At 72.5% G+C, this 115,343-nt stretch carries 89 protein-coding genes and 1 pseudogene (1 of these 90 only partly in view); 28 read left to right on the top strand and 62 right to left on the bottom strand.

The annotated features are described in order from the left end of the window. Positions 1-96 precede the first annotated feature (96 nt). The 4 genes from OG875_RS24725 to OG875_RS24710 all read right to left on the bottom strand — a co-directional run bounded on the left by OG875_RS24725 (position 97) and on the right by OG875_RS24710 (position 5,887). Positions 97-1,146 carry an aminotransferase class V-fold PLP-dependent enzyme gene (locus tag OG875_RS24725; RefSeq protein ID WP_330176423.1) on the bottom strand — a complete coding sequence of 350 codons (1,050 nt, stop codon included), beginning with the start codon at positions 1,144-1,146 and terminating at the stop codon, positions 97-99. An 87-nt stretch (positions 1,147-1,233) separates the two neighbouring features. Continuing rightward, the gene (locus OG875_RS24720) at positions 1,234-1,959 is read right to left on the bottom strand and encodes a DsbA family oxidoreductase (protein WP_330176422.1); all 726 of its coding nucleotides are present in this window, start codon (positions 1,957-1,959) and stop codon (positions 1,234-1,236) included. 130 nt (positions 1,960-2,089) lie between these two features. After that, positions 2,090-4,144 carry a translation factor GTPase family protein gene (locus OG875_RS24715; RefSeq protein WP_330176421.1) on the bottom strand — a complete coding sequence of 685 codons (2,055 nt, stop codon included), beginning with the start codon at positions 4,142-4,144 and terminating at the stop codon, positions 2,090-2,092. Positions 4,145-4,342: 198 nt separating this feature from the next. Beyond that, positions 4,343-5,887, bottom strand: coding sequence for an aldehyde dehydrogenase (NADP(+)) (locus OG875_RS24710; RefSeq protein WP_330176420.1), 1,545 nt, complete (start codon positions 5,885-5,887; stop codon positions 4,343-4,345). Between the two features lie 149 nt (positions 5,888-6,036). On the opposite strand from OG875_RS24710, the gene OG875_RS24705 reads away from it, so the two are divergent. Then, positions 6,037-6,807: an IclR family transcriptional regulator gene (locus tag OG875_RS24705; protein WP_330176419.1), complete on the top strand. Its 771-nt coding sequence runs from the start codon at positions 6,037-6,039 to the stop codon at positions 6,805-6,807. Positions 6,808-6,878: 71 nt separating this feature from the next. Beyond that, complete coding sequence (locus OG875_RS24700) at positions 6,879-8,102, top strand: MFS transporter (RefSeq protein ID WP_330176418.1); 1,224 nt, start codon at positions 6,879-6,881, stop codon at positions 8,100-8,102. 36 nt (positions 8,103-8,138) lie between these two features. Here OG875_RS24700 and OG875_RS24695 read toward each other — a convergent pair whose 3' ends face one another. Both OG875_RS24695 and OG875_RS24690 read right to left on the bottom strand, forming a co-directional pair. After that, a complete protein-coding gene (locus OG875_RS24695) occupies positions 8,139-9,323 on the bottom strand; it encodes a hypothetical protein (protein WP_330176417.1) in 1,185 nt (394 codons plus the stop codon). Further along, complete coding sequence (locus tag OG875_RS24690) at positions 9,320-10,318, bottom strand: 5-dehydro-4-deoxyglucarate dehydratase (protein ID WP_330176416.1); 999 nt, start codon at positions 10,316-10,318, stop codon at positions 9,320-9,322. The genes OG875_RS24695 and OG875_RS24690 overlap by 4 nt, the downstream gene beginning before the upstream one ends. Positions 10,319-10,621: 303 nt before the next feature. On the opposite strand from OG875_RS24690, the gene OG875_RS24685 reads away from it, so the two are divergent. Both OG875_RS24685 and OG875_RS24680 read left to right on the top strand, forming a co-directional pair. Next, the gene (locus OG875_RS24685; protein ID WP_330176415.1) at positions 10,622-11,446 is read left to right on the top strand and encodes an NAD-dependent epimerase/dehydratase family protein; all 825 of its coding nucleotides are present in this window, start codon (positions 10,622-10,624) and stop codon (positions 11,444-11,446) included. 161 nt (positions 11,447-11,607) lie between these two features. Continuing rightward, positions 11,608-12,882, top strand: coding sequence for a TerD family protein (locus tag OG875_RS24680; RefSeq protein ID WP_330176414.1), 1,275 nt, complete (start codon positions 11,608-11,610; stop codon positions 12,880-12,882). 104 nt (positions 12,883-12,986) lie between these two features. On the opposite strand, the gene OG875_RS24675 is transcribed toward OG875_RS24680, so the two are convergent. Both OG875_RS24675 and OG875_RS24670 read right to left on the bottom strand, forming a co-directional pair. Further along, positions 12,987-13,214: a hypothetical protein gene (locus OG875_RS24675; RefSeq protein ID WP_037784015.1), complete on the bottom strand. Its 228-nt coding sequence runs from the start codon at positions 13,212-13,214 to the stop codon at positions 12,987-12,989. A gap of 184 nt (positions 13,215-13,398) precedes the next feature. Beyond that, positions 13,399-14,979, bottom strand: a complete 1,581-nt coding sequence (locus tag OG875_RS24670; protein WP_330176413.1) for a TROVE domain-containing protein — start codon at positions 14,977-14,979, stop codon at positions 13,399-13,401. A gap of 317 nt (positions 14,980-15,296) precedes the next feature. Between OG875_RS24670 and OG875_RS24665 the strand changes: the two genes are divergently transcribed. The 3 genes from OG875_RS24665 (at position 15,297) to OG875_RS24655 (ending at position 20,904) form a co-directional block, all read left to right on the top strand. Further along, a complete protein-coding gene (locus OG875_RS24665) occupies positions 15,297-17,702 on the top strand; it encodes a protein kinase domain-containing protein (protein WP_330176412.1) in 2,406 nt (801 codons plus the stop codon). Continuing rightward, positions 17,699-20,068 carry a protein kinase domain-containing protein gene (locus OG875_RS24660; RefSeq protein ID WP_330176411.1) on the top strand — a complete coding sequence of 790 codons (2,370 nt, stop codon included), beginning with the start codon at positions 17,699-17,701 and terminating at the stop codon, positions 20,066-20,068. The genes OG875_RS24665 and OG875_RS24660 overlap by 4 nt, the downstream gene beginning before the upstream one ends. A 71-nt stretch (positions 20,069-20,139) precedes the next feature. Then, the gene (locus OG875_RS24655) at positions 20,140-20,904 is read left to right on the top strand and encodes an SDR family NAD(P)-dependent oxidoreductase (RefSeq protein ID WP_330176410.1); all 765 of its coding nucleotides are present in this window, start codon (positions 20,140-20,142) and stop codon (positions 20,902-20,904) included. Positions 20,905-21,091: 187 nt separating this feature from the next. Here OG875_RS24655 and OG875_RS24650 read toward each other — a convergent pair whose 3' ends face one another. Then, entirely contained in the window at positions 21,092-22,609 is a 1,518-nt protein-coding gene (locus OG875_RS24650; protein ID WP_330176409.1) for a hypothetical protein, read from the bottom strand. Between the two features lie 198 nt (positions 22,610-22,807). Between OG875_RS24650 and OG875_RS24645 the strand changes: the two genes are divergently transcribed. Beyond that, complete coding sequence (locus tag OG875_RS24645; RefSeq protein ID WP_330176408.1) at positions 22,808-24,634, top strand: endonuclease/exonuclease/phosphatase family protein; 1,827 nt, start codon at positions 22,808-22,810, stop codon at positions 24,632-24,634. A gap of 106 nt (positions 24,635-24,740) precedes the next feature. Here the strand turns inward: OG875_RS24645 and OG875_RS24640 are convergent, their stop codons facing one another. The 16 genes from OG875_RS24640 to OG875_RS24565 form a co-directional block, all read right to left on the bottom strand. After that, on the bottom strand, positions 24,741-25,355 hold the full coding sequence (locus OG875_RS24640; protein ID WP_330176407.1) for an SMI1/KNR4 family protein: 615 nt from the start codon (positions 25,353-25,355) through the stop codon (positions 24,741-24,743). 13 nt (positions 25,356-25,368) lie between these two features. After that, positions 25,369-26,052, bottom strand: a complete 684-nt coding sequence (locus OG875_RS24635; protein ID WP_330176406.1) for a DUF4232 domain-containing protein — start codon at positions 26,050-26,052, stop codon at positions 25,369-25,371. A gap of 41 nt (positions 26,053-26,093) precedes the next feature. Continuing rightward, positions 26,094-27,083 (bottom strand): 2,3,4,5-tetrahydropyridine-2,6-dicarboxylate N-succinyltransferase, encoded by a 990-nt coding sequence (dapD, locus tag OG875_RS24630; protein ID WP_330176405.1) that lies wholly within the window; start codon positions 27,081-27,083, stop codon positions 26,094-26,096. Between the two features lie 174 nt (positions 27,084-27,257). Then, positions 27,258-28,376 carry a CU044_5270 family protein gene (locus OG875_RS24625; RefSeq protein ID WP_330176404.1) on the bottom strand — a complete coding sequence of 373 codons (1,119 nt, stop codon included), beginning with the start codon at positions 28,374-28,376 and terminating at the stop codon, positions 27,258-27,260. Further along, positions 28,369-28,971, bottom strand: coding sequence for an RNA polymerase sigma factor (locus tag OG875_RS24620; RefSeq protein WP_330176403.1), 603 nt, complete (start codon positions 28,969-28,971; stop codon positions 28,369-28,371). The genes OG875_RS24625 and OG875_RS24620 overlap by 8 nt, the downstream gene beginning before the upstream one ends. A 115-nt stretch (positions 28,972-29,086) precedes the next feature. Further along, on the bottom strand, positions 29,087-29,491 hold the full coding sequence (locus tag OG875_RS24615; protein WP_330176402.1) for a hypothetical protein: 405 nt from the start codon (positions 29,489-29,491) through the stop codon (positions 29,087-29,089). A 23-nt stretch (positions 29,492-29,514) separates the two neighbouring features. After that, positions 29,515-30,084: a TetR/AcrR family transcriptional regulator gene (locus OG875_RS24610; protein ID WP_330176401.1), complete on the bottom strand. Its 570-nt coding sequence runs from the start codon at positions 30,082-30,084 to the stop codon at positions 29,515-29,517. Beyond that, positions 30,084-30,410: a DMT family transporter gene (locus OG875_RS24605; protein ID WP_330176400.1), complete on the bottom strand. Its 327-nt coding sequence runs from the start codon at positions 30,408-30,410 to the stop codon at positions 30,084-30,086. Before OG875_RS24605 ends, OG875_RS24610 begins: the two co-directional genes overlap by 1 nt. Positions 30,411-30,787: 377 nt before the next feature. Continuing rightward, positions 30,788-31,126 carry a metal-sulfur cluster assembly factor gene (locus OG875_RS24600; protein WP_330176399.1) on the bottom strand — a complete coding sequence of 113 codons (339 nt, stop codon included), beginning with the start codon at positions 31,124-31,126 and terminating at the stop codon, positions 30,788-30,790. Next, positions 31,123-31,587, bottom strand: a complete 465-nt coding sequence (sufU, locus tag OG875_RS24595) for a Fe-S cluster assembly sulfur transfer protein SufU (RefSeq protein ID WP_330176398.1) — start codon at positions 31,585-31,587, stop codon at positions 31,123-31,125. The genes OG875_RS24600 and sufU overlap by 4 nt, the downstream gene beginning before the upstream one ends. A gap of 11 nt (positions 31,588-31,598) precedes the next feature. Next, positions 31,599-32,873, bottom strand: a complete 1,275-nt coding sequence (locus OG875_RS24590; protein WP_330176397.1) for a cysteine desulfurase — start codon at positions 32,871-32,873, stop codon at positions 31,599-31,601. 88 nt (positions 32,874-32,961) lie between these two features. Continuing rightward, entirely contained in the window at positions 32,962-33,726 is a 765-nt protein-coding gene (gene sufC / locus OG875_RS24585; protein WP_330176396.1) for a Fe-S cluster assembly ATPase SufC, read from the bottom strand. A gap of 7 nt (positions 33,727-33,733) precedes the next feature. Continuing rightward, positions 33,734-34,051, bottom strand: a complete 318-nt coding sequence (locus tag OG875_RS24580; protein WP_330176395.1) for a non-heme iron oxygenase ferredoxin subunit — start codon at positions 34,049-34,051, stop codon at positions 33,734-33,736. Next, positions 34,051-35,229, bottom strand: coding sequence for a Fe-S cluster assembly protein SufD (gene sufD, locus OG875_RS24575; RefSeq protein WP_330176394.1), 1,179 nt, complete (start codon positions 35,227-35,229; stop codon positions 34,051-34,053). The genes OG875_RS24580 and sufD overlap by 1 nt, the downstream gene beginning before the upstream one ends. A 75-nt stretch (positions 35,230-35,304) precedes the next feature. Next, positions 35,305-36,726: a Fe-S cluster assembly protein SufB gene (sufB, locus tag OG875_RS24570; RefSeq protein ID WP_330176393.1), complete on the bottom strand. Its 1,422-nt coding sequence runs from the start codon at positions 36,724-36,726 to the stop codon at positions 35,305-35,307. Beyond that, positions 36,723-37,535 (bottom strand): helix-turn-helix transcriptional regulator, encoded by an 813-nt coding sequence (locus tag OG875_RS24565; RefSeq protein ID WP_330176392.1) that lies wholly within the window; start codon positions 37,533-37,535, stop codon positions 36,723-36,725. The genes sufB and OG875_RS24565 overlap by 4 nt, the downstream gene beginning before the upstream one ends. A gap of 168 nt (positions 37,536-37,703) precedes the next feature. Here OG875_RS24565 and OG875_RS24560 point away from each other — a divergent pair, with 168 nt between their 5' ends. The 3 genes from OG875_RS24560 to OG875_RS24550 all read left to right on the top strand — a co-directional run bounded on the left by OG875_RS24560 (position 37,704) and on the right by OG875_RS24550 (position 40,502). Beyond that, the gene (locus OG875_RS24560; protein ID WP_330176391.1) at positions 37,704-38,639 is read left to right on the top strand and encodes an ABC transporter ATP-binding protein; all 936 of its coding nucleotides are present in this window, start codon (positions 37,704-37,706) and stop codon (positions 38,637-38,639) included. Continuing rightward, the gene (locus tag OG875_RS24555; protein WP_330176390.1) at positions 38,636-39,445 is read left to right on the top strand and encodes an ABC transporter permease; all 810 of its coding nucleotides are present in this window, start codon (positions 38,636-38,638) and stop codon (positions 39,443-39,445) included. The genes OG875_RS24560 and OG875_RS24555 overlap by 4 nt, the downstream gene beginning before the upstream one ends. 79 nt (positions 39,446-39,524) lie before the next feature. Continuing rightward, entirely contained in the window at positions 39,525-40,502 is a 978-nt protein-coding gene (locus OG875_RS24550) for a COX15/CtaA family protein (RefSeq protein ID WP_330176389.1), read from the top strand. An 831-nt stretch (positions 40,503-41,333) separates the two neighbouring features. On the opposite strand, the gene OG875_RS24545 is transcribed toward OG875_RS24550, so the two are convergent. Next, positions 41,334-41,711, bottom strand: coding sequence for a hypothetical protein (locus OG875_RS24545; protein ID WP_330176388.1), 378 nt, complete (start codon positions 41,709-41,711; stop codon positions 41,334-41,336). An 85-nt stretch (positions 41,712-41,796) separates the two neighbouring features. Then, positions 41,797-42,744 carry a heme o synthase gene (locus OG875_RS24540; protein WP_330176387.1) on the bottom strand — a complete coding sequence of 316 codons (948 nt, stop codon included), beginning with the start codon at positions 42,742-42,744 and terminating at the stop codon, positions 41,797-41,799. Between the two features lie 405 nt (positions 42,745-43,149). Here OG875_RS24540 and tkt point away from each other — a divergent pair, with 405 nt between their 5' ends. Genes tkt through pgl form a run of 5 tightly spaced genes read left to right on the top strand, consistent with a single transcriptional unit; the run spans position 43,150 to position 49,689 of the window. After that, positions 43,150-45,228: a transketolase gene (gene tkt / locus OG875_RS24535; RefSeq protein WP_330176386.1), complete on the top strand. Its 2,079-nt coding sequence runs from the start codon at positions 43,150-43,152 to the stop codon at positions 45,226-45,228. A 34-nt stretch (positions 45,229-45,262) separates the two neighbouring features. Further along, positions 45,263-46,381: a transaldolase gene (gene tal, locus OG875_RS24530; RefSeq protein WP_330176385.1), complete on the top strand. Its 1,119-nt coding sequence runs from the start codon at positions 45,263-45,265 to the stop codon at positions 46,379-46,381. A 4-nt stretch (positions 46,382-46,385) separates the two neighbouring features. Then, complete coding sequence (gene zwf / locus OG875_RS24525; RefSeq protein ID WP_330176384.1) at positions 46,386-47,918, top strand: glucose-6-phosphate dehydrogenase; 1,533 nt, start codon at positions 46,386-46,388, stop codon at positions 47,916-47,918. Beyond that, positions 47,915-48,937 (top strand): glucose-6-phosphate dehydrogenase assembly protein OpcA, encoded by a 1,023-nt coding sequence (gene opcA, locus OG875_RS24520; protein ID WP_330176383.1) that lies wholly within the window; start codon positions 47,915-47,917, stop codon positions 48,935-48,937. Before zwf ends, opcA begins: the two co-directional genes overlap by 4 nt. Then, complete coding sequence (gene pgl, locus OG875_RS24515; protein WP_330176382.1) at positions 48,934-49,689, top strand: 6-phosphogluconolactonase; 756 nt, start codon at positions 48,934-48,936, stop codon at positions 49,687-49,689. The genes opcA and pgl overlap by 4 nt, the downstream gene beginning before the upstream one ends. Before the next feature lie 554 nt (positions 49,690-50,243). Here pgl and OG875_RS24510 read toward each other — a convergent pair. The 15 genes and pseudogenes from OG875_RS24510 to OG875_RS24440 all read right to left on the bottom strand — a co-directional run bounded on the left by OG875_RS24510 (position 50,244) and on the right by OG875_RS24440 (position 68,132). Next, positions 50,244-51,755, bottom strand: a complete 1,512-nt coding sequence (locus OG875_RS24510; protein ID WP_330176381.1) for a PH domain-containing protein — start codon at positions 51,753-51,755, stop codon at positions 50,244-50,246. Then, positions 51,752-52,261, bottom strand: a complete 510-nt coding sequence (locus tag OG875_RS24505) for a PH domain-containing protein (RefSeq protein ID WP_330176380.1) — start codon at positions 52,259-52,261, stop codon at positions 51,752-51,754. Before OG875_RS24505 ends, OG875_RS24510 begins: the two co-directional genes overlap by 4 nt. A gap of 4 nt (positions 52,262-52,265) precedes the next feature. Next, positions 52,266-53,945, bottom strand: a complete 1,680-nt coding sequence (pgi, locus tag OG875_RS24500; protein ID WP_330176379.1) for a glucose-6-phosphate isomerase — start codon at positions 53,943-53,945, stop codon at positions 52,266-52,268. A 69-nt stretch (positions 53,946-54,014) separates the two neighbouring features. Next, positions 54,015-55,247: an MFS transporter gene (locus OG875_RS24495; protein WP_330176378.1), complete on the bottom strand. Its 1,233-nt coding sequence runs from the start codon at positions 55,245-55,247 to the stop codon at positions 54,015-54,017. A 109-nt stretch (positions 55,248-55,356) separates the two neighbouring features. Next, entirely contained in the window at positions 55,357-55,692 is a 336-nt protein-coding gene (locus OG875_RS24490) for an RNA polymerase-binding protein RbpA (RefSeq protein ID WP_330176377.1), read from the bottom strand. A 179-nt stretch (positions 55,693-55,871) separates the two neighbouring features. After that, complete coding sequence (gene secG, locus OG875_RS24485) at positions 55,872-56,108, bottom strand: preprotein translocase subunit SecG (protein WP_063889525.1); 237 nt, start codon at positions 56,106-56,108, stop codon at positions 55,872-55,874. 162 nt (positions 56,109-56,270) lie between these two features. Continuing rightward, positions 56,271-57,071 carry a triose-phosphate isomerase gene (gene tpiA, locus OG875_RS24480; protein WP_330176376.1) on the bottom strand — a complete coding sequence of 267 codons (801 nt, stop codon included), beginning with the start codon at positions 57,069-57,071 and terminating at the stop codon, positions 56,271-56,273. Positions 57,072-57,078: 7 nt separating this feature from the next. After that, the gene (locus OG875_RS24475) at positions 57,079-58,290 is read right to left on the bottom strand and encodes a phosphoglycerate kinase (protein ID WP_330176375.1); all 1,212 of its coding nucleotides are present in this window, start codon (positions 58,288-58,290) and stop codon (positions 57,079-57,081) included. 164 nt (positions 58,291-58,454) lie between these two features. Next, complete coding sequence (gene gap / locus OG875_RS24470; protein ID WP_330176374.1) at positions 58,455-59,459, bottom strand: type I glyceraldehyde-3-phosphate dehydrogenase; 1,005 nt, start codon at positions 59,457-59,459, stop codon at positions 58,455-58,457. A 327-nt stretch (positions 59,460-59,786) separates the two neighbouring features. Then, positions 59,787-61,982, bottom strand: a pseudogene (locus tag OG875_RS24465) (M14 family metallopeptidase); the annotation flags it as partial. 328 nt (positions 61,983-62,310) lie between these two features. Continuing rightward, a complete protein-coding gene (whiA, locus tag OG875_RS24460) occupies positions 62,311-63,300 on the bottom strand; it encodes a DNA-binding protein WhiA (protein WP_330176373.1) in 990 nt (329 codons plus the stop codon). After that, positions 63,291-64,325 (bottom strand): gluconeogenesis factor YvcK family protein, encoded by a 1,035-nt coding sequence (locus OG875_RS24455; RefSeq protein ID WP_330176372.1) that lies wholly within the window; start codon positions 64,323-64,325, stop codon positions 63,291-63,293. Before OG875_RS24455 ends, whiA begins: the two co-directional genes overlap by 10 nt. Further along, on the bottom strand, positions 64,322-65,197 hold the full coding sequence (gene rapZ, locus OG875_RS24450; protein WP_330177892.1) for an RNase adapter RapZ: 876 nt from the start codon (positions 65,195-65,197) through the stop codon (positions 64,322-64,324). Before rapZ ends, OG875_RS24455 begins: the two co-directional genes overlap by 4 nt. 151 nt (positions 65,198-65,348) lie before the next feature. Beyond that, entirely contained in the window at positions 65,349-67,406 is a 2,058-nt protein-coding gene (uvrC, locus tag OG875_RS24445; protein WP_330176371.1) for an excinuclease ABC subunit UvrC, read from the bottom strand. A gap of 297 nt (positions 67,407-67,703) precedes the next feature. Beyond that, positions 67,704-68,132, bottom strand: a complete 429-nt coding sequence (locus OG875_RS24440) for a Rieske (2Fe-2S) protein (RefSeq protein WP_330176370.1) — start codon at positions 68,130-68,132, stop codon at positions 67,704-67,706. Between the two features lie 147 nt (positions 68,133-68,279). On the opposite strand from OG875_RS24440, the gene OG875_RS24435 reads away from it, so the two are divergent. Continuing rightward, positions 68,280-69,218 carry a PfkB family carbohydrate kinase gene (locus OG875_RS24435; protein WP_330176369.1) on the top strand — a complete coding sequence of 313 codons (939 nt, stop codon included), beginning with the start codon at positions 68,280-68,282 and terminating at the stop codon, positions 69,216-69,218. Here OG875_RS24435 and OG875_RS24430 read toward each other — a convergent pair. The 4 genes from OG875_RS24430 to uvrA form a co-directional block, all read right to left on the bottom strand. Next, positions 69,197-73,918 carry a non-ribosomal peptide synthetase family protein gene (locus OG875_RS24430; protein ID WP_330176368.1) on the bottom strand — a complete coding sequence of 1,574 codons (4,722 nt, stop codon included), beginning with the start codon at positions 73,916-73,918 and terminating at the stop codon, positions 69,197-69,199. The genes OG875_RS24435 and OG875_RS24430 overlap by 22 nt on opposite strands. A gap of 95 nt (positions 73,919-74,013) precedes the next feature. Then, positions 74,014-75,669 carry an AMP-binding protein gene (locus tag OG875_RS24425; RefSeq protein ID WP_330176367.1) on the bottom strand — a complete coding sequence of 552 codons (1,656 nt, stop codon included), beginning with the start codon at positions 75,667-75,669 and terminating at the stop codon, positions 74,014-74,016. 31 nt (positions 75,670-75,700) lie between these two features. Continuing rightward, positions 75,701-75,946: an acyl carrier protein gene (locus OG875_RS24420; protein ID WP_330176366.1), complete on the bottom strand. Its 246-nt coding sequence runs from the start codon at positions 75,944-75,946 to the stop codon at positions 75,701-75,703. Between the two features lie 104 nt (positions 75,947-76,050). Beyond that, the gene (uvrA, locus tag OG875_RS24415; RefSeq protein ID WP_330176365.1) at positions 76,051-79,092 is read right to left on the bottom strand and encodes an excinuclease ABC subunit UvrA; all 3,042 of its coding nucleotides are present in this window, start codon (positions 79,090-79,092) and stop codon (positions 76,051-76,053) included. 227 nt (positions 79,093-79,319) lie between these two features. Here uvrA and OG875_RS24410 point away from each other — a divergent pair, with 227 nt between their 5' ends. Together OG875_RS24410 and OG875_RS24405 are read left to right on the top strand one after the other, a co-directional pair. Further along, positions 79,320-80,006 (top strand): maleylpyruvate isomerase family mycothiol-dependent enzyme, encoded by a 687-nt coding sequence (locus OG875_RS24410; protein ID WP_330176364.1) that lies wholly within the window; start codon positions 79,320-79,322, stop codon positions 80,004-80,006. A gap of 10 nt (positions 80,007-80,016) precedes the next feature. Next, entirely contained in the window at positions 80,017-80,673 is a 657-nt protein-coding gene (locus OG875_RS24405) for an MBL fold metallo-hydrolase (protein WP_330176363.1), read from the top strand. A gap of 130 nt (positions 80,674-80,803) precedes the next feature. On the opposite strand, the gene OG875_RS24400 is transcribed toward OG875_RS24405, so the two are convergent. From OG875_RS24400 to OG875_RS24380, 5 genes are all read right to left on the bottom strand, one after another. Further along, entirely contained in the window at positions 80,804-81,862 is a 1,059-nt protein-coding gene (locus tag OG875_RS24400; RefSeq protein WP_330176362.1) for a TerC family protein, read from the bottom strand. A 364-nt stretch (positions 81,863-82,226) separates the two neighbouring features. Beyond that, positions 82,227-84,248 carry a TerD family protein gene (locus tag OG875_RS24395; protein ID WP_330176361.1) on the bottom strand — a complete coding sequence of 674 codons (2,022 nt, stop codon included), beginning with the start codon at positions 84,246-84,248 and terminating at the stop codon, positions 82,227-82,229. Positions 84,249-84,425: 177 nt separating this feature from the next. Beyond that, a complete protein-coding gene (locus OG875_RS24390; RefSeq protein ID WP_330177891.1) occupies positions 84,426-84,992 on the bottom strand; it encodes a TerD family protein in 567 nt (188 codons plus the stop codon). Positions 84,993-85,176: 184 nt separating this feature from the next. After that, on the bottom strand, positions 85,177-87,312 hold the full coding sequence (uvrB, locus tag OG875_RS24385; RefSeq protein ID WP_330176360.1) for an excinuclease ABC subunit UvrB: 2,136 nt from the start codon (positions 87,310-87,312) through the stop codon (positions 85,177-85,179). A gap of 40 nt (positions 87,313-87,352) precedes the next feature. Beyond that, positions 87,353-88,267 carry an MHYT domain-containing protein gene (locus OG875_RS24380; protein WP_330176359.1) on the bottom strand — a complete coding sequence of 305 codons (915 nt, stop codon included), beginning with the start codon at positions 88,265-88,267 and terminating at the stop codon, positions 87,353-87,355. Between the two features lie 235 nt (positions 88,268-88,502). On the opposite strand from OG875_RS24380, the gene OG875_RS24375 reads away from it, so the two are divergent. The 4 genes from OG875_RS24375 (at position 88,503) to OG875_RS24360 (ending at position 92,118) form a co-directional block, all read left to right on the top strand. Beyond that, a complete protein-coding gene (locus tag OG875_RS24375; RefSeq protein ID WP_330176358.1) occupies positions 88,503-89,411 on the top strand; it encodes a glycerophosphodiester phosphodiesterase in 909 nt (302 codons plus the stop codon). Positions 89,412-89,546: 135 nt separating this feature from the next. Next, complete coding sequence (locus tag OG875_RS24370; protein ID WP_330176357.1) at positions 89,547-90,089, top strand: methylated-DNA--[protein]-cysteine S-methyltransferase; 543 nt, start codon at positions 89,547-89,549, stop codon at positions 90,087-90,089. Positions 90,090-90,229: 140 nt separating this feature from the next. After that, complete coding sequence (locus tag OG875_RS24365; RefSeq protein ID WP_330176356.1) at positions 90,230-91,147, top strand: pseudouridine-5'-phosphate glycosidase; 918 nt, start codon at positions 90,230-90,232, stop codon at positions 91,145-91,147. Further along, positions 91,144-92,118: a carbohydrate kinase family protein gene (locus OG875_RS24360; RefSeq protein ID WP_443079185.1), complete on the top strand. Its 975-nt coding sequence runs from the start codon at positions 91,144-91,146 to the stop codon at positions 92,116-92,118. Before OG875_RS24365 ends, OG875_RS24360 begins: the two co-directional genes overlap by 4 nt. Before the next feature lie 605 nt (positions 92,119-92,723). Here the strand turns inward: OG875_RS24360 and OG875_RS24355 are convergent. Further along, positions 92,724-93,365, bottom strand: coding sequence for a uridine kinase (locus OG875_RS24355; protein ID WP_330176355.1), 642 nt, complete (start codon positions 93,363-93,365; stop codon positions 92,724-92,726). Between the two features lie 565 nt (positions 93,366-93,930). Between OG875_RS24355 and OG875_RS24350 the strand changes: the two genes are divergently transcribed. Next, on the top strand, positions 93,931-95,115 hold the full coding sequence (locus OG875_RS24350) for a S1 family peptidase (protein ID WP_330176354.1): 1,185 nt from the start codon (positions 93,931-93,933) through the stop codon (positions 95,113-95,115). 301 nt (positions 95,116-95,416) lie between these two features. On the opposite strand, the gene OG875_RS24345 is transcribed toward OG875_RS24350, so the two are convergent. From OG875_RS24345 to OG875_RS24330, 4 genes are all read right to left on the bottom strand, one after another. Continuing rightward, positions 95,417-95,848 (bottom strand): hypothetical protein, encoded by a 432-nt coding sequence (locus OG875_RS24345; RefSeq protein WP_330176353.1) that lies wholly within the window; start codon positions 95,846-95,848, stop codon positions 95,417-95,419. A 45-nt stretch (positions 95,849-95,893) separates the two neighbouring features. Beyond that, positions 95,894-97,147, bottom strand: a complete 1,254-nt coding sequence (locus tag OG875_RS24340) for an SWIM zinc finger family protein (protein WP_330176352.1) — start codon at positions 97,145-97,147, stop codon at positions 95,894-95,896. Next, positions 97,144-100,074 carry a DEAD/DEAH box helicase gene (locus tag OG875_RS24335; protein WP_330177889.1) on the bottom strand — a complete coding sequence of 977 codons (2,931 nt, stop codon included), beginning with the start codon at positions 100,072-100,074 and terminating at the stop codon, positions 97,144-97,146. The genes OG875_RS24340 and OG875_RS24335 overlap by 4 nt, the downstream gene beginning before the upstream one ends. Positions 100,075-100,360: 286 nt before the next feature. Beyond that, positions 100,361-100,882, bottom strand: coding sequence for a DoxX family protein (locus OG875_RS24330; protein WP_330176351.1), 522 nt, complete (start codon positions 100,880-100,882; stop codon positions 100,361-100,363). Positions 100,883-101,124: 242 nt separating this feature from the next. On the opposite strand from OG875_RS24330, the gene OG875_RS24325 reads away from it, so the two are divergent. Then, the gene (locus OG875_RS24325) at positions 101,125-101,499 is read left to right on the top strand and encodes a DUF6343 family protein (RefSeq protein ID WP_330176350.1); all 375 of its coding nucleotides are present in this window, start codon (positions 101,125-101,127) and stop codon (positions 101,497-101,499) included. Here the strand turns inward: OG875_RS24325 and OG875_RS24320 are convergent. The 4 genes from OG875_RS24320 to rpsA form a co-directional block, all read right to left on the bottom strand. Further along, the gene (locus OG875_RS24320) at positions 101,468-101,833 is read right to left on the bottom strand and encodes a tetratricopeptide repeat protein (protein WP_330176349.1); all 366 of its coding nucleotides are present in this window, start codon (positions 101,831-101,833) and stop codon (positions 101,468-101,470) included. The two genes, OG875_RS24325 and OG875_RS24320, sit on opposite strands and share 32 nt — an antisense overlap. A 78-nt stretch (positions 101,834-101,911) precedes the next feature. Beyond that, positions 101,912-102,517, bottom strand: a complete 606-nt coding sequence (gene coaE, locus OG875_RS24315; protein WP_330176348.1) for a dephospho-CoA kinase — start codon at positions 102,515-102,517, stop codon at positions 101,912-101,914. Positions 102,518-102,697: 180 nt separating this feature from the next. Then, positions 102,698-103,579 (bottom strand): PAC2 family protein, encoded by an 882-nt coding sequence (locus OG875_RS24310; RefSeq protein ID WP_443079287.1) that lies wholly within the window; start codon positions 103,577-103,579, stop codon positions 102,698-102,700. 356 nt (positions 103,580-103,935) lie between these two features. Further along, positions 103,936-105,450, bottom strand: a complete 1,515-nt coding sequence (gene rpsA, locus OG875_RS24305) for a 30S ribosomal protein S1 (protein ID WP_330176346.1) — start codon at positions 105,448-105,450, stop codon at positions 103,936-103,938. A 389-nt stretch (positions 105,451-105,839) separates the two neighbouring features. Between rpsA and OG875_RS24300 the strand changes: the two genes are divergently transcribed. Both OG875_RS24300 and hrpB read left to right on the top strand, forming a co-directional pair. Beyond that, positions 105,840-106,766, top strand: coding sequence for a class I SAM-dependent methyltransferase (locus OG875_RS24300; RefSeq protein WP_330176345.1), 927 nt, complete (start codon positions 105,840-105,842; stop codon positions 106,764-106,766). A gap of 99 nt (positions 106,767-106,865) precedes the next feature. Next, positions 106,866-109,445 (top strand): ATP-dependent helicase HrpB, encoded by a 2,580-nt coding sequence (gene hrpB / locus OG875_RS24295; protein ID WP_330176344.1) that lies wholly within the window; start codon positions 106,866-106,868, stop codon positions 109,443-109,445. Positions 109,446-109,912: 467 nt separating this feature from the next. Here the strand turns inward: hrpB and OG875_RS24290 are convergent, their stop codons facing one another. Continuing rightward, positions 109,913-111,574 (bottom strand): lytic transglycosylase domain-containing protein, encoded by a 1,662-nt coding sequence (locus OG875_RS24290; RefSeq protein WP_330176343.1) that lies wholly within the window; start codon positions 111,572-111,574, stop codon positions 109,913-109,915. Between the two features lie 275 nt (positions 111,575-111,849). Here OG875_RS24290 and OG875_RS24285 point away from each other — a divergent pair, with 275 nt between their 5' ends. After that, positions 111,850-112,713 (top strand): DUF4184 family protein, encoded by an 864-nt coding sequence (locus OG875_RS24285; RefSeq protein WP_330176342.1) that lies wholly within the window; start codon positions 111,850-111,852, stop codon positions 112,711-112,713. Positions 112,714-112,823: 110 nt separating this feature from the next. Here the strand turns inward: OG875_RS24285 and polA are convergent, their stop codons facing one another. Then, positions 112,824-115,343: the 3' portion of a DNA polymerase I gene (gene polA, locus OG875_RS24280; RefSeq protein ID WP_330176341.1), read on the bottom strand. The gene runs 192 nt beyond the window's last position; only the last 2,520 of its 2,712 coding nucleotides appear in the window; its start codon lies off the right edge, out of view; the stop codon is at positions 112,824-112,826.

Here is a 115,343-nt window from a genome sequence, read left to right as displayed (position 1 = left end):
GTGAGCCGGTGGTGAGTGACGCGGAGGCGGGGCCGGGTGTACGCACCCCGGCCCCGCCTCCGCGTTCCCCACCCGGTGTTCCTCACCCTCCGTTCCTCACCCCGCGAGGACGTCCAGCGCGCGGTCCACGTCCGCCGCCGAGTTGTAGAGGTGGAAGGCGGCGCGCAGATTGCCCGCCCGGACGGAGACCTCCACGCCCGCCTCCGCCAGCCGGGCCTCCCGGTCTCCCAGGCCCGCCACGGCGACGACGGTGGACCCGTCGGCGGCGACCGGCTCGTGCCCGAGGGAGACCAGGCCCGCCCGGAAACGGTCGGCGAGCGCGACGACATGGGTCCGGATCCGCTCGACGCCGATCTCCTCCAGCAGGGCCAGGGACTGTTCGGCCCCGTGGTAGGCGAGGAACGCCACCGGCTCGTCGAACCGCCGTGCCGAGTGGGCCAGGCGCTCGACCGGGCCGTACGTGCTCGCCCAGATGTCCTCGCCCGCGACCCAGCCGGCGTGCAGCGGCACCAGCCCTTCCTGCGCCTCCTCGGTCACGGTCAGGAACGACGTGCCGCGCGGGCTCACCAGGAACTTGTAGCCGCCGGCGACGGTGTAGTCGTACGCCCCCGCCTCGACGGGCAGCCACCCCGCCGCCTGGGTGGTGTCGAGCAGCGTACGGGCGCCGTGCGCCGAGGTCGCGGCCCGCAGCGCCGGCAGGTCGGCGATCCGGCCGTCGGCGGACTGCACGGCGGAGACGGCGACCAGCGCGGTCTCCGGGCGTACCTCGTCGGCCAGTTTCTCCAGCGGCACGTAGCGCGGCCTGAGATCGCCGCGCACCGCGAAGGGGGTGACGACGGAGCTGAACTCCCCCTCCGCCATGAGGACTTCACTGCCCGGTGCCAGCGATCCCGCGATCAGTCCGACATGGACCGCCACCGCGTGGCCGACGGCGACGCGCTCGGCGGGAACCCCGACGAGCCGGGCGTACGAGGCGCGGGCCGCGGTCACCGAGTCGAAGCTGCCCGCGCCGTCCCGCCGGCCCTTGGCGCTCTCGGCGGCCAGGGTCCGTACGGCCTCGACGGCCCGGCCCGGCAGCAGACCGCAGCTGGAGGTGTTCAGATACGTCGTCTCCGGCGCGAACTCGGCACCGCCCAAAGTGTCCATGTGCTCACCCTGGGACCCCTGCGCTCCCCCGTCAATCACGTCTTTTCCGGGGGTTGGCCCAAGGAACGCTTATGCATGGGTGTCCGGCTACGCGTGGGTGTGCGTACCGGGGACCGCGCAGGCGGCGTCGGAGTCACAGGTGGCGCCGGAGTCGTCGGTCGCGAGAGGTGTGAGGACGCGCCCCTGCCACGCCTGCTCCAGCGCCTGGGTGAAGACCTCGGCGGGCTGCCCGCCGGAGACACCGTAACGACGGTCCAGGACGAAGAACGGCACCCCGTTCGCGCCGAGTTCGGCGGCCTCGCGCTCGTCGGCGCGTACGTCGTCGGCGTACGCGCCGGGGTCCGCGAGGACTCCCCGCACCTCGTCCGCGTCCAGCCCGGCCTCCACGGCGAGGTCGACCAGCGTCCCCGGGTCGTACACCGAGCGCTCCTCGGCGAAGTTGGCCCGGTAGACGACCTCCAGCAGCTCGTCCTGGAGCCCCCGGGCCTTGGCCAGGTGCAGCACCCGGTGGATGTCGAAGGTGCTGCCGTGGTCCCGGTCACCGACGCGGTACCCCAGCCCCTCCGAGCGGGCGTGCGAGGCGACCTGCTCCTCCATCGCCAGGGCTTCCTCCCGGGACCGCCCGAACTTCGCGGCGAGCATGTCGACCACCGGGGCGACCTCGCCCTTGGCATGTCCGGGATCCAGCTCGAAGGACCGGTGCACCACCTCGACCCCGTCCCGATGGGCGAAGCCGGCGAGCCCCTTCTCGAACCGCGCCTTGCCGATGTAGCACCAGGGACAGGCGATGTCGCTCCAGATCTCCACACGCATGTGTCTGCTTCTCTCCAGGCCGGGCCGGTGCGGAGCCACCCTCCGCTCCTCACCACAACCCGTCGGCCCGGCACCCCATTCCCGCCCACACCACCCGGCGGCATGACGCCCCTCACGACCCTGACCCGCGTCAGCCGTGCCGGGGATCGGCCCCCGGCGGCCGGCGGGTGTCCGGCGCTCCCGTCGGGACCCGGCGGACCACGCCCAGCAGGTACTCCTTGCGGTTCAGCGGGTCGTGGTCGGTGCGGGCGCGGGTCGGGAAGTCGCCCACCACCGGCCGGTGGTGGGCGAAGGACGCCTCCAGGGCGCCCTCGCCGCCGGTCAGTGCCGGGAGCTGCTGTTCCAGCGCGTGGATCTCGGCCGCCGGGATCTCACCCTCCACCACGTACGACCGGCCGTGTGCCGACGGGGTGTGGGGCACCGCGCGGCGGCGGGCCAGGGCGGGCAGGACCGTGCCGAAGGTGTCCGCCGGGACGTCGAGGCGGAAGTGGTGCATCGGTTCGCAGACGACCGTGCCCGCGTCCTTGAGGGCGGCCATCAGCACCAGCGGGGTCAGCAGCCGGAAGTCGCCGCCCGTGCTGGACATGCTCTTGTCGAACGTGCCGTGGGCGTGGCTCTGGCGGGGCGCGTAGCCGCAGCGGGTCAGCACCACCGCGCAGTCGGGGACCGCCCAGCCGTACAGCCCTTCGTTCAGGGTGGCGCGCACGGTGTCCTCGATGGCTTTCATGAACGCGTACGGCATGGAGCCGAGTTCGACCTCCAGCGTGAAGCCGACGCCGCTGCCGGGCGCGGCGGGCCCGACCCGTAGTCCGACGGTCGCGAGGAACGGGTTGGGTTCCTTGCCCATGACCTCGACGGCGTTTCCCGTACCGGTGAGCCGTTCGACGCAGATGGTCGTCGTCTCGCGGAACGTGACGTCCACGCCGTACTCGTCGGCGAGCGTGGCCTGGATGACCTCCTTCTGCACCTCGCCGTAGAGCGAGACGGACAGTTCCCGCCGGATCTCGTCCTGGCGGAGATTGATCAGCGGGTCCTGTTCGGCGAGCTGGGTGAGCGCGGTGTGCAGCGCACCCGTGTCGGTGCCCTCGCCCGGGACGACGACCGTCTCCAGCGTGGGCGGCGAGAAGTGCCGGCGGGCGGCGGGGGCCGCGGCCGGGTCGCCGATGACGTCGCCGATCCGGATGCCGCCGAGCCCCCGGAGGGTGCCGATACGGCCCGCGCCCACCGACGCGCGGCGCACCGTGCCGCCGTCCTCGAAGACGCCGATGGCGGTGATCCTGCCCGTGTCGCCGTCACCGTCACCGGCCGGCAGCCGGTCCCGTACGCGCAGCGCCCCGGAGAACATCCGTACGTAGGCGATCTTCTCGCCCGCCGGGCCGCGTTCGACCTTGAAGACGGTGCCCGCGGCCGGGCCCCGTTCGTCGTCCGCCGTGGCGGGCAGGAATTCGCGGATGCCCCGGGTGAGGGTGTCCACGCCCGCGCCGGAGATGGCGGAGCCGGAGAAGACCGGGTGGATCAGCGCCTGCCGGGTCCGCGCGGCCAGTTCACGGCGGAGCCGGCCGTACGTGAGCCGGGCCGGGTTCTCGACGTACGCGGCCAGGAACGCGTCGTCCTGCTCGGCCAGCCGTTCGGCCACCGGGCCGGTCGGGGCGAAGGCCGGGTCGGTCGCGCCGTACGGCAGGAACGCCGCGTCGCGCGTGCCGGGGCGGCGGACCGTGCCCATCGGGACGACCGCGGGCGTCAGTTTCGCCGCGAGTTCGCGCAGCAGGTCGTCGTGGCGGGCCCCGGTCCGGTCGATCTTGTTGACGAAGATCAGCGTGGGGATGCCCAGCCGGCGGAGCGTGCGCATCAGGACGCGGGTCTGCGCCTGGACGCCTTCGACGGCCGACACGACGAGGACGGCGCCGTCGAGGACGCTGAGCACCCTCTCCACCTCGGCGATGAAATCGGGGTGGCCGGGGGTGTCGATCAGGTTGACGGTGATGTCGCCGAGGGTGAACGACACGACGGCGGACTTGATGGTGATGCCGCGCCGTCGTTCCAGGGCCAGCGAATCGGTCCGGGTGTCCCCGTCGTCGACGCGGCCGATCCGGTCGATGACTCCGGCTGCGTACAGCAGCCGTTCCGTCAGGCTGGTCTTACCTGCGTCGACGTGCGCCAGAATGCCGAGGTTGAGCGTACTCACCGAGCGTCATGTCCTTTGAATAGGCGGGAGTTCCCTTCTGCTGAACGGACATCGACGCTCGGTTCATGACGGCTCCTCGACTGCTGGGCGGGTACGGGCCGACGGGGTCGGCCGACGTCGGGGATTACAGCAAACCCCGGCGTGCCCGGCAAACGAATTGCCGGGCGCGCCGGGGTGAATGGCCCGGACGGGGCGGGGTTACGACGCGGTGCCCGGCTCCGCGTGGCCGTCGACGCGGCGGGGCAGGCCCGCCGGGTTGTCGTCGCGCAGCTCCGGCGGGAGCAGGGCAACGGGCGTGGACTGGTAGGTGACGGGGCGCAGCCAGCGTTCGACGGCGGTGGCGCCGACGGAGGTCGACGTGGAGGTGGAGGCGGGGTAGGGGCCGCCGTGCTGCTGGGCGGGGGCGACGGCGACGCCGGTGGGCCAGCCGTTGACGAGGACGCGGCCCGCGAGGGGCGTCAGGTCGGCGAGCAGGCGCCCGGCGCCGGAGTCCGGGTCCTCGGCCTCGCCGTCGGCGAGGTGCAGGGTGGCGGTGAGGTTGCCGGGGAGGCGGGACAGGACGGCGGCGATCTCGGTGTCGGAGCCGTAGCGCGCGACGACCGTGACGGGGCCGAAGCACTCCTCCAGCAGGAGGTCGTGGGGTCCGTCGGCGGCGAGCCGGGCGGCGGGGACGGTCAGATAGCCGGCGCTGACGGTGTGCTCGCCGCCGGCGCCGGGGGTGATCGGGGCCGTCACGTCGGGCAGCGCGGCCCGTTCGCGGACGCCCGCGACGAAGGCGTCCCGCATCCGGTGGTCGAGCATGACGTCGGGCTCGGTGTCGCTGACGGCCTTGGTGAGGGAGGTGAGCAGGCTGTCGCCCGCGTCGCCCGCCGGGACGAGGACGAAACCGGGCTTGGTGCAGAACTGTCCCGCGCCGAGCGTCATCGATCCGGCGAGGCCGGTGCCGAGCTGTTCGGCGCGTTCGGCCGCGGCTGCCCCGGTGATGACGACGGGGTTGAGCGAGCCGAGTTCGCCGTGGAAGGGGATGGGGGCGGGGCGGGCCGCCGCCGCGTCGAAGAGGGCGCGTCCGCCGCGTACGGAGCCGGTGAAGCCGGCGCCGGAGACCAGCGGGTGCCGGACCAGTTCCACCCCGGCGTCGAAGCCGTGCACGAGGACGACCACGTCCTCGTCGAGTCCGGCCCGCGCCGCCGCCCGGCGCAGTGTGGCGGCGCAGATCTCGGAGGTGGCGGGGTGGTCGGGGTGGGCCTTGACGACCACGGGGCAGCCGGCGGCGAGCGCGCTGGCGGTGTCGCCGCCGGGGACGGAGAAGGCGAAGGGGAAGTTGCTCGCCGCGTAGACCGCGACGACGCCGAGCGGCACCTTCCAGCGCCGCAGGTCGGGCCAGGGCGGGGTGCGGTCGCCGTCGGCGTGGTCGATCCGTACGTCGAGGAAGGAGCCCTCGTCCACGACCTCGGCGAATGCCCTCAACTGGGCGGTGGTGCGGGCGAGTTCGCCGGTGAGCCGGACGGGTCCGAGCGCCGTCTCGGCGTCGGCCGCCTCGATGAGGTAGGCGCGGGACTCGTCCAGGAGGTCGGCCGCCGTCCGCAGGAGCGCCGCACGCGCGGTACGGTCGACGAGCGCGGCACGGGTGGCGTGGGCCCGCCGTACGCCGCGGTCGACCTCGTCGGCCGTCGCCTCGACCGCGACCTGCTCACGCGGCTTCCCGGTTCGGGGGTCAACGCTCCAGACTGGTGCTGCTGCCACCGCGGCTTCCTTCCCTTGCTGTGCCGTCCGCTGTCACCACCGAGGCCCTGTTCGTTATTCTGAACAAAGTTCCTGATGATGAATCCATGGGAACTCTATTTCCGTGCGTTCTGTGTGGTCAAGAGTGGTCAAGATAGGGGCGAGGGACGATGTCGGCTGCGGAAACGGGCGGTGCACAGGTCAAGTCCGCTGTGCGGACGGTGGAATTGCTGGAGTACTTCGCCGGCCGGCCCGGTATGCACTCGCTGGCCGTGGTGCAGGAGGCCGTCGGCTATCCCAAGTCCAGTCTCTACATGCTGCTGCGCACCCTGGTCGACCTGGGCTGGGTGGAGACGGACGCGACGGGCACGCGGTACGGCATCGGGGTACGGGCGCTGCTCGTCGGCACGTCGTACATCGACGGTGACGAGGTGGTGGCCGCCGCCCGCCCCACCCTGGACCGGCTGTCCGACGACACGACGGAGACGATCCACCTGGCGCGGCTGGACGGGACGAACGTCGTCTATCTCGCCACCCGCCAGTCGCAGCACTATCTGCGCCCCTTCACCCGGGTCGGGCGCCGGCTGCCCGCGCACTCCACCTCGCTCGGCAAGGCGCTGCTGGCCACGTACAGCGACGAGCAGGTGCGCGCGATGCTGCCGGAGACGCTGTCGCCGCTGACCGAGCACACGCTCACCGACCGCGGGACGCTCCTCGCGGAGCTGGCCACGATCCGCGAGCAGGGGTACGCCGTGGACCGGGAGGAGAACACCCTCGGGCTGCGCTGTTTCGGGATCGCGATCCCGTACCGCACACCGGCGCGCGACGCGATCAGCTGCTCGGTGCCGGTCGCCCGGCTCACGCCCGCGCACGAGCAGATGATCAAGGACGCGCTGTTCGACGCCCGCGACCGGCTGACGCTGGCCACGCGCAGGCTCTGAGGCGCCGGGATCCGGAAGCGGGTTCAACAACCGCCCTGTGGCGGGTGGTTCGCCCGTGTCAGGATGGGCCGATGGGGATGGGGAAGAACTGGACCGCGGGCACCGTCCTGCGGGACCGCAACGCCGGACTGTATCTCTCCGGTGTGGTGGTGTCGGGTTTCGGTACGTCGGCGATGTGGCTGGCCGGCGGTATCTGGGTCAAGTCGCTCACCGGGTCGGACAGTCTGGCGGCCCTGACCGTCTTCGCGATGTGGGCGCCTACGCTGGTGGGACCGGTGCTGGGGGCGATCGCGGACCGGTGGCGGCGCAGACCGCTGCTGGTGTTCTGCAATCTCGCCATGGCCGCGCTGCTGCCGCTGCTGCTCCTGGTCGACTCGGCGGACCGGGTCTGGATCCTGTTCGCCGTGCTGTTCGTGTACGGCGTGAGCGGTGTCGTCCAGGACGCCGCCGAGGCGGCCCTCGTGGCCACGGCGATCGACAAACGGCTGCTCGGTGACTTCAACGGGCTGCGGATGACGGCCAACGAGGGCATGAAGCTCCTCGCGCCGCTGGCGGGCGCGGGGCTGTACGCGGCCTACGGAGGCGCCTCCGTCGCACTGCTCGACGCACTGACGTTCACCCTGGCCGCCGGTCTCTTCGCGCTGATGCGGGTGCGGGAGGAGAAGCCGGTACGGGACCGTTCCGCCGGTGGGCTCGCCGGGACGATGGAGGGCGTCCGGGTGCTGCGGAACTCGCCGGCCGTCGGGTCCCTGGTCCTCGCGGGCTCGGTCACGATGCTGCTCGCCGGTCTGAACGGCGCGGCGATCTACGCGGTGGTCGACTCGGGACTCGGGCACGCGCCCACGTACGTCGGACTGCTCTACGCGCTCCAGGGCGCCGGGTCGGTCGCGTTGGGCCTGCTGGCGGGGCCGCTGATGCGCCGGATGTCGGAGCGGGTGTTCGCGGCCGGCGGTGTCGCGCTCTTCGCCGCCGCCGTGGGGCTGCGGGCGCTGCCGTACGACGCGGTGGTGCTGGCGAGCTCGGTCGCGGTCGGGGTGGGACTGCCGTGTGTGCTGATCGCGGCGATGACGGCGGTGCAGCGCGAGACGCCGGACGCGGTGCTCGGGCGGACCGCCGCCACCGCCAACACCCTGATCTACGTGCCGAACGCGGTGGCGCTCGCACTCGGCGCGGGGCTCATCGCGTTCGTCGACATCACGGTCCTGCTGCCGGTCATCGGCGTACTCGGTCTGCTGACGGCGGCGGGCCTCACCTTCTACGGAAGGCCGCCCCGGGAAGCTCCGGCCGAGGTCTGAGGACGGACGGCCCCGGCCGGAGCGGGCGGGCGGGCCTCAGCCGAGCCGGGAGAGCCCGGCCGCGACGGCGGCCAGATCGGCGTCGGACGCCAGGCCCGCGTGGTACAGCCGCAGTTCGGTGGCGCCGAGGGCGCGCGCGTGCGCCGCGTCCTCGGCGAGGGTGTGCGGGCTGCCGCCCATGCCCGAGACGACGGTGAGGTTGGCGGCCAGGACGGTGGATTCCCGGCGGTGGGCGGCGAACGGCGCCAGCATCGCCTCCGCCGCGCCCCCGGTGCACGGCACGACGACACCGTCCGCCGTGCCCAGGACGTGCGCGGGGTCGACCCCGGCGTTGGCCCCGGTGCGGTGCGGGTGGGGGTCCGCGTGCAGCAGCACCTGGAAGCCGGGGCCGCCACGCGCGCGTACGGCGGCGACAGCGGCGTCCTGGAGCGTACGGGCGGTACGGGCGCGCCAGTTGAGGGTCGCGGCGGCCAGCTCCGTACCGAGGAGCGCTTCGACGGCGGGCCGGCCCGTCCGGCCGCCGGGGCCCGGGGCGCCGCTCCACACGGGCTCCAGGGCGCGCCGGACGGCGCCGGCCAGCTCACCGGCGTCCAGGCCGAGGGACAGATACCCGGCGCGGCACACCGAGCAGAAGCAGAGCGACATCAGGTACTGCGCGGCCTCGCCGAGCGGCACTCCGCCCGTCTTGTCGTGGGCGTGCAGATGCGCGAACCCGTACCAGCCGAGTGATTCGAGTTCGGTGCCCGACGCGCCGGGCCGTACGGCCGACTCGGCGGCGAGCGACACGACATAGGTACGGACGGCGGGCCGGGCGACGCAGGGGGCCCAGGGGTAGCGGTCGCCGTACGCGTTGACCACCGAGGTCTCGGGATGCTCGGCGCCCAGCCGGGAGTTGTGGGCGAGGACGACCCAGGTGTGCACGTCGAGTCCGGCGTCGGCGAGGGCGGCGGTCGCCTCGCCGTAGGCGTCGCCGGGGGCCCAGTCGCCCGCGGCGTACGGGCGCAGCTCGGCGTCCGCCCAGTGCGCCTCGTCCAACGGGTGGAGCACGGCGGCGTGTTCGGCCGTGACCACGCGGTGGCGCGGGTGGCGCGGGGTGAGGGCCCGGGTGGAGTGGTAGGCGGCGGCGAGGGTCACCTGCCGGACGCCGAGGTCGGCGACGCGGGCGGGCGCGTCGGGGTCGCCCACGACGTCCCAGGGGTAGAGGAACGCGGAGGCCCTCACGCGCCGCCACCCGTGCCTGTAGCAGAGCCCGGGGCCGCGTCGTCGCCGCCCGCTTCCCCCTCGCCGAGGAGCGCGTGGCCGCGCTCGACGATCTCGGTGAGTTCCTTGATGTGCGCGGGCTGCGGTTCGCTCAGCGGGGTGCGGACCTCGCCGACGTCGAGGCCGCGCAGTCTGACGCCCGCCTTGACGAGGGAGACCGCGTACCCCCGTCCCCGCGCGCGCAGTTCGACCAGCGGCCGGTAGAAGCCGTCGAGGAGCCGGTTCACGGTGGTGTCGTCGCCCGAGGCGAGCGCGCGGTGGAAGGCGAGGGCGATCTCGGGGGCGAACGCGAAGACGGCGGAGGAGTAGAGGTCGACGCCGATGCCCCGGTAGGCGAGGCCGGTGAGTTCGGCGGTGGGCAGGCCGTTGAAGTAGAGGAAGTCGCGGCCGGGTTCCTCGCTGCGTACGGCGCTGACGATGCGCTGCATCAGGTCGAGGTCGCCGTGGCCGTCCTTGAGGCCGATGACGCCGTCCACCCGGGCGAGTCCGACGACGGTCTCCGGGGTGAAGACGGCGTTGTCGCGCTGGTAGACGATGATCTCCAGACCGGTGGCGGCGGCGAGCGCCGCGTAGTGGCGCAGCAGTCCCTCCTGGTCGGCGACGACCAGGTAGGGCGGCATGGCGAGCAGTCCGTCGGCTCCGGCGGCCTCGGCGATCTCCGCGTACCGGATCGCGAGCGCCGTACCGTAACCGGCCCCCGCCACGACGGGGACCTCCCCGGCGGTCTCCTCGACGGCCGCCCGTACGCAGTCCCCGAACTCCTCCGGGGTGAGCGCGTGGAACTCGCCCGTGCCGCAGCAGGCGAAGACGGCGGCGGCTCCCGCGTCGACGCCGCTCCTGACGTGGGCGCGGAACACGTCCAGGTCGAGGGCGCCGCCGGGGCCGTACGCGGTGACGGGGAAGAACAGCGGCCCGGCGACTCGGGTGAGGCGGGCGGCGAGCGGGGCTGAGGTCACTGGCGCTCCCTGGGCCGTGCGGCGAGCGGAGACACTCGTGCACAATTCTGATCGGCGTCCATATTTCTGAACAACGCCCACGCTAGGGCAGCCCGGCGGCGCCGGTCAAGACGGAAACCCGCAACCCACGGGCGGATCGCCCGCCCCCGCGCCACACTTGACCGGGAGCCGCGACGCTCCCTAGCTTGTCCACAGATCGTCCACGCATATGAATCCGGTCCATGGATCTGAGAGATCACAGGTCCGTGGTCCGTGCCGTGTCCGAGTCGTAGTCCGCCCCGGCAGTCCCGAGGAGATCCGCCCATGCCCCCAGCGCGAACCGTCCTGCTCACCGGCGCGGCGGGCGGCCTCGGCACCCTGATGCGGGGGCTGCTGCCCGCGTACGGGTACTCCCTCCGGCTCTTCGACGCCACCCCCATCGAGGGCGAGCCGGACGCGATCACGGCCGATCTCGGCGACAAGGGGGCGCTGCGCGAGGCCGTCGAGGGCGTGGACGCGATCCTCCATCTGGCGGGGATCTCGCTGGAGGCGTCGTTCGACAAGATCCTGCGGTCCAACATCGAGGGGACGTACAACCTCTACGAGGCGGCCCGCGAGGCGGGCACCGCGCGGGTGGTCTTCGCGTCCAGCAACCACACCGTCGGGTTCACACCCCGGCCGCGGGGCGCGTACCCGCTCGACTCGGAGGCGCTGATCCCGATCGGGACCCCGCGCCGCCCCGACACGTTCTACGGCCTCTCCAAGTGCTTCGGCGAGGATCTGGCGCAGCTCTACTGGGACCGGCACGGGCTGGAGACCGTCTCCGTCCGGATCGGGTCCTGCTTCATGGAGCCGACCTCCGTACGGATGCTGTCGGTGTGGATGAGCCCCGGCGACGGCGCGCGGCTCTTCCACGCCGCGCTGACGGCCGACGGCGTGGGGCACTCCGTCGTCTACGGCTCCTCCGCCAACACCCGCCTGTGGTGGGACCTCTCGTCGGCGCGGGCGCTCGGCTACGAACCTCGCGACGACTCCGAGCAGTACGCGGACAAGCTCGTCGCCGAACAGGGCGAGCTGGACCCGGACAACCCCGACCACGCCCATCTGGGCGGGCACTTCTGCACCGACCCGCCGCAGTGGCCGTACTGAACCCGCGCGGCCGACCGACCGGCTCGCTCCCGTCCGTCGGGCGTGCGCGCCCGGCCGGCCGGTTCACCCCGGTTCGCCCCTCCCCCGGTCGCGTTGACCCGTCCGGGGGAGCGGACGGAGGGTAAGGGAACGGCAAAGAGGGGTCGTTCGTTACGGCTGGCATGACAGCTATGACCCCCGGCTCGAACATCCCTCTCTCCGCCACCCGCGTGGCGGTGGACGTCGCCGCCCCGGCGCGGCTCGACGTATCGGGCCTGCTGCTCACCGCCGACGGCAAGGTGCGCTCCGACGACGACTTCATCTTCTACAACCAGCCGACGGGCCCGGGGGTGACCTACCGGCCCGGCGGCGGTACGGCCCCGGACGCGATCGTGGTGGACACCTCGGCCGTCCCGGCCGGCATCGAGAAGATCGTCGTCACGGCCAGCCCGGACGCGGCGGGCCAGAGCTTCCAGGGCATCGAGCCGACGGCCACCGTCCGCGACGCGGACAACGGCAGCGTCCTCGCCACCTTCACCCCGCCGCAACTGGGCGCGGAGACCGCGCTCGTGATCGTGGAGGTCTATCTGCGCAACGGCGCCTGGAAGGTGCGCGCCGTCGGCCAGGGGTACGCGAACGGGCTGTCGGGCATCGCCACCGACTTCGGCGTCTCGGTCGACGAGCCGGCGGCCCCCGCCGCCCCGGCCGTCCCGCAGGCTCCGGTCGCGCCCTCCGCGCCGGTGGCGCCCGCCGCGCCCGTACCGCCCCCGGCACCGGTCGCCGACCCCCGGATCGCCGCTCCCTCCGCCCCGCTCGCCCCCTCCGCCCCCGTGCCGCCGTCCGCTCCCCCGGCACCGGCGGCACCCCCGCAGGCGCCCGGGAAGATCAACCTGGACAAGGGCCGCGTCAGCCTCCAGAAGAACCAGACGGTGTCCCTGGTCAAGGGCGGCGCCCCGCTGCTGAGCCAGGTCAAGATGGGTCTCGGCTGGGAGCCGGCCTTCCGCGGCAAGGACATCGACCTCGACGCCTCCGTGATCGCCTACGGGCCGAACCGCAACCATCTGGACAGCTGCTACTTCGGCAAACTGGCCATCCTCGGCGGTTCGGTCAAGCACTCCGGGGACAATCTCACCGGGGAGGGCGCGGGGGACGACGAGACGATCGTGGTCGACCTCGGGCGTCTGCCGGCCGAGGCGACCGGGCTGGTGTTCACGGTCAACTCGTTCACCGGCCAGAAGTTCAACGAGGTCGCCAAGGCGTACTGCCGGCTGCTGGACGCGCGGACCGGTGAGGAACTGGTCCGCTTCGACCTGACCGGCGCGGAGCCCCAGACCGGGGTGATCATGGCGAAGCTGATCCGGCAGTTCTCGGGCGAGTGGGAGATGACGGCCGTCGGCGAGTTCGTGAAGTCCCGTACGGTCCGCGGCATGGTCAAGCCCGCCGCCAAGGCTCTCTGACCGGGGCCCGGACACCGGCGCCCTCCGGAGGCGTACCTGCCGGGGACGTACCTGTGCGGGCCGCCGCGGTCACGGGGACCGCGGCGGCCCGGAGGCCCGTGCAATCAGAGCTTGGTCAGTTTGGAGAAGGGGCTCAGGATACGGCCCTGGCGCCCGGAGAAATCGATGAGCACGGCGTTCTCGCCCTCGACTCCGATGACTCTTCCCAGCCCGAACTGGTCATGGGAGACACGGTCCCCCACGTCGAAGTGCTCGGGCGGAGGCGAGGCCGGGCCTTGGCGGTTGAAGGGACTGGACGGCAGGTGGCGCCGGGAACCGGCTGACTTTGTCATTACCTGGAGTATGCGCCCAACGGCCCCCGGCGCGCCATGCCCGACCACCGACGAGCCCCGGGGATCACTCGTTCCCCAGTGACCCCGTGACTCTCCTCACTGCCCTCCACCCGGCCCCCCACCAGCCTTTCCGCCCGGCTCTCCGGGCGGCTCCGGTCGGCGGGCCGGGCGGCCGGGCGGGCGGTCAGCCCGCCCACGGCCAGTCCGCGTCCCGGCCCGCCTCCAGCAGCGGCACCATCCGGAACGCCGCGTCGGAGAGACCCCCGAAGGTGTGCCGGTTCCGGGTGCCCGAGGGCCCGTGCCCGGCCCGGTGGCCCGCCAGGTTCCAGGTGTAGACGGGTATGTGCTCCGGGACCTGCTCGGCCGGGTCGCCGTGACGGCTGTGGGCGGCCTGCTCGTCGGTGACGATCAGCACCCGGTCGTGGCGCCGGTAGTGCTTGCGCACCGCCGCCGTCGTGTCCGTACCCCCCAGATCGCCGAAGCGCTCCAGAACCCTCAGCACCGACTCGCCCCGACGCCGGGGCACCTCGGCGCTGGTCGACCCGAACTCGACCAGATCGGCGTCGGCGGCCCGCATCGCCACCGCCGTACCGAAGATCGCGGCGGCGTCGGCCCGGTTGAGCCGCGAGCGGTCCGACAGGGGCGACCACATCGAACCGGAGCGGTCGACCAGGATCAGCGTCCGCCCCGGCAGCGCGGGCACCCAGGCCAGCGAGTGGCCGAGCGCCCGCTCCAGCGGGTGGGACCAGCGCAGCGACGGCGCGTGCCGGTACGCGGCGAGATACCGGAACGGGAACTGCCGCGACCGGGCGACCACCGCCGGGGCGGACAGCTCCGCCGCGACCCGGTCGGCCACCTCGTCGCTCACCCCGGCCTCGTCGAAGTTCCGCAGATTGCGCAGCAGCGCCATCGGCCCCATGGACGGGATGACGGCCTCCCACGCCGCCGCGTCCATCGGCCCCCGAAGCCAGCCCGCCAGCATCTCCCAGGTCATGCCGGCCTCCGCCAGCCGCTCGGCGGCGCCGGGGGCCGTGAGCACCGCGCGCCGCCCGGCGACGGGCAGCGCCATCAGCTCGCGGTGCGCGACGAGGGTGCGGTTCGAGGCGGGCGGCACGGCGCTGTCGGGGCGGTGCCGGCGGTCCAGCGCGTACCGGAACAGCTCGCCCTGCCACGCCTTCGCCGGGTCCGGCGAGGCATGCGTGAGATTGAGGATGTCCCCGAATCGATAAGCCCTGGACGCGGTGTCGTACTTCAGCAGCGACTTTCCGCTGTAGAGGCGCCGTACGGCGTCGGCGGTTCCCCGCCTGACCGGCTGGGGAATCCGGCGGCCGTAACGCGACGTCCAGTAACCGAGCATTTCGCCGGGCTCGTCGGCGCGCAGCAGGACGGAATCCACGACCTGGCGGTTCGAGGGGCCCGTCGGCACGCCCCGGTCGAGACGCGCCCTGACGTATTCGGCGGCTCCGGCAAGGGCGGCGGTCCGCATGTTCCCGTCGCGGCGCAGCCAGCCCAGCAGTCCGGCCGTCCACCCGGGATCCTCGACGGCGAGATGCCGTACGAGGGTGGCGAAGCGGTTGTCGCGGTCGTCCCCGGTCTCGTAAAACGTCTGCTGGGAGACGAAGTTGGCGACGGCGAGCAGGAACAGCTCGGACTTCGCGTCACGCGCGTGTCCGGTGCCGCCCTGATGGGTCCGGGTGGTGGCGCCCACCGACCGGACGGGCGAGGTGCCGCGGACCGCCGAAGGCCGGGTGTTGAAACGCGCCATGAGAATTCCCCCGAATTCAGAAAAGGTGTCCAGAGATCAAGAGCGACGGAACCGACATAGGTGCTCTGCCGACTGAGCTACACCGGCACGAATGCCGATGGCAGGACTCGAACCTGCGGCCTCCCCATTAAGAGTGGAAGTAGGTCCCGTCTTCGCACCTGGACGGACATGACTTTAGGAGGGGAGTTCGGCACGCTGCCACGGGTTTTCCGACGGGCGCGGCGACGGGACGCGCGGCAGGCGCAACCTCGGGGCACCTGTCGGGCGTCGCAGTGAACGGCCGTGCGGGCACGGCGTGTCCGGGAGGGGGAAGCACAGTGGATCAGGTCGGTGGGTACCGGCTGGTCGCCCTGCTCGGGGAGGGCGGCATGGGCCGGGTCCATCTCGGCCGGGCGGCCTCCGGGCGGTTGGTGGCCGTCAAGACGGTGCGGGAGCACCTGGCGGCGGACCCGCTGTTCCGTGAGCGGTTCCGGCGGGAGGCCGCGGCCGCGCGCTCGGTGGCGGGCCCGTTCACGGCCGCCGTGCTGGACGCCGATCCGGAGGCCGTACGCCCGTGGCTGGCCACCGAGTTCTGCACGGGCCCCACCCTCACCGGCGCGGTCTCGGCGCTCGGGCCGCCGGCCCCGGGCGAACTGGCCGCGCTCGGCGCCGCGCTGGCCGAGGCGGTCGCGGCCGTGCACGCCGCCGGGCTGGTCCACCGCGACCTCAAGCCGTCGAACGTGGTCGTGACACGCGACGGGCCGATGGTCATCGACTTCGGGATCGCGCGGGCCGCCGCCGAGGAGAGCCTGACCGGAAGCGGCGAGATCGTCGGCTCGCCCGGGTTCATCGCGCCCGAACTGCTCACCGGGGCGGGCGAACCGGGTCCGGCCGTCGACGTGTTCGCGCTCGGCGCGCTCCTCGCGTACGCGGCGACCGGGCACCCGCCGTTCGGTACCGGCCCGGTCCACCAGGTGCTGTACCGGACCACGCACGGCGTTCCCGATCTCGGCGGGGTGCCGGCCGGCGGACCGGACGCGGCATACGGCTGGCGGGAGTTGCTGGGCGCCTGTCTCAGCCGGGAGCCCGGTGACCGGCCGACCGTGGCGGAGGTGCTGAGCACATGTGCGGGGTGGACGGACGGCGATCCGTGGTGGGAACGGGAGGCGATGACCGGGTTGATCCGGCGTCGCGAGGAGGAGATCGCCGCACTGGTCGCGGAAGCCCCGCCCGGCACCCCGTCCAACACCCCGGACGTGCCTGACGAGTCGGGCGTGTCGGAGGAGTCGGACGAGGCACCGGCGCCCGGCGCGGCGGACGTGACGACGACCCGCGCCGTGGCCGGTGCGAAAAGCGGCACGGCCGTGAGCGGGGGCCGGGGAGCGGACCGGCGGCGCTTCCTGCGCTGGGGCGGCGCGGCCCTCGCGGGCGCCGCGGCGGCCGGCACGGTCGCCTGGCTCGCCTCCCTCACCGGAAACGGCGACGCCGACGGGGCGGAATCCGGTGCCTCCGCCTCACCGGGTCCGTACGCGCGCGGCCGGGTCCTGTGGACGCGCGACACCGGCGGGGCCCGCCCCCTGCGGCACGGCGGGGCCCTCTATCTGGTGGGGACCGGGGCGCTGACCCGCCTCGACGCCCGGAGCGGTGCCGTCGTCTGGAGCCACCGGACCGACGACATCACCGAGGCCGTGCCCGGACCGGAACTGGTCCACGTGCTGCGCGTCAGCCCCTACGTCGGCGCGAGCGTCACCACCCTGGACGCGGCGAACGGCGCGGTGAGGTGGTCGGCCGAGACTGTGCGGCGCAACCCCCGCCGCCCGCCGGAGCTGCTCGGATTCGGCTCCGACGACATGGGGGACGGAACCGAGGGCGCGTTCTCGGTCGCCGCCGGTGTGCTCTGTCTGGTGACGTACTCCTCGTACGCGACGGCCTGGCACCGCCGGACCGCGCCGGGCGCCACCTGGCGCGCCTACGGCTACGACGCGCGCACGGGGGACGCCCTCTGGTTCCACCAGGGCGGGAAGGCGGGTGTGGTGGGGATGCACCAGGCGGGCGGGCGGATCGCCGTGGCGACGGCGAGGACGTCGTTCTCCGCCGACGGCGAGGAGAATGGCGAGCCGCTGGCCGTGCTGCGCGCCGCCGACGGCACGCCGGAACGCGCGATACCCGGCGGTTCGCGCCGCCCGGAGGCGCATCCCGGTTCGCGGGGTGTCCACCACTACGCGGCACGCGGCAGGCTGAGCGCGGTCGATCTGGCGACCCGGCGCACGCTGTGGAGCCGTGAGCCGGACGGGGAGGCGGACGACGTCACGATCACCCCGGCGGCCGTCGCCGGGCTCGTGCACTCGGGCACGTACGACACGCTGAGCGCCCTGGACGCGAAGACCGGCCGCACCCGCTGGAGCGTCACGGGCGTCGGCCCGCCGGAGGACGGCGTGCCGCTGGTCTCCGGCGGGCTCGTCTACGGCGTGGGCCGGGCGCCCGAGGGCGAGGAGACGCCCGACGGGCGCCCGGCGTGGGGCGTGCACGCGCGGAACGCGGCCACGGGGGCGCTCGTGTGGGCGGCGGAGACGGGACCGGCCACCGCCGTCGTCACCGGCCCGGACCCGGCGGACTCGGGCGAAGACGCGGACGGGGAGAGCGCCGAGAGCGGCGGCCGGGAGGGTACGGCCGGTGCCGGGCTCGTCCATGTGTCGGTCGACGGCGTCCTCTCCACCTTCGCCGCACCGGAGGTCCGGGCATGACCGGCCCCCTGCTGCCCGGCGACCCCGCCGCGCTCGGCTCCGTACGGCTGCTGGCCCGGCTCGGCGCGGGCGGCATGGGCCGGGTCTATCTGGGCCGTACGGAGGGCGGCCGGCTGGTGGCCGTGAAGACCGTGCACGCGCATCTCGCGGCGGATCCGCACTTCCGCGAGCGGTTCCGGCGCGAGGCCGCCGCGGCCCGCGCGGTGACGGGGGCGCACACGGCGGCGGTGCTCGACGCCGACCCCGACTCCCCCGTGCCGTGGCTGGCGACCGCCTATCTGCCGGGCGTCACCCTGCGGCGGGCGGTGACCGCCACCGGGCCGCTGGGCGAGGCGGCCGTACGGTCGCTGGGCGCGGCGCTCGCCGAGGCACTGACCGCGATCCACGGCGCGGGCCTGGTGCACCGCGACCTCAAACCGTCCAACGTCCTGCTGACGGCCGGGGGTCCGCGCGTCATCGACTTCGGCATCGCCCGTGCCCTCGGCGACCACGGGATGACGGAGGCCGGGGACATCATCGGCACACCCGGTTTCATCGCGCCCGAACAGATCACGGACAGCGCGCCGGTGTCGGCGGCGGCCGACGTGTTCGCGCTGGGCGCGGTCCTCGCGTACGCCGCCACCGGGCGCAATCCCTTCGGGGACGGGACGGTGGCGATCCTGCTCTACCGGGCCGTCCACGAGGAACCCGACCTGACCGCCGTGCCCGGCGGGACACGGGAGCTGGTCGCCGGCTGTCTGCGCAAGGAACCGGGCCGGCGGCCCTCGGTGGCCGAGGTGCTGGAGCGTACGGCCGATCCCGGCGCGCCGTTGTGGTGGCGCGAGGAGCCGCTGCGGGGGCTGGTCGAGGGCGCGGACGACGACCGGCCGCGCGAGCACACGGCGGTGGTCCCCACGCGGCCGGTGACCGTGGCTCCGGCGCCCCGCGACGCGCCCCGCCCGAACGCCGGGACCGACCGGGCCGACGCCCACCGGGCCCGGACCGAGCGGGCCCGTCGTGACGAATGGCGTGACGAGCGGCGCCGCGTACGGCGCCGCGAACTCGCCCGCCGGGGAGTGCTGTTGACCGGAGCCACCACCCTGACCGGACTGCTCGGTGCCTCCGTCGTACGCGGCTGGGGAGATCCCGGCGGCACCCCCGCGAACACCGGCGACAGCGCCGGACCGACCCTGAAGGGCGGGTCCGCGAAGCCCGGCGCCCTGCGCTGGAGTCTCACGGCGGACGCGGGAGCCGTCGACGCCCTGCTGCTCTCCGGCTCCACCCTGCTGCTGCACAGCTCACTCACCGGGGAAACCACGGGGCATGTCCGTGCCTGCGCCACCTCCGACGGCTCCCGCCGCTGGCAGCTGTCGGCCTCCGCGCGGGCGCCGGACCGGTGGGGCACGGTGGACGGGAACCTCGTGGCACCCGATCTCGGGCTGCCCGTGGTCGACATCGGCTCGGGAAAGTCCCGTGTCACGGACGATCCCACGCGCGGGCTCCTGCCCGAGTGGACCGCCGTCGTGGACGGGGCGCTGGTCTCCTCGTACGAGAACGACGAGGACGCGAACGAGCTGGAGGCCGTCGATCTGCGCACCGGGAAGCGCCGTTGGGGCCAGGAGCTGGGCGGCCTGCGGCCCCCGGCGGTGCTGGGCCGCACCATGCTGCTGGCCGCCACGCTCGGCGGGCGGGTGCTCGGTGTCGACGCCAGGTCGGCGAAGACCCTGTGGTCGTACGAAGGGCTGTACGAAGGGCTGAAGGACGGGGTGCGGAGCGGCGGGGACGAGGCGCTCGCCGTCGCCGCGCTGCCGGACGCGGGCAACTTCGCGCTGCTCACCTCCGCCGGCCGGCTGCATCTGATCCGGGCGCGCGGCGGTGAGCCGGTCGCCGTGGCATCGGAGGTGTACGCGGTGACGCCGGGCGCCACGGCCCTCGGCGCGGCGGGCGGTACGGGGCTGCTGGCCACGGCCGGTTCGCTGCGCGGTTTCGACCCGGGCACCGGCAGACCGCGCTGGACGCGCCCCACGCTCGGTGTCGAGACGGGCTGGCCGTCCGGTCCCGGCGGACTGCTCGGACCGGTCACGGCGGGCGCCCTGGTGCTGCACTGGGCGACGGCGGACAGCCTCCAGGCCCTGGACACCCGGACCGGGGAACCGCGCTGGACACGGCGGCTGACGGGGGTCGCGAAAGTCCCGCCGGTCGTGGTGGGCGCGACGGTCTACGCGGCGTCCGGCGACACCTGTTCGGCGCTGCGGCTCGCCGACGGCGGGCCGCTCCGCACCTGGACACTGCCTGGCATCATCGACGGGCTCGCCGCCGACGCGTCGGGCTGGTACGGCCGGATCGGCACGTCGGCGGTACGGGCGTACAACGGCGTCGACGGCTGACGCCGCGTCGCCCCCGCTGTCCCGTCGCCTTCCGCGTCCTCCTCCGCGTCCTCCTACGAAGGGCCCACCTCATGAACATCCCGCAGAACGGCCGCCGGATCCTGGTCACCGGTGCCTCGCGCGGGCTCGGCCGCGCCGTCTCCCGCGCCTTCGCCGCCAACGGCGACCGGGTCGCCGTCCACTACGGCACCCGCGCGGACGACGCGCGCCGCACCCTGGACTCCCTGGACGGGACGGGCCACACGCTGGTGGGCGGCGACCTGTCGGACCCGGCGGGAGCGGCCCGGATCGCCGACGCGGCGGCGGAGGCGCTGGGCGGTATCGACGTGCTCGTGAACAACGCGGCCGTGAACGAACGCCACCCGCTGCCCACCACCTCCTACGAGGACTGGGCGGCGAGCTGGCAGCGCCATCTCTCGGTGAACCTCCTCGGCACGGCCCTCCTCAGCCACCGGGCGGCACACTCCATGATCGACCGGGGCGTGGCCGGCCGGATCGTCAACATCGGCTCACGCGGCGCCTTCCGCGGCGAACCGGACCATCCCGCGTACGGCGCCACGAAGGCCGCCGTCCACGCGCTGGGCCAGTCCCTGGCCGTGTCGCTCGCGCCGTACGGCATCGGGGTCGCCTCGGTCGCGCCGGGCTTCCTCACGACGGAACGGGTGGCCGACCGGCTGACGGGCCCGGAGGGCGGGACGATCCGCTCCCAGAGCCCGTTCGGCCGTGTGGCGACGGCGGAGGAGATCGCGGCGCCGGTGCTGTGGCTGGCCTCCCCCGAGTCCCAGTGGTCGTCGGGAACGGTCCTGGACCTCAACGGCGCGTCGTACCTGCGCTGAACTCCCCGCCACCCGGCGGCGCGTCGTGCCCACCGCCCGGCGCTCGCCGCCCGCCGGCCCGTCATGCGTACCGCGCCCCCGACGCCCGCCGGCCCGTCGTGCCCGCCGCCCGAGGCCCGTCGGCCCGTCGTACGAACCGCCCGACGCCCGTCGGCCCGTCACGCGTACGCCGAACGCGCTCCGGCCCTCAACTCCCGCCGCGCGACCTCGCCTTGAACGCGGCCTTGCGGGCCTCCTTCGCCGATTTGCGGTCCTGGTGGAGACGGCCCATCGCCTCCAGCACGTCCGCCGTCGCCGGGTGGTCCACCCGCCAGGCCGCCTCGAAGAACCCGCTGTGCTGCCCGACCAGTCCCTCCACCAGTTCCTGGAGTTCCACCGGCTCGCCGTCGGCGTCGAGTTGGGCCGCGATCGTGTCGATCGCCAGCCAGAAGATCATCGACTCGGGCGGCGGGGGCACGTCGGCGGCGCCCAGTTCGGCGAGCCAGACGCGGGCGAGACCGCCCAGCTCACGGTCGTCCAGGACCTCGCGCACCGCGGGCTCCGCGCCGGGGCCGACGAGCGCGAGGGACTGCTGGCAGTGGAGCCGACGCAGCGGGCCGCCCGGGTCGGTTCCCCGTGCGGCGGCGAGGAGTTCACGGGCCGCCCCGGCGGGTTCGCGGCGGGCCAGCCACTGTTCGGTCTCGGCGCGCGCGGCGCCTTCCGGGAAGTGCGCGACACCGTCGAGCAGCGCGTCGGCGCCCTTGTCGGCCAGGTCGCCCACGGCGGGCGCCTCGACCCCCGCGTCCCGCATCCGGGACCTGATGCCGTGCAGCCCGAGCGGGGTCAGCGTGACCACGCCGTACCGGGTCACGTCGTCGTCCGCCGGGTCGCTTCCCGGTCCGCTCTCCGTGTCATCGGCCATCAGGGCCTCGTCGACGGGCACGTACGTGACGAGCCCGATCGGCTCCAGCAGCGCGAACTGGTCGTCCAGCCGCATCATCGCCTCCGACACCTGTTCCAGGACGTCGTCGGTGGGCTCGCCCATGTCGTCGGGCACGATCATCGACGCGGCGAGCACCGGCAGCGGTACGGGCACCGGATCGGTCCCGCCCTCGCCGACCGTGAGCAGATACAGATTCCCGAGGACGCCCTCCAGGAACTCGGCCTCCACCTCCGGGTCCCAGTCCAGCGCGTCGAGGTCGATCTCGCCGTCGTCGCCGATCGCGCCGGCCAGGTCCTCCAGGACGGGCGCGGTCGCGTCGGCGAAGACGACGTCCAGGGCGTCCAGCCAGAGGGAGAGGATGTCCTGCGGGCTGCCGGAGGTGATGAGCCGCAGCGCGGCCCCCGCGCTCACGGTGCCCTCGGCGTCGCCGTCGTCCGCCGTGTCGTCCTCGCCGGGGTCCTCGACCTCGACCAGCCCGGTGTCGACGGCGACCCGCCACGCCTCGCTCGCCTCGGCCTCGGCCTCCGCCCACGCGCGGGCCGCCAGTGCCTCGTCGCTCTCGGTCGGTTCGGGGCTTCCGGCCCCGGTGAGCCCCAGCACCTCGGCGGCCTCGGGCAGTTGCTCGTCCACCAGTTCGCCGCCCGCGCCGACCCGGGTCGCCGGTCCCGCCCAGCGGGCCAGCCGCACCGCCCTGGCGAGCAGCGGTACGGCGAGGGCGTCCCGCGCCAGCTCCGCGTCCGAGGGCAGCCGCACCGGCGGCAGAGTGGCACGGTCTCCCGACATCTGGTAATTCTCCTAGCGCCGTACGGGGTCCAAGGCGCCCAAGCCTAGACGCATTTCACCCCATCCCAACCGGTTCATTTGGCCGACAACCGGTGTACACCCGGGCGCCCTTGACAACACGGGTGCCCACGCAAGAGATTGACGCGCGTAGAACCATGGCTTCACGCCGTCTTCCATTCTCACTTCCGGAGTTCCGCAATGCCTTCATCCGTACCGAGAACGGCCGCAGTCTCGGCCGTCGTCGCCACCGCTCTGGCCGCCGGTCTGATCGCCGGAACGTCGTCGGCGTCGGCCGCCGAAGTCAGGATCCACGGCATCCAGGGCAGTGGCCGGATATCGCCGCTCGTCGGCACCCCCGTGGTGGACGTGCCCGGCATCGTCACCGGTGTACGGACCTACGGCTCGCGGGGCTTCTGGTTCCAGGACCCGAACCCCGACAAGGACGCCGCGACGAGCGAGGGCATCTTCGTCTTCACCAGCTCCGTGCCGACGGTCGCCGTGGGCGACTCGATCAAGGTGTCGGGCACGGTCACCGAGTACGTCCCCGGCGGCGCCACCTCGGGCAACCAGTCCCTGACCCAGATCTCGTCGCCGAAGATCACGGTCGTCTCCTCCGGCAACAAGCTCCCGGCGCCGGTGACCATCAACGCGAAGTCGGTCCCGGCCGCCTACGCGCCGAACGGCACCGCCGCGACCGGCAACAGCATCAACGGCCTCAAGCTGAAGCCCAAGAGCTACGCGCTGGACTACTACGAGTCGCTGGAGGGCGTCAACGTCCGCGTCGGCTCCTCGCGCGTGGTCGGCGCCACCGACGCCTTCGCGGAGCTGTGGGTGACGGTCAAGCCCAGCGAGAACGCCAACCGCCGCGGCGGCACGGTCTACGGCTCCTACGAGTCCCAGAACACCGGCCGCATCCAGATCCAGCAGCTGGCCCCGACCGCCGAGGTGCCCTTCCCGAAGGCGGACGTCGGCGACACGGTCTCCAGCGGCGCCGAAGGCCCCCTGGACTTCAACCAGTACGGCGGCTACACGCTGACCTCCCGGACGGCGCTCACGGTCGCCGGCGACGGCGCCAAGGCCGAGAAGACCCGCGCGCAGCGCGGCAACGAGCTGGCCGTGGCGACGTACAACGTCGAGAACCTCGACCCGTCCGACCCGCAGGAGAAGTTCGACGCGCTGGCCGCGGCCGTCGTCGGGAACCTGTCGTCGCCCGACATCCTCGCCCTGGAGGAGATCCAGGACGACAACGGCGCCACGGACGACGGCACCGTCTCCGCCGGCGCGACGATCGCCAAGTTCACGGCGGCGATCGTGGCGGCCGGCGGGCCCGCGTACGAGGCGCGGACCGTCGACCCCCAGAACAAGACCGACGGCGGCGAGCCCGGCGGCAACATCCGCCAGGTCTTCCTCTTCAACCCCGAGCGGGTCTCCTTCACCGACCGTCCGGGCGCGGACGCCACGACGGGCACCCAGGCCGTCCGCACGGCCGGCAAGGCCGCGCTGACGCTGTCCCCGGGGCGTATCGACCCGGCGAACACCGCCTGGACGGACAGCCGCAAGCCGCTGGCCGGTGAGTTCACCTTCCGCGGCGAGCCGGTCATCGTGATCGCCAACCACTTCGGCTCCAAGGGCGGCGACGAGAGCATCGTCTCGCACCACCAGCCGCCGAACCGGGTCTCCGAGGCGCAGCGCCACCTCCAGGCGAAGGCCGTCAACACCTTCGTGAAGGACCTGCTCAAGATCCAGTCGGGCGCCCGGGTCCTGGTGGTCGGTGACATCAACGACTTCGAGTTCTCCACCACCACGCAGAACCTCACGGCGGGCGGCGCGCTGTACCCGGCGATCAAGTCCCTTCCGGCGCCGGAGCGTTACTCGTACGTCTACCAGGGCAACAGCCAGGTTCTCGACCAGATCCTGACCAGCCCGTCGATCGACGACTTCGAGTACGACAGCGTGCACATCAACGCCGAGTTCGCGGACCAGAACAGCGACCACGACCCGCAGGTCCTGCGCTTCCGTCCGTGACCGTTCCGGGCTCAGCCCGAACCGTCCTCCGCGCCTGAAACCGCGAGGGCCCGGCCGCACCCCACATGCGGCCGGGCCCTCGCTCCGTCGTCGGGTCCGGGTGAGGTCAGCGCCTTTCGGCCCAGTGCGCCACCCAGTCGGCGAACCCCGCGTCGCCCTCGAAGGGCGCGGCTCCCACATCGCCGACCGCCCATATCCGGCCACGCTGCGGGCCGGTGACGACCAGATGCCAGTAGAGCCCGCAGCCGTCGGTGCCCAGCACGACGCTGCCGTCGTTGCCGACCTGGTCGATCAGCGGCTCCAGTTCCTCGTACGGCCGGGGGTCGTCCTCCCACAGCCACGCCTCGGTGAGGGGGAACTCCCTGCCGACGGCGCGCTGTCCGTCGTCGGCCCCCCAGTCCGCGGGCAGCCGCCGCAGCGGGATCAGCCCGTCGATGTCGGCCGGGCCCTCGTCGCTGCCGTCGCATATCTCGGCGACCAGCGTGCGGTACGGCTCCGGCAGTACGACGCCCTGCTCGTGCTCGTACGCGTGCACGGCCGCCCAGCCCAGCGGGGGCCGGCGCAGCTCGGGCCGGAAGGCGGCGCGCAGCGTGTCGAGGTCGGCGGGGTCCGCGCGTTCGGCGTCGGTGTGTCCGGCAGCCGTACGTTCGGCGTCCGCGTGTCCGTGAGCCGCTGCGTGTCGGTGAGCCGCGCCTTCGATGTCCGTGTGTCCGGTGCTCATGCGTTCCATCGGATCATCGACCGCCGACAGGGCCGGCCGCCCAGGAGGTGACGTCCAGGGTGCCGTCCGTACCGAGGTCGACGGCGAGGGGCAGGGAGATCGGGGCCTCGCCGGGGGCGGGCGTGACGCGGATGTGGGCGCCCGGGGTGGGGGCTCCGTCGAACGACGTGACGCGGTTGTTCCAGTGCACCACGGCGGCGGCCGTCCCGTCGGGTGCGAGTGTCAGCCGCCGGGGGCGGTCGTCGCGTCTGCCGGTGAAGCTGTAGTCATTCTTGTGGCTGATGGTGACATCGACCGGTTGACGCCCGGTGTCGAGGAGTTCGACGCCCGGGTGGCCCTTGACGGAGAAGGGCCGGTCGCCGCAGTTCCGGAGCTGGAGCGTGGCCACCCGGTGGCCCATCGCGGAGTCCTCGCCGATGATCGCGAGAGCGAGGCCGCCCGGCGGACAGCCGGGCGGCCTGGTCGGGGTCGGCGGTGGCGGGGACGGGAGCGGGCCGGGGGACACGGGCCGGGGCGGGGGCGACGACGTGCCCGGAGCGGGCGGGGCGGGGCGAGCCGCGCCAGCCGTCCGTCCCGCCTCGGCCTCTGCCTCGATCTCCGCCTCGATCTCCGTCCTCAGGTGTGCGCATCCCGCCGCCGTCAGCAGCAGGACCAGCGCCCCGGCCAGCCGCGCGGCACGGCCGTGTCGCCCCGTCATCGCATCCCCGTCCCGTCCCCCGTCGGCGTGCTGACGTGCCGTCAGTTGTGGCTGTGCAGGACGTCGTTCAGTCCGCCCCAGACCGCGTTGTTCGGACGCGCCTCGACCGCACCGGTCACCGAGTTGCGGCGGAAGAGGATGTTCGACGCGCCGGACAGCCCGCGCGCCTTGACGATCTCCCCGTCCGGCAGGGTCACGCGCGTACCGGCCGTGACATAGAGCCCGGCCTCCACCACGCACTCGTCGCCGAGCGCGATGCCCACGCCCGCCTCGGCGCCGATGAGGCAGCGCTCGCCGATCACGATGCGCTCCGTGCCGCCGCCGGACAGGGTGCCCATGGTGGAGGCGCCGCCGCCGATGTCGGAGCCGTCGCCGACGACGACCCCGGCCGAGATCCGGCCCTCGACCATGGAGGTGCCGAGGGTGCCCGCGTTGAAGTTGACGAAGCCCTCGTGCATCACGGTGGTGCCCTCGGCGAGGTGCGCGCCGAGCCGGACCCGGTCGGCGTCGCCGATGCGGACGCCCTTGGGGGCGACGTAGTCCGTCATGCGCGGGAACTTGTCGACCGAGGTGACCTGGAGGTGCAGCCCCTCCGCGCGGGCGTTGAGCCGTACCGTCTCCAGCGCGTCGACGGCGACCGGGCCCAGCGAGGTCCAGGCGACGTTGGTGAGGAGGCCGAAGAGTCCGTCGAGGTTCTGGCCGTGCGGCTTGACCAGCCGGTGGCTGAGCAGGTGCAGCCGCAGGTAGGCGTCGTGGGCGTCGAGCGGCTTGTCGTCCAGCGAGGCGATGACCGTACGGACGGCTACGACCTCGACGCCGCGCCGGGTGTCGGGGCCGGTGGCCTTGCCTGCGGCGTCTCCGAGCAGTTCGGCGGCGCGGCCGGCGTCCAGCCGCTCGGTGCCGGCCGGGCCCGGCTCGTCGGCCAGGGCGGGGGCGGGGTACCAGGTGTCGAGGACGGTGCCGTCCGCGGTGAGGGTGGCGAGCCCGGCGGCGACGGCGCCGGTGGTGCGAATAGCAGTCGTGTCGGTCATGAGCGAAACCTAACGGGCACCCGTACGCCGAGGCCAACCGGTCTCGGCGTACGGGCGGCCGCTCCCACGGTCCGAGGGGCCCCGCGCTCCGACGGCGCCCTCGTGGTGCGCCCCCGGCGGCTCAACGGCCGTCGCGGCAGAGGCGCTCGCGCGAACTCGACGGCCGTCGTGGACTCAGGGTCGCTCGTGTTCCTCGGCGACCAGAGCCGACTCCAGCACCAGGTTCGCCATGTAGACGTCGCCCTTCTTCCATCCGGGGCCCTTGCCGGGCAAGGGCCGTCCCCCGGCGCCCTTCCCCTCGCTGTCCCCCTCGCTGCCTCCCTCGCTGCCTCCCTCGCCGGGAGTGGGGCTGTCCTTGCCCGCCGTCCACAGCTCACCGACCGGCAGACCCGTCGCCGGATCCAGCAGATACATCCGGATGTCGGCGTCCTTGCCGGCGCCTCCGGACTCCTTCCGGCCGATGGCGACCGTCTCCCGGCCCGCCGTGTCGGTGACCCGGCCCGCCTTCAAGCCGGGGACCCCGGCCATCGCGCGGTAGACCTTCGCCAGCCCCTCGGGATGGACGATCGGCTGCTCGGTGGTCAGCAGTCCGAGTGCCCGGAACGCGTGCTCCTCGGGCGTCTCCGCGCTCGCGGGGCCGGTCGGGTAGAACGCCAGGACCTTGTCGAGCACCTTCTCCGGGTCGTCGGGCAGATCGGCGAGGAAGGCGAAGATCTCACGGGCGGAGTAGTCGTCGTCCTTCTTTCCCTTCTCCGCCGCCGGGTCGGCGAAGGGCGTCCACTCCTCGACCTCGTGCGGCCCGGGGCCGGTCAGGAAAACGCTCCTCCCCACACCGGGCATGTGCGTGGGCGTCGCCCCCGGCGGGGGCTCCTGGCCGGGATCGAGCGGGATCATGATGCCGCTGCTCCCGCTCATAGACGCGTTGTAGGTGCTCTCGCGGGTGTAGATCCACTGCTCGGCGCCGGGCCTCGGCACCGGGTCGTCCTCCACCATCGCGGCGGCGTCCAGCAGGACGTCCCTCGCGCTGCCGACCTTCCCCGCTCCGCCCACCAGCGACACGGGCGCCCGGTCGTGCCCGTCGCCCCCCACCAGCAGGGTGGTCGTCACAGCGGCCACCGTGATCGCGACCACGGCGCCGGCCGCCGCCGTACGCCAGTCGGAGCGCAGCCCGCGGACCCGGCCGCCGCCCGACCGCGCCGAGTCGAGCAGCCGTTGCCGGCCCGGTGCCAGCCTGGCGCGGTCGGGAAGCGGTGCATCGGCGCGCAGTTCGCCGACGATCGTCGTCTCATCCATGGCTCGTCGCCTCCGCAACGTCTGTCACTCGGGTGGGGTCGTCGCCGCCCAGCGCCGTACGTACCTTGCGCCGGGCCCTGTTGAGCCGGGAGCGGACCGTGCCGATCGGCAGGGAGAGCGCGTCGGCGACTTCCTGATAGCTGAAGTCCGCCCAGGCGACCAGCAGCAGGACGTGCCGGTCCCCGCCGGACAGACCGGCGACGGCCCCGGCGAGCGCGGCCTGCGCGGCCTCGGCGGTGACCCGGCTGTCGGCGTGCTCGACCCAGGACTCGGCCACGGGGTCGCGACCGGTACGCGCGAGTGCGCGCAAGCCCCGTACCTCCGCGCGGCGTTGCTTGCCGATCAGATTGGCCGCGATGCCGTACAGCCAGGGCCGGGCGTTCTCCCGCGTGGTGTCGTACCGGGCACGGAGGCGGAAGGCCGTCAGGAAGGTTTCGGCGGTGATGTCGTCGGCCGCGCCGTCGCCGAGCCGGCGGGCGGCGTAGCGGTGGATGTCGGGGGCGTACCGGTCGTAGAGGAGCGCGAATATCTCGGGGCGCTCCTGGGATTGGCTGATGACGGCTGCGTCGTCGCCGTCCGGGGGTATTCCGGTCACAGGCCCTCCGTCTGCGGCATGTCCAGGTGTGGTCGTGCTTCCACTGCCTGTTTCCCGATGTGCCGTGACGGGTTCACGCGACGCGCGTGCCGGCGGGCGGGGCGCCCGCGCCGGTTCAGCCGAGCCGGTTGCCGTCGATGTGGCCCGGCGCGCGGTCGGTGTCGTCCTCGGCGCGGGGCAGGGTGCGGTGTCCCTCGGAGTGGTGGTTCACCCAGCCGCAGACGCCACAGCTGTAGCGGCCGTCGAGCCCGGCGATGAGCGTGCCGCACTGCCGGCACTCGGCGTAGGTGATCTCCGGCCCGATGGCCACCGCGTGCTCCGTCGCGGGCTTCGCGGTGGGCTCCGGCGCGGCGGAAGGAACGGCCGAAGCAGCGGCGGTCGAAGGTCCGGTCGCGGGGCCCGGCACAACGCCGGTCGCGCGCGTGGACTCCGGTCCGGTCACGACGAGTTCGGGCGCGCCGGGTTCGGTCGAAGCGGGGTCGGTCGAAGCGGGGTCGGGCATGTCGGGCGGAACGCTCATCCCGTCAAGTTACCGGCAACAGCTCACGTGACGCCAAGGGCGCCGCCCGGGGACGCCCCGGCGAGAACCCGGCGCAGCGTCTCGGCCGTGTGCCCGGCGTCGTACTCCCGCCCGGTGAGCAGGACATGGAGGCAGACCCCGTCGAGTACGGCGGCCAGCGCGCGGGCCGTACCGGCGTCGACCCGGCCGGCCAGGGCCCGTACGACCTCGTCGCACCACTCGGCGGCCACCGGCCGCAGGGCGGGACGGCGCAGGGCGGCGAGATACAGCTCGTACTCCAGCTCGACGCCCGCCCGGTCCGCCGCCAGCCACTGCCCGGTGAGCCGGGCCAGCTCGGCCGCGAGGTCGCACTCCGGGTCGGTGCGGACGGCGCTCCCGGTGACGGCGGCGGCGAAGCCCTCGTTGGCCTGTCGCAGCGCGGCGACCAACAGCTCGTCCAGGGACGCGAAGTGGTACGTCGTGGAGCCGAGCGGCACATCGGCCTCGGCGGCGACGGTCCGGTGACTCAGCCCGGCGATCCCCGCTCGCCCGACCACCCGGAGCGCCGCGTCGATGATCCGCTGCCGCCGCCCGGGGTCGTACCGCCGGGCCATCAGTGGGCCCCGCCCACGTTGAGCAGGACGACCCCGGCGATGACCAGGGCGATACCGGCGAGCTTGGCGGGGGTGGCCGCCTCACTGAGGAAGACCATCCCGATGGCCGCGACGGCGGCGGTACCGACGCCCGCCCAGATCGCGTACGCGGTGCCGACGGAAAGGGTTTTCAACGTCTGCGCGAGCAGCACGAACGCCACCAGGTACCCGCCCACGGCCCCCAGCGACGGCCAGAGCCGGGTGAACCCCTCGCTGTACTTCATGGCCGTCGTCCCGGCCACCTCCGCCGCGATCGCCACGGCGAGCAGTGCGTATCCCAGTCCCATGCGTACGAGGGTACGCACGGCTGCGTACGCGCGTACATAAAGGCCCCCGTCCATCTGCCCGAGCGGCCACGTTCCCGCGCCCCCGCATCCCCGGGAGCCCTGTCCGTGGGCCCGGCACCCGCAGGCCGCGGGTTCCCCGCGGCCGACGTCCTGACCGGTGCACCACGGCGCGAACGGTGTCCGGCGTCGCGCGAAACGCGAAGGCGCCGGCGGCGCGACGGGACGGCACCGGGGCCGGCATACGCGAAGGCGTGGCACGCCCCCGCCAGGGGACGCACCACGCCTTCGTCACGCGGTCGGGCGACCAGCCCGGGCAGCCGGGCCGGACAGCCGGGCCGGGCAGCCGGGCCGGGCAGCCGGGCCGGGCAGCGACTAGCTCAGACGTTGAAGCCCAGCGCGCGCAGCTGCTCGCGGCCGTCGTCCGTGATCTTGTCGGGGCCCCACGGGGGCATCCAGACCCAGTTGATCTTCAGCTCGCTGACCAGTCCCTCGGTCGCCGACTTCGCCTGGTCCTCGATCACGTCGGTCAGCGGACAGGCCGCCGACGTCAGTGTCATGTCGAGGGTGGCGACGTTGGACTCGTCGATGTGGACGCCGTAGATCAGGCCCAGATTGACGACGTCGATCCCCAGCTCGGGGTCCACGACGTCGTACAGCGCCTCGCGGACCTCCTCCTCGGAGGCGGGCTTCATCGTCACGGTCTCGTTCTCGCTCATGCCGTCTCCTTCTGCGCGGTGTCGCCCAGTGCCTGGGCCGTCGCGTCCTTCCACGCCATCCAGCTCAGCAGCGCGCACTTCACACGGGCGGGATATTTCGAGACGCCGGCGAACGCCACGGCGTCCTCCAGCACCTCCTCCATCGCGTCGTCGGGCTCGATCCGGCCCTTGGACTGCATCAGCTCCAGGAAGGTGCCCTGGATCTTCTGCGCGTCGGCGAGGTCCTTGCCGACCAGCAGGTCGTTGAGCACGGACGCGCTGGCCTGGCTGATGGAGCAGCCCTGGCCCTCGTACGACACGTCCTCGATCCGGGTGCCGTCGTACTTCACCCGCAGCGTGATCTCGTCGCCGCACGTCGGATTGACGTGGTGCACCTCGGCGTCGCCGTCCCGCAGACCGCGTCCGTGGGGGTGCTTGTAGTGATCCAGGATGACGTCCTGGTACATGGAATCCAGCTTCACCGGTCAATCCCTCATCCGAAGAAATTACGGACGTGCTCCAGCCCGTCGACCAGGGCGTCGACCTCGGACCGCGTGGAGTACAGATAGAACGACGCCCGCGTGGTCGCGGGAATTCCGTACCGCAGGCAGACCGGACGCGCGCAGTGGTGTCCGACCCGGACGGCGATGCCCTGCTCGTCCAGTACCTGGCCCACGTCGTGCGGGTGGATGTCTCCGAGTGTGAAGGAGATCGTGGCGCCGCGCTCCTCGGCCGAGGACGGGCCGATGATCCGCAGGTCGGGGACGTCGAGCAGCCGTTTCACCGCGTACTCGGTGAGGGCGTGCTCGTGCGCCGCGATCTTGTCCATGCCGATCGCGGTGAGATAGTCCACGGCCGCGCCGAGGCCGACGGCCTGGGCGATCGGGGGCGTGCCCGCCTCGAACTTGTGCGGCGCCGGGGCGTACGTGGACGAGCTCATCGACACGGTCTCGATCATCTCGCCGCCGCCGAGGAACGGCGGAAGGTCCTCCAGGAGTTCCTGGCGGCCCCACAGGACGCCGATCCCGGTCGGTCCGCACATCTTGTGGCCGGTGAAGGCCACGAAGTCGGCCTGGAGCGCCTGGACGTCGACGGCCACGTGCGGCGCCGCCTGCGAGGCGTCGATCAGCACGAGCGCGCCGACCTCCTGGGCGCGCCGGACGATCGTCTCGACCGGGTTGACCGTGCCCAGGATGTTCGAGATCAGCACGAAGGAGACGATCTTCGTCTTCTCGGTGATGATCTCGTCGATGTTCGACAGGTCGAGGCGGCCGTCGTCGGTGAGACCGAACCACTTCAGCTTCGCCCCGGTGCGCTGCGAGAGCAGCTGCCACGGAACGATGTTGGAGTGGTGCTCCATCTCCGTGATGACGATCTCGGTCTCGTGGTCCACCCGGTAGGGCTCGTCGGCCCAGCCCAGCATGTTCGCCACGAGGTTCAGCGACTCGGAGGCGTTCTTGGTGAAGATCACCTCGTCGCGGCTGGGCGCGTTGATGAAGGCGGCCACCTTGTCCCGCGCGCCCTCGTACAGCGCCGTGGCCTCCTCGGCGAGCACATGGACGCCGCGGTGCACGTTGGCGTTGTGCTGCTCGTAGTACTCGCTGAGGGCGTCGAGGACCTGGCGCGGCTTCTGGGACGTCGCCGCGTTGTCCAGGTAAACGATCTTCTTCCCGTCGTGGACCAGGCGGTCCAGCAGCGGGAAGTCCTTGCGGACCGCCTCGTCGAGGAATCGGCCCGACCCGGTGAGGAGGCTCGACGGCTGTGTCACGTGCCTGCCCTTTCGTTCGCTTGTCCGCCCGCGAGGCGCGTCCGCGAGTCGCGGGACGGCCGCGGGCCGGTGGCCTCGCGTGCGTCGCTCACTGGGACACGCCGCCCTTCACGTACGCCTCGTAGCCCTCGTTCTCCAGCTTGTCGGCGAGCTCGGCGCCGCCGGACTCGGCGATCCGGCCCTGGGCGAAGACGTGCACGAAGTCGGGCTTGATGTAGCGCAGGATGCGCGTGTAGTGCGTGATGAGGAGCGTGCCGACCTCGCCGCTCTCGCGGACGCGGTTGACGCCCTCGGAGACGACGCGCAGCGCGTCGACGTCCAGACCGGAGTCCGTCTCGTCGAGGATCGCGACCTTGGGCCGGAGCAGTTCGAGCTGAAGGATCTCGTGGCGCTTCTTCTCGCCGCCGGAGAAGCCCTCGTTGACGTTGCGCTCGGCGAAGGCCGGGTCCATCTGGAGCTGTTCCATCGCGCCCTTGACCTCCTTCACCCAGGTACGCAGCTTGGGTGCCTCGCCGCGCATGGCGGTGGCGGAGGTGCGCAGGAAGTTGGAGACGGAGACGCCGGGGACCTCGACGGGGTACTGCATCGCGAGGAAGAGGCCGGCGCGGGCGCGCTCGTCGACGGTCATCTCCAGGACGTCCTCGCCGTCCAGCGTCACGGTGCCACCGGTGATCGTGTACTTGGGGTGGCCCGCGATGGAGTACGCGAGGGTCGACTTGCCGGAGCCGTTGGGGCCCATGATGGCGTGGGTCTCGCCCTGCTTGACGGTCAGGTCGACGCCCTTGAGGATCTCGCGGGCACCGCCCTCCGCGGCGACGGAGACGTGCAGGTCGGTGATTTCGAGGGTTGCCATGGGTGACTCAGGACTCCTGGGTGACGGAGACGAGCACATCGTCCCCTTGGATCTGTACGGGGTATACGGGGACGGGTCGCGTCGCGGGCAGGCCGTTCGGCTTTCCGGTCCGGAGGTCGAAGGTGGAGCCGTGCAGCCAGCATTCGATGGAGCAGTCCTCGACCTCGCCCTCCGAGAGGGAGACGTTCGCGTGCGAGCAGATGTCGTTGATCGCGAACACCTCTCCCCCGGAACGGACGACCGAGACCGGTGTGCCGTCGAGCTCCACCCGCTTAGGGGTGTCGTCCTCCAGCTCGCTCAGTCCGCAGACTCGGACGAAGGCCATCAGATCGACGCCTCCAGCTCCGCCTCGATCTTGGCGATCAGGCGTTCCTCGACGTCGGGCAGTCCGATCTGCTGGACCAGTTCGGCGAAGAAGCCGCGGATGACGAGGCGGCGCGCCTCGATCTGCGGGATCCCGCGCGACATCAGGTAGAACAGCTGCTCGTCGTCGAACCGGCCGGTGGCCGAGGCGTGACCGGCGCCGGCGATCTCGCCGGTCTCGATCTCCAGGTTGGGTACGGAGTCGACCCGGGCGCCGTCCGTGAGGACCAGGTTCCGGTTCATCTCGTAGGTGTCGGTGCCCTCCGCGACGGCGCGGATGATCACGTCGCCGATCCAGACGGCGTGCGCGTCGTCGCCCTGGAGCGCGCCCTTGTAGACGGCGTTGGACGTGCAGTGCGGGGCGTCGTGGTCGACCAGGAGACGGTGCTCCTGGTGCTGGCCCTTGTCGGTGAAGTACAGGCCGAACAGCTCGGCCGCGCCGCCGGGGCCCGCGTACCGCACGCGCGGGTGGAGCCGTACGACGTCGCCGCCGAAGGTCACCACGATCGACTTGAACGAGGCGTCCCGGCCGACCAGCGCGTTGTGCTGGGAGACATGGACGGCCTTGGCGTCCCAGTCCTGTACGGACACGACGGTGAGCTTGGCGCCGTCGCCGACGAGGAAGTCGACGTTGGCGGCGACCACCGCGTCACCGGTGTGGTCGATGACCACGACCGCCTCGGCGAAGGCGCCCAGCTCGATCACCTGGTGCACGAAGGCGGTGCCGCCCTGGCCGTGCACGGTGATCCGGATCGGCTCGGTGAGCACGGTCTCCTTGGGCACGGAGACGACGGACGCCTTCTCGAACGAGGTGTACGCCTGGGCGGCCACCCGGTCGACCGGCGTACCGGCCCTGCCCACGCGCGGGTCGTCGCGCCCGACGGTCTCCTGGGTGACGCCCTCGGGCGTGAACACCTCCGTACGGATGAGACCGTCGGCGACGGCCGTACCGTCCTGGAGACCGCGCAGCCGCTCCAGCGGTGTGAAGCGCCACTCCTCCTCGCGGCCGTGCGGGACGGGGAAGTCCGCGACGTCGTAGGACGGCGGCGCGCTCACGCGCGTGGCGACGGTCGACTCGGCGGCCACCGCGATCGAACCGGCGGTGGTGGAACCCACCGGAATGTTCTGAGCCTCAGCCATGGCTGTCGTCGTGCTCTCTCTCTGCCTCTGGGGAAATCGGTCGCTGCTGCGGAGAACCTGCCGCCGGGGGCAGGGTCAGCCGACGGAGCCTTCCATCTGGAGCTCGATCAGCCGGTTGAGCTCCAGGGCGTACTCCATGGGCAGTTCCTTGGCGATCGGCTCCACGAAGCCGCGCACGATCATCGCCATGGCCTCGAACTCGGTCATGCCGCGGCTCATCAGGTAGAAGAGCTGGTCCTCGGAGACCTTGGAGACCGTCGCCTCGTGGCCCATCGACACGTCGTCCTCGCGGACGTCCACGTACGGGTAGGTGTCGGAGCGCGAGATGGTGTCGACCAGCAGCGCGTCGCAGAGCACGTTGGACTTGGATCCGGCGGCGCCCTCACCGATCTCGATGAGACCTCGGTAGGACGTACGGCCGCCGCCCCGCGCCACCGACTTGGAGACGATGTTCGAGGAGGTGTTCGGAGCCATGTGGACCATCTTGGCGCCGGCGTCCTGGTGCTGGCCCTCGCCCGCGAAGGCGATGGACAGCGTCTCGCCCTTGGCGTGCTCGCCCATCAGGTAGACCGCCGGGTACTTCATGGTGACCTTGGAGCCGATGTTGCCGTCGACCCACTCCATGGTCGCGCCCTCGTAGGCCACGGCGCGCTTGGTGACCAGGTTGTAGACGTTGTTCGACCAGTTCTGGATGGTCGTGTAACGGCAGCGGCCACCCTTCTTGACGATGATCTCGACGACGGCGCTGTGCAGCGAGTCCGAGGAGTAGATCGGCGCCGTGCAGCCCTCGACGTAGTGGACGTAGGCGTCCTCGTCGACGATGATCAGTGTCCGCTCGAACTGGCCCATGTTCTCCGTGTTGATACGGAAGTACGCCTGGAGCGGGATCTCGACGTGCACACCCTTCGGCACGTAGATGAAGGAACCGCCGGACCACACGGCCGAGTTCAGCGACGCGAACTTGTTGTCGCCGACCGGGATGACCGTGCCGAAGTACTCCTGGAACAGCTCGGGGTGCTCCTTGAGCGCGGTGTCGGTGTCCTTGAAGATGACGCCCTGCTCCTCCAGGTCCTCACGGATCTGGTGGTAGACGACCTCCGACTCGTACTGCGCGGCGACACCGGCGACCAGGCGCTGCTTCTCCGCCTCCGGGATACCGAGCTTGTCGTACGTGTTCTTGATGTCCTCGGGCAGGTCCTCCCAGGACTCCGCCTGCTTCTCCGTCGACCGGACGAAGTACTTGATGTTGTCGAAGTGGATGCCCGACAGGTCGGAGCCCCAGCTCGGCATCGGCTTCTTGCCGAACAGCTTCAGGCCCTTGAGACGGAGCTTCAGCATCCACTCCGGCTCGCTCTTCTTGGCCGAGATGTCCCGGACGACCTCTTCGGAGAGACCGCGCTTGGCGGCGGCTCCGGCCGTGTCGGAGTCGGCCCAGCCGTACTCGTACTTGCCCAGTCCTTCGAGCTCAGGGTGGGCGGTCTCCGTGGGGAGCGTCATGCGGGGTTCCTCCCGGCCGTGCTTTCGGATGCGTGGTGATCGGTCTGCTGGCTGATACGCGGTCCCCCGGTGCCCGGGGTGCCGTCCCGCGCCGTGGCACCCGGTGGAGCGCCGTGGCCCGCGCCGTGGGGGATGAACGTCGTGCACACCCCGTCGCCGTGGGCGATGGTCGCCAGCCGTTGCACATGGGTGCCGAGCAGCTCGGAGAAGAACTCCGTCTCCGCCTCGCACAACTGCGGATACTTCTCGGCCACATGGGCCACGGGGCAGTGGTGCTGGCAGAGCTGCTCGCCCTGCCGGCTCGGCGCGCCGCGAGCCGTAGCAGCGTACCCGTCCGCGCTCAGCGCCCTGGCGAGTGCCTCCGTACGCCTCTCGGGGGGCGCGGCGGCGACCGCTTCCCGGTACGGCTCCGCCTGGGTGGCGATCCGGTCGCGCGCGAAGGCGGTGACCGCGGCGTCACCTTCGGGGCCGCCGCCGGCGGCGCGGGCGATCCAGTCGAGGGCGTCGGCGGCGAGCTGGTCGTAGGACTGGTCGAAGGCGTCCCTGCCGCAGTCGGTGAGGGCGAACACCTTGGCGGGCCTGCCGCGTCCGCGTGAGCCGTAGACTCGCTGGTCACGGGGCTCCACGACGGTGTCGGCGACGAGCGCGTCGAGATGGCGGCGGACGGCGGCCTGGGTGAGGCCCAGCCGCCCGGCCAGGTCGGAGACGGTGGACGGGCCGTGATCCAGGATGGAGCGCGCGACCCGGTTGCGCGTGGAGCGCTCACCGGTCGCGAGGTCCTCCTGGTGAGGCTCGCCAGCGTATTTCACAACGCCATTGTTGCGTAATTCCTTCGCGAGTGACAACAGCCGTCCGTGGCGACGCGCGGTGCGCTACGTCACTTAGGGTTACCTAATCAGCCGGGCGGCCCGGGGTTCGCGCCCGGGTTCGCCGCCCCCTGGAACCGGCGCTCCGGGCGCGCTGCCTAGACTCACGGCATGCGCAGCGTCGTCGGAGAACCGGCCGTACAGATCCGGGGCCTGGTCAAGCGGTACGGGGCCCGGAACGCGGTGGACGGACTGGATCTGGTGTTCCGCGCGGGCACCGTCTCCGCCCTCCTCGGGCCCAACGGGGCCGGCAAGACCACCACCGTCGAGACCTGCGAGGGCTACCGGGTCCCGGACGAGGGGACCGTACGCGTCCTCGGGCTCGACCCCGTCGCCGACGCGGCCCGGCTGCGCCCCCGGATCGGCGTGATGCTCCAGTCGGGCGGTGTGTACTCGGGGGCCCGCGCGGACGAGATGCTGCGCCACATGGCCGCACTGCACGCGAACCCGCTGGACGTCCCCGAGCTGATCGAGCGGCTCGGCCTCGGCGGCTGCGGCCGTACGGCCTACCGGCGGCTCTCCGGCGGACAGCAGCAGCGCCTCTCGCTCGCCATGGCGGTCGTCGGCCGCCCCGAGCTGGTGTTCCTGGACGAGCCGACCGCCGGGCTCGACCCACAGGCCCGCAGGTCCACCTGGGACCTGGTGCGCGAACTGCGCGCCGACGGCGTGACCACGGTCCTCACCACGCACTTCATGGACGAGGCCGAGGAACTGGCCGACGACGTCGCCATCATGGACGCCGGCCGGACCGTGGCCCACGGCTCCCCCGACGAGCTGTGCCGGGGCGGCGCCGAGAACACCCTGCGCTTCACCGGCCGCCCCGGACTCGACCTCGGCTCCCTGCTCAAGGCGCTGCCCGACGGGTCGGCCGCCGGCGAACCGACCCCCGGCACCTACCGGATCGGCGGCACGATCGACCCGCAGCTGCTCGCGACGGTGACGACCTGGTGCGCCCAGCACGGGGTGATGCCGGACCGGATCTCCGTCGAGCGGCACACGCTGGAGGACGTCTTCCTCGAACTGACCGGCAAGGAGCTGCGGCCATGACCACCGGTACGGACACGGACACGGGCGCCGGGACGGGTGCCGCCGCCGGCAGATACGCCCCCGCGCCGGGCGCGGCGCCCCTGTCGCGGATGATCGCCGCGCAGACGGTCTTCGAGACCAGGATGCTGCTGCGCAACGGTGAGCAACTGCTGCTGACCGTGATCATCCCGAGTCTGCTGCTGGTCCTGTTCTCGACCGTCGACGTCGTCGACACGGGCTCGGGCGCGTCGGTCGACTTCCTCACCCCCGGTGTTCTCGCGCTGGCCGTGATGTCGACCGCCTTCACCGGGCAGGCCATCGCGACGGGATTCGAGCGGCGGTACGGGGTGCTCAAGCGGCTGGGGGCGTCACCGCTGCCCCGCTGGGCGCTGATGACCGCCAAGACCCTCTCGGTCCTGGTGACCGAGGTGCTTCAGATCACCCTGCTGACGGTCCTCGCGTTCGCGCTGGGCTGGTCCCCGCAGGGCGGCCCCCTCGCCGTCGTACTCCTGCTCGTCCTCGGGACGGCCGCCTTCTCCGGGCTCGGGCTGCTCATGGCGGGCACACTCCGGGCGGAGGCGACGCTGGCCGCCGCGAACCTGGTGTTCGTCCTGCTGCTGGTGGGCGGCGGGGTGATCGTGCCGCTGGACAAGTTCCCGGACCTCGCGCGGGAGTTGCTCGGCCTGCTGCCGATCTCGGCGCTGTCCGGGGGGCTGCGCGACGTACTCCAGCACGGGGCCGGGATGCCCTGGGGCGACCTCGGGGTGCTGGGTGTCTGGGCGGTACTGGGGCTCGGGGCGGCGGCGCGTCTCTTCCGCTGGGAATAGGGGCGGTTCGGCCGGGGCGGGCCGGGCGGGACGCCTCGCGGCACCCCTCGTGACCGCGTTCACAAACCCCCCGCCTACCATGGTTGCCGTGTGGAACCCCCTCGACTACGTCGCCCAGCGCTGGACGCCCTCCCCCCGTACGCTGCGCCGTGCCGCGCTCTCCGCCGTCGTGATGACGGTCGTCATCATCGTCACCGGCGGCGCCGTACGGCTCACCGGCTCCGGGCTCGGCTGCGACACCTGGCCGAAGTGCACGGACGACAGCCTGTTCGCGACCCCCGAGCAGGGGCTGCACGGGGCGATCGAGTTCGGCAACCGCATGCTGACGTACGTCCTGTCGGCGGCCGTCGGCTGGGCGATCGTCGCGGCCCGGTCGGTCGAGCCCCGGCGGCGCGGTCTGACGCGGCTCGCCTGGAGCATGTTCTGGGTCGTGGTGCTCAACGCCGTCATGGGCGGCGTCACGGTCCACACGGAGCTGAACCCCTGGACGGTGGCCGTCCACTTCCTGCTCGCCAACGCCCTGCTGACCGTCGCGGTCGTCGTCTGGCAGCGCACCCGCGAGGGCGACGCGCCGCCCCGGCCGAGGGTCCCGCGTCCGGTACGGAAGCTGGCCTGGGCCCTGGTCGCCGCGACGGCCCTGCTGGTCGCCGTCGGAACGACGGTGACCGGGTCCGGGAAGCACGCGGGCGACAGCAGCGAGGTGCCGCGGATGCCGTGGAACTGGGTCGACGCGGCGCACGTGCACGCGGCGACGGCCTGGCTGGTCTGCGCGCTGGCCGTCGCGATGTGGCTGGTGCTGCGGGTCGTGGACGCCCCGGACGACACCCGCGCGCGGGCGCGCGACCTGCTCGTGGTCCTGCTGGCGCAGGGCGCCGTGGGCTACGTCCAGTACTTCACCGACGTACCCGAGTTCCTGGTCGGGCTGCACATGCTCGGCTCCGCGCTGACCTGGGTCGCCGTGCTGCGACTCGCGCTGAGCCTGCGGGAGCGGCCCGTGTCGGAACCGGAGATCCCGGCCAGTAAGGACCCGGCGGACCCGGCGCTGTCCACGGCCTGAGCGAACCGCCCTTCGGCGGAACCGGAGATCCCACCCCGTAAGGACCCGGCGGACCCGGCGCTGTCCACGGCCCGAGCCAACCGCCCATGGGCGGAACCGGAGATCCCACCCCGCAAGGACCCCGCTGCCCCGGCACTGTCCACGGCCCGAGCCAACAGCCTTTCTGACGGGCCGTCGGTCCGCGCCCGGACTCGGGTCCGGGTGGCGAGCCCGGCGGGTTTCGCCCGAGGCGGGCATTTCGGCGGCGCGCAGCACGGCGGCGCCCCCTGCCGAGCCGGGGCGGCCGACGGCGGGCGGCGAATCCGGCGCCGGAGGGGGCCGCGCCGGAGGCGGGCGGGCCTGGCGGGCCCGCCGAGTGCCACCTCCGTACGGAGGACACCGTGGCGGTCCGCTCCACCCGCGTCACGGTCCCGGTCACAGCGGTCATGCCGTTCCCGGCCATGAACCGTGTCTCTGCCGTCCCCACGGGACAGCACACCCCGGTGCTGGTCCGCTCCACCCGCGGCAACGTCCCAATCACAGCGGTCATGCCGTTCCCGGCCATGAACCGTGTCCCCGCCGTCCCCACGGGACAGGCGCACCCAGGTGCTGGTCCGCTCCACCGGCGTCGTGCTCCCGGTCACAGCGGTCAGCCGTTCCCGGCCATGAACCGTGTCCCCGCCGTCCCCACGGGACAGCACACCCCGGTGACGGTCCGCTCCACCGGCGTCGTGCTCCCGGTCACAGCGGTCATGCCGTTCCCGGCCATGAACCGCATCTCTGCCGTCCCCACGGGACAGGCACACCCCGGTGCTGGTCGGTCGACCCGGCGGGCTGCTGCCCCACCGGGCCTCAGCCGTTGGCGGGGCCGCCGAGCTGGATGCCGGCCATGCGGGTCCATTCGTACGGGCCGGTCCGGACCTTCGCGGCGAACTCGCCGTCGAAGGACTCGTGCAGGGTGATCCCCGCCTTCTCGGCGGCCTTCAGCGCCACGTCGTGTGTGGGGGCGACGAGGTCGCCCCAGTCGCCGTCCGCCGCGACGAGCACGACCCGGGCGCCCGCCTGTCCCAGATACGCGAGTTGGCCCTCGACGGCGCCGTCGTGCCGGCGCGCGAAGGCGCCGATCTGCTTGGCCAGCCGGGCCGCGCGCCGCTCGTCGCGGGCCTCCCGCCGGGTCGGGCGGGGGCCGCCGCCGGTCGCCCCGCCGGTCTCAGTCTCGGTCTCGGTCATGAGCGCCATGCTACCGACCGGTAGTCGTACCCGGCCAGGCCCGGCCGCCGCACGCGACCCGGCCCTACCTCAGGAAGACCCGGCCCTACCTCAGGAAGGGGTCCACCGCGACGGCCACGAAGAGCAGCGACACATAGGTGATCGACCAGTGGAACAGCCGCATCTCCTTCAGCTTGCCGCCCGTGGCACCGGACTTGGCGCGCGACTGGAGCGCGTGCGCCTCCCACAGCCACCAGCCGCCGGCCACCAGGGCCACCGACGTGTAGAACCAGCCGGTGTAGCCGAGCGGGGTCAGCAGCAGCGACACCGCGACCATCACCCAGCTGTAGAGGACGATCTGGCGGGCGACGACCTGGTTCGACGCGACGACGGGCAGCATGGGCACGCCCACGCGCGCGTAGTCCGCGCGGACCTTCATCGACAGCGGCCAGTAGTGCGGCGGCGTCCAGAAGAACATGACCAGGAAGAGGATGACCGCGGCCCAGGACAGCGTGCCGGTCACGGACGACCAGCCGATGAAGACCGGCATGCAGCCCGCGATACCGCCCCAGACGATGTTCTGCGAGGTGCGGCGCTTGAGGATCATCGTGTAGACGACGACGTAGAAGAGGAGCGCGCCGAGGGCGAGCGCCGCCGACAGCCAGTTGACCAGCAGGCCGAACCAGAGCGTCGAGACGACGGCCAGTGACAGCCCGAAGACGAGGGCCTCGGGGGGCGACACCATGCCGGTCACCAGCGGGCGCTGCGAGGTGCGGTCCATCATGGCGTCGATGTCGCGATCGATGTACATGTTCAGCGCGTTGGCGCCGCCCGCGGACAGATAGCCGCCGACGCAGGTGACGACCATCAGCCAGAAGTCCGGCGCGCCCTGCTCGGCCAGGAACATCACCGGCACAGTCGTGATGAGCAGCAGCTCGATGATCCGTGGTTTGGTCAGCGCCACGAACGCTTTGACGCGGGCCCCGAACGGCCGATGGCCCCCCGGGCTCGGAGTCAGGACGACCCCTGCGGGTCGGGACTCGACGGCCGTCACGCACACCCCAGACAGAGAAATCCCAGCAAGTCACCGGTGTGAAGGCCCGGTGAGGACTTGCGCGTACCACGCCACTCTAGACGTTGCCCAGTTGCCGTTCTCCGCCGGGGTGGGCTCGTGTTGGCGCCCGCGCGGAGCCCTTCCCGCGGGGTCCGGGTCCGCCTCCCGATGGCCTTCGCGCAACGTGTCGGACACCCCCGGGGCACCCGTCCGGCATCCCGGCGCCGCCTCCTCTTCACGGAGGCCGTCACGCGGGTCTCCGCGGAGGCGGGAGGGCGGGCGCCGTACGGCTTCTCACGGATATGGACAGTCAGGATCGCGCGGCGCCGCAAGGGTAGGCTCACAGCGAACCGGTGCGCCCTCAGACACCGGGATTCGACATGTGGAGAGGAGCCCTGACTCAGGGTGAGCACCAAGCCGACCACCACAGACCTCGAAGAGTGGACCGACCTGGACCGCAAGGCGGTCGACACCGTCCGCGTCCTGGCCATGGATGCCGTACAGAAGGTCGGCAACGGCCATCCCGGTACGGCGATGAGCCTGGCGCCCGCCGCCTATGTGCTCTTCCAGAAGCTGATGCGCCACGACCCGGCCGACGCGCAGTGGACCGGACGTGACCGGTTCGTCCTCTCCGTGGGCCACTCGTCGCTGACTCTCTACATCCAGCTGTACCTGGCGGGTTACGGTCTCGAACTCGACGACCTGAAGTCGTTCCGCACCTGGGGGTCGAAGACCCCGGGCCACCCGGAGTACGGCCACACGGTCGGTGTCGAGACCACCACCGGGCCGCTCGGCCAGGGTGTCGCCAACGCCGTGGGCATGGCGATGGCCGCCCGTTACGAGCGCGGCCTGTACGACCCGGAGGCGGCCCCCGGCACCTCTCCGTTCGACCACACCATCTGGGCGATCGCCGGTGACGGCTGTCTCCAGGAGGGTGTCTCCGGTGAGGCGTCGTCGCTGGCCGGCCACCAGAAGCTGGGCAATCTCGTCCTGCTCTGGGACGACAACCACATCTCCATCGAGGGCGACACCGAGACGGCCGTCTCCGAGGACGTCCTGAAGCGCTACGAGGCGTACGGCTGGCACGTCCAGCGTGTCGAGCAGCTGCCGTCCGGCGACCTCGACCCGGCGGGCCTGGCCCGCGCGCTGAAGGAGGCGCAGGCGGAGACCTCGCGGCCCTCGTTCATCGCCGCGCGCTCGATCATCGCCTGGCCGGCGCCGCACGCGCAGAACACCGAGGCCGCGCACGGCTCGGCGCTGGGCGACGAGGAGGTCGCCGCCACCAAGCGGGTGCTGGGCTTCGACCCGGAGCAGACCTTCGAGGTCGCCGACGAGGTGCTGGCGCACACGCGCGAGGCGCTCGACCGGGGCCGTGAGACGCGCGCCGAGTGGGAGAAGACGTTCGCCGCGTGGCGTACGGCCAACCCGGAGCGCGCCGCGACGTTCGACCGGATCCGCGCGGGCGAGCTGCCCGCCGGCTGGGAGGAGAAGGTGCCGGTCTTCGAGACCGGCAAGGGTCTCGCGACCCGCGCCGCCTCCGGCAAGGTGCTCCAGGCGCTGGGCGCGGTCATCCCCGAGCTGTGGGGCGGCTCCGCCGACCTCGCGGGCTCGAACAACACCACGATCGACAAGACGTCGTCGTTCCTCCCGGCGGGCAACCCGCTGCCGGAGGCCGACCCGTACGGCCGCACGGTGCACTACGGCATCCGCGAGCACGCGATGGGTTCGACGATGAACGGCATCGCGCTGCACGGCAACACCCGTATCTACGGCGGCACGTTCCTGGTGTTCTCCGACTACATGCGCCCGGCCGTCCGGCTCGCCGCGCTGATGCAGGTGCCGGTCACCTATGTCTGGACGCACGACTCGATCGGTCTGGGCGAGGACGGCCCGACGCACCAGCCCGTCGAGCACCTCGCCGTGCTGCGCGCGATTCCCGGTCTCAACGTCGTGCGGCCCGCCGACGCCAACGAGACGGCGATCGCCTGGCGCGAGATCCTCAAGCGGCACGGCAAGGGCGCGCCGCACGGGCTGGCGCTGACCCGTCAGGGCGTACCGACGTACGAGCCCGACGAAGGTGCCGCCAAGGGCGGTTACGTGCTGTTCGAGGCCGAGGGCGGCGAGCCTCAGGTGGTGCTGATCGGCACCGGCTCCGAGGTGCAGCTGGCCGTCGAGGCGCGCGAGCGGCTCCAGGCGGAGGGCATCGCGACCCGGGTGGTGTCGATGCCGTCGGTCGAATGGTTCGAGGAGCAGGATCAGGCGTACCGGGACAGTGTCCTGCCGCCCTCCGTGAAGGCGCGGGTGGCGGTCGAGGCCGGGATCGGGCTGACGTGGCACCGGTTCGTGGGCGAGGCCGGCCGGATCGTCTCGCTGGAGCACTTCGGTGCCTCGGCCGACGCCAAGGTCCTGTTCCGGGAGTTCGGATTCACCGCGGACGCGGTCGCGACCGCCGCCCGGGAATCTCTCGAAGCCGTGGCGCGCTGACGCCGGTATACGACAATCAGGAGATGCAACTCTCATGACAGACGCACTCAAGCGCCTCTCCGACGAAGGCGTCGCGATCTGGCTCGACGACCTGTCGCGCAAGCGCATCACATCCGGCAACCTCGCCGAGCTGATGGATCAGCAGCACGTTGTGGGCGTGACGACCAATCCCTCGATCTTCCAGAAGGCGATCTCGGACGGTGACGGGTACGACACCCAGCTCACCGACCTCGCGACCCGCCGGGTGACCGTCGAGGAAGCCGTCCGCATGATCACGACGTCTGATGTCCGCGACGCCGCGGACATCCTGCGTCCGGTCTTCGACGAGACCCAGGGCCAGGACGGCCGGGTCTCCATCGAGGTCGACCCCCGGCTGGCGCACAACACCCGGGCGACGATCGCCGAGGCCAAGCAGCTGGCCTGGCTGGTGGACCGTCCGAACACGCTCATCAAGATCCCGGCCACCGAGGCGGGGCTCCCGGCGATCACCGAGACGATCGCCCGGGGCATCAGTGTGAACGTGACGCTGATCTTCTCGCTGGAGCGGTACCGCAAGGTCATGGACGCCTACCTCACCGGTCTGGAGAAGGCGAAGGACGCGGGCCTCGACCTCTCCACGATCCACTCGGTGGCGTCCTTCTTCGTGTCCCGGGTGGACACCGAGATCGACAAGCGGCTCGCCGCGCTGGGCACGGACGAGGCGAAGGCCGCGCGCGGCAAGGCCGCCGTCGCCAACGCCCGGCTGGCCTACGAGGCGTACGAGGAGGTCTTCGGCTCCGACCGCTGGACGGCGCTGGACCGTGCCCAGGCCAACAAGCAGCGCCCGCTGTGGGCCTCGACGGGCGTCAAGGACCCGGAGTACCGCGACACGATGTACGTGGACGACCTGGTCGCCCCGAACACGGTGAACACCATGCCGGAGGCCACGCTGGACGCGGTCGCCGGGCACGGATCGGTCACCGGTGACACCGTGAGGGGTACGTACGACCAGGCGCGCGCGGATCTCGACGCCATCGAGAAGCTGGGCATCTCCTACGACGACGTCGTCCAGGTGCTGGAGGACGAGGGCGTGGAGAAGTTCGAGAAGTCCTGGACCGACCTGCTCACGTCGACCGAGGCCGAGCTCAAGCGCCTCGCCCCTTCGGAGGACTGAACCCTTGACCGCAACCCACGGAGCGAATCCGCTTCGTGACGCCGCGGACCGACGGCTCCCGCGTATCGCGGGGCCGTCGGGCCTGGTCATCTTTGGCGTCACGGGCGATTTGTCCCGTAAAAAGTTGATGCCTGCCGTCTATGACCTGGCCAATCGCGGCCTGCTGCCACCGGGCTTCTCGCTCGTCGGCTACGCCCGCCGCGAATGGCAGGACGAGGATTTCGCCGCGGAGGTCCACGACGCCGTCAAGGCGCACGCCCGTACGCCGTTCCGTGAGGAGGTCTGGCAGCAGCTCATCCAGGGGATGCGCTTCGTCCAGGGCGACTTCGAGGACGACCAGGCGTTCGAGAATCTGAAGACCACGATCGAGGACCTCGACAAGGTGCAGGGCACGGGCGGCAACTTCGCCTTCTACCTGTCCGTACCGCCGAAGTTCTTCCCCAAGGTCGTCAAGCAGCTCAAGAAGCACGGGCTGGCCGACCAGAAGGCGGGCTCCTGGCGGCGCGCCGTCATCGAGAAGCCGTTCGGCCACGACCTGATCTCGGCGCAGGAGCTGAACAAGGTCGTGCACGAGGTCTTCCCCTCGAACGAGGTCTTCCGGATCGACCACTACCTCGGCAAGGAGACCGTCCAGAACATTCTGGCGCTGCGCTTCGCGAACACCCTGTTCGAGCCGATCTGGAACCGGTCGTACGTCGACCACGTGCAGATCACCATGGCCGAGGACATCGGCATCGGCGGCCGGGCCGGCTACTACGACGGCATCGGCGCCGCGCGGGACGTCATCCAGAACCATCTCCTCCAGCTCCTCGCGCTCACCGCGATGGAGGAGCCCGCCTCCTTCGACGCGGACGCCCTGGCCGCCGAGAAGACCAAGGTGCTCGGCGCCGTCCGGCTGCCGCGCGATCTCGGCCGGAACACGGTGCGCGGGCAGTACGCCGCGGGCTGGCAGGGCGGCGAGAAGGCCGTCGGCTATCTCCAGGAGGACGGCATCGACCCCCGGTCGAAGACCGACACCTACGCCGCGGTGAAGGTCGAGATCGACAACCGCCGCTGGGCGGGCGTCCCGTTCTACCTGCGTACCGGCAAGCGGCTCGGCCGCCGGGTGACCGAGATCGCGGTCGTCTTCCAGCGGGCCCCGCACTCCCCCTTCGACCACACGGCCACCGAGGAGCTGGGACAGAACGCCCTGGTCATCCGGGTCCAGCCGGACGAGGGCGTGACCATGCGGTTCGGCTCGAAGGTGCCCGGCACGGCGATGGAGGTGCGGGACGTCTCGATGGACTTCGCGTACGGCGAGTCCTTCACGGAGTCCAGCCCGGAGGCGTACGAGCGGCTGCTGCTCGACGTGCTGCTCGGCGACTCGAACCTCTTCCCGCGCACGGAGGAGGTCGAGCTGTCCTGGAAGATCCTCGACCCGATCGAGCAGTACTGGGACAAGCACGGCAAGCCCGCGCAGTACGAGTCCGGGACCTGGGGACCGGTCGAGGCGGACGAGATGCTCGCACGACACGGACGGAGCTGGCGTCGGCCATGAAGATCGACCTTACGGACACCACCTCCAGCAAGATCAACAAGGCGCTGGTCGACGGCCGCCGGGCGATCGGCACCCCGGCCGTCGGCATGGTCCTCACGCTGGTCCTCGTCACCGACGAGGAGAACGCGTACGACGCCCTCAAGGCCGCCAACGAGGCGTCCCGCGAGCACCCCTCGCGCAAGCTGGTCGTCGTCAAGCGGGTCTCCCGCTCGGCGCGCGACCGGTCCAAGGCCCGGCTCGACGCCGAGGTGCGGGTCGGGGTGGACGCCGGGACCGGTGAGACGGTCGTCCTGCGGCTGTACGGCGAGGTCATCGACCACGCCCAGTCGGTCGTCCTGCCGCTGCTGCTGCCCGACGCGCCGGTGGTGGTGTGGTGGGCGGCCAACGCGCCCGACAACCCGGCGAAGGACCCGCTGGGCGCCCTGGCCCAGCGGCGGGTGACGGACACGTACGCCGCCGAGAACCCGATCGACGAACTGAAGGCCCGTGCCTCCGTCTACACCCCCGGCGACACGGACCTCGCGTGGAGCCGGATCACCCCGTGGCGCTCGATGCTGGCCGCCGCGCTGGACCAGGTCGACTGCAAGGTCACCTCGGTCCGGGTGGAGGGCGAGGAGCTGAACGCGAGCTGCGAACTGCTCGGCATGTGGCTCGCCGAGCGGCTGAAGGTGCCGGTGGTCCGCTCGGTCTCGGCGGGCCCCGGTCTGACGGCCGTCCGGCTGGACACCGACTGCGGGCCGATCGAACTGCGCCGGACGGACGGCTCGCTGGCGACGCTGGCCATCGAGGGCCAGCCGGACCGGGCGGTGGCGCTCAACCGGCGGGAGACCTCGGAGCTGATCGCCGAGGAGCTGCGGCGGCTGGACCCGGACGACACGTACGCGTCGACGCTGCGGTTCGGTGTCGAGCGGCTGGAAGCGGAGATCGCGGACGGGGCCGGTGCCGGGGACGGCGGCGCCCCGGCGAAGAAGGCGGCGTCCGGGAACGCGTCGGCGGCCAAGAAGGCGGCGTCGAAGTGACCGCTCCCGAGCTTGTCGTCCACCGCGACAAGGAGCTGATGGCACGGGCCACGGCGGCCCGGCTGATCACGAAGCTCGTGGACGCCCAGGCCGCGCGCGGCCGGGCGTCGGCCGTCCTGACGGGCGGACGCAACGGCAACGGCCTGCTGGCCGCCCTGTCCGAGGCGCCCGCCCGCGACGCGGTCGACTGGTCCCGGGTCGACCTCTGGTGGGGCGACGAGCGCTTCCTGCCGGAGGGCGACCCGGAGCGCAACGTCACCCAGGCACGGGCCGCGCTGCTGGACTCGGTGCCGCTGGACCCCGCGCGGGTCCACGCGATGCCGGCCTCGGACGGCGCGTACGGCTCCGACATCGAGGCGGCGGCAGCGGCGTACGCGACGGCCCTCGCCGCGGCGGCGGGCCCGGACGACCACGCCGGAGTGCCGTCCTTCGACGTCCTGATGCTCGGGGTGGGGCCGGACACGCACGTGGCCTCGCTCTTCCCGGGCCTGCCTGGCGTCCGGGAGACGGACCGTACGGTGATCGCGGTCCGGGACGCCCCCAAGCCGCCGCCCCTGCGGATCTCCCTGACGCTCCCGGCGATCCGGTCGGCGGACGAGGTCTGGCTCCTGGCGGCGGGCGACGACAAGGCGGAGGCGGCACGGACGGCCCTCGCATCACCGGACGACCCGGCCACCCCGGCCTCGTGCGCCCGGGGCCGCACGCGCACGCTGTGGCTGCTGGACGAACCGGCGGCGGCAAAGCTGCCGTAGGCCCGCCCGCCTCCTGGCCCACACGCTCGAACCGCCGGGCCGGCTGCCGTGACAGCCGACCCGGCGGTTCGAGGGACGGGGACCGCTTCCAGCCTCTCCGGCGCTTGAGGAGCGCGGTCACCTCAGTCTGTCCGCCGCCCTGAGGAGCCAGGGCATGTCAGCCCCTCCGGCGTCTGAGGAGCGCGGAGTCCGGGGCGGGGGCCGCGTTCAGCCTCTCCGGCGATTGAGGAGCGCTGGCGCCTCAGCCTCGCCGCTGTCCGAGGGACGGGGACCGCTTCCAGCCTCTCCGGCGCTTGAGGAGCGCGGTCACCTCAGTCTGTCCGCCGCCCTGAGGAGCCAGGGCATGTCAGCCCCTCCGGCGTCTGAGGAGCGCGGAGTCCGGGGCGGGGGCCGCGTTCAGCCCCTCCGGCGATTGAGGAGCGGGGTCCGGGGCGGCACCCCGGTTTCGGGAAGGGGCGGGGAGGGGAACAGGCCCGCCGCAGGCGCCACCCCCACCCCCACCCCCACGAACCCCCGCACCGCCCCCACCCCCGGCTCCAACACCCCCGCACCCCCTACCCCTCCAGGAACGGCCCCAGCAGCCCCGGTACCGCCTCCGCCGCGAAGCCCAGCCCCTCCCCCACCGCCGCGTCAGGCACCGCGTACGCCCCCGCCCCCGCCGCCGTCGTCGCCACGACCGTCACCAACCCGGCCCGCCGCTGGAAGTACGACTGCTTCACCGTCCAGCCGATCACCCCGCCCCGCTGGAGCGCCACCGTGGACCGCCGCACCGTCCCGGACCGGGCCACCAGGTAGTCCCCGCTCAGCCCGTGGCCGAGGTTCCGGTACGCGTCGAGTGCCCCCAGCACCGCCACCGGCACCAGCACCGCCGCAGACACCGCGGCGACCACGAGCAGCACCTCCGTCACCAGCAGCCCGAGGACCACCAGCGGAACCACCGGTACCAGGGCCGCGCCCACCGCCCAGCGAAGCCGCCGCCCCCGCGCGGCGAGCGGGTGCGGGACCAGTACGGCCGTACTCGTCGGCGCGGACGTCTCGCGCAGCACCCGCGCGGCCACCGCGTCGGCGACCGCCTTCGGCGCGGCGGGCAGCAGGGTCTTCAGGTCGGTGTGTTCGTCCTCGTCGTCCTGGGCGATCCCGGTGGCGACGGCGTCGACCCGCGCCGCCCCGACCAGCCGCACCCCCAGCGGCTCGACCACTTCCACGCCCCGCAGCCTGCGCTCCTCGATGGAGACGGACCGCGAGGTCAGAAGCCCGCGCCGGACTCGCAGGGTGCCGCCGGGCTCGCGTTCCAGGCGGTGGTTCCACCACATCTCGATCCAGAGGCCGAGCGAGCCGACGACACCCGCGAGGAGCGCCGCGACGGCGAGGACCACGATCATCGTGAGGACCGCAGTGTCCCGGAACCGGTCGCCGATCCACCCGATCACCTCGTTCTGGACCCCGAACCAGTCGCTGACCTGCATCACCCCGCCCGCCGCAGTCCCCCCGAGCAGCGGTGCGACGAAGGAGAGCGGCGCGTACCGGATCCAGCGCGGGTCGAGTGCGGCCAGCATGCCGTCGGGGTGTGCAGCGGAGGCGGACGGGACCCGGTCCAGCAGTTCCGTACGGAGGCGCTCGCCCTCCGCGCGGGTGACCGGGTCGAGTTCCAGGGTGGATGCGCCGCCGGTCTGCTCCCCCGTACCGATCCGGACCTTGACCAGGCCGAGGATCCGCAGCAGCGGGTTGGCCGTCAGGTCCACGCTTCTGATCCGCTCGCGGGCCAGTGAGCGGCGGCGGACCACGAGCAGTCCGGTGTGCAGCTCGGCCCGCTCGGCGCCGATGCGGTAGCGGGTGCGGCGCCAGCGGATGTAGTCGGCGCCGATGGAGCCGGCCATCAGCAGCAGGGCCGGGGGCAGCACCCAGGCGAGCGCCCGCCCGGGTCCCGTGCCGCCGGAGAGACCGAGGACGGTGGGCACCCCGGCGCCGGTCACGACGCCCGCCATGACGGCGGCCGTCACCAGCAGGGTCCGCTTGTCGAGGGTGCGCCACTCCTCCCCCGGGCGGACCGGCGCGGCCGTGCTCATGTGGCGTCCCCGGGCGTCGCCTGCGTGATCCGGGTCAGCCGCTCGGCCAGTTCGGCGGCCGGCTCGTGGCCGAGTCCCGCGATCCGTATCGCGCCCTTCGCGGAGGCGGTCGTGACGACGACGGTGGAGAGCGTGAACAGCTGCTCCAGCGGCCCCCGTACGGTGTCCACGGTCTGTATCCGGGACATCGGCGCGATCCGCCACTCCTGCCAGAAGTAGCCGGTACGGACGTAGACCGCCTCGTCCGTCACCTCCCAGCGGTGCACCCGGAACCACCACCGCGGCATGAACACCGCGCAGGCCAGGCCGACCACCGCGAGGACGGCCGCCGGCGCCAGCAGCCAGGTCCGGGCCGGGGCTATCAGCGCGCCCAGGATCCCGAGGACCGCGACCGGTGCCAGGGTGAGCAGCAGCCAGCGGGTCCGCCACCAGGCGACCGCCCGCACGTCGAGTGTGTTGCCGGGCGGTCTGAGGGTCCGTCCGGGCTGCCGCTCCCCCTCGGTCATCGGATCAACGCCCCCGCAGCGCCCGGTACTTCGCGACCAGTTCGGCCGTCGAGGCGTCCAGCGGCGTGGTGTCCGGGGTCTCCCGGCCGCCGTCGATCTGGGTGAGGACCGGCTCGATCTCCTTGGCGAGGACCTTGCCGAGTTCGACGCCCCACTGGTCGAAGGAGTCGATGTTCCACACCGCGCCCTGGACGAAGACCTTGTGCTCGTACAGCGCGATCAACTGGCCGAGTACGGAGGGGGTCAGGGACTTCGCGAGGATCGTGGTGGTGGGGTGGTTGCCCCGGAACGTCTTGTGCGGGACGAGTGCGTCGGGGACGCCCTCGGCGCGCACCTCGTCCGGCGTCCTGCCGAAGGCCAGTGCCTGGGTCTGCGCGAAGAAGTTGGCCATCAGCAGGTCGTGCTGGGCGACCAGGCGGTGCGGCAGATCGTCCACCGGGCGGGCGAAGCCGATGAAGTCGGCGGGGATGACCTTCGTGCCCTGGTGGATCAACTGATAGTAGGCGTGCTGCCCGTTGGTGCCGGGGGTGCCCCAGACGACCGGTCCGGTCTGCCAGTCCACGGGCTCGCCGTCCCGGTTCACCGACTTGCCGTTGGACTCCATGTCGAGCTGCTGGAGGTACGCCGTGAAGCGGGACAGATAGTGGCTGTAGGGCAGGACGGCGTGCGACTGGGCGTCGAAGAAGGAGCCGTACCAGATCCCCAACAGGCCGAGGAGCAGCGGCGCGTTGGACTCCGGGGGCGCGGTGCGGAAGTGCTCGTCGACGAGGTGGAAGCCGTCGAGCATCTCGCGGAAGTGGCCGGGGCCGATGGCGATCATCAGACTGAGGCCGATGGCGGAGTCGAACGAGTAGCGGCCGCCGACCCAGTCCCAGAACTCGAACATGTTCGCCGTGTCGATACCGAACTCGGAGACTTTGTCGCCGTTGGTGGAGAGCGCCACGAAGTGCTTGGCGACGGCCTCCTCGTCGGACTGGAGCTCGGTCAGCAGCCAGTTGCGGGCCGAGGTGGCGTTGGTGATGGTCTCGATGGTGGTGAACGTCTTGGACGCGATGACGAACAGCGTCTCGGCGGCGTCCAGGTCGCGGACGGCCTCGTGCAGGTCGGCGCCGTCGACGTTCGACACGAAACGGACTGTCAGGTCGCGGTGGGTGAAGGACTTCAGCGCGTCGTAGGCCATCGCGGGGCCGAGGTCGGAGCCGCCGATGCCGATGTTGACGATGTTGCGGACGGGGCGGCCCGTGTGGCCGAGCCATTCGCCGGCCCTGACCTTGTCGGCGAAGGCGGCCATCCTGTCCAGGACGGCGTGCACGCCCGGTACGACGTTCTCGCCGTCGACCTCGACCACGGCGTCCCGCGGCGCGCGCAGGGCGGTGTGCAGCACCGCCCGGTCCTCGGTGGTGTTGATCTTCTCGCCGCGGAACATCGCGTCGCGCAGCCCGGCGACGCCCGTGGCGGCGGCCAGGTCGCGCAGGAGGGTGAGCGTCTCGTCCGTCACCAGGTGCTTGGAGTAGTCGAGATAGAGGTCACCGACCCGGAGCGTGTAGCCGGTGCCGCGTGCCGGGTCCTCGGCGAACAGCTCGCGCAGGCTCGTCTCCCCCAACTGCTCGCGGTGCGTGCCCAGTGCGCTCCACTCGGGCGTCCGGTTGAGCCTGGCGCGGCCTTCTGCCTTGTTCTCGGACATCTTGCTTCAGCCCACTTCTTCTCGTACGTGACTGCCTGCGTGAGTGCGGTGCCCAGCTGCCCTCCCAACCTAATTGATCAGAACGCCCAGCGAGGCGACGGCGAGCGTGAACGCTCCGGCCGCCAGCAGCGCGGGCGCGTTCAGCCCCCAGGCGCTCGCGGCCAGACCGCCGAGGAGCGCGCCGAGGGGTGCCCCGGCGACGGCGAGCGTGCGGAAGGCGGAGCTGATGCGGCCCAGCATCCCGGCGGGGCTCCGCTCCTGCACGAGCGTCGCCTGGTTCACGTTCCAGACCATGCCCATCACGCCGAACAGCGCCATCACACCGATCGCCGCCCACAGTTCACGGACCGTGCCGAGTACGAGGAGCGCGCAGGTCTGGACGATCCCCGCGACGAGGACGCTCCGTATTCGGCCGATCCGGAGCGCGAGGCGGGGTGCCAGGAGTCCGCCCGCGACACTGGCGGCGCCGTACGCGGTGAGGGCCGCCGCGTACCCGCTGTTGCCCGCGTCCAGCCAGCCGGTGATGTGCAGCACCAGCGTGGCGATCAGCGCACCGATGCCGACGTTCGACAGAGCTGTCGCCACGGCGAGGCCCCGGAGCGGGCCGTCCCGCCACAGGGTGCGCATCCCCTCCGCCATCTCCGCCCGCAGGGTGCCGCCGACCGCTTTCGGGGCCCTGTCCGGTGCGCGCGTCCGCAGGGAGGCGATGAGCAGCGCGCCGACGAGATACGTGGCGGCGTTGACCGTGAACGGCGCGGAGGCGCCGAGGACCAGCAGGGCGGGGACCAGCGGAGCCCCCAGGAAGCCGCCGGCGACCTGCTGGCCCGCCATGAGACGGGCGTTGGCACCGGCGAGCGCGGATCGGGGGACGACGGCGGGCAGCAGGGCCGTGGCGGCGTTGTCGAAAAGCGTCTGGACGGTGGTGAGCAGGAACGCCAGGGCGAGGAGCAGCGCGATACCGGCGAGGTCCAGCGCCACGGCGAGTGCGAAGCCTGCCATCAGGGCGGCGCGCAGCAGGTCGGCGGTCCACATCGCGCGGCGCTGGTCCACCCGGTCGGCGAGGGCCCCGCCCAGCAGGCCGAACAGCAGCCAGGGCAGAAAACCGCAGGCCGTCACCGAGGCGATGAGCAGCGGGTCGTCGGTGAGCGAGGCGGCGAGCAGCGGCAGCGCGGCGGTGCGCAGTCCGTCGCCGAACCGGGAGATGATCGCGGCGCTCCAGAGCCGCCCGAATCCGCCGCGCCACGCGGGCGCCCGTGCGGTGTCCGTCACCGCCGTGCCGGCCGTCACCCCGTGTGTGGTCACCTCGTCCCCCTCGGTCGTCCTGTGGGGACCGTAGGGGATGCCACTGACAACGGGCGGTCGCGAAGACGGCTCCGGCCGGATCCCCTCGGGGGTCCGGCCGGATCAGTGTCTAGATCTCGCCACGCAGTTTGGCGAGGGCCTCGGCGAGGATCGCTTCGCCGTCCGCGTCCGTGCGCCGCTCGCGTACGTAGGCGAGGTGGGTCTTGTAGGGCTCGGTGCGCGGCGGGTCCGGCGGGTTGTCCGGGTCCTGGCCGGCCGGGAAGCCGCAGCGGGGGCAGTCCCAGATGTCCGGGATCTGCGCGTCACTGGCGAAGCTCGGCTGCGTCTCGTGCCTGTTGGAGCACCAGAAGGAGATGCGCGCGCGTGGCGCGGACTCGCCACGCTCGGCCTCGCCCATCGGCCCCGCTCCGACCCGGCTTCCCCGGATCGCGTTGCCACTTGCCACGGTCGTAACTCCCTGCGTGAATGGTGCCGCAAGCATCAAGCGTCGAGAGGCGGCTCCGCTGTCGGGCGCCCCGTCCACGTATGGCCAAACACGCGTCCGGTGAGCGGAGTCACACCCTTACCGCCGGGACGCAGGGCCTCATGATAGGCCGCGCCCCGGGCGACGTACCGTACGACTGGTCAGTTGTCCAGCTTCATCAGCAGGCCAAGCACGACAATGCAGGCGAACCATCCCATACCGACCACGATGGTGATGCGGTCGAGGTTGCGCTCGGCGACCGAGGAACCACCGACGGACGACTGCATGCCGCCACCGAACATGTCGGAGAGGCCGCCGCCCTTCCCCTTGTGCATCAGCACCAGCAGCATCAGCAGCAGGCTGAAGACGATCAGGGCGATCGAGAACCCCATAATCACGGCTGGACCCTACTTTCCGGAATTCTCTCGAATTGAATCGGGACTGAACGGGACCGCACAGACTGACGGAACAGACTGCGAGGGACAACGGGGGCCGGCGGCACAGCTGAGCATGCCCGCTCGGCCCCCGTCAGGGTACGACGGATCCGCGCGGTCGCCTACTTACTGGTCACGGAACCTGACGATCTTGACGAACTCCTCGGCGTCCAGTGCCGCACCGCCGACCAGGGCGCCGTCCACGTCCGGCTGCGCCATGATCGCACCCACGTTCCCGGCCTTCACCGAACCGCCGTACTGGATACGGACCCGCTCGGCCAGCTCGGGCGAGTACAGCTCACCGAGCCGGGCACGGATCGCCCCGCACACCTCCTGGGCGTCCTCAGGAGTGGCGACCTCGCCGGTGCCGATGGCCCACACCGGCTCGTACGCGATCACGACCGACTCGGCCTGGTCGGCCGGGATGTCCTTCAGACCGCCGTCGAGCTGCGCGAGCGTGTACGGGACCTGCTCGCCCGCCTTGCGGATGTCCAGGCCCTCGCCGATGCAGAGGATGGGGGTCAGCCCGTGCTTGTACGCGGCCTTGACCTTGGCGTTGCAGACCTCGTCCGTCTCGGCGTGGTACTGCCGGCGCTCGCTGTGGCCGACGGCCACATACGCGCACTTCAGCTTCGCCAGCATCGGCCCGGAGACCTCGCCGGTGTACGCGCCGGAGTCGTGCCGGGAGATGTCCTGGGCGCCGTACTTGATCTTGAGCTTGTCGCCGTCGACCAGTGTCTGCACGGAGCGCAGGTCGGTGAACGGCACCAGGACGGCCGTCTCGACCGCGTCGTGGTCCTTGTCGGTCAGCGCGAAGGCGAGCTTCTGGACGTGCGCGATGGCCTCGAGGTGGTTGAGGTTCATCTTCCAGTTGCCCGCCATCAGCGGGGTACGGGCGGTCTTCTCGGTCGGGGTGTCAGCTGCCATCAGTTGGTCAGTCCTCCAGAGCGGCGAGGCCGGGAAGCGTCTTGCCTTCGAGATATTCGAGGCTGGCGCCGCCACCGGTCGAAATGTGGCCGAATGCGGTTTCGTCGAAGCCGAGGATCCGGACGGCGGCGGCGGAGTCGCCACCGCCGACGACCGTGAAGGCGTCGGAGTCGATCAGGGCCTGGGCGACGGCCCGGGTGCCCTCGGCGTAGTCGGGGTGCTCGAAGACGCCCATGGGGCCGTTCCAGAAGACGGTGGCCGCGTCGGCGAGCTTCGCCGCGTACAGCCGGTTGGTCTCCGGACCGTTGTCCAGGCCCATCCCGTCGGCGGGGATGGCGTCGACGGGGACGGTCTGCGGGTGGGCGGGCGCCTTCGTCTTCAGGTCGGGGAAGGCGGACGCGACCAGGACGTCGACCGGCAGGACGAATTCCACGCCCCGCTCCTCGGCGCGCTTCAGATACTCCTGGACGGCCGGGATCTGGTCCTCCTGGAGCAGCGAGACTCCGACCTCGTGACCCTGGGCCTTGAGGAAGGTGTACGCCATGCCGCCGCCGATCAGGATGCGGTCGGCCTTCTCCAGCAGATGGTCGATGACGCCGAGCTTGTCGGAGACCTTGGCGCCGCCGAGGACGACCGCGTACGGCCGGGCGACGTTCTCGGTGAGCTTCTTGAGCACCCCGACCTCGGTGGCGATGAGACCGCCCGCCGCGTGCGGGAGCCGGGCCGGCAGGTCGACGACCGAGGCGTGCGCGCGGTGGACGGCGCCGAAGCCGTCGCCCACGTAGAGGTCGGCCAGTTCGGCGAGCCGGTCGGCGAAGGCGCCGCGCTCGGCGGCGTCCTTCGAGGTCTCCCCGGCGTTGAAGCGCAGGTTCTCCACGACGGCGACCTGTCCGTCCCCGAGCGCGGCGACGACGGCCTTGGCGGAGTCGCCGACGGTGTCGGTCGCGAACGCGACGTCGGCGCCGAGGAGTTCACCGAGCCGCGCGGCGGCGGGGGCCAGCGAGAAGGCGGGGTCCGGCGCGCCCTTCGGGCGGCCGAGGTGGGAGGCCACGATCACCCGGGCGCCGGCCCCGGCGAGCCGGGAGACGGTCGGGAGCACGGCGCGGATGCGGCCGTCGTCGGTGATGGTGGTGCCGTCGAGCGGCACGTTGAGGTCGGCCCGGACGAAGACGCGCTTGCCGGTGACCCCTTCGTCGAGAAGTTCGTCGATCGTCTTCATGTATCAGTGACTCCTTGGGAGCGGCTCCACGGCCCGTGACGCGCACGGGCGGACAGCGGGGCGAGCACAGGCGGCACACGGACGACAGGGCCCGGCCGGCGCCACGTCGCGCCGCACGAGCCCTGTCGTTCACATCGGGAGTTGCCCTGTCTCCAGCGCGGCTGTCAGAGCCGGTCGCCGACGAAGGTGGTCAGGTCGACCAGACGGTTGGAGTAGCCCCACTCGTTGTCGTACCAGCCGATGACCTTCACGCTCTTGCCCTGGACCATGGTCAGGGAGGAGTCGAAGGTGCAGGAGGCCGGCCAGTTCACGATGTCGGAGGAGACGATCGGGTCCTCGGTGTACTCCAGCAGACCCTTGAGCTGACCCTCGGCCGCCTTCTGGAACGCGGCGTTGACCTCGTCCTTGGTGACCTCGCGCTCCAGCTCCACGACCAGGTCGGTGACGGAGCCCGTCGGGACCGGGACGCGCATCGCGATGCCGTCGAGCTTGCCCTCCAGCTCCGGGATCACCAGGGCGGTCGCCTTCGCGGCACCCGTGGTGGTCGGAATGATGTTCTCGGCGGCGGCACGGGCGCGGCGCAGGTCCTTGTGCGGGAAGTCCAGGATGCGCTGGTCGTTGGTGTACGCGTGGACCGTGGTCATCATGCCCTTGACGATGCCGAAGTTCTCCAGGAGAACCTTGGCCATCGGCGCCACACAGTTGGTGGTGCAGGAGGCGTTGGAGATGACGTGGTGGCTGGCCGCGTCGTACTTGTCGTGGTTGACGCCCATCACGATGGTGATGTCCTCGTCCTTGGCCGGAGCCGAGATGAGGACCTTCTTGGCGCCGCCCGCGAGGTGCTTCGCGGCGTCGGCCTTCTTGGTGAAGATGCCGGTCGACTCGATGACGATGTCGACGCCCAGCTCACCCCAGGGGATGTCGGCCGGGTTGCGCTCGGAGAGCACCTTGAACGTCTTGCCGTCCACGGTGATCGTGTCGGCGGTGTGGCTCACCTCCGCCTTGAGGCGGCCCATCACCGTGTCGTACTTCAGCAGATGCGCGGTGGTCGCGGTGTCACCCAGGTCGTTGACAGCCACGATCTCGATGTCGGCACCCTGCTCGAGCAGCGCGCGGAAGTAGCTACGACCGATGCGGCCAAAGCCGTTGATGCCTACGCGGATCGTCACGAACCGATCTCCTCGTTGGTACGCCGGGTTTCGACGCCGGCGAGTGCGTATGGGATGTCCCCGACCACTTATGACCCTACCTCTCCCGGGACGGCCCGGTGACACCGAGTGGGGCCCCACGCGCGGGCGGCGTCCCGTACCCCTCGGTAGGGGTACGGGACGCCGCCGGGGCTGACGCCAGGTGTACGGGCGCGGTCAGCGCCTCAGGGCCCCCAGTGCCTTTCCGAGCAGCGCCGCGCGCTGCTCCGCGCCGGTGACGTGCTCCAGTCCGAAGCCGAGCAGGACGGTGTCCTTCGTGGTGACGGCCGCCGCACCCGTGCCGGTGTCGTACGTTCCCGCCGCCGCGCTGGCGAACTGCGGGAACAGGTCCGGCGCGAGGACGGAGGAGGTGACGGTGTACGTACCGGCCGCGTCCAGCGGGTTGCCGGTCGCCGCGGCGAGCGGTCCCGACGTTCCGAGGAGCGGACCGGCGCCGGTGAAGGCGGTCGCGGCGGCCGTGGAGCTCCGCCCGTACGCGCCGAGGTAGTACTGGCTGAAGTCATTCGTACGGGTACGGCCGACCTGCGCGTTGCCGCCCGCCTGTTCGCCCGCCTCGATCAGTTTGCCGCCCTCGTTGAGGTGGTCACGCACGGCGACCTGGGTGTCGCCGCTCGGGGCGACGGCACCGGTGTGGTGGACGACGGTGGAGTAGTGGCTGAGCACACCCAGGTGGTGCGGTGTGCCCTGGGTGGCGACGTCCCAGACGACGGCGCTGCGGCCGTTGGCCCGCAGGGCGTCGACATAGGTCCGCGCGTGCTGCGTGGGGGCGCCCTCGTCGGCGACCACGAGGACGTCGGCCCGGGGCCGCTCGGCGACGGTGTAGGTGAAGCGGTCGCTGGTGGTGCGCTTGCCGCTCTTGGTGCGGCCGGTGAACCAGACCTCGACGCGGTCGCCCGGATCGGCGTCCTCGACCTCGGCGCGGTACTCGTCGAAGTAGAGGTTGTCCTCGCCGCCGTACGTCTCCCCGCCCTTCCAGGCGCGGAGCGTCTCGTCGTGCGTACGGCCGCCGTTGATCCGGTAGTTCAGCTCCTTGTCGCGCACCGACTTGCGGGCGGTGACGGCGACCTCCTGGTCGGCGCCGCGCGCGTGGGAGGTGGTGAAGGTGTCGGGGGTGAAGTCGGGGGCGCTCAGGCCGACCGACGACTTCGGCTGGTCGGGGTGGGCGGCGGTCTCGGCGACGGAGAGCGCGAAGGGGATGTTCTTGGCGAACTCCGCCTGGATCAGCTTCTCGTCGTCGGGGAAGTTGAAGCCGGAGCGGCAGTCGTCCGCCACCCAGGCGTCGTCGGGGACGCTGTCGGACGCCACCTCACAGGTGGTCATCTCCGGGGTGAACATCAGGATCCCGTTGACGTTCGCGCCGTGTCCGTCGGCCTCGCCGTTGGTGGTGTACAGCTCGGAGGACACCTGCGGGTAGTAGCCGGGAACGGCGGAGTTCTCCGGGGTGCCGGCGAGCGAGCGGTAGAGCACGTCGTCGGGGGTCGGCATGGCGACCTGCCAGCCCACGCCGTAGAGCAGCAGTTCGGCGGCGGAGTGGTAGTTGACGCCGTAGTCGAAGCCGATCCTCTTCTGGAGGCGGTCGATCGCCCGGGTCTCGGGCTCGGAGCCGGGGGACGCGCCCCGGTAGGTCTCGCTGGTCGGCTGCGGGGACGAACCCTCGTTGTCGTAGCCCCACTTGTAGGTGAAGTTGCGGTTGAGGTCGATGCCGTCGCCGCGGCCGGTCACTCCGTCGGCGTTGACGTCACGGAGGTTCTTGCGCCAGAGGCGGTTGGCGTCGGCGGCGTGCGTCCAGTCGTAGCCGTCGGGGTTGGCGGAGAGCACGAACCACATCTCGGTGGAGTCGACGAGCTTCGTGATCCGCCGGTCCTTGCCGTAGCCGTCCAGATAGTGGTGCATCAGCCGCCGCGTCATCTCGGGGGTGATCCACTCCCGGGCGTGCTGGTTGGACATGTAGAGGACGGAGGGCTTGGAGCCGTCCTTGCTCCTGGCCGCGCCCTTGGTGAGCTTGAGGGCCAGGATGTCCTTGCCCTGGACCGTCTTGCCGAGGGAGACGACCTTGGTGAGTCCGGGGTGGGCCGCGGCCGTCTCGACGATCTCCTCCTGGAGACCTCCGGGGCCGCTGTACGGACGGAAGACACCGTCCCCGGCCGCCCTCAGCCGGGATTCCGCTTTGGCGGACACCTGTCGTTCGGTGACGTCGACGCCCTGGGCCTCCAGGCCGCGCGCCTCGTCGTCGGTGAGGAAGAGCTGGACCTTCGCGGTACCGCCCTCGGGCACCTGTTCACCCAGCTCGTGGGCGTCCTGGCCGGCCGCGAGGAGCAGCGGCACCTGCTCGGCGGTGACCCCAGCGTCGAAGACCTTCACGCTGTCCCCGGCCGCGGCAGGGGACTTCTCGGTGGAACTCTCGGCGAACGCTCCTGGTGCTGCCGTGATTCCGCTCAGCAACAGCGCGCCCGCCGCGACTATGGATCTCGCTCCACGTCTCATGTGCCCCCCTTGCTGTGATCCGTCACAGGCGTGACGGGACGCCGTCAGGCTCCTCAACCCACATGGCCATGTCAAGACCCCCTCAAGGCCCGGCAAAACGCCGCTGCCGGTACCCGTGGGGGTACCGGCAGCGGCGAGGTTGACGTACAGCGGTACGAGACGTTCCGCTCGTGCTGTTCTTCGACGGTGCTTCGGTGGCGTTTCTCGGGTGCTGCTCTCGGTGCTTCCCGGGTCCGTCTTCGGTGCTTCCCGGTGCTTCTTCGGTGCGGTTCGTCGCGCTGTTCTTCGGTGCTGTCCGAAGCGGAGCGCGGGACGGTGGCGGCCGTTCTCAGCCGACCAGCCCGTCCGCCATCTCCTCCGACAGCGTCGACTCGGTCCCCGGAATCCCCAGGTCCTGCGCCTTCTTGTCCGCCATGGCCAGCAGCCGGCGGATCCGTCCGGCCACCGCGTCCTTGGTGAGCGCGGGGTCGGCGAGCGCGCCCAGCTCCTCCAGCGACGCCTGCTTGTGCTCCATCCGCAACCGCCCGGCGGCGGCGAGGTGTTCGGGCACCTCGTCGCCCAGAATCTCCAGGGCGCGCTGCACCCGGGCACCGGCCGCCACGGCCGCGCGCGCCGAGCGGCGGAGATTGGCGTCGTCGAAGTTGGCGAGCCGGTTGGCCGTGGCACGGACCTCGCGGCGCATCCGCCGCTCCTCCCACGCCAGCACCGACTCATGCGCCCCGAGCCGCGTCAGCAGTGCCCCGATCGCGTCCCCGTCCCGTACGACGACCCGGTCCACCCCGCGCACCTCACGGGCCTTGGACGGGATCTGGAGTCTGCGGGCGGCGCCCACCAGCGCGAGGGCCGCCTCGGGCCCCGGGCAGGTCACCTCCAGCGAGGAGGAGCGGCCCGGCTCGGTGAGCGAGCCGTGCGAGAGGAACGCGCCCCGCCAGGCCGCCTCGGCGTCGCAGGTCGCGCCGGAGACCACCTGCGGGGGCAGACCGCGGATCGGCCGTCCCCGGCCGTCGACCAGACCCGTCTGACGGGCCAGCTGATCACCGCCGGTGATCACCCGCACGACGTAGCGGCTGCCGCGGCGCAGGCCGCCGGGGGCCATCACCACCAGTTCGGAGTTGTGTCCGAAGATCTCCAGGATGTCCTTGCGGAGCCGGCGCGCGGCGATGCTGGTGTCCAGCTCCGCCTCGATCACAATGCGCCCGCTCACCAGGTGGAGACCACCCGCGAACCGGAGAATCGCCGAGACTTCGGCCTTCCTGCAGCACGTACGGGTGACGGGGAGCCGGGCGATCTCGTCCTTCACCGCTGCCGTCATCGCCATGGGCCGATCCTTCCATGCATCCGAAAAATACGGTCGTACGCGGCGGCCAACAGCTCCGGGTCGTGCTTCGGAAGTCCGTCGGGCCGGGCCACGGGAGCCAGCTCGACCGCGGCACCGAACCGTCGCGCGGCATCGGAGAGTGACTCGCTGTCGGGCACGGCGGCCTCGTCGGCCAGCACCACGTCCAGGGCGAGTTTAGGGGCGTGTCGTCCCAAAACCTCCAAATGACGCTGCGGTGAGAACCCTTCGGTTTCACCGGGTTGTGGCGCGAGGTTCAGCGAGAGGACCCGCCGGGCCTTCGTCTCGACGAGCGCGTCCAGCAGTTCGGGCACCAGCAGATGGGGGATCACGGAGGAGAACCAGGAGCCGGGACCGAGCACCACCCAGTCCGCGTCGAGGACGGCGGCGACGGCCTCGGGGACGGCCGGCGGGTCGTTCGGCACGAGATGCACGGACTGCACCTCGCCGCGGGTGAGGGCGACGGTGGCCTGTCCCCGCACGGTGTCGATGTCGTCCGGGCGGTCCGGGTCGTGGCCCCGTACGAGCGCCTGGAGCTCCAGCGGCACGGCGGACATCGGCAGCACCCTGCCGTGGGCGCCGAGGAGCTTGCCGACCAGGTCCAGAGCGAGGACATGGTCGCCGAGCTGTTCCCACAGGGCGACGATCAGCAGATTGCCGACCGCGTGCTCGTGCAGGTCGCCCTTGGACTGGAAGCGGTGCTGGATGACCCGGGCCCAGGTCTGGCCCCAGTCGTCGTCGCCGCAGAGCGCCGCCAGCGCCTTGCGCAGATCCCCCGGCGGCAGCACGCCCAGCTCCTCACGGAGCCGGCCGCTGGAGCCGCCGTCGTCGGCGACGGTGACGACGGCGGTGAGGTCGCCGGTGATCCGGCGCAGCGCCGTCAGGGACGCGGACAGTCCCATGCCGCCGCCGAGCGCGACGACCTTGGGCTGGGCGCCGCGTCCCCGGCCGGACAGCGTCGGCGTGGTCCTGCGCAGCCGTCGCAGCCGGAAGTTGCGTCCGGTCACTCGCGCCCCATGTCCCGGTGGACGACCACGGTCTCGACGCCTTCCGCGGCCAGCCGGGCGCCGAGCTTCTCGGACATGGCGACGGAACGGTGCTTGCCGCCGGTGCAGCCGACGGCGACGGTGACATAGCGCTTGCCCTCACGGCGGTAGCCGGTGGCGATCAGCTCCAGCAGCTCCGTGTAGCGGTCCAGGAACTCCTTGGCGCCCGGCTGGTTGAAGACATAGCCGGACACCTCCTCGTTGAGGCCGGTGAAGGGGCGCAGCTCGGGGACCCAGTGCGGGTTGGGCAGGAAGCGGCAGTCGACCACCAGGTCGGCGTCGACCGGCAGGCCGTACTTGTAGCCGAACGACATGACGGTGGCCCGCAGCTCCGGCTCCTCGTCGCCCGCGAACTGGGCGTCCATCTTGGCGCGCAGCTCGTGGACGTTGAGGCTGGAGGTGTCGATGACCAGGTCGGCGTCGCCGCGCAGTTCGCGCAGCAGTTCGCGCTCGGCCTCGATGCCGTCCACGATCCGGCCGTCGCCCTGGAGGGGGTGCGGGCGGCGTACGGACTCGAAGCGGCGGACCAGTGCCTCGTCGGACGACTCCAGGAACACGATCCGCCGGGTGACGTGCTTGGCGTCGAGGTCGGCCAGTGACTCGCGGAGGTTGTCGAAGAAGCGGCGTCCGCGGACGTCGACCACCACCGCGATGCGGGCCACGTTGCCCTGGGAGCGGGCGCCGAGCTCGACCATGGTGGGGATCAGCGCGGGCGGCAGGTTGTCCACCACGAACCAGCCGAGGTCCTCCAGACACTTGGCGGCGGTGCTGCGGCCCGCGCCCGACATGCCGGAGATGATCACCAGCTCGGGAATGGCGGGCTCGGGCACCATCCCCTCGGGGGCGGCCGGCCCGGCCGCCCGGCCGTTCCCGGGCTCCCCGCCGGCCGTCTCCCCGGCGGTCCCGTCCACCGCCCCCGCCGCTCCCTTCGCGGTCTCCTCGGGCTCATCCGTGCTCATGTCCGCCACTCCGTCCCGCTCCTGCTCAGTCATCCGTGCTGCCCCCGTCGTCTTCCATGATCTCTCCTGTCGCGGTGTTCACCGCGGGTGCCGCCGGTGCGGCCCCGGCGAGGGCCGCGACCACGGATTCGGCCGTCTTGCGGCCGAGTCCTGGCACCTCGCAGATCTGCTCGATTGTGGCCTGCCGGAGCTTCTTCACCGAGCCGAAATGCTTGATGAGTGCCTGTTTCCGGGTCTCGCCGAGGCCGGGGACCTCGTCCAGGGGGCTGCTCCGGACACGTTTGGCCCGTTTGGACCGCTGATACCTGAGGGCGAAGCGGTGCGCCTCGTCGCGTACGCGCTGGAGGAGGTACAGGCCCTCGCTGGAGCGCGGCAGCACCACCGGGTCGTCGTCGCCGGGCACCCAGACCTCTTCGAGGCGTTTGGCGAGCCCGCACACCGCGACGTCGTCGATGCCGAGCTCGTCCATGGCCCGCTGGGCGGCGGCCACCTGGGGCTGCCCGCCGTCGACCACGACGAGCTGGGGCGGGTAGGCGAAGCGCTTCGGCCGGCCGTCGTCCTCCTTGGGAGAGGGCGGCCGTGCCAGGTCCGGGCCGCCGTCGGGTGCGGCGGGATCGGCCGGCGGCGGGAAGACGGCCGGTGCCGCGTCCTCCTCCGTCCACTCGCCGGTCCGCTCCTTCTCCGCGAGGTAGCGCCTGAAGCGCCGGCTGATCACCTCGTGCATGGAACGGACGTCGTCCTGGCCCTCGAAGCCCTTGATCTGGAAGCGGCGGTACTCGCTCTTGCGCGCCAGGCCGTCCTCGAACACGACCATCGAGGCGACCACGTCCTCCCCCTGGAGGTGCGAGATGTCGAAGCACTCGATCCGCAGCGGCACACTGTCCAGCTCCAGCGCCCGCGCGATCTCCTCCAGGGCGCGTGAGCGGGTCGTCAGGTCGCTGGCGCGCTTCGTCTTGTGCAGGACGAGCGACTGCTGGGCGTTGCGCTCCACCGTCGCCATCAGGTCCTTCTTGTCGCCGCGCTGCGGGATCCGCAGGGAGACGTACGAGCCGCGCCGGTCGCTCAGCCACTGGGCGAGCGCGTCGGTCTCCTTCTCGTCCCCGGGCAGGGCGGGGACGAGCACCTCCTTGGGAACCGAGTCGCCGGTCTCCTCCCCGTAGAGCTGCTGGAGGGCGTGCGCGACGAGGCCCGACGTGTCGACCGCCTCGACCTTGTCGGTGACCCAGCCGCGCTGGCCCCGGACCCGTCCGCCGCGCACGTGGAAGATCTGGACGGCCGCCTCCAGCTCGTCCTCGGCGACGGCGATCAGATCGGCGTCGGTGGCGTCGGCGAGGACGACGGCGTTCTTCTCCATCGCGCGGCGCAGCGCCCCTATGTCGTCGCGCAGCCGGGCGGCCCGCTCGTACTCCATGTCCTCGGCGGCGTCGGCCATCCGGCGCTCCAGCCGGCGGATGTACGCGCCGGTGCGGCCGGCCATGAAGTCGCAGAACTCCTCGGCGAGTTCACGGTGCTCGTCCGGGGTGACGCGGCCGACGCAGGGCGCCGAGCACTTGCCGATGTAGCCGAGGAGGCAGGGGCGGCCGGTGCGCTCGGCGTTCTTGAACACCCCGGCGGAGCAGGTGCGTACGGGGAACACACGCAGCATCAGGTCGACGGTCTCGCGGATGGCCCACGCGTGCCCGTACGGCCCGAAGTAGCGCACGCCCTTGCGCTTGGCGCCGCGCAGGACCTGCACGCGCGGGAACTCCTCGTTGAGGGTGACCGCGAGATACGGGTAGCTCTTGTCGTCCCGGTACTTGACGTTGAACCGGGGGTCGTACTCCTTGATCCACGAGTACTCCAGCTGGAGTGCCTCGACCTCCGTGGAGACGACGGTCCACTCGACGGACGCGGCCGTGGTGACCATCGTGCGGGTGCGCGGGTGGAGATTGGCCAGGTCCTGGAAGTAACTGGAGAGCCGGGGGCGCAGGCTCTTGGCCTTCCCGACGTAGATCACCCGGCGGTGGTCGTCGCGGAAGCGGTAGACCCCCGGGGAGTCGGGGATCTGTCCCGGCTTGGGGCGGTAGCTGGAGGGGTCTGCCATGGTCTCCACCCTACGTGCGGGCACCGACAGCCGGGCCACGCCGGATGGCTCCGCGCGGGTGTCGGGCGGGCCCCCGGGGCGCTCCCGCCGGGGTGTCGGCGGGGCGCCCGGGGGTGGGTTCCCGCCGGGTGGTGCGCCCGGGGCCGGTGAGGGCCGGGCGGGAAGGGTACGGCAGGGGTGCGCGGCAGGCGGTACGGGCCCGGGGTCGGGGTGCACCCGGGCCGGGAGCCGGGGCCCGCTACCGTCGGCACGGGCTTCGGGGTACCGGCTCAGGCGCCGGGGCCGGTTCCTCTCGGCTCAGGCGCCGGGGCCCGCGACGAGCTTGCCGTCCTTCGCGCTGACCGGGACCTCGGGCAGCGGCTCCGTCGCCGGCCCCCTCGTCGCCTTGCCCGTCGTGACGTCGAACCGGCTGCCGTGGCACGGGCAGTTGCCCTCGGTGCCCTCCACCTTGTCCAGCAGGCAGCCCGCGTGGGTGCACTGCGCGCTGAAGGCCCGGTACTGGCCCTCGGCGGGGCAGCTCACCACCAGACGCTGGTCCTGGAAGAGCTTGGCGCCGCCGACGGGTACGGCGTCGGCCGGGCCGAGGTCCACCGGGGCGGTCGGGGTCGGCTCCTCGGCGTGGCCGACCTTGGACTCGGTGGAACAGGCGGCCAGACCGGCACCGGCGGCGCCGGCGAGCGCGGCCCCTTTGAGGACGGTACGACGGGGGGTGGGCCGGGCGGGCATGGCGTCTCCAATGCTCGGGGGCTGGCACTGCGCCCGACCTTACCGGGGCGGTCGCGCCACCGGCATGGGGCGTCCGGTTCCCCCGTCCGGGCGCGGCCGGCGCCGCGGGCGCTGTCGCACGCATGGACGACGGGTACGTTCGGCGGCGTGATCGTCGTCGCTGGAGAGTCCCTGGTCGACCTGGTTCCCCGGCGGGACCCGGCGAGTGGTGCCGGAAACGGGGGCGCGGTCGCCGCCGGGACGGACGGCCCGCTGCCGCCCCTGCTGCCCCGGCTCGGCGGCGGCCCGTACAACACCGCCGTCGCCCTCGGCCGGCTCGGCTCCCCGGCCGCCTTCTGCTCGCGGGTCTCCACGGACGGCTTCGGCACCGCGCTGCTGGCGGGGCTCCGTACGGCGGGCGTGGACACCTCCCTCGTACAGAGGGGCCCCGAACCGACGACGCTCGCCGTCGCCTCTCCGGGAGGCGACGGCGGGGCCGACTACGTCTTCTACGCCGGGGGCACCGCCGACCGGCTCTTCGAACTGCCGCCGCCGCTCCCGCCGTCGGCGACGGCGCTGGCCCTCGGAGGATGTTCACTGGTGCTGGAGCCGGGTGCGCGTGCCTACGAGGCGCTGCTGCGCCGCGAGGCGGAGCGCGGGCTGTTCACCCTCCTCGACCCGAACATCCGGCCCGCGCTGATCCCGGACGCCGGCGCCGGCCGTGCGCGCTTCGCCGGCCGGCTGCCGTACGTGACGCTGCTGAAGCTCTCCGAGGAGGACGCGCGATGGCTCGGGGGCGTGCCGCGCGGTCCGGCGGCGGTGGTGCTGACGCGGGGCGGGGCCGGGCTGAGCGTACGGACACGGGCCGGGGTGGAGGTCTCCGTACCGGCCGTCCCGGTGGACGTCGTCGACACGATCGGCGCGGGCGACACGGTGAACGCCGCGCTGCTGCACGGGCTGGCCGCCCGCGACGCCCTGTCGGAGCGGGCACTGGACGGGCTCGGGGCGGCGGGGTGGCGGGACGTCCTTCGGTACGCCGCGCGGGCCGCCGCCGTCACCTGCTCGCGTACGGGCGCCGAACCTCCTTATGAGGCCGAGGTGGTGTAGCGGGGCGGGGCGGTGGGGCGGGGGACGCCGACCGCGCGGGAGGGTGGCGGGGGCGGCAGGAACCCCGTGCGGGTGAAGTACTCCACGTAGGTACGGAAGACCGCGTCGTCCACCTCGCGGCAGACGATGCCGGTGCCCTCCAGCGCGCGCCGGGTGCCCTCCCCGTCGAGGAGCAGGCTGCCCTCCGAGCCACCGCCGCGGGTCTCGGCGGCCATCGCCGAGAGCAGCGGGAAGGCGGCGTTGCCGGGGTCCGCCTCGGTGGCGGCGAGCCAGTCGGCGGGCGGCACGTCCATCATGGGGTGGCCGAGTGCGCGCAGGCGGGCCACGGCGGTGTCCAGCCGCAACGGGCGCTTCCCGGTGAGGTGGAACGTCCGCCCCGCCGAACGGGGTTGGCGGGACAGCGCCACGACGGCGGCGGCGACGAAGTCCACCGGTACGAGGTCGAAGGCCGTGTCGACCCCGGCCGGGGCGACGCCCGCCTGGACACAGCCCTTCAGCAGGAGCCACATGAAGTCGCCCGTCTGGCACACGCCGGTGGTCGACTCGCCGGTGATCCGCGTCGGCCGGTACACGGTGACGGGCAGCCCCCTTTCCCGTGCCGCGTCGGCGAGCCGCTCTGCGGCCCACTTGCTCTGCGTGTAGCCGTGCTCCAGCGCCTCCGGCGGTCCGGTCGGGTCCTCGGGACGGACAGGACGTCCGGGGCCCTCTCCGGTGGCGCCGGGGCCCGTGGACGGGCCGCCTCCGTACACCCCGGCGGTGGACAGGTGATGGACGGGCACGGTGCGGTGCAGGGCGGCGAGCCGCAGGATCTCGTGGGTGCCGTGGACGTTGGTGTCTCTCAACTGTCCGTAGGAGAAGACCAGGTTGACGGCGGCTCCGCAGTGGTAGACGGCGTCGACGGTCCGGGCGAGGCGGTCGAAGCCGGCCGTCGTGAGACCGAGGCGGGGCCGGGCGAGGTCGCCCACGACGACACGCACACGGTGTTCGGTGGCCGGGTCGGCCAGGCCGTACGACTCCAGGGCGGAGCGCAGCCGTTTCCCGGCGTCGTGCCGGTCGCTCCCCCGGACCAGGCAGTGGACGGTGGCGCCGGTCCGGCGCAGCAGCTCCCTCAGGAGAAAGGCGCCGAGGAAGCCGGTGGCCCCGGTCAGCAGGACCTGGTCCGGGTCGGGGACGACGGCGCGCACCTCGTCGGCGGCGACGATGTCGGGGGCGAGCCGGATGTCGCCGCTCAGCCCGGGGATGTCCGTCGGGTGCCCTTCCCCTGTCGCGTGCCCTTCTGCTGAGGCGTGCCGGTCTGTTGTCGCGTGTCCTTCTGCGGAGGAGTGGTCCGCGAGGGGTCGCGGTGTCCCGGCGGCGGCGTCGACCAGTGCGGCGAGGCCCGCGAGCGTCGGTGTGGTGAAGACCGAACGGAGCGGCATCCGGACGCCCAGCTCCTCCCGGAGCGCGAGGACCAGCCGGGTCGCGAGCAGGGAGTCGCCGCCGAGTACGAAGAAGTCGTCCTGCGGGCCGACGGTGCCCCGGCCGAGCAGCGCGGACCAGAGCTGTGCGACGCGCTCCTCCGTGACGGTGAGGGGCGTGGCAGCGTCCCGTACGGAGCCGTCGTTCCCGTCCCCCTCCTCGTCCCCGTCGGCCCGTGCGGCGAGCGCGGCCCGGTCCACCTTGCCGGTCGAGGTGAGCGGGAAGCGGTCGAGCGGGACGCAGCGCGCCGGGACCAGCGGGTCGGGCAGCACGGCGCGCAGCCTCTCGCGTATCTCCCCCGGGCGGGCCTTCGCCCGGTCGCCGGTGAGGTAGTAGGCGATCAGCCGTTTTCCGGCGCCCGGTCCGAGGTCCCGCGCCACGACCGCCGCGTCGGCGACCCCGGGCAGGGCGCGTACGGCGGCCTCCACCTCGCCGGTCTCCACCCGGTGGCCCCGGATCTTGACCTGGCCGTCGCTCCGCCCGATGTACTGGATGCGGCCGTCGGGCAGCAGCCGGGCCAGGTCCCCGGTGCGGTAGAAGCGACCGGCCCGGGTTCGGGGAGGCGTGGCGGGCCGGGTGCCCGGGAGGTCGCCGGTGACGAACCGTTCGGCCGTCGGTCCGGGCAGCCCCATGTAGCCGCGTGCGACCACCGGGCCGCCGACGCACAACTCGCCCACGGCGCCCGGCGGAACGGGCCGCAGCCGTTCGTCGAGCAGGACGACGACGGCGCCGTCGACGGGGCGGCCGATGCTCGGCAGATCGGGCCAGCGGGCCGGGTCGGGCCCCAGCCGCTCCGCCGTCACGACATGGGTCTCCGAGGGGCCGTACTGGTTCTCCAGCGTGGCCCGGGTGAGCGTGCCGAAGAACCGCCGCAGGGCGGGTGTGACCTGAAGCTGTTCGCCCGCCGTGAGGACCTCTTCAAGAGAGTCGCAGCGCCGGTCGGTGGCGCACGCGTACTCCACCAGCCGCTGCAACGCGACGAACGGCAGGAACAGCCGCTGGATCCGCTCCGAGTCGATCAGGTCGAGGAGTTGGTGGGGATCTCTGCGGGCCTCTTCGCCGACGAGGACGAGGGCGCCGCCCGCCGCCCAGGTGGCGAAGATCTCCTGGAACGCGACGTCGAAACCGAGGGGTGCGAACTGGAGTGTGCGGGGCCCGGCGCCGCCGGACGACCCGGCCGCCGACCGGCGGCGCTGCCAGTCGACCAGGTTGGCGAGCGGGCCGTGCTCCATGGCGACGCCCTTGGGGCGGCCCGTGGACCCCGAGGTGTAGATGACGTACACGAGGTCGTCGGGGGCCACGGGGACGACCGGGGCCGGAGCGGGGGCGTCCAGCCGAACCGGCAGATGCGAGAGGTCCGAGAGGTCCGAGGGGGCAGACGCGTCCGGCAGGTGCGGGGGGTCCGGCAGGTCGTCCAGGAGCAGCGCCTCGACCCCGGCGGGCAGCCCCTCCGGCCGGCACCCGCGCTGGGTGAGGAGCACGTCGATCCCGCTGTCCCGCACCGTGAACGCGATCCGCTCCGCCGGGTGGCCCGGGTCGACCGGCACACAGCTGCCGCCCGCCCGCAGCACCCCGAGAACGGCCACCGGCAGATCGGCCGTCCGTTCCAGGCACACACCCACGGGGCGGCGTACGGCGCCCCGCGCGAGGAGCAGCGCGGCGATCCGGTCGGCGGCGGCGTCCACCTCCGCGTACGTCAGGCTCCGCCCGTCCGCGACGACGGCGGGGGCGTCCGGGGTACGCCGCGCCACGCGCGCGAACGCCTCGTGCACGAGCGGCACGCCGGCGGGCGGGGGCTTTCCGTGCGCCCACTCGGTGAGCGCCCGGCGCTCCTCGTCGGCGGGCAGGAGGGCGAGGTCCTGAAGGGCGGTCTCCGGGTGGGCGACGGCGTCGGCGAGGAGGGTACGGAAGCGGGCCGCGAGACGTTCGGCCGTGGTGTGTTCGAACAGGTCGGCGGTGTATTCCCACAGCCCCCGGTAGCCGCCCCCGTCGGGTATCAGATGCAGAAACACGTCGTACTTGGCGGTCCCGGCGTGCACCTGGACCCGCTCGGCCTCGACACCCGGCAGGGTCAGCGCCGACGGGGGCGCGTCGTCGACCGCGAACACCACCTGGAACAGCGGGAACCGGCTCAGTGTGCGCTCGACGCCCAACTCCCGCACCAGTCGCCCGTACGGCACGTCCTTGTGCCGGACGGCCGACCTGACCTGGTGCTTCGTCTCCGTCACCAGGTCGGTGAAGGTCCGGTCGTGGCGGGGCCGTCCGCGCAGCGGCAGCAGGTCGGTGAGACAGGCGATGAGGTCCTCGGTCTCCGGTTCGTCGCGCCGTGACACGGGGGTGCCGATGACGACGTCGTCCTGGCCGGTGTGGCGCCCGATCAGCGCGGTCAGCGCGGCGGCCAGCACGACGAAGCGGGTGGTCCGCAGCCGGGCGGCGAGGCCGCGTATCCGTTCCCCGGTGGCGGCGTCGACGGTGAACTCGGCCCGGCCGCCGTGGTGGCTGAGCGCCGGCGGCCGGGGGCGGTCGGCCGGGAAGGACGACTCGCCGGGCGCGCCCGCCAGTTCGGCCCGCCAGTGCTCGACCAGTTCGGCGCGGTGCGCGGCACCGGTGCCGCGCTGCCGCTCGGCGTACGGCCCGGACTGGAGCGGCAGGTCGGGGAGCCGGGGCGGGCCGCCCTCCACCGCGGCGCGGTAGAGCTCGCTGAACTCCCGGTCGAGGAGGCTGAAGCACCAGCCGTCGATGACGGCGTGGTGGATCGCCACGGCCAGTACGGACTCATCGGTCGCGCGCTCCGGGTCCTCGCCCGCGTGCGCCCGGTCCCTCTCGTCGCCCCTGTCCGCGTGCTCCCGGTCGTCGGGGCCGGGCGCGGGCGCGCCGTCGGCGGCGATCAGCAGCAACGTGGCCCGCAGCAGGGGCGGTTCACCCAGGTCCGTCTGCCGGGTGACGGCGTCCGTGAGCGCCGTCGCGCACTGGTCCGCCGTGATCCGCCGTACGTCGACCGGGACGCGCGGCGGCGGTACGACGATCTGCCGGGGCATTGTGCCGACCAGCACCAGTCTGCTGCGCAGCGCCTCGTGCCGGGCCACGATTCCGGTCAGCGCGGTCTCGACGGCAACGATGTCGACGGGGCCCCGCAGCCGGTGGACCCACGACTCCAGATAGCGCGAGACACCCTGCTGATACTGGTCGTTGAGCCAGATCGATTCCTGCTCGAACGACATGGGATAGGTACGCGGTTCCATCGCTTCTCGCTTCGTGGTGCGAACGACTGGGACGGACCTCTGGGGGTGGCTGAGGAGGCCGGTACGGCGATAATCAGACACCGATCATGCGCCGGTCAGCCCGGTGGGTCCAACAGGGCGGCGATGTCGGTCTTTCCGCGCGGCGTCCGTGGGAAGGAAGTGATCCGGCGGATGTCGTGGGGCACTTGGGCGCGTGGCAGTACGGCGGCGAGCGCGCGGCGTACGGTCTCGGCGTCCGGTGCGGCGCCGTCGGACTCGGATCCGGGTCCACGTCCGGTTCCGGGACCGGCCTCCGGTCCGGTGGCCGGGTGGTCGTCGGTGGTCCCGTCGGCCCGGTCGGACGGCGGTTCCCCGGTGTAGAAGAGCGCGAGCCGTTCGTACGCGCCGCTCGCACCCGCGACCGGAACGGCGACGCACTCCCGGACCCCCCGCAGGCGCAGGGCCGCGGCCTCCGTCTCGGCGGGTTCGACCCGGTGCCCGGATATCTTGACCTGCCGGTCGGCGCGGCCGTGGAAGTGCAGGACACCCTCGTCGTCCAGCCGGCCGAGGTCGCCGGTGCGGTAGATCCGGCGGGGGCCGCCGCCGGGGTCGAACGTGGTGAAACCCGCCGCCGTGGCCGCCTCGTCGCCGAGATAGCCGTCGGCCAGGCCCTCGCCGGAGACACAGATCTCGCCGAGCGTGCCCGGCGGAACGGCCGTGGCGCCGTCCAGGACATGGATCCCGGTGCCGGGGACCGCCGTACCGAGCGGGATGCCGTGCCCGGCCTCGCAGTCGGCCGGGCGGACCCGGTGGGTGGTGACGAAGACGCAGCACTCGACCGGGCCGTATCCGTTGAGCAGCGTGATGTCCGGGTGGCGGGCGAGAAAGGTCCGGGCGTGCGGGACGGACATCCGCTCGCCGCCGGTGAGGACCTGGCGCAGGCCGGTGAAGCAGTCGGGGTCCTCGTCCACGAAGAGGTTGAAGAGGGCGGCGGTGAGCCAGACGGTGTCCAGGCCGGTGCCGGTGACGAGTTCGGCCAGGTCGTCGGGGAGGAAGTAGCCGCCGTCGGGCAGGACGGCCGTGCCGCCGGTGGTCAGCATGCCCCACAGCTCCAGGCCGAACGCGTCCCAGGAGACGGGTGCCGTCTGGGACATCACCCGGCCGGGGCCGAAGTCGGCGAAGCTGTCCGGGCCGAAAAGCCGGGTGGTGGCACGGTGTGGCGAGACCACGGCCTTGGGGGTGCCGGTGGTGCCCGAGGTGAAGAACACGGCGGCCGGTGCGGACCCGTCGGCCGGCTCCGGCAGCCGCAGGGGGACGGCCGGTGCCCGCCGGGCGGCCTGGCTCAACTCCTCGGCGGGCGGCGCCCAGACGGTGTGTCTGTCGGTCCCGTCGATCCCGTCGATGCCGTCGTGCGGCACGCCGGGCCCGCCGGGGGCGGGGCCCACGACGACGGGCGGCGCCAGCATGCCGAGCAGGGCCCGCAGCCGGCCGGCGGGCAGTGCCGGATCGAGCGCCGCGTAGGCGGCGCCGCGTTTGAGTACGGCGAGGAGTACGGCCACGAGTTGGGGCGAGCGCGGCAGCAGCACGGGCACGAGGCGGCCGGGGCCCACGCCGAGGCGGCCGAGTTCCTCGGCGTACGCCTCCGCCGCCAGGTCGAGCGTCCGGTAGCCGACGCGCCGCCCGGCGTGGACGAGCGCGACGGCGTCGGGGCGGAGCCGGGCCTGGTGCCCGACCGCCTCGTGGATGAGCCGGGCACCGGGCTCGCGGGACATGCGGGACATGAGAAGCCGGTCCCCGTCCCCGTCAGACGGTTTCGCCGTGGGCGAGGACGGCGGCCTGGAAGTCGGCGACCGTGTCGCTGTCGAGGAGCGTGTCGGGCGAGACCCGGATGCCCAACTCCCGCTTGACGCGGGTGCATATGCGTACCGCCTGGAGGGACGTACCGCCGAAGTCGTAGAAGCTGTCGGACGGCTTCACCTCGTCGGCTCCGAGGACCTCTGCCATGATCCGGACGATGGAAGCGCTCTCGGCGCGCTGCTGCTCGGACACCTTCGTCTCTCATCCTGCCGATTGATGGAAGGTGCCCATTCTGACCCAGATCCCGCGCATACGTTCGGCCGAGGGCCCCTTGGGGGCGCCCCGGCCGAACGGCGTCACGACGTGCGGGACTTCGCGGCCGTCCGCCTGGCGGCGGGAGCCTTCTCCGCGCCCTGGGCGGCGGACGTGTTCGCGCCCTTCGCCGCGGACTTGGCGGGGGTCTTCTCGGCAGCGGTCCTGGCAGCGGTCTTCTTCGCCGCCGTCCTGCGGGCCGCCGGCTTCGTACGGCCCGAGGACGCGGCGTCGCTGATCCGCTCCGCGTCCAGGATCTCCCGCAGGAACTTCCCGGTGTGGCTGGTCGCGATCCCGGCCACCTGCTCCGGGGTGCCCTCGGCGACGACGAGACCGCCGCCGTTGCCTCCCTCGGGACCCATGTCGACCACCCAGTCCGCCGTCTTGATGACGTCCAGGTTGTGCTCGATGACGATCACCGAGTTGCCCTTGTCGACCAGCCCGGACAGCACGCTGATCAGCTTGCTGATGTCGTCGAAGTGCAGACCGGTGGTGGGCTCGTCCAGCACGTACACCGTGCGGCCGGTGGACCGCTTCTGGAGTTCGCTGGCGAGCTTCACGCGCTGCGCCTCACCGCCGGAGAGCGTCGGCGCGGACTGGCCGAGCCGCACGTACCCCAACCCCACCTCGTTGAGTGTCCTGAGGTGGCGCGAGATGGTCGGGACGGCCTCGAAGAAGTCGAGCCCCTCCTCGATCGGCATGTCCAGCACCTCGGCGATGGACTTGCCCTTGTAGTGGACCTCCAGGGTCTCCCGGTTGTAGCGCGCGCCGTGGCAGACCTCGCACGGGACGTACACGTCCGGCAGGAAGTTCATCTCGATCTTGATCGTGCCGTCGCCCGCGCAGTTCTCGCAGCGACCGCCCTTGACGTTGAAGGAGAAGCGTCCGGGGAGATAACCGCGGACCTTCGCCTCCATCGTCTCGGCGAAGAGCTTGCGCACATGGTCGAAGACCCCGGTGTACGTCGCCGGGTTGGACCGGGGCGTACGGCCGATGGGCGACTGGTCCACATGGACCACCTTGTCGACCTGGTCGTCCCCGTCGACCCGGACATGGCGCCCCGGCACCGACTTGGCGCCGTTCAGCTCACGGGCCAGATGTGTGTAGAGGATGTCGTTGACCAGCGTCGACTTGCCGGATCCGGAGACGCCGGTGACGGCGGTGAACAGACCGAGCGGGAACGAGACGTCGATGTCCCGCAGATTGTTCTCCCGCGCGCCGTGCACGGTGAGCCTGCGGCCGGGGTCGACCGGTCGGCGGACCTCCGGCGTCGGGATGGCCCTCTTGCGGGACAGATACTGCCCGGTGATCGACTCCTCGTTGTCCAGGAGCTCCTTCAACGGGCCGGAGTGGACGACCTTGCCGCCGTGCTCGCCCGCGCCGGGGCCGATGTCCACGACCCAGTCGGCCACCTTGATGGTGTCCTCGTCGTGCTCCACCACGATCAGGGTGTTGCCCATGTCGCGCAGCCGGATCAGGGTCTCGATCAGCCGGTGGTTGTCCCGCTGGTGCAGGCCGATGGACGGCTCGTCCAGCACGTACAGCACCCCGACCAGACCGGAACCGATCTGGGTGGCGAGCCGGATGCGCTGGGCCTCGCCGCCGGAGAGGGTGCCGGCCGCGCGATTGAGCGAGAGATAGTCCAGACCGACGTCGACCAGGAACCGCAGCCGTTCGTTGACCTCCTTGAGGACCCGTTCGGCGATCTTCTTGTCCCGGGCGTTCAGCGTCATCCTGCCGAGGAAGTCGGCGCACTCACTGATCGACATCGAGGAGATGTCGGCGATGGACCGGTCCATGACCGTGACGGCGAGGACGAGCGGCTTGAGCCGGGTGCCGTGACACGTCGGGCAGGGCACCTCCCGCATGTACCCCTCGAAGCGCTCCCTGCTGGTGTCGCTCTCCGCCTCGGAGTGCCGCCGCTTGACGAAGGAGACCGCGCCTTCGAAGGAGGGCGTCGTGTACGCCCGCTCGCGGCCGTACCTGTTCCGGTACCGCACCTCGACCTGGGTCTTGTGGCCGTACAGCAGCGCCTTCTTGGCGCGCTGCGGCAGTCCCGCCCAGGCGATGTCCGTACGGAAGCCGACCGACTCGGCCAGTCCGCCGATGAGCCGGCCGAAGTACTCCTTCGTGTGGCCGTGCGACCAGGGGTGGATGGCGCCGTCGTCCAGCGAACGCTCCTCGTCCGGGACGATCAGCTCCGGGTCGACCTCCATACGGGTGCCGATGCCCGTGCAGTCCGGGCAGGCGCCGAAGGGCGAGTTGAACGAGAACGAGCGGGGCTCCAGCTCCTCGAACGACAGGTCGTCGTACGGGCAGTACAGATGCTCCGAATACATCCGCTCGCGCTCGGGGTCGTCCTCGGGGAGGTCCACGAAGTCGAGCACGACCATGCCGCCGGAGAGACCGAGCGCGGTCTCGACCGAGTCGGTCAGCCGGCGCTTGGCGCCGCCCTTCACCGTGAGGCGGTCGACCACCACCTCGATGGTGTGCTTCTCCTGCTTCTTGAGCGTGGGCGGCTCGCTCAGCTGGATCGTCCGCCCGTCGACCCGCGCCCTGCTGTACCCCTTCGTCTGAAGGTCGGCGAACAGGTCGACGAACTCACCCTTGCGCTCCCTGACCAGCGGCGACAGCACCTGGAACCGGCTGCCCTCGGGAAGCTCCAGCACCCGGTCCACGATGGCCTGCGGCGACTGGCGGGTGATCGGCCGGCCGCACTCGGGGCAGTGCGGCTTGCCGATACGGGCGAAGAGCAGCCGGAGGTAGTCGTAGACCTCGGTGATCGTGCCGACCGTCGAGCGCGGATTGCGGGAGGTGGACTTCTGGTCGATGGAGACGGCCGGGGAGAGACCCTCGATGAAGTCGACGTCCGGCTTGTCCATCTGGCCGAGGAACTGCCGGGCGTAGGAGGACAGCGACTCGACATAGCGGCGCTGCCCCTCGGCGAAGATCGTGTCGAACGCGAGGGAGGACTTGCCCGACCCGGAGAGCCCGGTGAAGACGATCAGGGAGTCACGGGGAAGGTCGAGCGAGACGTTCTTGAGATTGTGTTCGCGAGCGCCACGGACGATGAGACGGTCGGCCACGCCGGTCCGCACCTTTCTGGAGAGAAGCAGGGGCGGAGCCCCCTTCCCAGAGTAAGGGGGCTCGCCGGAGCGAGGGACTGCCGAACGGGATGACCCGGGTCACTGGTCCACCGGGCCGCGAGGGCTCCTTTCCAGGATGCCTCCGCCGAGCCTATAGCACGCACATTCGATTTACGGCGCTCGGCAACCTCGTTCACCCGAAGGAGTGGTGGGCTATCGTCGGCGCCATGCTCGATCATGTGCGCGACCTGGAATCCCTGCACACGGCGACCGAGCGGCTCCTCACCGCGGCCGCCCGTCTGGACAACGGATCCGTGGCCGGGCCGTCACGGCTTCCGGGCTGGAGCCGTGGCCACGTACTGGCGCATCTGGCCAGAAACGCGGACGCGCTCGTCAATGTGCTCGAAGGCCGGCCCATGTACCCGGACACCGCCACCCGCGAGGCCGAGATCGTGCGGGACGCGCCCCGCACCCCGGCCGCACAGGTCGCCGACGTACGCGCCACGGCCGAGCACTTCCGGCGGGTGGCCGCCGTCCCCGCCGACTGGGCACGCACGGTCGCCCTGCGCAACGGGGTCACGGACATAGCCGCCCGGGTGCCGTTCCGCAGGCTGGTCGAGGTGTGGATCCACCATGTCGACCTGGACATCGGCCTGGAGCTCGAAGACCTGCCCGACGATTTCACCGGGCGCGAGATCGACTTCCTGACCGAGCGCTTCGCCGGGCACCCGGACGTGCCGCCGCTCGCCCTGAGCACGCCGGACGGACGCGGCTGGCGGACCGGCCGCGCCGACGGCACGGCGGTCCCGGTCACCGGCCCGGCGGCGGACCTGATGGGCTGGCTGGCCGGACGCCGTGACGGGTCGGCGCTCCGCACGGCGCTCTCCCCGCTGCCCGTACTGCCCGCGCTATAGGCTGCGTCGTATGACGTACAGCGGAGCCGTGAAGCTCGACGGACCGGCCGACGTGCACGAGTTGACGGATCTCGTGATCTCCAAGGTCGCCGTCGGCGCGATGAACAACAACGCCTATCTGCTGCGCTGCCGGGCCACCGGCGAGCAGCTGATGATCGACGCCGCGAACGACGCGGCCACGCTTCTCACGCTGATCGGTGACGACGGCATCGCGTCCGTCGTCACCACGCACCGGCACGCGGACCACTGGCAGGCGCTGGCCGAGGTGGTGGCCGCCACCGGCGCGACGACGTACGCCGGACGGTACGACGCGGAGGGGATCCCGGTCCCGACCGATGTGCCCGTCGAGGACGGCGACACCGTCCGGGTCGGGCGGATCGAGCTGACCGCGCGCCGGCTCGTCGGACATACGCCGGGCTCGATCGCCCTGGCGTACGACGACCCGCACGGTCACCCGCATCTCTTCACGGGCGACTGCCTCTTTCCCGGCGGGGTGGGCAACACGCGACAGGACCCGGCCGCCTTCACGCGTCTGATCGACGATGTCGAGACCAAGCTGTTCGATCTGCTGCCGGACGAGACCTGGGTCTATCCGGGCCACGGCGACGACACGACGCTCGGCGCCGAGCGCCCGCATCTTCCCGCCTGGCGCGCACGCGGCTGGTAGCCGACGGCCGCTGTCCGGCGTCGGGCAGGTAGGCAGTCGGGCAGTCGGAGGACGACACGGACCGGGGCGGGTGGCATCGGCCACCCGCCCCGATCCCGTTTCCGCGCCACGATCAGGCGCGTCGGGCGTCTCAGGCGTCGACGTCGGCCTTGCCCGCACCGTCCTTGTCCGTGGTCGGACCCCGGTCCGTGGCACTGTCCGTGACGCTGTTCGTGCCGTCGGCCGCGGCCTCGGCCGCCTCGCGTTCCGCCTGCTTGCGGGAGGCGATCAGGCTGGTGATCGTGGTGATGATCAGTACACCGCAGATGACGGCGAGCGAGAACGGAATGGTGATCTCGGGGACATGCACCCCGCTCTCGTGCAGCGCGTGCAGCACGAGCTTGACACCGATGAAGCCGAGGATGATCGACAGACCGTAGCTGAGGTGGACCAGCTTCTTGAGCAGTCCGCCGATCAGGAAGTACAGCTGCCGCAGACCCATCAGGGCGAAGGCGTTGGCGGTGAAGACGATGTACGGGTCCTGGGTCAGGCCGAAGATCGCGGGGATCGAGTCCAGCGCGAACAGCACATCGGTGGTGCCGATGGCGAGCATGACCACCATCAGCGGCGTCAGCACCCGCTTGCCGTTGTTCCGTATGAAGAGCTTGGTGCCGTGGTACTTGTCGGCGACGCCGAAGCGCTGCTCGATGGACTTCAGGAGGCGGTTCTCCTCGAACTCGTCCTCCTCGTCACCGGCACGCGCCTCCTGGACGAGCTTCCAGGCCGTGTAGATCAGGAACGCGCCGAAGAGGTAGAAGACCCACGAGAAGCTGGCGATGATCGCCGCGCCCGCCGCGATGAAGATGGCCCGCAGGACCAGGGCGATGAGCACACCGATGAGCAGCACCCGCTGCTGAAGCTGGGTGGGCACCGCGAACTTCGCCATGATCAGGACGAAGACGAAGAGGTTGTCGACGCTGAGCGACTTCTCGGTGATGAATCCGGCGAAGAACTCGCCCGACGCCTGACTGGTGCCGAAGACGAGCAGCCCGATCCCGAACAGCGCGGCGAGAACGATCCAGACGATCGTCCAGATTCCGGCTTCCTTGATCGACACGTCATGGGGCTTGCGCCCGATGAAGAAGTCGACCGCGATCAGGGCGCTCAGACCAAGAATGGTCAGCGCCCAGAGAGTCCATGAAACGTCCACTGTGCCTCCGGCTTCGTACCGCTACTGATCAGCGTTGTCGCTGCCGGAGGTCTCTTCCACCCGTGCGTCTGATCGGCGCCGGCGGGCCGACGCCCCGGGACCGATGGCGGTCCGTATTGACGGGTACGTCGCGGTGCGGGAGTACTCCCCTCCGTTCAACAGAGAGTACAGGAAACACCAAGAAAAGGTAAAGTCCCACTCCAGGGGGGCGCGCGGGCGCGGGTCGGGCGCTGTTCAGGCCGGGATACGGGCGGAATCGGGCGTGATCGGGAGACCACTCGAGGCACAACCGGAGGCATCCGGTCCGGTCCCGAGACGGGCGGACGGGCGGAGAGACGGACGGGCGGAGGGGTGACCGGACGCGTCAGCGGCGCCAGGCGCGGCGCGCCTCGGCGACCTGTTCGAGCACCCGCCGGAGTATCGCGCTGCCCGGCGGCATGGTCGGCGGCTCGAACGTCCACGCGTGGCCGACCCAGGGGTCGGCGAGATGGTCGTCGGCGACGGGCGTGACCCGCAGCAGTGAGCGCCAGAGGGGGTCGAGCACCGGGCCGTACGCACTCGCGTCCTCCCGGTCGGCGACCATCATCAGATGGACGCCCACGGCCGGGCCCTCGTCGGCGAGATAGCGCAGCTGGGTGACCGCCCGGTCGTCGAAACCGTGCGGGAAGTCGTTCACGATGAGCAGCTGCTCGCCGGTGTCCAGGTCGGGCGGCAGGGAATCGGCCGCGCCGCCCCGGACAGCCATCTGCACCAGGTCCACCCGCCGGGTGAGGCGCGCGAGCACCGCGGCGACCCCCGCGGCCCCGGCCGCCGGAGGCCGGCTCAGCACGCCCGCCTCGACCAGCGGGGCCAGCGAGCGGGCCGCGGCGCCCGCCGCGTCGATGACATGGACGCTGAACTCGCCGGGCGGGTACGCCGCGAGAAGACGCGCGGCGTGGCCGACGGCCTGGTCCACGGCGAGCGCGCGCAGCTGGCTCTCGTCCAGCATGAGGGCGCCTTCCGAGCCCGACCGGCCGCTGTCGATCCACAGACCGCGCTCCAGGGGGAGCCGGATCAGCATGGGGATGCGCAGATCGGTGCGCTCGGGCAGGTGGAGATCGCCGAGGCGCAGGGCCATCGGGTTGTCCATCGGGACGCGGTAGGCGTGCCAGACGGGGTTGTCCCAGCGGGCGTACGCGGGCGGCAGGGCGGGCTCGACGACCTCCGACTCGGCGGCCAGCTGGCCGAGGTCCCGGTCCAGGGCCTCGCGCGCCTGGCCGGTGAGCCGGTCGCGCTTGGCGCGGGCGGCCTCACGGGCGGCGTCGCCGGTGCCGCCTATCCGGCTGCGCGGGTCGGACAGGACCCCGTCCAGCTCCTGGTCCATGCGGGACTCGGCGAAGTCGACGGCGCTGCGGTAGGCGGCGGTGGCGCGGGCCAGGTCCTCGAACATGCCCCACACCTGGTTGTAGAGGCGTTCCTCCATGGACCAGCCGGTCGCGTCCCCGGCGACGGGGCGGGGCGGCCTGCCGGGCTCGGGCTGGAGCGGTGACGCGGGCGGCGGGGTGGGCGGGGCGGTGGTCCGGCGGCGGGGGTGGGTGTAGTCGACCCGTCCGCCGGGGGTGGTGTGCGGGGCGGCGGCCGGCGGGGGGCTCTGGCCGTCCGGCGGTCCGGCCGGCTGCGGACCGGGGGTGCCGGGCAACTGCTGGGGCGGGGGGCCGGGGGTCCCGGGCGGCGGGACCGCCGCGCCCGTGGTGCCCGCGGTCTGGCCGGTCTGGGTGGTGGCCGCCGCGGACCTGTCCGGGCGTACCCGGGCGGCGCCGGGCACGCCGGTCGGCGGTGCCTGGATCGCGCCGGCCATGTGGCGGGTGACCGCCTCCTGGATCCCGGCGGCGAACTCGCGGGCCCCCGGCAGCCCCTGGTCGCCGAAGAGCTCGGCGAGGCCGCCCGCGTACCCCTGTCCGACGGCGCGGACCTTCCAGGCGCCCTGGCGGCGGTAGAGCTCCAGGGCGACGACGGCGGACTCCGCTTCGAGGCCGGTGAGGGTGAAGCTGGCGATCTCGGTGCCGTCGGTGGAGGTGACGGCGGCGAACGGGGCCGCGGTGGCGCCGAACCGGGCGGGGCCGCCGACCCCGTCGGGGAGTGCGAGCAGCAGGTGCACCAGGTGCGCGCGGTCGGGTACGGCCTCCAGGTCGACATGGAAGCGCAGTCCGGTGGTGGCCTGCTTGGAGACCTCGATGCCGGGCAGGGCGGGCGAGCCGGGGTGGGCGATGCCCTCGACGCCGAGGCTGGTCCCCCGGTCGTCGGCGAGGGAGGCACACGCCATGACCGGTGTGCCGGCCGTCACCCGGATCTCCAGTCGGCTGTGGGGCAAGGGATGGTTCTGCCCCCGGACCAGCTCGGCCGTCATCGCCTCTGTCCCCTCGTCGGTCACGCGTCGGTGGCCCGTAGTGATGTCGTTCGGTGGTGCTGCGCCGGTCCGCCGGCCGGGCCGGGGGGAGCCCCGGCCGCTCCCGTCCGGCAAGCGGTGCAGCTCCCGGCGGCCTTGCCTCCGGGAGCTGCGCGTGCGCCGTCGGACCTTCCGTGCCTACAGGTGCGGCAGGATCGCCGGCATCAGGTCCTGGAACGTCCGGCCGTTGGCCGGATTGCCCAGCGCGGTCATCTGCCAGCCGCTGCCGGAGCGGTGCACCTTGGCCATGATCTGGGCCGTGTACTGACCGCCGCCGTCCAGCGTGTAGCGGGCGAGCTCGTCGCCGTTGGTCTCGTCGACGATGCGGCAGAAGGCGTTCTGCACCTCCTGGAACGTCTGGCCGGTGAACGAGTTCACCGTGAAGACGATCTGGTCGATGTGGACCGGGACCCGCTGGAGGTCCACGAGGATCGCCTCGTCGTCGCCGCCCTGTCCGGCGCCGCCGACGAGATTGTCGCCCGTGTGGCGCACCGAACCGTCGTCGCTGACCAGGTGGCGGAAGAAGACCACGTCGACCGGCTGCTTGTCGGCGAAGAGCACCGCCGAGGCGTCCAGGTCGATCTCACGGGTGCGTGACCCGAACAGACCGCGGCGCGGCGCGGCCTGCCAGCCGAGCCCCATGCGCACGGCCGTCAGGGTGCCGCCGCCCCTCTTCTCCAGGCTGATGGCCTGCCCCTTGGTCAGATTGACCCCAGGGCCCCCGGGCGTACCGCCCTTGGATACGTCCACCACGCGCTGTCCCCTCTCGGAAGTTCCCCCGCAACCGTCCGTGTGTGCGGTTGTCCCGTACCCTACGCAGTCGCACTGACAGCGCAGGAGACTTCGGCCGTTTTTGTGTCGTTCCTGCAACACACCAGGTGTGACGGCGTCAGGCGAGTCCTACCTCCCTCATCTGCCGCAACTCCTTTTTCAGTTCGCCCACTTCGTCACGCAGTCGCGCCGCCACCTCGAACTGGAGATCAGCCGCCGCCGCGCGCATGCGCTCGGTCATCTCCTCGATGATTCCGGCCAGTTCGGCCGCGGGCCGGTCGGTGACCACCGCGCCCTGTTTGGCGGTCTTCCGGCCCGGCCGCCCGGTCTCGGCCCCCGCGCGGCCGGAGAGCGACGGCACGGGTGTCTTGGCCTGCTTGCCCTGGCGGTAGCCGGTGCCGAGCAGTTGCTCGGTGTCGACCTCCTCGCGCGCGATGGTCGCGACGATGTCGTTGATCTTCTTGCGCAGCGGCTGCGGGTCCAGGCCCCGCTCGGTGTTGTACGCGATCTGCTTCTCGCGGCGGCGGTTGGTCTCGTCGATGGCCTGTTCCATCGCCGGGGTGATCCGGTCCGCGTACATGTGGACCTGGCCGGAGACGTTGCGCGCCGCGCGCCCGATCGTCTGGATCAGGGAGGTCCCCGACCTGAGGAAGCCCTGCTTGTCGGCGTCGAGGATCGCCACGAGGGACACCTCGGGGAGGTCGAGTCCCTCCCGGAGGAGGTTGATGCCCACCAGGACGTCGTACTCGCCGGCGCGCAGTTCGCGCAGCAGCTCGATACGGCGCAGGGTGTCGACGTCGCTGTGCAGATAGCGGACCTGTACGCCCAGTTCGAGGAAGTAGTCCGTCAGGTCCTCGGCCATCTTCTTGGTGAGGGTGGTGACCAGGACGCGCTCGTCCCGCTCGGTGCGGAGGCGGATCTCGTGCACCAGGTCGTCGATCTGGCCCTCGGTGGGCTTGACGACGACCTCGGGGTCGACGAGCCCGGTGGGGCGGATGATCTGTTCCACGAAGCCGTCGCCCCGGGAGAGTTCGTACGTGCCGGGGGTGGCGGACAGATAGACGGTCTGGCCGACGCGCTGCTGGAACTCCTCCCACTTCAGCGGCCGGTTGTCCAGCGCGGAGGGCAGCCGGAAGCCGTGGTCGACCAGCGTGCGCTTGCGGGAGGCGTCGCCCTCGTACATGGCGCCGATCTGCGGCACGGTGACGTGCGACTCGTCGATGACCAGCAGGAAGTCCTCGGGGAAGTAGTCGAGGAGGGTGTTGGGCGCGGTGCCCGGCAGGCGGTCGTCGAAGTGCATCGAGTAGTTCTCGATACCGGAGCAGGAGCCGATCTGGCGCATCATCTCGATGTCGTACGTGGTGCGCATCCGCAGCCGCTGGGACTCCAGGAGCTTGCCCTGCTTCTCCAGCTCGGCGAGGCGCTCCTCCAGCTCGCGCTCGATGCCGTTGACGGCCTTCTCCATGCGCTCGGGTCCCGCCACGTAGTGGCTGGCCGGGAAGACGTACAGGTGCTCGTCCTCGCTGATGATCTCGCCGGTGAGGGGGTGGAGGGTGGAGAGGGCCTCGATCTCGTCGCCGAACATCTCGATACGGACGGCCAGTTCCTCGTAGACCGGGAAGATCTCGATGGTGTCGCCGCGGACCCGGAAGGTGCCGCGGGTGAACGCCATGTCGTTGCGCGTGTACTGGATGTCGACGAAGCGGCGCAGCAGTTCGTCGCGGTCGTACTCCTCGCCGACCTTCAGCGACACCATGCGGTCCACGTACTCCTGGGGCGTACCCAGGCCGTAGATGCAGGAGACGGAGGCGACCACGACCACGTCACGGCGGGTGAGCAGCGAGTTCGTCGCCGAGTGGCGCAGCCGCTCGACCTCGTCGTTGATCGAGGAGTCCTTCTCGATGTACGTGTCCGACTGCGGGACGTACGCCTCGGGCTGGTAGTAGTCGTAGTACGAGACGAAGTACTCGACGGCGTTGTTGGGGAGCAGCTCGCGGAACTCGTTCGCCAGCTGGGCGGCCAGCGTCTTGTTCGGGGCCATCACCAGGGTGGGGCGCTGGAGCCGCTCGATCATCCAGGCCGTGGTGGCCGACTTGCCCGTACCCGTCGCGCCCAGCAGGACGACGTCCTGCTCGTCCGCGCGGACGCGGCGCTCCAGGTCGGCGATCGCCGTCGGCTGGTCGCCGCTGGGCTGGTAGGAGCTGATGACCTCAAAAGGCGCCAAAGTACGTTCGATCTTGGAAACTGGCCGCATGACTCCACGGTACGACCCCCCACTGACAGCCGGGTGTGGATCACCAGTCGTGGACGCCCCGCGACGGGACGGACCGCCCGGCCGCCGTCTCCTCGGGGCTCGTGCCGTACCTGGGTTCCCGGCGGGTCCGCTGGGCCGGTACGCCGGACAGCGCGCGGCTACGGGCGCCCCGGTCCGGCCCCTCGGGAGCCGGTGCGGCGGCGCGCCGGCCGCCCGCGACCATGAGCGGGTCGAAGACCACCACGACGGCCGCCAGCAGCAGGAAGACACCGGGTCCGACCAGCATGGGCCCGAGCAGGGTCGCCACCGGTTCGCCGGCCTCGGTCCCGTCGGCGGGGCCGCCGGGGGTGCCGAGCCGGACATGCACGGCGGCCATGCCCGTGTAGTGCATTCCGGTGACGGCGACGCCCATGGCGAGACTGGCGGCCACGCTCATCAGGAGGCTGTGCACGGAGGCGGCGGCCCACAGCGCCGTGGTGGCCGCGACGACGGCGATGACGACGGAGACGCCGACGGTCACCGTGTCGTAGCCGAGGGTGCCGTGGAGCCGCATCCCGGACATGCCCAGGTAGTGCATGCTCGCGATGCCGAGACCGGTGACGGTGCCGCCGGTGACCAGGGCCATCGGGGTCGTGCCGCGGTATCCCACCAGGAAGACGCCGAGGCCGACCATGACGATCGCGACGGCGAGACCGGCGAAGGTGGTGGCCGCGTCGTACGTGACGGGCGTCTCCGCCACGGAGAAGCCGGTCATGGCGATGAAGTGCATCGTCCAGACGCCCGAGCCGATCGCGACGGCGGCGAGTGCGAGCCAGCCGGCCTTGCGTCCTCGTTGGGAGGTGTGCAGGGATCTGATGGCGCAGCGCAGGCCCAGCGTGCCACCGAGGCAGGCCATGAGAAAGGCCGCCACGGGGGTGATCAGGCCGTAGCTGAATCCGTCGGTGGTGCCCTGCATGCGGTACGCCCTTCGCTCCTGGTGAGCCGTCTGCGGAAGCGCTGGTTCGGGGGCGAGAGTATGACCAGCGGCAGCGCAAGGAAACTTCCGGCCACCCGTATGTCGACATGGCGACCGTGCCGGGGTCCGGCTCGGGCGCATTCCGTTCACGTTGTGGCCAACCTTCGCCCGTCGCGTGTTGGCCGCCGACTGCCACCCTCGACTCTCCGCGACCCGATCGACACAAGGAGTTCCCGTGTACGCACGCACCTCTGTGACCGCGGCCGTCGCGCTGCTGGGGGCCGTCGCGCTGATTCTGCCGGGGACCGCCTCGGCCGCCGTGCCCCGGGCCACGGCCCCCGAGATGTCCCCGGTGTGCTCCCGGCAGGCCGCCGATCCGCTGGTCATCGCGCACCGGGGGGCCTCCGCGTACGCGCCGGAGAACACCCTCGCCGCCGTCGACAAGGCCGCGGAACTGGACGTCGACTGGGTGGAGAACGACGTCCAGCGGACACGGGACGGCAGGCTGGTCGTGCTGCACGACACCGACCTGAGGCGCACCACCGACGCCGAGCGGGTCTTCCCCGGCCGGGCGCCGTGGAATGTGAAGGACTTCACCGCCGCCGAGATCGCACGGCTGGACGCGGGCAGCTGGTTCAGCGCCGCGTGGGCGGGTGAGCGGGTGCCGACGCTGGAGGAATTCCTGGCGGCGGTCGAGGCCAACCGGCAGAACCTTCTTCTGGAGATCAAGGCGCCCGAGCTGTATCCCGGCATCGAGGGGGACATCCTGCGGGTGCTCCGTACGGAGGGCTGGCTGGACGGCGCGCACGTACGGGACCGGCTGGTCGTGCAGAGTTTCGGCGCGGACAGCGTGCGGGCCGTGCACGAGCGGCGGCCCGACGTGACCACCGGTTTCCTCGGTACGCCCGCCGTGGCGGACCTGCCCTCGTACGCGGAGTTCACCGACCGGATCAACCCGACGCACACCTCGCTGACGGCCGCGTACGTGGCCTCCGTGCACCGGCTGAAGGGCGCCCACGGCAAGCGACTCCAGGTCAGCACCTGGACGGTCGACGACGCGGCGGGAGCGCGGCGGGTGGCCGGATTCGGTGTCGACGGCATCATCACCAACCGCCCCGACGTGGTGCGGGACGCGGTGGGCTGAGCGGCGGTCCCGGGGCGGGCCTGTCCGGCGCGGGCCCGTTCCGGAGGTTTCCGTTCCTGGGAACGGGCCCGTGACGGGTTGGGGGCCGTGACGGGTTCGGGACCGTTGTCAGACCCGGGCCGTAGCGTGGTGGGCATGGACAGTGACACGCAGCCGGTGGAGTGGGCCGTGGTCGGAAGCGACATCGGCCCGCTGCTGCTGGCCGCCACCCGTGAAGGACTTGTGACAGTTGTCTTCCACGCCACGGACAGGCGGCGGGAGGCGGCGCTCCGGCAGCTCGGGGGGCGGTTCGGATGCGAGCCGGTGGAGGATCCGGCGGGCCGGCTGGCCGAGCCGATACGTCAGCTCGCGGCGTTCTTCGACGGCACCCTCCGGGAGTTCACGCTGCCGCTCGACTGGTCGCTGTCGGGCGGCTTCAACCGGCAGGTGCTGCGGGAGCTGGCGACGGGTGTTCCGTACGGCACGGTCGTCGGGTACGGCGATCTGGCCGACCGGGTCGGCAGTCCGGGCTCGGCCCAGGCGGTGGGCGCGGCGATGGGGTCGAATCCGCTGCCGCTCGTGGTGCCGTGCCACCGGGTGGTGGAGAGCGGCGGCGGGCTGGGCGGCTTCGGGGGCGGCCTGGAGACCAAGCGGCAGCTGCTGGCGCTGGAAGGGGTGCTGCCCGCGCCGCTGTTCTGACCTCCGGGCTTCCGCACGGGCCCCGGCCGTGTTCCCGGCGGCGTGCCGCGCGCGTACGGCGCCCGTCCACGGCCCGGCCCGGCCGGCTCTCCGGCGGGCGGCGACGTTTGCGGGGCGCCGTCGCGCGCCAGGGATGGGACATGCCTGACACCACACCGCAGTTGTCCCCCGAGGTACGGGAGGCGCTCGACGCGCGCCGGCCCGTGGTCGCCCTGGAGTCGACGATCATCGCACACGGTCTGCCGCGCCCGCGCAATCTGGCCGTCGCCGAGGAGTTGGAGGCGCTCGTACGGTCCGGCGGCGCCGTGCCCGCCACCGTCGCCGTACTGGACGGCAGGGCTCACGTGGGCCTGGACAAGGACCAGTTGGAGCGGATCGCCGGGGATGTGTCCGTCCGCAAGCTCGGGCACCGCGATCTGGCACCCGCGCTCGCCACGGGGGCGAGCGGGGCGACGACGGTGTCCGCGACGGCGTTCCTCGCCGCCCGCGCGGGCATCCGGGTCTTCGCCACCGGTGGGCTGGGCGGTGTCCACCGCGACTGGACCAGCGCGCAGGACGAGTCGGCGGATCTGCGGCTGCTCGCGGAGACCCGGATCACGGTGGTCTGCGCCGGCGTGAAGTCGATCCTCGACGTACCGGCGACACTCCAGCGTCTGGAGACCCTGGGCGTGGGGATCCTCGGGTACGGCACGGAGCACTTCCCGGGTTTCTATCTGACGTCGTCCGGGGAGCCCGTCGACTGGACGGTGCGGACCCCGGAGGAGGTCGCCGCGGTGATGGGCGCGCAGGACGCGCTCGGCGGGCCGGAGGCCGCGCTGATCGTCGCCAACCCGGTGCCGGAGGCGGACCAGCTCGATCCGGAGCTGCACGACCGGGTGCTCGCCGAGGCGCTGGCGGAGTGCCGGCAGCGGGGCATCGACGGTCAGGGGGTCACGCCGTTCCTGCTGGGCGAACTGGTGCGGCGGACCGGCGGCGCGTCGCTGGAGGCGAACCTGGCCGCTGTGCGGGGCAACGTACGCCTGGCCGCGCTGATCGCGGCCGCGGCGGCGGCGCGGTGAGCGGTGCGGGCCTGCCCGGCGTCCGCCCCACTGCGGCGCCGGACGCCCCGGGCCCGGCCCGGGGCGAGGCGCTGCTGATCGTCGGGGACGTCGTCACCGACGTGGTGGCCCGGCACCGTACGCCCCTCGCGCACGGCACCGACACCGCCGCCGAGATCCACACCCTGCCGGGCGGCGCGGGAGCCAACGCGGCGTGCTGGGCCGTGGCCTCGGGATGCGGGGATGTCCGGCTGCTCGCCCGCGTCGGCGCGGACGCGGCCGGGTGGCACGGGGAACACCTGCGAGCGGCGGGCGTCCGGCCGCTGCTCGTCGTGGACGACGAGGTGGCGACGGCCACCGTCGTGTCGCTGGTCGACGCCGCCGCCGAACGCACCTTCCTGACCGACAGCGGGGCCGTCCTGCGCCTCGGCGCGGCCGACTGGTCGGCGGAGTTGCTCGACGGGGTCGGCCGGCTGCACATCTCCGGCTATCTGTTCTTCGCCGAAACGAGTCGTCAGGCGGTGCGCGCCGCCGTGGAATCGGCGGTGGCGCGAGGAGTTCCGGTGAGCGTGGACCCGGCGTCGGCGGGCTTCCTGGCGCAACAGGGCGCCGAGGCGTTCCTGGCGGCGGCCGACGGCGTCCAGGTGCTGCTGCCCAACGCGGACGAGGCCCGGCTGCTCACGGGCCTCCCGGACACCGGGAAGGCGGCGGCCGAACTGAGCCACCGGTTCCCGCTCGTGGTGGTGACGCTGGGCCCCGGGGGCGCGCTGGTGGCGTCGGACGGAGCCGTGACGGCCCGGGTCCCGCCCCGCACCACACGGGCCGTCGACTCCACCGGGGCGGGCGACGCCTTCAACGGAGCTTTCCTCGCCGCTCTGTTGACCGGCGCGGACCCGGTGACGGCGACGAGCGCGGGCTGCCGGGCCGGAGCCCTCTCGGTCGCACTGCCCGGCGGCCGACCACCGGCCCGCCGGACCGTGTCCGAAAACTAGTGCCCGCACGCGACGGGCGTCCGCGACAGGTGGCGCTCACAGGGAGGCGCCGGGGCCTGGCGAGGGTCGCCGGCCGACGGCGAACGCCCGCCCACACGCGCCGGGCAATGCCCCATGCGGCACATGTGCCACTCAAAGCGAGCCGCCAGGCCCCGGCGGAGCCCGCCGACCGCCCGGTGAACGTGCTCCGCGCCCGCCCTCCCGGCGGCGAGGTCAGCCTCGCGGAGGCGAGCCGCCAGACCCCCAGCGGGGATCGTCCGTCGTCACGACGAACACCCGCCCGCACAACAAGGGGCAACGCCCCGCGCCGCAAGGCACAGACGCCACTCACGGCGCGCCGCCACGCCCCCGGCGGAGCCCGCCGACCGCCCGGTGAACGTGCTCCGCGCCCGCCCTCCCGGCGGCGAGGTCAGCCTCGCGGAGGCGAGCCGCCAGACCCCCAGCGGGGATCGTCCGTCGTCACGACGAACACCCGCCCGCACAACAAGGGGCAACGCCCCGCGCCGCAAGGCACAGACGCCACTCACGGCGCGCCGCCACGCCCCCGGCGGAGCCCGCCGACCGCCCGGTGAACGTGCTCCGCGCCCGCCCTCCCGGCGGCGAGGTCAGCTTCGCGGAGGCGACCAGGCGGGGTGGCGGGGGTCGTCCGTTGTCACGACGACGTCGGCGGCCTCGGCCGGGCCGACCTCTCGCTCGTACCGTTCGAACGCGGGGAGCGTCCACCGTTCGTCCTCCTCGGTGCGGCGGCGCAGCGCGGCGGGCGACAGTCGCAGATGCACCGTGAGGTCGAACGGGAACCAGTGCCCGAGCAGAAACGGGCCATGCACCAACAGCACTCCCCCGGGAGGGAGTTCGGCGCGCGGACTGCGGGTGGCCCGGTCCGTCGCGGGGTCCCAGAGGTCGGGCAGCACCCGGCCCGTCCCGCCCGCTTCCACCGGCCCGAACACCTCGCGCCACAGCGCGCCCGTGTCGAACCACCCGTCGTAGTACGCGTCCGGATCCCGGCGCCCGTACTCGTACCGCAGCGACGCGGGCCGCAGGAAGCCACCCGTGCCGACGACGAGCACCGCGCGTCCCCGCAGCCGCAGTTCGTCGGCCAGCGCCTCCGCCCGTACGCCGGGGCGCGCGGCGGGAGCGCCGTCCACGGCGACGCGCAGCCAGGGGCTCCCGTCGTCCGCCCGGGTCTCCAGGACGCGTTCCGCCAGGGTGTCGGTCAGCCGGTCCCAGGTGATCGCTTCGAGTCTCACCGTTCCATCATGGGCCGTCGGCGTGAGGCGTCCGCACCGCCGGGAGCCGCTTCGGCCGGTGCGAGGGTCATACGCTCGTGCGGGTGGTTCGTGGCCGGGTCCGGTGTCCCGAAGGTTCGGACGGCGCGTGCTTGCCGGAGTGAATCCGCACGTCACAGCCCGGTGTGCGCCCACGCTCGGAGAGAGCGACCCCACCCCGTGTCCGCCACTCCATGTCCACCCCTGGGACTCCCCGTCCCGCTCTCCGCCCGCGCGCCGCGCTCCCCGAGACAGCGTGCGTGGACCGCAGTCGCGGATGTCGCCGTCGCCGTGCCGGCGGTCGGCGCACCCGTCGCGCACCCGCCGCGCACTCGGCGGCCGGGCAGCGTTCGTCCGGCTCGATTCCGCCCCGACCAGGCGAATCGGGCCCGTGCGGGAAATCCGGAGGACTCCGTTCGACCATTGGCATGGACCTGTCCATGATCCTTGGATACGCTCCCGCCGGGGTGGGTGAGAGCGCTCTCACCCAGCCGCTGTTCCCTCGTTCCATCCCCACGATCGCTGGAACAACCGAAGGGCAACTCCCTTGAGACGCACAACAGTTGTACGCACCGGCCTGTCCGCCCTCCTCCTCGTCGGCAGCTGGGCGGCGGCAGGGCTCGCGCCCGCGTCGGCCGCCGTTCCCGACGCCGCGTCCGCCCCCGCCTCGACATCGATGTCAGCGACGCCGAAGGCTGCCGCCGCCTCCGAGGGCCTGATCAGCGCCATGCAGAAGGAATTCGGCCTGACGAAGAGTCAGGTCGTCGCGCGGCTCGCCGCCGAGAAGGCGGCCACCGCCATCGAGGAGAAGGCGGAGCGCGCGGCGGGAGCCTCGTACGGCGGCTCCTGGTTCAGCGCGGCCGACAACACGCTGACGGTCGCCGTGACCGACAGCGGCAAGGCGGACGCGGTGCGCGCGACGGGCGCCGCGGTCAAGCTCGTGAAGCACAGCGAGCGGGCGCTGGACGCGACCATGAAGCGGATCGACGCGCTCGACGCGCCTGCCGGTGTGAGCAGTTGGCGTGTCGACCCCAGGACCAACCGGGTCGTGGTGAACGTCGTCGCGTCGGAGCGGAACGACAAGGCCGTCGCGGGCTTCGTCGCGAAGGCCGAGAAGACGGGGCCGGTGACCGTCGCGGAGACGACCCAGGCGCCGACCACCTTCGCCGCCGGGACCGTCGGCGGAGACCCGTACTACACGGGCAACGTCCGCTGTTCCATAGGCTTCTCGGTGCACGGCGGCTTCGTGACCGCCGGGCACTGCGGGCCCCGGGGCCAGGCGGTGCGCGGGTGGGACAACTCCGCCATCGGCAACTTCCAGGGCTCGTCCTTCCCCGGCAACGACTACGCGTGGGTCAATGTCGCCAACGGCTGGTGGACCGTGCCGGTCGTCCTCGGCTGGGGCGCCGTGCCGGACCAGCTGGTGCGCGGCTCGAACGAGGCCCCCATCGGTGCCTCCATCTGCCGCTCCGGCTCCACGACGCACTGGCACTGCGGCAACGTCCTGGGCAAGAACGAGACGGTCAACTACGCCCAGGGCGCCGTCCACCAGATGACCAAGACCAGCGTGTGCGCCGAGGGCGGCGACTCGGGCGGCTCGTTCCTCAGCGGTGACCAGGCGCAGGGTGTGACCTCCGGCGGCTGGGGCAACTGCAGCGGCGGCGGCGAGACCTGGTACCAGCCGATCAACGAGATCCTCGGTACGTACGGGCTGACGCTGCACACCGCCTGATCGCGGACGCGGACGCGTAAGTCCGGCCAGCTGGCTCAGACCCGCTCCGGCCGCGACCCCAAGGACCCACGAACCACCGGGTTTCAGGGATAGGGGGTCGGACCGACCCCAGGGTCTCCCGGGCCGGAACGGCACTGTCGCGGTGGGGGAGGTACTGCCCCCACCGCGACGGGCGTTCCAGGACACCCCCCTCAGGAACCGCCGGCACCGCCCCTCGGACCCCACCCCTCGGGCCGCGCCCCCTCAGGCCGGGTCCCCTCGAACCGAGCCCGACAGGACCGGGCGCCCGGTCCTGTCGGGCTCACCCGCTCCCGAAGCGCAGTTCGCCGATCGAACCCGTCTGCACGACCGTGCCGTGCACCGTGGCGCCGGTGACGGTGTTGTGCACGTCGATCGTCCGCTGCGGACCGGGCCCGGCCGGGGGCGTCAACTCGTCCAGCAGCGCGCGGAGTTCGGCAGCCGCCGCCGGGTCGGCGGCGAGCGCGCGGCGCAGCCGGGCACGCCATTCGGAACGGACGTCGGCCATCAGTTCGCCGTCCTGGTCCCGCTGGGCGACGACGAGCTCGTCCCGGGCGGCGTCCAGGTCCTCCTCGATCGAACCGGCGCCGCCCGTACCGCGGTTCGCGAAGAACGCCACCGCCCGTTCGCGTGCCGCCGTCCAGCCGTCCGTCACCATCTGCTGTACGAGGGCGGTCGCCCCCGCGCTCGCCAGTGCCATCAACTCGGCTTCCACCGTGCCCCCTCACCCCGTGGACGGTTACGGATACGAGCGTACCCGTCACCGTCCGAGCAGGGCCGTGAGCGCGCCCACCGGGTCGGTGTCGGGGGTGCCCCGGGGCCACCAGTCCTCCCGGTCGCGGTCCGACTCGTAGCCGTACCAGAGTCCGTCGCGGCCGAAGCGGAGCTGGAGGGACGGCCCGGAGAGGCGGTTGCGCCAGGGCCGCAGGTGCGGGAAGTCGGCGGCGATCAGCGCGGGGCGGGCGCGGTCGAACGGTCCGGCAGGCGGGTCCCACGCCTGCTCCAGGACGGTGAGCCCGGCGAGGCCGCCCTGGCGCCAGGCGGCGACGGCGCGTGCCAGGTCGGTGGGGCCCTGGCCGGTGCCCGCGGCGAGGTCGCGGTAGAGGGCGCGGGTGGAGGCGGTGAGTCCGGAGCCGGGGTGGGCGGCGGCGAGGCGGACGGCGTCCTGCCAGGGGGTGAGTCCGTCGACGGGGTCGATGCCGGTGGTGAGGAAGGTGTGGGCGCGGACGGCCGCCTCGGTGGCGAGCAGGTCGAGCGCCAGCGGGTCGGGGGCGCCCGGTGTGTGCGGGTAGACCGGCGGGCGTCCCGGGTCGGGGGGCGGCGGGAAGGGCGGCGGCAGGGCGGGCAGCGCGCGGGGCGCGAGCGCCGTGGCCGCGTCGACCGTGGGCATGGGCGGGGGCGCCGTGCCGCGTTCGGCGGCGGAGCGGGTGGCGTTGCGGCGGGTGAGGTCGGCGAGGATCTCGTGCTCGCCGCGCCCGCGCATCAGGAACAGCACGAACGGGTCCTGGTCGAGCAGCCGGGCCGTCTGGTAGCAGAGCGCCGCCGCGTGTTTGCAGGGCAGCCCGTCGTCCGGGCAGGAGCAGTCGGGGGTCAGGTCGCCCGCGGTGGGCAGCAGGTCGGCGGTGGCGGCGAGCGCGTGCGGCATGTTCTTGTCGAGGAGGGCCGCGATGTGGTCGGGGCGGGCCGCCGCCGCGTCGAGGAGGTCCTCCCAGCCGTCGTCGCCGAGGGTGCGCAGGCGGATCTCCGTGCGGTACGGGCGCGGCCGGCTGCCGTGCACGTACGCCATGACCCGGCCCGGGGTGACCGTGATCGCGTCCACGTGCCCACGGCCCGCGTAGGCGCGCCCCCGGCGCAGCCGGGCGGGGTCCAGCGCCGAGCCCTCCATGGACTCCACCCACGCGTTGCCCCACCAGCTCGTGGCGACGGACCCGGTGTCGTCCGGGCCGGGCCGGGGCGGCAGCGCCGGGAACGTACGGCGGCGGTCGTCGTGCCGGGAGGCGCGCGGTGCGGTCATGACGCCCTCCGCAGCGAGACGAGGTCGGCCAGTTCGCGGTCGGTCAGCTCGGTCAGGGCGCCCTCGCCGGAGCCGAGGACGGCGTCGGCGAGGGCGCGTTTGGCGTTGAGCATCTCGGCGATGCGGTCCTCGACCGTGCCTTCGGCGATCAGCCGGTGGACCTGTACGGGCTGGGTCTGGCCGATGCGGTAGGCGCGGTCGGTGGCCTGCTCCTCGACGGCGGGATTCCACCACCGGTCGTAGTGCACGACATGCCCGGCGCGGGTGAGGTTGAGCCCGGTGCCGGCGGCCTTCAGGGACAGCAGGAAGACGGGGGTCCGGCCCGCCTGGAACGAGTCGACCATCCGTTCCCGCTCCGCCACGGGCGTTCCGCCGTGCAGGAGTTGGGAGGGGATGGCGCGGGACGCCAGATGCGCGGAGAGCAGCCGTGCCATCGACACGTACTGCGTGAAGACCAGCACCGAGCCGTCCTGGGTCAGGATCGTGTCGAGCAGTTCGTCCAGCAGGGCGAGCTTGCCCGACCGGCCGGTGAGCCGGGCCCGGTCCTCCTTCAGATACTGCGCCGGGTGGTTGCAGATCTGTTTGAGCGCGGTGAGGAGCTTCATGACGAGTCCGCGCCGGGCGATGCCCTCCGCGTTCTCGATGGCGGCCATCGTCTCGCGGACGACGGCCTCGTAGAGGGACGCCTGTTCGCGGGTGAGCGCGACGGGGTGGTCGCTCTCCGTCTTCGGCGGCAGCTCGGGCACGATGCCGGGGTCGGACTTCTTGCGGCGCAGCAGGAAGGGGCGGACCAGCCGGGCGAGCCGTTCCACGGCCTCGTCGCTCGCGGGGGTGCCGGCCGAGCCCGCGTGTTCCACGTTCTCCACGAGGCGCGCGTGCCGGGCGCGGAAGGACTTGAGCGGGCCGAGGAGGCCGGGGGTCGTCCAGTCGAGGAGGGCCCACAGCTCGGAGAGGTTGTTCTCCACGGGGGTGCCGGTGAGGGCGACACGGGCGGGCGACGGGATCGTGCGCAGCGCCTTGGCGGTGGAGGAGTACGGGTTCTTGACGTGCTGGGCCTCGTCGGCGACGACCATGTCCCAGGTGTACGCGGCCAGTTCGGGCGCGCTGCCGCGCATCGTGCCGTACGTGGTGAGGACGAACCCGTCCGTCACCCCGTCCAGTGTGCGGCCGGAGCCGTGGAAGCGGTGGACCGGGACACCGGGCGCGAACCGGGTGATCTCGCGCTGCCAGTTGCCGAGGAGGGAGGCGGGGCAGACGACGAGTGTGGGCGCCGGGCGGGCGCGGTGCAGGTGGAGCGCGATGACGGTGATCGTCTTGCCGAGGCCCATGTCGTCGGCGAGGCAGCCGCCGAGGCCGAGCGAGGTCATCAGGTCCAGCCAGGCCAGTCCGCGCAGTTGGTAGTCCCGCAGGGTCGCATTCAGGGCGGCGGGCTGCGGGACGGGCACGGGGCCGTGGAGGAGCCGGTCGCGCAGGACCGCCAGCGCGCCGGTCGGGACCGCCTCGACGGTCTCGCCGTCCACCTCGGCGGAGCCGGTGAGGGCGACGGCCAGCGCGTCGACCGGGTCGAGCAGGCCCAGCTCCCGTTTACGCGCCTTCCTTACGAGGGCGGGGTCGACCACCACCCACTGGTCGCGCAGACGCACGATGGGCCGGTGCGATTCGGCGAGGGTGTCCATCTCGGCGTCGCTGAGCGGATCGCCGTCCAGCGCCAGCCGCCAGTCGAACCGGAGCAGCTCGGTGCTGTCGAAGAACGGGGTGCCGTCCGTGGCCGAGCCGGGCGCGGGGCGTACGACGGCGGCGGCCGAGAGCGTACGGGCCAGCTCCCTCGGCCAGTGCACGGCCACCCCGGCGGCGGCGAGGCTCGCGGAGCCCGGCCCCAGCAGGTCGTACAGCTCGTCCTCGGAGAGCGGCAGCGCGGCGGGGACGTCGACCTCCAGCAGCCGGGCGAGCGGCGGCCAGACGCGGGCGGCGCGGCGCAGTGCCAGCAGGGCGTCGATCCGGGCGCGCGGCCCGAAGAGGTCGTCGCCGTCGCCCGCCCACAGCTGGGGCGCGTCCATGACGAGCGTCGGGTCGGCGAGGCTGTGGATCTGGACGAGGGCGGCCCCGGCGCGCCGCTCCGTGCCGGGCTCCTCGGGTGTCTCCCCCGTGCCCGAGGAGTCGAACAGTTCGTACGCGGACAGGTCCAGGCGCAGGGAGACGCGCACCCCGGCGTCCATCCCGGCCGCCGCCTCGGCCGCCCACGACCGGGCGCCGGGCAGGTGCTGGGCGGCGCGTGCCGCGAAGGGGGCGCCCGCGGCGAAGGCGGCTGCGGGTGTCCGGGGCAGCGAGTCGGCGACCGCGTCGAGGAAGGCCCGTACCAGCGCCTCGGGCTCGGGCAGCCGCAGAGGGAGGACGCCGGGAACGGGGACGGCGTGCGCCTCGTACGGCATGGCGGCGGCGACGGCCCGGAGCTGGGCGATGTCGTCCGCGTCGAGCGGACCGGCGCGCCAGGCGTCGTGGTCGGAGGCGGTGAGGCCGGGCAGCAGCCGGCCCCGGGCCGCCAGATGCAGCGCGTGCAGGGCGGCGGCGCCCCAGCAGGCGGCGGAGGGGTGGGCCGAGGCGTCGGTACGGGCCCGGACCAGCAGCGGCACGGCCTCGGCGACGGGCATCAGCAGGGCCCGCACGACACGGGTACCGACTCCGCCCTCGGAGCTGTGGGAGGCGTCGGAGGCGTCGCCCGGACCGGCTCCGGGCACCGGGCCGGCCCGGTCCTGGTCGGCGGGGCCGCCGGAGCCGTACGGCTCCCGCACACCCGCCACGACCGTCAGGTCGCTCAGCGGCCGGTCGCCCTCCCCGTACGGCTCCCCGTCCGCCGTCCAGAACGCGACCCGGCCCTCGCGGGGCACCCCGGCGGGCAGGAAGACGGCGGCGCAGTGTGCCGGCGGCATGACGGCGCCGAGGCCGTCCCCCGGCGCGACCCTCGCGGCAGCCGCCTTCGCACCCGCGTGCGAGAGCGCTCCCGAGGAGGCGCGCACCGCCGACGGCATGTCGTCCGGCACATGTCGTGTCATCGTCACCGCTCCCTCCACCCGGGCCCGTAGCTGCGAGTTCTCGTTACGCGGCGAGTCTAGGCGGGGGGTCTGACAGTGCCCCGTCGTGCCTGACGACCGCGTCCCCGAGCCGGAAGGGGACGCACTCGTCAGGCACGGCGGGGCGGGTGCCGGTGGCCGCGGATCAGACCCGTCGGCGCACCAGGGCGAGGAGCTCCGCGTTCTTCTGCCGCCGCACCCACGCGACGACGGCGAAGAGCACGAAGAAGATCACCGGGGTCAGCGCGTTCTTCCCGTCGAAGACGGTCATCTGTGTGACGAAGGCGCCGATCATCAGGCTCATGAACGCGATCGCCGAGACCCCCGCGAGAATCGGCACGACCAGCGCGATCGAGCCCGCCAGTTCGAGGGCGCCGACGAGGTACATGAGCCAGTCGCCCACGCCGATCTCGTCGAACGACTGGGCGGCCGACGAGTGGCCGATGATCTTCGGCCCCGCGCTCGCGACGCCCAGGAACAGCGCCATGACGATCTGGAGCGTACGGACCGCGATGTCGGTCCGGCGCGAGGGCCCGGTCCCGGCCACGCCCTCCGGGGACGCGGGGTCGGAAGCCGATCCGGACCCGGACGCGGAAACGGACCCGGACGCGGAAAGGGGCGCGGACGCGGGCGTGGTCGGCGCGGGAGTGGTCGTAGCCTCGGACATGGGTGTTCTCCTCCGTCACGCACACGGTGCGTGTCACCGTGCGGGGTGTCTGTCACGGAGATAGACGCCCGTCCCGCCCGGAACTCATCGCTCTCCGGCGGACCCGATCGGCGAATTTCCGCCACCGGGGCGTCGCCGGAGCATCACCGGAGCGGCCGATGCCGCGTCGGCCGGTTCCGGGGCCCGCGCCCCGTGAATCGAGGGCGCGGACCGGGTACACCAGGGACAGGAGGTGCGATGCCATGCGTACGGGAAATGAACCCGTCACCGCGCGCAGCCCTCTGCGGATGCGGTGGTGGCTGAGTGTCTGGGGCCTGATCTGGACCGCCTTCGGCACGATCGCCTTCGCGGTGGTCGGCCGTCCCGGCTGGGCGATCGCCTGCGGGGTGCTGATGCTGATCGTGGTCACGGACTTCCTGCTGGTCGTCCGCCACAAGCGGCAGGGCTCGCGTTATCAGCCGGGCCGCGACGTACCGCCGTACCGAGCCCGCGACGACCGTGACGGCCATGAACGCGACCACGGCCGCGACCACGACGGGAGCAGCACCACGGGCAGTACCACGAACGGCACCACGAGTGGCGGCCTCAGCCGTCGGAGTCGAAGCGGGCGGCCTTGAGGTACTCCGGCTTGGGGTCCAGGGCCGCCGCCAGCCGGAAGTGCTTCGTCGCCAGCTCGGGCCGGCCCGACCGTTCGTAGGTGCGGGCCAGCGCGAAGTGCGCGAACGCGTTGTCCGGCTCGCGCTCCAGGACCAGTTCGAACTCCAGCTCCGCGGGGCGCAGTTGCGCGGCGGCGAAGAACGCGCGGGCGCGCAGCAGGCGCGCCGCCGTGTTCTCGGGATGCGCCGCGATCACCGAGTCCAGCAGTTTGACCGCGCCGCGCGGGTCGCGCGCGGCCAGTAGTTGCTCCGCCGCGCGGTAGTCGATGACATGGGTTTCCGGACTCTCGGCCACGGTCGCTTCCTTCCGTCGGTGCGCGCTCTCAACGTCGCACGGGACAGTGGTTTTCCCAAACGGCTCGGGAGGGGCGGTTCACCGGGCGGCTTCCGCCCGCTCGACCAGCCGCTCCCACACCTCGCGGACCTGCGGCTCCAGCTTCTCCAGCGGCCCGTCGTTGTCGATCACCACATCGGCGGCGGCGGTACGCCGCTCGCGGGTGGCCTGGGCCGCCATCCGCGACCGCGCCTCGGACTCGGTCATGCCGCGCAGCCGTACGAGCCGGTCGAGCTGGGTCCCGGGCGAGGCGTCCACGACGACGACCGTGTCGTACAGGCCGGTCAGCCCGTTCTCGACCAGCAGCGGTACGTCGTGGACGACCACGTCCCGCTCCCCCGCCGCCCGCTCCAGCTCCTTCGAGCGCGCGCTGACCAGGGGATGGACGATCGCGTTGAGGGTGGCGAGCCGGTCGCTGTCGGAGAAGACGAGCGCGCCGAGTTTCGGGCGGTCGAGCCTGCCGTCGGCGGTCAGCACACCGGGCCCGAAGGCGTCGACAACGGCGTCGAGCCCGGGGGTCCCGGGCTCGACGACCTCTCTGGCGATCTTGTCGGCGTCCACCAGCACCGCGCCGTACGACACGAGCAGCCGGGACACCTCACTCTTTCCGGCACCGATCCCGCCGGTCAGGCCCACTGTCAGCATGTCCGGCAGCTTAGAGCGTGCACCGGATGTCTTACGAGATGCCCGGCGGTCTCTCCGGGCATCTCGTAAGAGCGGAACGACGCATGTACGTCGCCCTCTCCGGCCCTGAGGCCGCCAAACCCACGCGCGCGGGAAGCCGCCCGCGTGCCCGAAGGACACACGCCAGGCGCATCGCGCGCGTCAGACGTCGCCCTCGCGCTCGGCCAGGAACTTCTCGAACTCGCGCCCGATCTCGTCCGCCGACGGGAGTTCCGCCGGTTCGGCGACCAGATTGCCCCGGCTCTCGGCGCCGGCCACCGCGTCGTACTGGTGCTCAAGGCCCTGCACCATCGTCACCAGCTCTTCGTCGCCCTCGCTCAGCTGGCGCTCGATCTCGGTCTGCGTGCGCTGCGCCTCCGTACGGAGGGAGTGCGCGACGCCCGGCAGGACGAGGCCTGTCGCCGCCGTGATCGCCTCCAGCGCGGTCAGCGCGGCGTCCGGGTACGAGGACCGCGCCACGTAGTGCGGGACGTGCGCGGCCACGCCGAGTACGTCGTGCCCGGCCTCCATCAGCCGGTACTCGACGAGCGCCTCGGCGCTGCCGGGCACCTGGGCCTCCTCGAAGGGGCTGCGGTGTCCCGGCATCAGGTCGGTGCGGTTGCCGTGCGGCGTGATGCCGACCGGGCGCGTGTGCGGCACACCCATCGGGATGCCGTGGAAGTTGACGGCCAGCCGGACGCCGAGGCGTTCGACGACCTGGGCGACGGCCACGGCGAAGCGCTCCCACTCCACGTCCGGCTCGGGGCCGGACAGCAGCAGGAACGGGGCGCCCGTGGCGTCCTGGACGAGCCGAACCTCCAGGGCCGGCGTCTCGTAGCCGGTCCAGCGGTCGCGCCGGAACGTCAGCAGGGGGCGGCGGGCGCGGTAGTCGACCAGTCTGTCGTGGTCGAAACGCGCCACCACCTGGTTCGGCAGCGACTCCAGCAGGTTCTCGACGATCTGGTCGCCGGTCTCCCCCGCGTCGATGTAGCCCTCGAAGTGGTAGAGCATGACAAGGCCCGCGGACTCCTGTGCGAGCGCCATGTCGACGACTGCCAGGCCCTTGGGCTCCCACTCGTACAAATCCCGCGGATCAACCACGATTACCGGTCCTCCTCGTGTTCCTCAGGGTGAACACGCCCCCGGGCGTGAGCATTCCCCACCCGCGCGACCCCCATCCGGGCCTCGCGCGGGCGTCTGCCGGTGGTACGCGATCCAACGCGCGCGCCCCGTAAGGTACTTCGCGCGCCCGACCTGTCGCTTCCGGCCGGAACCTTCCCCCCACGCCCGGGTCCGCCCCGGCCCGCCGCGATCCGCGCCGGTGGACGCACGCGTGAGGCCCGCTCCCTTGCGGGGGCGGGCCTCACGTTCTAACTATTCACCCACTGGGGGCCGGAGCGTCAGCTCTGGCCGCCGGCCAGCTTCTCGCGCAGCGCGGCCAGGGCCTCGTCCGACGCGAGGGCGCCGGAGTTGTCCTGGGACTCCGAGGAGTACGAGCCGCCGCCACCGTTGCCGCCGGAGGCCGCGGGAGCCGCGCCGGCCGGGGCGGCAGCGCCCTCGGCAGCGGCGGCCTCGTCGGCCTCGCGGGACTTGATGACCTGCGCCTGGTGCTGCTCGAAGCGGGTCTGCGCCTCGGCGTACTGGGTCTCCCACACCTCGCGCTGGGATTCGAAGCCCTCGAGCCAGTCGTTGGTCTCGGGGTCGAAGCCCTCGGGGTAGATGTAGTTGCCCTGGTCGTCGTACGAGGCAGCCATGCCGTACAGCGTCGGGTCGAACTCGACCGAAGCCGGGTCCCCGCCGAACGCCTCGTTGGCCTGCTTCAGCGAGAGGCTGATGCGGCGGCGCTCCAGGTCGATGTCGATGACCTTGACGAAGATCTCGTCGTTGACCTGGACGACCTGCTCCGGGATCTCCACGTGGCGCTCGGCCAGCTCGGAGATGTGGACCAGGCCCTCGATGCCCTCGTCGACGCGGACGAACGCGCCGAACGGAACGAGCTTGGTGACCTTGCCGGGAACGACCTGGCCGATCTGGTGCGTCCGGGCGAACTGCTGCCACGGGTCTTCCTGCGTCGCCTTGAGCGACAGGGAGACACGCTCGCGGTCCATGTCCACGTCGAGAACCTCGACGGTGACTTCCTGGCCGACCTCGACAACCTCGGAGGGGTGGTCGATGTGCTTCCAGGAGAGCTCGGAGACGTGCACGAGACCGTCGACACCGCCGAGGTCCACGAACGCGCCGAAGTTGACGATCGAGGAGACGACGCCGGAGCGGACCTGGCCCTTCTGCAGGGTCGTGAGGAACGTCTGGCGAACCTCGCTCTGCGTCTGCTCCAGCCAGGCACGGCGGGACAGGACCACGTTGTTGCGGTTCTTGTCCAGCTCGATGATCTTGGCTTCGAGCTCCTTGCCCACGTAGGGCTGGAGGTCGCGGACGCGGCGCATCTCGACGAGAGAAGCCGGCAGGAAGCCACGGAGGCCGATGTCGAGGATGAGACCACCCTTGACGACCTCGATGACGGTGCCGGTGACGATGCCGTCCTCTTCCTTGATCTTCTCGATCGTGCCCCAGGCGCGCTCGTACTGCGCGCGCTTCTTGGACAGGATGAGCCGACCTTCCTTGTCCTCCTTCTGGAGAACAAGGGCTTCGATCTCGTCACCGACGGCGACGACCTCATTGGGGTCGACGTCGTGCTTGATCGAAAGCTCGCGGGAGGGGATGACGCCTTCGGTCTTGTAACCGATGTCGAGCAGGACCTCGTCCCGGTCGACCTTCACGATGACGCCGTCGACGATGTCGCCGTCGTTGAAGTACTTGATCGTCTCGTCGATCGCGGCGAGGAATGCTTCCTCGTTACCGATGTCGTTGACCGCAACCTGCGGGGTGGTGGCGGTGGTCTCGGTGCTGCTCGTCATGTGGGTAAAGGCTCCGGTGCGGACATTGAGTCGTAGGTACTGCCACGCCGAGAGCCCGTATCGCCATCCACCGGAAGTCCGCACAGCCCGGGGAGCGCCATTCCCGAAGAGGAGAAGGCGCCTCGAAAGCCGAGGGAACCAACAACGGATGCGAGCGCGGCCTGCTACGTCTGAGGCGCGCAAGCCCGCAGCGCAACCTTTAGCATACGGGGGCAGCCGGACACGGTCAATGCGCGAAGGCGCACACCGGGGGCGGAAGGCCCCATACCCGGCACAACATTCGTTTCATGAGGCCACGAGGGCCGCACCGCGGCGCGAGCGGACACCGGCCGGGCACCGCGCGGCGCGGGTGCTGACCGGTCTCTCCGCACACTACGACGACGGACACGATGAGCCAAGAGCGCGCAGACCAGCAGGCCGAGCGGCGGGCGCCGCACGACACGGCACACGAGCGGACCCCGCGACCCCGCCAGGAGCCGGGGCCGGCTCCTGGGCCGGCCCCGCGGACGGAGCCGGAGCCGGAGTGGGAGTCGGAGGCCACCCGGCGCGCGAGTGACGGCGCCGAGAGCAGCCGCGCCAACCGGGGCTGGTGGGACCGGAACGCCGACGACTACCAGCTGGAGCACGGCACCTTCCTGGGAGACGACCGGTTCGTCTGGGGGCCCGAGGGCCTGGACGAGGTGGAGGCGGAGCTGCTGGGCCCGCCCGAGTCGCTGAAGGACCTCGACGTCCTGGAGATCGGGGCGGGCGCGGCACAGTGCTCGCGCTGGCTGACGACGCAGGGCGCGCGCCCGGTCGCGCTCGACCTCTCGCACCGGCAGCTCCAGCACGCGCGGCGCATCGGCGACGACGTACCTCTTGTGGAGGCGGACGCGGCGGCGCTGCCCTTCCGGGACGGCTCCTTCGACCTGGCGTGCTCCGCGTACGGGGCCATCCCCTTCGTCGCCGAACCGGTACGGGTGTTCCGCGAGGTACGGCGGGTGCTGCGCCCCGGCGGGCGCTGGGTCTTCTCGGTCACGCACCCGATCCGCTGGGCGTTCCCCGACGAGCCGGGGCCGGAGGGGCTGTCGGTGTCGGCGTCGTACTTCGACCGCACGCCCTACGTGGAACAGGACGAGCAGGGGCGCGCGGTGTACGTGGAGCACCACCGGACGCTGGGCGACCGGGTACGGGACGTGGTGGCGGCCGGGTTCCGGCTGGTCGACCTGGTGGAGCCGGAGTGGCCGGCCTGGAACACGCAGGAGTGGGGCGGCTGGTCGCCGTTGCGCGGGAATCTGATCCCGGGGTCGGCGATCTTCGTCTGCGTACGGGACTGAGGACGGGGCCCGTACGGCACCGGGGGCGGGCACCGGGGGCGTTGCCGGAGACGGGACCGGAGGCGTCGGTGGACGCGTGACCGGGGCGAGACTGGGGGCGTGATCCGCCACGACGCACTCGCCGCGCTGCCCGTCCGTACCGCCCTGCCCGCGCTGGAGGCCGCCCTCGACGGGCCGGGACGGGCCGTGCTGTGCGCGCCGCCCGGCACCGGCAAGACGACGCTGGTGCCGCTGGTACTGGCCGGGCTGATCGGCCCCGGCGGCGCGGGGGCCGGGAGCGGGACGCGGCGGCGGGTGGTCGTCGCCGAGCCGCGCCGGATCGCCGCGCGCGCGGCGGCCCGGCGGATGGCGTGGCTGCTGGGTGAGAAGCCCGGCGGGAGCGTCGGCTTCACGGTGCGCGGGGAGCGCGTGGTGGGGCGCGGCACGGTGGTGGAGGTGGTGACCACCGGTGTACTGCTCCAGCGGCTCCAGCGCGACCCCGAACTCGGCGGCGTGGACGTGGTGATCCTCGACGAGTGCCACGAACGGCACCTGGACGCCGACACCGTGGCGGCCTTCCTGCTGGACGTACGGGCGACACTCCGCCCGGACCTGCGGCTGGTGGCCGCGTCGGCGACCACCGACGCCGAGGGGTGGGCGCGGCTGCTGGGCGACGCGCCCGTGGTGGAGGCGCGGGGAGTGACGCATCCTTTGGAGGTCGTGTGGGCGCCGCCCGCCCGGCCGGTGCGCCCGCCGCACGGCATGCGGGTCGATCCGGCGCTGCTGGCCCATCTGGCCACCGTGGTGCGCCGGGCGCTGGCCGAACGGGCGGGCGACGTCCTGGTGTTCCTGCCGGGTGTCGGCGAGATCGGCCGGGTCGCGGCGCTGCTGGGGAGCCCCGGCGACCTCGGCGCGTCCGTGCTCCAGGTGCACGGCCGGGCCCCGGCCGCGGTGCAGGACGCGGTACTCGCGGGGCCGGGCGACGGCGAGCGCCGCGTCGTCCTGGCCACCTCCGTCGCGGAGTCGAGCCTGACCGTGCCGGGCGTACGCGTGGTGGTGGACTCCGGGCTGGCGCGTGAGCCGCGCACGGACCACGCGCGCGGGCTGAGCGCGCTCACCACGGTGCGCGCCTCGCAGGCGACGGGCCGGCAGCGCGCCGGGCGCGCGGGCCGTGAGGCGCCGGGCGCGGTGTACCGGTGCTGGGACGAGGCGGAGGACGCGCGGCTGCCGCGTTTCCCGGCGCCCGAGATCAAGGTCGCCGATCTGGCGGCGTTCGCCCTTCAGGCGGCGTGCTGGGGCGACCCGGACGCGTCCGGTCTCGCACTGCTCGACGCGCCCCCGGCGGGAGCCCTGGCCGCCGCCCGTACGGTCCTGGCCGCGATCGGCGCGGTGGACGCCGACGGGCGGGTGACCGGCCGGGGCGTCCGGATGTCCCGGCTCGGCCTGCACCCGAGGCTGGCCCGCGCGCTGCTCGACGGCGCCGCCGAGGTCGGCGCGCGCCGGACCGCCGAGGTGGTGGCGCTGCTGAGCGAGGAACCGCCGAGGGCGTACGGCGACGACCTGGCGGCGGCCTGGCGCACCGCGAAACGGGGCGGCGACGGCTACGCGGCGCGCTGGCGCCAGGAAGCGCGGCGGCTGGCCTCGGCCCTGCCGTCGGGCCCGGACGGGGCGGCACGGGGCGACGACGACGGCGGCGGCAGCGGTGACGGCGGTGGCGGCCACGGCCTGCCGGACGACACGGTCGTGGGGGTCGTCGCCGCGTACGCCTTCCCCGAGCGGATCGCGCGGGCACGGGGCGGCGGTGCCTTCCTGATGGTGTCGGGCACCGGCGCCGAACTCACCGACGGGTCCGGGCTGCGGGACGCGCCGTGGCTCGCCGTCGCCGTCGCGGACCGGCCCGCGACGGCCGCCTCCGCGCGGGTACGGCTCGCCGCCGTCGTCGACGAGGACACCGCGCGGGCCGCCGCCGCGCGCCTGCTGGTCTCCGGCCAGGAGGTGCGCTGGGAGGACGGCGACGTCGTCGCCAGGGAGGTGACACGGCTCGGCGCGGTCGAACTGTCCGGGCGCCCACTGCGCAACCCCGCTCCGGCGCGGGTACGCGCGGCCCTGCTGGAGGGGCTGCGGCGGGAGGGCCCCGACAGCCTGCTGCGCTGGACACGGGACGCGCGGGGCCTGCGGGAGCGACTGGCCTTCCTGCACCGGGTGTTGGGCGCCCCGTGGCCGGACGTGTCGGACACCGCGCTGCTCGACGGCGCGGAGAACTGGCTGGAGCCCGAACTGTCGAGGGCCCGCCGACGCGCCGACCTGGCCCGCGTCGAGGCGGGCGACGCACTGCGCCGGCTGCTGCCGTGGGCGTCGGGCGAGGCGGCACGGCTGGACGAACTGGCTCCGGAACGCCTCCGGGTGCCGAGCGGTTCACGGGTACGGGTCGACTACGGCGGGGAGCAGCCCGTACTGGCGGTGAAACTCCAGGAGTTGTTCGGCCTGACCACGACACCGACGGTCGCGGGAGTGCCGGTACTGGTCCACCTGCTCTCCCCCGCCGGCCGTCCGGCGGCGGTCACGGCCGACCTCGCGTCCTTCTGGCGGGACGGCTACCGCGCGGTCCGCGCCGAACTGCGCGGCCGCTACCCCCGCCACCCCTGGCCGGAGAACCCCACGGAGGCCCCGGCGACGCGGCGCCTGAACGAGCGCCGCTAGGGCGTGCGGCGAAGTAGCGCCGGCGCGCACGGTCGCGGTGTCGTCGTAACGGGCCACGTACGCCCGGTACGAGACCGATCCTCCCCCGTGCGAGCGCACGCACCGACCGCCACGCGCCCCGCCCTGCGGGCGGGAGCGCCGCTTTCGCCTCGCGCAATGGCCGGGGTCCGGCACGTAGCGGCGGGCGCGCGGCGGGTATTCGCGGCCCGGAACCCCTGGCACGGCACTTCACCGCGCGGCTGCCGGGGGCGCCCTGAGTGCGTGCCGGACGGATCGTGAGAAGTGGTGCCCGCCCCGGGTCCCGCGCGGGGTCCGGGAACCGGCCCGGTCTGTGTCCGGCACCGCGAAGTGGCGCGCCGTCCCGCACGAACGCTGTCGCCTTCCGGCCCCACCCGCCCCCCAACACACCTGTGCCGCCCCTCCGTCCGGGACGGAGGGGCGGCACAGGTCCTGAGAACTCGGCGCGGCTACGCGGCCGGGGCCGCGACCTTCAGTTCGATCGTCACCTTCGCGCCGCCCGCCGTCTCGATCTGGAGCAGGAACGTGCCCACCGCGTCGTCCGCGAAGAGCTTCGGCAGGAGCAGCGCGCCCTGGGCGTCGGTCTTCAGGCCCGTCAGGGCGCGCAGCGGCTGGCCGGCGGCGTCCTTGAAGTAGGGGCCCTTGTCCGACGTCGACGGGTTGTCCGCCGAGGTGATCAGGGTGGCCTTGACCGCCACTCCCGCCGCGGCCTGCCCGTTGAGGGTGGCCATGATCCCGACGGCGTCGGCGAACTCCGTGCCGGGCGCCGCCGTCAGTTCCTTGTCGCCGGTGCGGACGACCGCGTCCGCGACGCGTTCGGTGACGGTCGCCGTGAAGTCGACGGCCTGGACCGTACGGTTCGCGACACTCACCCGGACCGTGAAGTCGCCGGTCTTCTCGCCCGCCCGGAGCGCGGGCGCCGTCGCGACGCCGTTCGTGCCGCTCGTCACGGTGACGTTCCTCGTACCGCTGTCGAAGGTCGCGTCGGTGTCGCCGACGATCTCGAACCGTACGGCCACCTTGCCGACGACCTTGCCCTTGCCGTCCTCGCCGCGCACCGTGACGCGCTGTGCGAAGGCCGTGCCCGCCGTGGCGGACAGTGTGCCGGTGCCCGCGTTCTCCAGCCGTGCGACGGTCGGATCGGGGGTGGCGGGCGGCGTCGTCGGCGGAGGCGTGGTGGGGGGCGGGGTGGGGGGCGGCGTCGTCGGCGGCGGAGTCGGCTTCGGCTTCGGGGGCTTGGGCGACGGGCTCGTTTCGGGGCTCGGGGACGCCCCGGGTCCGCCCGGGTTCAGCGGGCCGGGGCCCTCGGGCAGCTCGCCCGTGCCGTCCGGCACCTCGTGGCTGCCGCGCTTGTAGTACTCCAGCCACGACAGGACCGTGGCCAGATACTCCCGTGAGCGGTTGTAACTGAGGATCGCCCGGTCGAGGTTGCTCTTGTCCGACAGGTCCCGGTCGTCGGCGCAGAGGTAGCGGCCGGCGGCGAGCGCCGCGTCGTAGATGTTGTTCGGGTCGTCGCGGCCGTCGCCGTTGGCGTCCTGGCCCCAGGTCGCCCAGGTGGACGGGATGAACTGCATCGGTCCGACGGCCCGGTCGTGGGTCGTGTCGCCGTCGTACGCGCCGTTGTCGGTGTCGGAGATGTTGGCGAAGCCGACACCGTTCAGCACGGGGCCCAGGATCGGCGAGAGCGTGGTGCCCGCGTCGTCGACCCGGCCGCCGCGCGCCTGGCCGGACTCGACCTTGCCTATCGCCGCGAGGAGTTGCCACGGCAGGTTGCAGCCGGGGTTGGTGATCGCGATGCGCTGCTCGGCCTGTTTGTACGCGGCGAGCACGGACGCGGGTATCCCGGCCTCGGACGCGCCCAGGCTGGGCAGGTCGATCGACGTACCGGGCTTGTCGGGGGTGTTCAGCGGCGGGAGGTCCGTGTGGTAGGAGGAGTCCCCGGAGGCCGAGTCGCCGTCCGGCACGCTCGATCCGGACGCCTGCTTCCCGCCGTCACCGCCGCCGGACACTATGGCCGGGGCCTGCGAGGCGGAGAGTGCGGCGACTGCGAGTGCGGCGACCGCCGTGGTGGCCGCCCCTCTGCGGAGCCGGCGGCCGAATTGCGCTGCCATACGTCTGGTCCCTCCCGGTGAACGGTTGTTCGCGCTCCCCCGCGCGTGGCCACAGGCGACCCTACGGCAACTCCCTTGCCCCGCACACGGGCCGGTGACCGCATTTCACCGTTTCGCCACCTCCCCGCTCCCCCTTCGTCGAACCGGTGGCCGGGAACGCGCGTCGTCCATACTGATCCCGGTCACGATCACGATCACCGTGGTCGGGACGGTCACCGTCGTGCCGAGACGCTCACGGTCGTCGAGACCCTCACGATCATCCAGGGAGACCGGCTGTGCCTTTCACGCTGAGCCATGCGGCGGCGGTCCTGCCGGGCATCAGGAGGGACGGCACGTCGCGCGGTCCGCTGCTCGCCTCGGCGCTCGTCGCCGGTTCGGTGGCGCCCGACATGACGTACTTCGCCGCGACCGCCGTGCCCGGCGCCATGGAGTTCGGCGCCGTCACACACGGCCCGGCCGGCCTGTTCACCGTCGACGTCCTCATCGCCGCGGCCCTGGTGGGCCTCTGGCTGCTGCTGCGTGAGCCGTTGGTCGCGCTGCTGCCCTCCCGGTGGCGGGGCAGGGTGTACGCCTGTGTACGAGGACCCGACCGGCGCGGCGGCCGACGCCCCGCACTGGCCGCGCGGTTCTACGTCTCGGCGGTGCTGGGCGCGTCCACGCACGTGGTGTGGGACGCGTTCACCCATGTCGACCGCTGGGGCACCCGCGCCCTCCCCACGCTGGGGGAGATCGTCGGGGGCTTCCCCCTCTACACGTACACGCAGTACGGCAGTTCGGCGCTGGCCCTGGTGGCGCTCGGCTGGTTCACGGTCTCCGCGGTGCGCCGGCTGCCCGCCGGCCCGGCGCCTGCCGCGGTGCCCGTGCTCGGACGGCGGGAGCGCGCGCTCGCCCTGGCGCTGCTCGCGGTGTGCGTCCTGCTCGGCATGGCGCACCGGTTCGCGCGCTGGTACGCCTACCACGGGCAGGTGTCGACCCCGCTGGACGTGATCCCGACGCTCTGCTTCGGCGCCGGGGCGGGACTCGCCGCAGGGCTCGTGCTGTACGGCGCGGGTGCCCGGCTGCGCGCCGCCCGTACGAGACCGGCCGGGCCGGCCGCCGCCCCCGCCTCCCCGGACCGGGCCCGCACCGGCCCGCGCTGATCCGGTCCGGCACGGCCGAGGGGCCGGGCCGGACCCGTACGCGGTGCCCGGCGATCGGGACACGGCGCGAGAACGTCCGCGACAACGGGCAGGGCCCGCGCGCGTGGTGCTCAGTGGGCCGCCGAGTTCCAGTCCGGGCCCACGCCCACCGAGACGTCCAGCGGCGCCCGCAGATGCGTGGCCGCCGCCATCTCCCGGATGACCAGCTCCTCGACCCGCTCCCGCTCACCGGGGGCGATCTCCAGCACGATTTCGTCGTGCACCTGGAGCAGCATCCGTGACACCAGCCCGGCCTCGGTCAGCGCCTTGTCGACGCGGAGCATCGCGACCTTCACGATGTCGGCGGCGGTGCCCTGGATCGGGGCGTTCAGCGCCATCCGCTCGGCCATCTCGCGGCGCTGGCGGTTGTCGCTGTTGAGGTCCGGCAGATAGCGGCGGCGGCCGAGCATGGTCTCCGTGTAACCCGTGGCCCTGGCTTCCTCGACCGCCCGCTGGAGGTAGTCCCGTACACCGCCGAAGCGCTCGAAGAACGTGTCCATCAGACCGCGCGCCTCGGCCGCCTCGATGTTCAGCTGCTGGGAGAGGCCGAACGCGGAGAGCCCGTAGGCCAGTCCGTACGACATCGCCTTGATCTTGCGGCGCATGTCGGGGGTGACGGCGGACCGGTCCACGCCGAACACCTGGGAGGCGACCGTGCTGTGCAGGTCCTCGCCGGAGGCGAACGCCTCGATCAGACCGGCGTCCTCGGACAGATGCGCCATCACGCGCAGCTCGATCTGGCTGTAGTCGGCGGTCATCAGCGACTCGTAGCCCTCGCCGACGACGAAGCCGCCGCGGATCGCCCGGCCCTCGTCGGTGCGCACCGGCACGTTCTGAAGATTCGGGTCCGTGGACGAGAGGCGCCCCGTGGCCGCGACGGTCTGGCTGAACGTGGTGTGGATACGGCCGTCCGCCGCGATCATCTTGACCAGGCCCTCGACCGTGACACGGAGCCTGGCCTGCTCACGGTGGCGCAGCATCACGACGGGCAGTTCGTGCTCGGTCTGCGCGGCCAGCCACGCCAGCGCGTCGGCGTCCGTCGTCCAACCGGTCTTCGTCTTCTTGGTCTTGGGCAGACCCAGCTCACCGAAGAGGACTTCCTGGAGCTGCTTGGGCGAGCCGAGGTTGAACTCGTGGCCGACGGCGGCGTGCGCCTCCTTCACCGCCTGCTGCACGGCGGCGGCGAACTGCTCCTCCAGGGCGACCAGATGGGGCCGGTCGGCCGAGATGCCGTTGCGCTCCAGCTTGGCGAGCAGCGCCGAGGTGGGCAGTTCGATGTCCTGGAGCAGTCCGGTGGCGCCGACCTCCGCCAGCCGGCCCGTGAACGCGTCGCCGAGGTCGAGGATGGCGCGCGCCTGCGTCATCAGCGCGTCCGCCTCGGCCTGGTCGTCGCTGCCGAAGGCCAGCTGCCCGTCGGCCGCGGCGGCCGGGGCCAGTTCGCGTCCGAGGTACTCGACGGCGAGGGCGTCGAGCGCGAAGGAGCGGCGGCCGGGCTTGACCAGATACGCGGCGAGCGCGGTGTCCATGGTCACCCCGCCGATCCGCCAGCCGTGCTCGGGGGCGACCCGCATGGCGGCCTTCGCGTTGTGCAGGACCTTGGGGTGGCCGTCGGACGCCAGCCAGTCGGCGAACGCCTTCTCGTCGGCCTCGTCGAGCTGCGTGGGGTCGAACCAGGCGGCGGCACCGTCGGCGGCGGCGAGCGCGACCTCACTGACACTGCCCGTGCCGAGCGCCCAGGTGTCGACCAGGGCGACGCCCAGCGGCCGGTCGCCGTGCTCCGCCAGCCAGGGCGCCACCTCGCCGGACGCCAGCACCGTGCCGTCCAGCTCGATGCCCGCCTCGGGGGCCGGTGCCTCGTCCTCGGCGGCGCCGGGGTCCACGGCGAGCAGCCGTTCACGCAGGCTGGGGTTGCGGATCTCCAGCACGTCGAGGACACCCGTGACGGCCGACCGGTCGTACGGAACACGCTCCAGCTCCTGCGCGCTCCTCGTCAGCTCCACCGTGCGCACCAGCTCGGTGAGATGGCGGTTGAGCGTCACCGAGGGCAGGTGGTCGCGCAGATTCTGCCCGACCTTCCCCTTGACCTCCTCGGCGCGCTCCACGAGCGCGGCGAAGGAACCGAACTGGTTGATCCACTTCGCGGCGGTCTTCTCACCCACACCGGGGATACCGGGGAGATTGTCCGACGGGTCGCCGCGCAGCGCGGCGAAGTCCGGATACTGCGCGGGCGTCAGCCCGTACTTCTCCTGGACCTTCTCCGGGGTGAAACGGGTCAGCTCGGAGACACCCTTGGTGGGATACAGCACCGTCGTGTGCTCGCTGATGAGCTGGAAGGAGTCCCGGTCGCCGGTGACGATCAGCACCTCGAAGCCGGCCGCCTCGGCCTGGGTGGCGAGGGTGGCGATGACGTCGTCCGCCTCGAAGCCGTCGACCGCGAACCGGTGCGCGTTCATCGCGTCCAGCAGCTCGCCGATCAGCTCGACCTGGCCCTTGAACTCGTCCGGTGTCGCGGAGCGGTTCGCCTTGTACTCCGGGAACTCCGCCGAGCGCCACGTCTTGCGCGAGACGTCGAAGGCCACCGCGAAATGCGT

The organism is Streptomyces sp. NBC_01498, assembly GCF_036327775.1.
In the GTDB taxonomy this organism is placed as follows: Bacteria; Actinomycetota; Actinomycetes; order Streptomycetales; family Streptomycetaceae; genus Streptomyces.
Note: the sequence above shows the minus strand (reverse complement) of the source record. Positions and strands in the feature narration are given on the sequence as shown.

Bases quoted from the DNA above. Each gene is read 5' to 3' on its own strand.
- OG875_RS24300 (WP_330176345.1), top strand. From the start codon at position 105,840: ATGAGCCAAGAGCGCGCAGACCAGCAGGCCGAGCGGCGGGCGCCGCAC.
- OG875_RS24545 (WP_330176388.1), bottom strand. From the start codon at position 41,711: ATGACCGAGACCGAGACTGAGACCGGCGGGGCGACCGGCGGCGGCCCC.
- OG875_RS24610 (WP_330176401.1), bottom strand. From the start codon at position 30,084: ATGGCCCGGCGGTACGACCCCGGGCGGCGGCAGCGGATCATCGACGCG.
- OG875_RS24600 (WP_330176399.1), bottom strand. From the start codon at position 31,126: ATGAGCGAGAACGAGACCGTGACGATGAAGCCCGCCTCCGAGGAGGAG.
- opcA (WP_330176383.1), top strand. From the start codon at position 47,915: ATGAAGATCGACCTTACGGACACCACCTCCAGCAAGATCAACAAGGCG.
- OG875_RS24325 (WP_330176350.1), top strand. From the start codon at position 101,125: ATGCGTACGGGAAATGAACCCGTCACCGCGCGCAGCCCTCTGCGGATG.
- OG875_RS24365 (WP_330176356.1), top strand. From the start codon at position 90,230: ATGCCTGACACCACACCGCAGTTGTCCCCCGAGGTACGGGAGGCGCTC.
- OG875_RS24290 (WP_330176343.1), bottom strand. From the start codon at position 111,574: ATGGCAGCGCAATTCGGCCGCCGGCTCCGCAGAGGGGCGGCCACCACG.
- OG875_RS24675 (WP_037784015.1), bottom strand. From the start codon at position 13,214: ATGACAAAGTCAGCCGGTTCCCGGCGCCACCTGCCGTCCAGTCCCTTC.
- OG875_RS24395 (WP_330176361.1), bottom strand. From the start codon at position 84,248: ATGACGGCCGAGCTGGTCCGGGGGCAGAACCATCCCTTGCCCCACAGC.
- coaE (WP_330176348.1), bottom strand. From the start codon at position 102,517: ATGCTGACAGTGGGCCTGACCGGCGGGATCGGTGCCGGAAAGAGTGAG.
- OG875_RS24660 (WP_330176411.1), top strand. From the start codon at position 17,699: ATGACCGGCCCCCTGCTGCCCGGCGACCCCGCCGCGCTCGGCTCCGTA.
- pgi (WP_330176379.1), bottom strand. From the start codon at position 53,945: ATGTCCGAGAACAAGGCAGAAGGCCGCGCCAGGCTCAACCGGACGCCC.
- OG875_RS24605 (WP_330176400.1), bottom strand. From the start codon at position 30,410: ATGGGACTGGGATACGCACTGCTCGCCGTGGCGATCGCGGCGGAGGTG.
- OG875_RS24650 (WP_330176409.1), bottom strand. From the start codon at position 22,609: ATGTCGGGAGACCGTGCCACTCTGCCGCCGGTGCGGCTGCCCTCGGAC.
- OG875_RS24685 (WP_330176415.1), top strand. From the start codon at position 10,622: ATGCCCCCAGCGCGAACCGTCCTGCTCACCGGCGCGGCGGGCGGCCTC.
- OG875_RS24655 (WP_330176410.1), top strand. From the start codon at position 20,140: ATGAACATCCCGCAGAACGGCCGCCGGATCCTGGTCACCGGTGCCTCG.
- whiA (WP_330176373.1), bottom strand. From the start codon at position 63,300: ATGGCGATGACGGCAGCGGTGAAGGACGAGATCGCCCGGCTCCCCGTC.
- tal (WP_330176385.1), top strand. From the start codon at position 45,263: ATGACAGACGCACTCAAGCGCCTCTCCGACGAAGGCGTCGCGATCTGG.
- OG875_RS24640 (WP_330176407.1), bottom strand. From the start codon at position 25,355: ATGAGCACCGGACACACGGACATCGAAGGCGCGGCTCACCGACACGCA.
- dapD (WP_330176405.1), bottom strand. From the start codon at position 27,083: ATGACCGACACGACTGCTATTCGCACCACCGGCGCCGTCGCCGCCGGG.
- OG875_RS24330 (WP_330176351.1), bottom strand. From the start codon at position 100,882: ATGTCCGAGGCTACGACCACTCCCGCGCCGACCACGCCCGCGTCCGCG.
- OG875_RS24405 (WP_330176363.1), top strand. From the start codon at position 80,017: ATGACGTACAGCGGAGCCGTGAAGCTCGACGGACCGGCCGACGTGCAC.
- uvrB (WP_330176360.1), bottom strand. From the start codon at position 87,312: ATGCGGCCAGTTTCCAAGATCGAACGTACTTTGGCGCCTTTTGAGGTC.
- sufC (WP_330176396.1), bottom strand. From the start codon at position 33,726: ATGGCAACCCTCGAAATCACCGACCTGCACGTCTCCGTCGCCGCGGAG.
- OG875_RS24725 (WP_330176423.1), bottom strand. From the start codon at position 1,146: ATGGACACTTTGGGCGGTGCCGAGTTCGCGCCGGAGACGACGTATCTG.
- OG875_RS24475 (WP_330176375.1), bottom strand. From the start codon at position 58,290: ATGAAGACGATCGACGAACTTCTCGACGAAGGGGTCACCGGCAAGCGC.
- OG875_RS24550 (WP_330176389.1), top strand. From the start codon at position 39,525: ATGGTTGCCGTGTGGAACCCCCTCGACTACGTCGCCCAGCGCTGGACG.
- OG875_RS24680 (WP_330176414.1), top strand. From the start codon at position 11,608: ATGACAGCTATGACCCCCGGCTCGAACATCCCTCTCTCCGCCACCCGC.
- OG875_RS24580 (WP_330176395.1), bottom strand. From the start codon at position 34,051: ATGGCCTTCGTCCGAGTCTGCGGACTGAGCGAGCTGGAGGACGACACC.
- rapZ (WP_330177892.1), bottom strand. From the start codon at position 65,197: ATGGTGCCCGAGCCCGCCATTCCCGAGCTGGTGATCATCTCCGGCATG.
- OG875_RS24625 (WP_330176404.1), bottom strand. From the start codon at position 28,376: ATGGATGAGACGACGATCGTCGGCGAACTGCGCGCCGATGCACCGCTT.
- OG875_RS24560 (WP_330176391.1), top strand. From the start codon at position 37,704: ATGCGCAGCGTCGTCGGAGAACCGGCCGTACAGATCCGGGGCCTGGTC.
- OG875_RS24555 (WP_330176390.1), top strand. From the start codon at position 38,636: ATGACCACCGGTACGGACACGGACACGGGCGCCGGGACGGGTGCCGCC.
- rpsA (WP_330176346.1), bottom strand. From the start codon at position 105,450: ATGACGAGCAGCACCGAGACCACCGCCACCACCCCGCAGGTTGCGGTC.
- OG875_RS24370 (WP_330176357.1), top strand. From the start codon at position 89,547: ATGGACAGTGACACGCAGCCGGTGGAGTGGGCCGTGGTCGGAAGCGAC.
- OG875_RS24380 (WP_330176359.1), bottom strand. From the start codon at position 88,267: ATGCAGGGCACCACCGACGGATTCAGCTACGGCCTGATCACCCCCGTG.
- OG875_RS24510 (WP_330176381.1), bottom strand. From the start codon at position 51,755: ATGAGCACGGCCGCGCCGGTCCGCCCGGGGGAGGAGTGGCGCACCCTC.
- OG875_RS24670 (WP_330176413.1), bottom strand. From the start codon at position 14,979: ATGGCGCGTTTCAACACCCGGCCTTCGGCGGTCCGCGGCACCTCGCCC.
- OG875_RS24505 (WP_330176380.1), bottom strand. From the start codon at position 52,261: ATGACCGAGGGGGAGCGGCAGCCCGGACGGACCCTCAGACCGCCCGGC.
- OG875_RS24615 (WP_330176402.1), bottom strand. From the start codon at position 29,491: ATGAGCGTTCCGCCCGACATGCCCGACCCCGCTTCGACCGACCCCGCT.
- uvrC (WP_330176371.1), bottom strand. From the start codon at position 67,406: ATGGCAGACCCCTCCAGCTACCGCCCCAAGCCGGGACAGATCCCCGAC.
- OG875_RS24440 (WP_330176370.1), bottom strand. From the start codon at position 68,132: ATGCCCGCCCGGCCCACCCCCCGTCGTACCGTCCTCAAAGGGGCCGCG.
- OG875_RS24430 (WP_330176368.1), bottom strand. From the start codon at position 73,918: ATGGAACCGCGTACCTATCCCATGTCGTTCGAGCAGGAATCGATCTGG.
- tpiA (WP_330176376.1), bottom strand. From the start codon at position 57,071: ATGGCAGCTGACACCCCGACCGAGAAGACCGCCCGTACCCCGCTGATG.
- OG875_RS24705 (WP_330176419.1), top strand. From the start codon at position 6,037: ATGTCGGCTGCGGAAACGGGCGGTGCACAGGTCAAGTCCGCTGTGCGG.
- OG875_RS24410 (WP_330176364.1), top strand. From the start codon at position 79,320: ATGCTCGATCATGTGCGCGACCTGGAATCCCTGCACACGGCGACCGAG.
- sufD (WP_330176394.1), bottom strand. From the start codon at position 35,229: ATGGCTGAGGCTCAGAACATTCCGGTGGGTTCCACCACCGCCGGTTCG.
- OG875_RS24340 (WP_330176352.1), bottom strand. From the start codon at position 97,147: ATGACCGCACCGCGCGCCTCCCGGCACGACGACCGCCGCCGTACGTTC.
- sufB (WP_330176393.1), bottom strand. From the start codon at position 36,726: ATGACGCTCCCCACGGAGACCGCCCACCCTGAGCTCGAAGGACTGGGC.
- OG875_RS24645 (WP_330176408.1), top strand. From the start codon at position 22,808: ATGCCTTCATCCGTACCGAGAACGGCCGCAGTCTCGGCCGTCGTCGCC.
- OG875_RS24700 (WP_330176418.1), top strand. From the start codon at position 6,879: ATGGGGATGGGGAAGAACTGGACCGCGGGCACCGTCCTGCGGGACCGC.
- OG875_RS24635 (WP_330176406.1), bottom strand. From the start codon at position 26,052: ATGACGGGGCGACACGGCCGTGCCGCGCGGCTGGCCGGGGCGCTGGTC.
- OG875_RS24310 (WP_443079287.1), bottom strand. From the start codon at position 103,579: ATGGCGCTCGCACAGGAGTCCGCGGGCCTTGTCATGCTCTACCACTTC.
- OG875_RS24425 (WP_330176367.1), bottom strand. From the start codon at position 75,669: ATGTCCCGCGAGCCCGGTGCCCGGCTCATCCACGAGGCGGTCGGGCAC.
- OG875_RS24335 (WP_330177889.1), bottom strand. From the start codon at position 100,074: ATGCCGCCGGCACACTGCGCCGCCGTCTTCCTGCCCGCCGGGGTGCCC.
- OG875_RS24720 (WP_330176422.1), bottom strand. From the start codon at position 1,959: ATGCGTGTGGAGATCTGGAGCGACATCGCCTGTCCCTGGTGCTACATC.